103 protein-coding genes, 1 tRNA gene and 1 pseudogene (1 of these 105 running past the window's edge) are annotated in these 113,825 nt (G+C 66.6%); 46 read left to right on the top strand and 59 right to left on the bottom strand.

The window, feature by feature from the left end; all coding sequences use genetic code 11:
- The 9 genes from HHL27_RS12525 to HHL27_RS12485 form a co-directional block, all read left to right on the top strand.
- Positions 1-674, top strand: the 3' portion of a protein-coding gene (locus HHL27_RS12525) for a LysR family transcriptional regulator (protein ID WP_169493769.1). It extends 217 nt beyond the left edge of the window; 674 of the gene's 891 nt are visible here — the last part of the coding sequence; the start codon falls outside the window, past its left edge; it ends in the stop codon at positions 672-674.
- A 110-nt stretch (positions 675-784) separates the two neighbouring features.
- Positions 785-2,005: an amidohydrolase family protein gene (locus HHL27_RS12520; RefSeq protein ID WP_169493768.1), complete on the top strand. Its 1,221-nt coding sequence runs from the start codon at positions 785-787 to the stop codon at positions 2,003-2,005.
- Positions 2,006-2,016: 11 nt separating this feature from the next.
- Complete coding sequence (locus HHL27_RS12515; RefSeq protein WP_169493987.1) at positions 2,017-3,486, top strand: bifunctional 3-(3-hydroxy-phenyl)propionate/3-hydroxycinnamic acid hydroxylase; 1,470 nt, start codon at positions 2,017-2,019, stop codon at positions 3,484-3,486.
- The gene (locus HHL27_RS12510) at positions 3,483-3,911 is read left to right on the top strand and encodes a GlcG/HbpS family heme-binding protein (protein WP_169493767.1); all 429 of its coding nucleotides are present in this window, start codon (positions 3,483-3,485) and stop codon (positions 3,909-3,911) included. Before HHL27_RS12515 ends, HHL27_RS12510 begins: the two co-directional genes overlap by 4 nt.
- Entirely contained in the window at positions 3,908-4,819 is a 912-nt protein-coding gene (locus HHL27_RS12505) for a VOC family protein (protein WP_169493766.1), read from the top strand. The genes HHL27_RS12510 and HHL27_RS12505 overlap by 4 nt, the downstream gene beginning before the upstream one ends.
- Positions 4,820-4,907: 88 nt before the next feature.
- Positions 4,908-5,741 (top strand): fumarylacetoacetate hydrolase family protein, encoded by an 834-nt coding sequence (locus HHL27_RS12500; protein ID WP_169493765.1) that lies wholly within the window; start codon positions 4,908-4,910, stop codon positions 5,739-5,741.
- Between the two features lie 70 nt (positions 5,742-5,811).
- Positions 5,812-8,163 (top strand): TonB-dependent receptor, encoded by a 2,352-nt coding sequence (locus HHL27_RS12495; RefSeq protein WP_169493764.1) that lies wholly within the window; start codon positions 5,812-5,814, stop codon positions 8,161-8,163.
- Between the two features lie 72 nt (positions 8,164-8,235).
- Complete coding sequence (locus tag HHL27_RS12490; RefSeq protein ID WP_169493763.1) at positions 8,236-9,072, top strand: alpha/beta hydrolase; 837 nt, start codon at positions 8,236-8,238, stop codon at positions 9,070-9,072.
- 20 nt (positions 9,073-9,092) lie between these two features.
- Positions 9,093-10,409 (top strand): family 1 glycosylhydrolase, encoded by a 1,317-nt coding sequence (locus HHL27_RS12485; RefSeq protein ID WP_169493762.1) that lies wholly within the window; start codon positions 9,093-9,095, stop codon positions 10,407-10,409.
- A gap of 75 nt (positions 10,410-10,484) precedes the next feature.
- On the opposite strand, the gene HHL27_RS12480 is transcribed toward HHL27_RS12485, so the two are convergent.
- Complete coding sequence (locus tag HHL27_RS12480) at positions 10,485-10,997, bottom strand: DUF1993 domain-containing protein (RefSeq protein ID WP_169493761.1); 513 nt, start codon at positions 10,995-10,997, stop codon at positions 10,485-10,487.
- 174 nt (positions 10,998-11,171) lie between these two features.
- On the bottom strand, positions 11,172-11,585 hold the full coding sequence (locus tag HHL27_RS12475; protein ID WP_206069581.1) for a hypothetical protein: 414 nt from the start codon (positions 11,583-11,585) through the stop codon (positions 11,172-11,174).
- A gap of 207 nt (positions 11,586-11,792) precedes the next feature.
- Between HHL27_RS12475 and HHL27_RS12470 the strand changes: the two genes are divergently transcribed.
- The 3 genes from HHL27_RS12470 to HHL27_RS12460 all read left to right on the top strand — a co-directional run bounded on the left by HHL27_RS12470 (position 11,793) and on the right by HHL27_RS12460 (position 13,756).
- Complete coding sequence (locus HHL27_RS12470; RefSeq protein ID WP_169493760.1) at positions 11,793-12,569, top strand: SDR family NAD(P)-dependent oxidoreductase; 777 nt, start codon at positions 11,793-11,795, stop codon at positions 12,567-12,569.
- Positions 12,570-12,764: 195 nt separating this feature from the next.
- Complete coding sequence (locus HHL27_RS12465; protein WP_169493759.1) at positions 12,765-13,301, top strand: hypothetical protein; 537 nt, start codon at positions 12,765-12,767, stop codon at positions 13,299-13,301.
- A gap of 71 nt (positions 13,302-13,372) precedes the next feature.
- Positions 13,373-13,756 carry an EthD domain-containing protein gene (locus tag HHL27_RS12460; RefSeq protein ID WP_169493758.1) on the top strand — a complete coding sequence of 128 codons (384 nt, stop codon included), beginning with the start codon at positions 13,373-13,375 and terminating at the stop codon, positions 13,754-13,756.
- A gap of 36 nt (positions 13,757-13,792) precedes the next feature.
- On the opposite strand, the gene HHL27_RS12455 is transcribed toward HHL27_RS12460, so the two are convergent.
- From HHL27_RS12455 to HHL27_RS12445, 3 genes are all read right to left on the bottom strand, one after another.
- Positions 13,793-15,553: an AMP-dependent synthetase/ligase gene (locus HHL27_RS12455; protein WP_169493985.1), complete on the bottom strand. Its 1,761-nt coding sequence runs from the start codon at positions 15,551-15,553 to the stop codon at positions 13,793-13,795.
- A gap of 112 nt (positions 15,554-15,665) precedes the next feature.
- A complete protein-coding gene (locus HHL27_RS12450) occupies positions 15,666-15,854 on the bottom strand; it encodes a DUF1289 domain-containing protein (RefSeq protein ID WP_169493757.1) in 189 nt (62 codons plus the stop codon).
- Positions 15,851-17,161, bottom strand: coding sequence for a M20/M25/M40 family metallo-hydrolase (locus HHL27_RS12445; RefSeq protein WP_420874065.1), 1,311 nt, complete (start codon positions 17,159-17,161; stop codon positions 15,851-15,853). The genes HHL27_RS12450 and HHL27_RS12445 overlap by 4 nt, the downstream gene beginning before the upstream one ends.
- A gap of 321 nt (positions 17,162-17,482) precedes the next feature.
- Between HHL27_RS12445 and HHL27_RS12440 the strand changes: the two genes are divergently transcribed.
- Positions 17,483-18,952, top strand: coding sequence for a DEAD/DEAH box helicase (locus tag HHL27_RS12440; protein ID WP_169493755.1), 1,470 nt, complete (start codon positions 17,483-17,485; stop codon positions 18,950-18,952).
- A 1,132-nt stretch (positions 18,953-20,084) separates the two neighbouring features.
- On the opposite strand, the gene HHL27_RS12435 is transcribed toward HHL27_RS12440, so the two are convergent.
- From HHL27_RS12435 to HHL27_RS12405, 7 genes are all read right to left on the bottom strand, one after another.
- The gene (locus HHL27_RS12435; protein WP_169493754.1) at positions 20,085-21,017 is read right to left on the bottom strand and encodes an electron transfer flavoprotein subunit alpha/FixB family protein; all 933 of its coding nucleotides are present in this window, start codon (positions 21,015-21,017) and stop codon (positions 20,085-20,087) included.
- Positions 21,017-21,763, bottom strand: coding sequence for an electron transfer flavoprotein subunit beta/FixA family protein (locus HHL27_RS12430; protein ID WP_169493753.1), 747 nt, complete (start codon positions 21,761-21,763; stop codon positions 21,017-21,019). The genes HHL27_RS12435 and HHL27_RS12430 overlap by 1 nt, the downstream gene beginning before the upstream one ends.
- Positions 21,764-21,899: 136 nt before the next feature.
- Entirely contained in the window at positions 21,900-23,921 is a 2,022-nt protein-coding gene (locus HHL27_RS12425; RefSeq protein ID WP_169493752.1) for an acetyl-CoA carboxylase biotin carboxylase subunit, read from the bottom strand.
- A gap of 5 nt (positions 23,922-23,926) precedes the next feature.
- Positions 23,927-26,071: a methylmalonyl-CoA mutase gene (gene scpA, locus HHL27_RS12420; protein WP_169493751.1), complete on the bottom strand. Its 2,145-nt coding sequence runs from the start codon at positions 26,069-26,071 to the stop codon at positions 23,927-23,929.
- Between the two features lie 40 nt (positions 26,072-26,111).
- On the bottom strand, positions 26,112-26,552 hold the full coding sequence (gene mce, locus HHL27_RS12415) for a methylmalonyl-CoA epimerase (protein ID WP_169493984.1): 441 nt from the start codon (positions 26,550-26,552) through the stop codon (positions 26,112-26,114).
- A gap of 70 nt (positions 26,553-26,622) precedes the next feature.
- Positions 26,623-27,801, bottom strand: coding sequence for an acetyl-CoA C-acyltransferase family protein (locus HHL27_RS12410; RefSeq protein WP_169493750.1), 1,179 nt, complete (start codon positions 27,799-27,801; stop codon positions 26,623-26,625).
- 88 nt (positions 27,802-27,889) lie between these two features.
- Positions 27,890-29,416, bottom strand: a complete 1,527-nt coding sequence (locus HHL27_RS12405; RefSeq protein WP_169493749.1) for an acyl-CoA carboxylase subunit beta — start codon at positions 29,414-29,416, stop codon at positions 27,890-27,892.
- Between the two features lie 116 nt (positions 29,417-29,532).
- On the opposite strand from HHL27_RS12405, the gene HHL27_RS12400 reads away from it, so the two are divergent.
- Positions 29,533-30,942: a helix-turn-helix domain-containing protein gene (locus HHL27_RS12400; RefSeq protein ID WP_169493748.1), complete on the top strand. Its 1,410-nt coding sequence runs from the start codon at positions 29,533-29,535 to the stop codon at positions 30,940-30,942.
- A gap of 144 nt (positions 30,943-31,086) precedes the next feature.
- Positions 31,087-31,500 carry an endonuclease domain-containing protein gene (locus HHL27_RS12395; RefSeq protein WP_169493747.1) on the top strand — a complete coding sequence of 138 codons (414 nt, stop codon included), beginning with the start codon at positions 31,087-31,089 and terminating at the stop codon, positions 31,498-31,500.
- Positions 31,501-31,629: 129 nt separating this feature from the next.
- Here HHL27_RS12395 and sucD read toward each other — a convergent pair whose 3' ends face one another.
- Both sucD and sucC read right to left on the bottom strand, forming a co-directional pair.
- A complete protein-coding gene (gene sucD, locus HHL27_RS12390; RefSeq protein WP_169493746.1) occupies positions 31,630-32,514 on the bottom strand; it encodes a succinate--CoA ligase subunit alpha in 885 nt (294 codons plus the stop codon).
- A 3-nt stretch (positions 32,515-32,517) separates the two neighbouring features.
- The gene (sucC, locus tag HHL27_RS12385) at positions 32,518-33,717 is read right to left on the bottom strand and encodes an ADP-forming succinate--CoA ligase subunit beta (protein ID WP_169493745.1); all 1,200 of its coding nucleotides are present in this window, start codon (positions 33,715-33,717) and stop codon (positions 32,518-32,520) included.
- 261 nt (positions 33,718-33,978) lie between these two features.
- Here sucC and HHL27_RS12380 point away from each other — a divergent pair, with 261 nt between their 5' ends.
- Positions 33,979-34,761, top strand: coding sequence for a 3'(2'),5'-bisphosphate nucleotidase CysQ (locus HHL27_RS12380; protein ID WP_169493983.1), 783 nt, complete (start codon positions 33,979-33,981; stop codon positions 34,759-34,761).
- A gap of 3 nt (positions 34,762-34,764) precedes the next feature.
- On the opposite strand, the gene HHL27_RS12375 is transcribed toward HHL27_RS12380, so the two are convergent.
- Both HHL27_RS12375 and HHL27_RS12370 read right to left on the bottom strand, forming a co-directional pair.
- Complete coding sequence (locus HHL27_RS12375) at positions 34,765-35,760, bottom strand: aldo/keto reductase (protein ID WP_169493744.1); 996 nt, start codon at positions 35,758-35,760, stop codon at positions 34,765-34,767.
- Between the two features lie 91 nt (positions 35,761-35,851).
- On the bottom strand, positions 35,852-36,544 hold the full coding sequence (locus tag HHL27_RS12370) for a YiaD family glycine zipper/OmpA-like lipoprotein (RefSeq protein WP_169493743.1): 693 nt from the start codon (positions 36,542-36,544) through the stop codon (positions 35,852-35,854).
- Between the two features lie 178 nt (positions 36,545-36,722).
- On the opposite strand from HHL27_RS12370, the gene HHL27_RS12365 reads away from it, so the two are divergent.
- A complete protein-coding gene (locus HHL27_RS12365; protein ID WP_169493742.1) occupies positions 36,723-38,042 on the top strand; it encodes a CNNM domain-containing protein in 1,320 nt (439 codons plus the stop codon).
- Between the two features lie 168 nt (positions 38,043-38,210).
- Here the strand turns inward: HHL27_RS12365 and HHL27_RS12360 are convergent, their stop codons facing one another.
- The 10 genes from HHL27_RS12360 to HHL27_RS12315 form a co-directional block, all read right to left on the bottom strand.
- Positions 38,211-38,630, bottom strand: coding sequence for a DUF3035 domain-containing protein (locus HHL27_RS12360; protein WP_169493741.1), 420 nt, complete (start codon positions 38,628-38,630; stop codon positions 38,211-38,213).
- The gene (gene lspA, locus HHL27_RS12355) at positions 38,630-39,148 is read right to left on the bottom strand and encodes a signal peptidase II (RefSeq protein ID WP_169493740.1); all 519 of its coding nucleotides are present in this window, start codon (positions 39,146-39,148) and stop codon (positions 38,630-38,632) included. Before lspA ends, HHL27_RS12360 begins: the two co-directional genes overlap by 1 nt.
- Positions 39,145-41,994 (bottom strand): isoleucine--tRNA ligase, encoded by a 2,850-nt coding sequence (ileS, locus tag HHL27_RS12350; RefSeq protein ID WP_169493739.1) that lies wholly within the window; start codon positions 41,992-41,994, stop codon positions 39,145-39,147. Before ileS ends, lspA begins: the two co-directional genes overlap by 4 nt.
- 103 nt (positions 41,995-42,097) lie before the next feature.
- Positions 42,098-43,018 (bottom strand): bifunctional riboflavin kinase/FAD synthetase, encoded by a 921-nt coding sequence (locus HHL27_RS12345; protein ID WP_169493738.1) that lies wholly within the window; start codon positions 43,016-43,018, stop codon positions 42,098-42,100.
- On the bottom strand, positions 43,015-44,205 hold the full coding sequence (locus HHL27_RS12340) for a dipeptidase (protein WP_206069580.1): 1,191 nt from the start codon (positions 44,203-44,205) through the stop codon (positions 43,015-43,017). The genes HHL27_RS12345 and HHL27_RS12340 overlap by 4 nt, the downstream gene beginning before the upstream one ends.
- Positions 44,206-44,211: 6 nt before the next feature.
- The gene (locus HHL27_RS12335; protein WP_169493737.1) at positions 44,212-44,700 is read right to left on the bottom strand and encodes a dihydrofolate reductase; all 489 of its coding nucleotides are present in this window, start codon (positions 44,698-44,700) and stop codon (positions 44,212-44,214) included.
- Positions 44,697-45,755, bottom strand: a complete 1,059-nt coding sequence (locus HHL27_RS12330; protein ID WP_169493736.1) for a 5-(carboxyamino)imidazole ribonucleotide synthase — start codon at positions 45,753-45,755, stop codon at positions 44,697-44,699. Before HHL27_RS12330 ends, HHL27_RS12335 begins: the two co-directional genes overlap by 4 nt.
- A complete protein-coding gene (gene purE / locus HHL27_RS12325) occupies positions 45,755-46,240 on the bottom strand; it encodes a 5-(carboxyamino)imidazole ribonucleotide mutase (protein ID WP_169493735.1) in 486 nt (161 codons plus the stop codon). Before purE ends, HHL27_RS12330 begins: the two co-directional genes overlap by 1 nt.
- Positions 46,241-46,270: 30 nt before the next feature.
- Entirely contained in the window at positions 46,271-46,957 is a 687-nt protein-coding gene (gene gpmA, locus HHL27_RS12320; protein ID WP_169493734.1) for a 2,3-diphosphoglycerate-dependent phosphoglycerate mutase, read from the bottom strand.
- Between the two features lie 70 nt (positions 46,958-47,027).
- Positions 47,028-47,183 (bottom strand): hypothetical protein, encoded by a 156-nt coding sequence (locus HHL27_RS12315; protein WP_169493733.1) that lies wholly within the window; start codon positions 47,181-47,183, stop codon positions 47,028-47,030.
- Between the two features lie 123 nt (positions 47,184-47,306).
- On the opposite strand from HHL27_RS12315, the gene HHL27_RS12310 reads away from it, so the two are divergent.
- Positions 47,307-47,381: transfer RNA gene (locus HHL27_RS12310), tRNA-Thr, on the top strand.
- A 123-nt stretch (positions 47,382-47,504) separates the two neighbouring features.
- Positions 47,505-48,464, top strand: a complete 960-nt coding sequence (locus tag HHL27_RS12305; RefSeq protein ID WP_169493732.1) for a PAS domain-containing protein — start codon at positions 47,505-47,507, stop codon at positions 48,462-48,464.
- 9 nt (positions 48,465-48,473) lie between these two features.
- On the opposite strand, the gene HHL27_RS12300 is transcribed toward HHL27_RS12305, so the two are convergent.
- Complete coding sequence (locus HHL27_RS12300; RefSeq protein WP_169493731.1) at positions 48,474-48,764, bottom strand: GNAT family N-acetyltransferase; 291 nt, start codon at positions 48,762-48,764, stop codon at positions 48,474-48,476.
- A gap of 89 nt (positions 48,765-48,853) precedes the next feature.
- On the opposite strand from HHL27_RS12300, the gene HHL27_RS12295 reads away from it, so the two are divergent.
- Together HHL27_RS12295 and HHL27_RS12290 are read left to right on the top strand one after the other, a co-directional pair.
- The gene (locus HHL27_RS12295; RefSeq protein ID WP_169493730.1) at positions 48,854-49,870 is read left to right on the top strand and encodes a threonine aldolase family protein; all 1,017 of its coding nucleotides are present in this window, start codon (positions 48,854-48,856) and stop codon (positions 49,868-49,870) included.
- A gap of 10 nt (positions 49,871-49,880) precedes the next feature.
- Positions 49,881-50,792, top strand: a complete 912-nt coding sequence (locus HHL27_RS12290; protein ID WP_169493729.1) for a DMT family transporter — start codon at positions 49,881-49,883, stop codon at positions 50,790-50,792.
- Here HHL27_RS12290 and HHL27_RS12285 read toward each other — a convergent pair.
- A complete protein-coding gene (locus HHL27_RS12285) occupies positions 50,702-51,550 on the bottom strand; it encodes a Rossmann-fold NAD(P)-binding domain-containing protein (protein WP_169493728.1) in 849 nt (282 codons plus the stop codon). The two genes, HHL27_RS12290 and HHL27_RS12285, sit on opposite strands and share 91 nt — an antisense overlap.
- 56 nt (positions 51,551-51,606) lie before the next feature.
- Here HHL27_RS12285 and pepN point away from each other — a divergent pair, with 56 nt between their 5' ends.
- A complete protein-coding gene (pepN, locus tag HHL27_RS12280) occupies positions 51,607-54,228 on the top strand; it encodes an aminopeptidase N (protein WP_169493727.1) in 2,622 nt (873 codons plus the stop codon).
- Positions 54,225-54,989 carry a peptidoglycan editing factor PgeF gene (pgeF, locus tag HHL27_RS12275; protein WP_169493726.1) on the top strand — a complete coding sequence of 255 codons (765 nt, stop codon included), beginning with the start codon at positions 54,225-54,227 and terminating at the stop codon, positions 54,987-54,989. Before pepN ends, pgeF begins: the two co-directional genes overlap by 4 nt.
- On the opposite strand, the gene HHL27_RS12270 is transcribed toward pgeF, so the two are convergent.
- From HHL27_RS12270 to galE, 3 genes are all read right to left on the bottom strand, one after another.
- Positions 54,986-55,600, bottom strand: a complete 615-nt coding sequence (locus HHL27_RS12270) for an HAD family hydrolase (protein WP_338114894.1) — start codon at positions 55,598-55,600, stop codon at positions 54,986-54,988. The two genes, pgeF and HHL27_RS12270, sit on opposite strands and share 4 nt — an antisense overlap.
- Before the next feature lie 121 nt (positions 55,601-55,721).
- Positions 55,722-55,847, bottom strand: coding sequence for a type B 50S ribosomal protein L36 (gene ykgO / locus HHL27_RS12265; protein WP_054122357.1), 126 nt, complete (start codon positions 55,845-55,847; stop codon positions 55,722-55,724).
- A gap of 94 nt (positions 55,848-55,941) precedes the next feature.
- Positions 55,942-56,943, bottom strand: a complete 1,002-nt coding sequence (gene galE, locus HHL27_RS12260; protein ID WP_169493724.1) for a UDP-glucose 4-epimerase GalE — start codon at positions 56,941-56,943, stop codon at positions 55,942-55,944.
- A gap of 166 nt (positions 56,944-57,109) precedes the next feature.
- Between galE and HHL27_RS12255 the strand changes: the two genes are divergently transcribed.
- The 6 genes from HHL27_RS12255 to HHL27_RS12235 all read left to right on the top strand — a co-directional run bounded on the left by HHL27_RS12255 (position 57,110) and on the right by HHL27_RS12235 (position 63,861).
- Positions 57,110-57,838 (top strand): DUF4136 domain-containing protein, encoded by a 729-nt coding sequence (locus HHL27_RS12255; RefSeq protein WP_169493723.1) that lies wholly within the window; start codon positions 57,110-57,112, stop codon positions 57,836-57,838.
- 60 nt (positions 57,839-57,898) lie between these two features.
- Entirely contained in the window at positions 57,899-58,495 is a 597-nt protein-coding gene (locus tag HHL27_RS12250) for a DUF4136 domain-containing protein (RefSeq protein ID WP_169493722.1), read from the top strand.
- A complete protein-coding gene (locus tag HHL27_RS12245; protein WP_169493721.1) occupies positions 58,492-59,622 on the top strand; it encodes a M14 family metallopeptidase in 1,131 nt (376 codons plus the stop codon). The genes HHL27_RS12250 and HHL27_RS12245 overlap by 4 nt, the downstream gene beginning before the upstream one ends.
- 30 nt (positions 59,623-59,652) lie before the next feature.
- Positions 59,653-59,787 (top strand): hypothetical protein, encoded by a 135-nt coding sequence (locus tag HHL27_RS22715; protein WP_277350575.1) that lies wholly within the window; start codon positions 59,653-59,655, stop codon positions 59,785-59,787.
- Between the two features lie 130 nt (positions 59,788-59,917).
- The gene (locus HHL27_RS12240) at positions 59,918-61,681 is read left to right on the top strand and encodes a hypothetical protein (RefSeq protein ID WP_169493720.1); all 1,764 of its coding nucleotides are present in this window, start codon (positions 59,918-59,920) and stop codon (positions 61,679-61,681) included.
- A gap of 116 nt (positions 61,682-61,797) precedes the next feature.
- On the top strand, positions 61,798-63,861 hold the full coding sequence (locus tag HHL27_RS12235) for a TonB-dependent receptor (protein ID WP_169493719.1): 2,064 nt from the start codon (positions 61,798-61,800) through the stop codon (positions 63,859-63,861).
- Between the two features lie 4 nt (positions 63,862-63,865).
- Here HHL27_RS12235 and HHL27_RS12230 read toward each other — a convergent pair whose 3' ends face one another.
- Together HHL27_RS12230 and HHL27_RS12225 are read right to left on the bottom strand one after the other, a co-directional pair.
- Positions 63,866-64,375 carry a (2Fe-2S)-binding protein gene (locus HHL27_RS12230; protein ID WP_169493718.1) on the bottom strand — a complete coding sequence of 170 codons (510 nt, stop codon included), beginning with the start codon at positions 64,373-64,375 and terminating at the stop codon, positions 63,866-63,868.
- A gap of 47 nt (positions 64,376-64,422) precedes the next feature.
- Complete coding sequence (locus HHL27_RS12225) at positions 64,423-65,190, bottom strand: class II aldolase/adducin family protein (RefSeq protein ID WP_169493717.1); 768 nt, start codon at positions 65,188-65,190, stop codon at positions 64,423-64,425.
- Positions 65,191-65,220: 30 nt separating this feature from the next.
- Here HHL27_RS12225 and HHL27_RS12220 point away from each other — a divergent pair, with 30 nt between their 5' ends.
- Together HHL27_RS12220 and HHL27_RS12215 are read left to right on the top strand one after the other, a co-directional pair.
- A complete protein-coding gene (locus tag HHL27_RS12220) occupies positions 65,221-65,850 on the top strand; it encodes an SOS response-associated peptidase (protein ID WP_338114893.1) in 630 nt (209 codons plus the stop codon).
- A gap of 112 nt (positions 65,851-65,962) precedes the next feature.
- Complete coding sequence (locus HHL27_RS12215) at positions 65,963-66,580, top strand: TonB family protein (RefSeq protein ID WP_169493715.1); 618 nt, start codon at positions 65,963-65,965, stop codon at positions 66,578-66,580.
- Between the two features lie 7 nt (positions 66,581-66,587).
- On the opposite strand, the gene panC is transcribed toward HHL27_RS12215, so the two are convergent.
- On the bottom strand, positions 66,588-67,442 hold the full coding sequence (gene panC / locus HHL27_RS12210; protein WP_338114892.1) for a pantoate--beta-alanine ligase: 855 nt from the start codon (positions 67,440-67,442) through the stop codon (positions 66,588-66,590).
- A gap of 129 nt (positions 67,443-67,571) precedes the next feature.
- On the opposite strand from panC, the gene HHL27_RS12205 reads away from it, so the two are divergent.
- From HHL27_RS12205 to pgmG, 3 genes are all read left to right on the top strand, one after another.
- Positions 67,572-68,396 carry a division plane positioning ATPase MipZ gene (locus tag HHL27_RS12205; protein ID WP_206069578.1) on the top strand — a complete coding sequence of 275 codons (825 nt, stop codon included), beginning with the start codon at positions 67,572-67,574 and terminating at the stop codon, positions 68,394-68,396.
- Positions 68,393-68,683 carry a J domain-containing protein gene (locus tag HHL27_RS12200; RefSeq protein WP_169493714.1) on the top strand — a complete coding sequence of 97 codons (291 nt, stop codon included), beginning with the start codon at positions 68,393-68,395 and terminating at the stop codon, positions 68,681-68,683. Before HHL27_RS12205 ends, HHL27_RS12200 begins: the two co-directional genes overlap by 4 nt.
- An 86-nt stretch (positions 68,684-68,769) precedes the next feature.
- The gene (pgmG, locus tag HHL27_RS12195; protein WP_169493713.1) at positions 68,770-70,173 is read left to right on the top strand and encodes a phosphoglucomutase/phosphomannomutase PgmG; all 1,404 of its coding nucleotides are present in this window, start codon (positions 68,770-68,772) and stop codon (positions 70,171-70,173) included.
- A gap of 92 nt (positions 70,174-70,265) precedes the next feature.
- Here pgmG and HHL27_RS12190 read toward each other — a convergent pair whose 3' ends face one another.
- From HHL27_RS12190 to gyrB, 12 genes are all read right to left on the bottom strand, one after another.
- The gene (locus HHL27_RS12190; RefSeq protein ID WP_169493712.1) at positions 70,266-71,468 is read right to left on the bottom strand and encodes a tetratricopeptide repeat protein; all 1,203 of its coding nucleotides are present in this window, start codon (positions 71,466-71,468) and stop codon (positions 70,266-70,268) included.
- Positions 71,468-73,684, bottom strand: a complete 2,217-nt coding sequence (locus tag HHL27_RS12185; RefSeq protein ID WP_240959740.1) for a GumC family protein — start codon at positions 73,682-73,684, stop codon at positions 71,468-71,470. The genes HHL27_RS12190 and HHL27_RS12185 overlap by 1 nt, the downstream gene beginning before the upstream one ends.
- A gap of 17 nt (positions 73,685-73,701) precedes the next feature.
- Positions 73,702-74,427 (bottom strand): polysaccharide biosynthesis/export family protein, encoded by a 726-nt coding sequence (locus HHL27_RS12180; protein WP_206069577.1) that lies wholly within the window; start codon positions 74,425-74,427, stop codon positions 73,702-73,704.
- An 8-nt stretch (positions 74,428-74,435) separates the two neighbouring features.
- Positions 74,436-75,758 carry an O-antigen ligase family protein gene (locus tag HHL27_RS12175; RefSeq protein ID WP_169493710.1) on the bottom strand — a complete coding sequence of 441 codons (1,323 nt, stop codon included), beginning with the start codon at positions 75,756-75,758 and terminating at the stop codon, positions 74,436-74,438.
- Positions 75,759-75,888: 130 nt separating this feature from the next.
- Complete coding sequence (locus tag HHL27_RS12170) at positions 75,889-76,149, bottom strand: hypothetical protein (RefSeq protein WP_169493709.1); 261 nt, start codon at positions 76,147-76,149, stop codon at positions 75,889-75,891.
- A gap of 193 nt (positions 76,150-76,342) precedes the next feature.
- Positions 76,343-77,764, bottom strand: coding sequence for a sugar transferase (locus tag HHL27_RS22440; protein WP_240959738.1), 1,422 nt, complete (start codon positions 77,762-77,764; stop codon positions 76,343-76,345).
- A gap of 166 nt (positions 77,765-77,930) precedes the next feature.
- On the bottom strand, positions 77,931-78,953 hold the full coding sequence (holA, locus tag HHL27_RS12160; RefSeq protein WP_169493708.1) for a DNA polymerase III subunit delta: 1,023 nt from the start codon (positions 78,951-78,953) through the stop codon (positions 77,931-77,933).
- The gene (lptE, locus tag HHL27_RS12155; protein ID WP_169493707.1) at positions 78,950-79,447 is read right to left on the bottom strand and encodes an LPS assembly lipoprotein LptE; all 498 of its coding nucleotides are present in this window, start codon (positions 79,445-79,447) and stop codon (positions 78,950-78,952) included. The genes holA and lptE overlap by 4 nt, the downstream gene beginning before the upstream one ends.
- Entirely contained in the window at positions 79,434-81,956 is a 2,523-nt protein-coding gene (gene leuS, locus HHL27_RS12150; protein ID WP_169493706.1) for a leucine--tRNA ligase, read from the bottom strand. The genes lptE and leuS overlap by 14 nt, the downstream gene beginning before the upstream one ends.
- A gap of 72 nt (positions 81,957-82,028) precedes the next feature.
- The gene (locus HHL27_RS12145) at positions 82,029-82,463 is read right to left on the bottom strand and encodes a DUF3576 domain-containing protein (protein WP_420874064.1); all 435 of its coding nucleotides are present in this window, start codon (positions 82,461-82,463) and stop codon (positions 82,029-82,031) included.
- A gap of 181 nt (positions 82,464-82,644) precedes the next feature.
- Positions 82,645-82,893, bottom strand: coding sequence for a hypothetical protein (locus tag HHL27_RS12140; RefSeq protein WP_169493704.1), 249 nt, complete (start codon positions 82,891-82,893; stop codon positions 82,645-82,647).
- Positions 82,893-85,415: a DNA topoisomerase (ATP-hydrolyzing) subunit B gene (gene gyrB / locus HHL27_RS12135; RefSeq protein ID WP_169493703.1), complete on the bottom strand. Its 2,523-nt coding sequence runs from the start codon at positions 85,413-85,415 to the stop codon at positions 82,893-82,895. Before gyrB ends, HHL27_RS12140 begins: the two co-directional genes overlap by 1 nt.
- A 186-nt stretch (positions 85,416-85,601) precedes the next feature.
- On the opposite strand from gyrB, the gene HHL27_RS12130 reads away from it, so the two are divergent.
- Both HHL27_RS12130 and HHL27_RS12125 read left to right on the top strand, forming a co-directional pair.
- Positions 85,602-87,041, top strand: a complete 1,440-nt coding sequence (locus HHL27_RS12130; RefSeq protein WP_420874063.1) for a M20/M25/M40 family metallo-hydrolase — start codon at positions 85,602-85,604, stop codon at positions 87,039-87,041.
- A gap of 177 nt (positions 87,042-87,218) precedes the next feature.
- Complete coding sequence (locus HHL27_RS12125; RefSeq protein ID WP_169493701.1) at positions 87,219-87,854, top strand: HNH endonuclease; 636 nt, start codon at positions 87,219-87,221, stop codon at positions 87,852-87,854.
- Here HHL27_RS12125 and HHL27_RS12120 read toward each other — a convergent pair.
- The 3 genes from HHL27_RS12120 to HHL27_RS12110 all read right to left on the bottom strand — a co-directional run bounded on the left by HHL27_RS12120 (position 87,827) and on the right by HHL27_RS12110 (position 91,807).
- Positions 87,827-89,068, bottom strand: coding sequence for an MFS transporter (locus HHL27_RS12120; protein WP_169493700.1), 1,242 nt, complete (start codon positions 89,066-89,068; stop codon positions 87,827-87,829). The genes HHL27_RS12125 and HHL27_RS12120 overlap by 28 nt on opposite strands.
- Before the next feature lie 392 nt (positions 89,069-89,460).
- Positions 89,461-90,471, bottom strand: coding sequence for an NAD(P)H-dependent flavin oxidoreductase (locus HHL27_RS12115; protein WP_169493699.1), 1,011 nt, complete (start codon positions 90,469-90,471; stop codon positions 89,461-89,463).
- 79 nt (positions 90,472-90,550) lie between these two features.
- A complete protein-coding gene (locus HHL27_RS12110) occupies positions 90,551-91,807 on the bottom strand; it encodes an aspartate kinase (protein ID WP_169493698.1) in 1,257 nt (418 codons plus the stop codon).
- 81 nt (positions 91,808-91,888) lie between these two features.
- Between HHL27_RS12110 and ubiG the strand changes: the two genes are divergently transcribed.
- The gene (gene ubiG / locus HHL27_RS12105; RefSeq protein ID WP_169493697.1) at positions 91,889-92,614 is read left to right on the top strand and encodes a bifunctional 2-polyprenyl-6-hydroxyphenol methylase/3-demethylubiquinol 3-O-methyltransferase UbiG; all 726 of its coding nucleotides are present in this window, start codon (positions 91,889-91,891) and stop codon (positions 92,612-92,614) included.
- Between the two features lie 4 nt (positions 92,615-92,618).
- The gene (locus HHL27_RS12100) at positions 92,619-92,798 is read left to right on the top strand and encodes a hypothetical protein (protein ID WP_169493696.1); all 180 of its coding nucleotides are present in this window, start codon (positions 92,619-92,621) and stop codon (positions 92,796-92,798) included.
- 16 nt (positions 92,799-92,814) lie between these two features.
- Here the strand turns inward: HHL27_RS12100 and HHL27_RS12095 are convergent, their stop codons facing one another.
- The 6 genes and pseudogenes from HHL27_RS12095 to HHL27_RS12070 all read right to left on the bottom strand — a co-directional run bounded on the left by HHL27_RS12095 (position 92,815) and on the right by HHL27_RS12070 (position 97,610).
- The gene (locus HHL27_RS12095; protein WP_169493695.1) at positions 92,815-93,219 is read right to left on the bottom strand and encodes a thioesterase family protein; all 405 of its coding nucleotides are present in this window, start codon (positions 93,217-93,219) and stop codon (positions 92,815-92,817) included.
- A 56-nt stretch (positions 93,220-93,275) separates the two neighbouring features.
- Positions 93,276-95,204: a GtrA family protein gene (locus HHL27_RS12090; protein ID WP_169493694.1), complete on the bottom strand. Its 1,929-nt coding sequence runs from the start codon at positions 95,202-95,204 to the stop codon at positions 93,276-93,278.
- Positions 95,201-95,905 (bottom strand): class I SAM-dependent methyltransferase, encoded by a 705-nt coding sequence (locus HHL27_RS12085; protein ID WP_169493693.1) that lies wholly within the window; start codon positions 95,903-95,905, stop codon positions 95,201-95,203. Before HHL27_RS12085 ends, HHL27_RS12090 begins: the two co-directional genes overlap by 4 nt.
- Entirely contained in the window at positions 95,902-96,900 is a 999-nt protein-coding gene (locus tag HHL27_RS12080; protein WP_169493692.1) for a glycosyltransferase family 2 protein, read from the bottom strand. The genes HHL27_RS12085 and HHL27_RS12080 overlap by 4 nt, the downstream gene beginning before the upstream one ends.
- 56 nt (positions 96,901-96,956) lie before the next feature.
- Positions 96,957-97,304 carry an arsenate reductase gene (locus tag HHL27_RS12075; RefSeq protein WP_169493691.1) on the bottom strand — a complete coding sequence of 116 codons (348 nt, stop codon included), beginning with the start codon at positions 97,302-97,304 and terminating at the stop codon, positions 96,957-96,959.
- Positions 97,301-97,610, bottom strand: a pseudogene (locus tag HHL27_RS12070) (antibiotic biosynthesis monooxygenase family protein). The gene HHL27_RS12075 and the pseudogene HHL27_RS12070 overlap by 4 nt, the downstream one beginning before the upstream one ends.
- Positions 97,611-97,948: 338 nt before the next feature.
- On the opposite strand from HHL27_RS12070, the gene aroC reads away from it, so the two are divergent.
- Positions 97,949-99,034 carry a chorismate synthase gene (gene aroC / locus HHL27_RS12065; RefSeq protein ID WP_169493690.1) on the top strand — a complete coding sequence of 362 codons (1,086 nt, stop codon included), beginning with the start codon at positions 97,949-97,951 and terminating at the stop codon, positions 99,032-99,034.
- Between the two features lie 41 nt (positions 99,035-99,075).
- Here the strand turns inward: aroC and HHL27_RS12060 are convergent, their stop codons facing one another.
- On the bottom strand, positions 99,076-99,849 hold the full coding sequence (locus HHL27_RS12060; RefSeq protein ID WP_169493689.1) for an enoyl-CoA hydratase-related protein: 774 nt from the start codon (positions 99,847-99,849) through the stop codon (positions 99,076-99,078).
- Positions 99,850-99,930: 81 nt separating this feature from the next.
- Between HHL27_RS12060 and HHL27_RS12055 the strand changes: the two genes are divergently transcribed.
- Positions 99,931-101,241, top strand: coding sequence for a dicarboxylate/amino acid:cation symporter (locus HHL27_RS12055; RefSeq protein WP_169493688.1), 1,311 nt, complete (start codon positions 99,931-99,933; stop codon positions 101,239-101,241).
- A gap of 75 nt (positions 101,242-101,316) precedes the next feature.
- Here HHL27_RS12055 and HHL27_RS12050 read toward each other — a convergent pair whose 3' ends face one another.
- The 3 genes from HHL27_RS12050 to hflK form a co-directional block, all read right to left on the bottom strand.
- Positions 101,317-102,867, bottom strand: a complete 1,551-nt coding sequence (locus tag HHL27_RS12050) for a Do family serine endopeptidase (protein WP_338114891.1) — start codon at positions 102,865-102,867, stop codon at positions 101,317-101,319.
- Between the two features lie 122 nt (positions 102,868-102,989).
- Positions 102,990-103,841 carry a protease modulator HflC gene (gene hflC, locus HHL27_RS12045; RefSeq protein WP_169493686.1) on the bottom strand — a complete coding sequence of 284 codons (852 nt, stop codon included), beginning with the start codon at positions 103,839-103,841 and terminating at the stop codon, positions 102,990-102,992.
- Position 103,842: 1 nt separating this feature from the next.
- Positions 103,843-104,970 carry a protease modulator HflK gene (gene hflK, locus HHL27_RS12040; protein ID WP_169493685.1) on the bottom strand — a complete coding sequence of 376 codons (1,128 nt, stop codon included), beginning with the start codon at positions 104,968-104,970 and terminating at the stop codon, positions 103,843-103,845.
- A gap of 184 nt (positions 104,971-105,154) precedes the next feature.
- On the opposite strand from hflK, the gene HHL27_RS12035 reads away from it, so the two are divergent.
- From HHL27_RS12035 to dnaA, 6 genes are all read left to right on the top strand, one after another.
- Positions 105,155-106,123 carry an Mrp/NBP35 family ATP-binding protein gene (locus tag HHL27_RS12035; protein WP_420874058.1) on the top strand — a complete coding sequence of 323 codons (969 nt, stop codon included), beginning with the start codon at positions 105,155-105,157 and terminating at the stop codon, positions 106,121-106,123.
- Between the two features lie 4 nt (positions 106,124-106,127).
- The gene (locus HHL27_RS12030) at positions 106,128-108,425 is read left to right on the top strand and encodes a molybdopterin cofactor-binding domain-containing protein (RefSeq protein ID WP_169493684.1); all 2,298 of its coding nucleotides are present in this window, start codon (positions 106,128-106,130) and stop codon (positions 108,423-108,425) included.
- Positions 108,425-109,447, top strand: coding sequence for a ferrochelatase (hemH, locus tag HHL27_RS12025; protein WP_169493683.1), 1,023 nt, complete (start codon positions 108,425-108,427; stop codon positions 109,445-109,447). Before HHL27_RS12030 ends, hemH begins: the two co-directional genes overlap by 1 nt.
- A 76-nt stretch (positions 109,448-109,523) precedes the next feature.
- Positions 109,524-110,948 carry a cytochrome P450 gene (locus tag HHL27_RS12020; RefSeq protein WP_169493682.1) on the top strand — a complete coding sequence of 475 codons (1,425 nt, stop codon included), beginning with the start codon at positions 109,524-109,526 and terminating at the stop codon, positions 110,946-110,948.
- A gap of 145 nt (positions 110,949-111,093) precedes the next feature.
- A complete protein-coding gene (gene rpsT, locus HHL27_RS12015; RefSeq protein ID WP_169493681.1) occupies positions 111,094-111,354 on the top strand; it encodes a 30S ribosomal protein S20 in 261 nt (86 codons plus the stop codon).
- Between the two features lie 599 nt (positions 111,355-111,953).
- Positions 111,954-113,339: a chromosomal replication initiator protein DnaA gene (gene dnaA / locus HHL27_RS12010; protein WP_169493976.1), complete on the top strand. Its 1,386-nt coding sequence runs from the start codon at positions 111,954-111,956 to the stop codon at positions 113,337-113,339.
- Positions 113,340-113,825 lie beyond the last annotated feature (486 nt).

The raw sequence follows: 113,825 nt of genomic DNA, 5'->3' as shown, positions 1-113,825 counted from the left end.
ACAACCTGCTTCGCGACGCGGAGAGCGAGGTTGCCGGGGTCCGTGCCGGGGTCTGGGGCCCCTTGCAGATCGGTGGCACGCCCGGTGCGCTTGTCAGCCTGCTGCCGCGCGCCATCGGGGCGTTCGACGATCTCGGGGTCAAGGTCAGCCTCAACGTGGTCGAACGGCCAGACAGCGTGCTTAACGAGATGCTGCGCAGCGGCGACATCGAACTGGCCTTCGTGACGACCGAAATCGGGGAGATGCCCGATGATCTCGTGGAAACGACCATCTCGCGCGATCCGTTCACGCTGATCGTCGGGCGCAGCCATGACGACTTGCCCGACCAGATGTCGCTGGCGGCAACGCGTGACTTGCGCTGGGTCCTGCCGGAAGCGCACGGCGCCTTTCGTCGTCAGGTTGACGCCCTGTTCATCGCCAATGGCCTGCCGATGCCCCGCGAAGTGGTCCGGTGCGATTCGCTGCTGACGACGAAGGCGATCGTCCGTTCGAGCAACCGCGTGACGATCCTGCCCCGCGCAGTCGCATCTGCCGAGCTGTCGATCGGGGTGCTGCGGGCCATCGTGCTCGAAGACGCGAACTTTACGCGAAGCGTCGGCATCCGGCGGCATCGCGATCACCTGCTGTCCGAAGCGGCGCGCCAATTGCTGCAGTATGTAGCCTCGGACGTATAATCTGGTCCTATGCTTGCATAGTGAATCAGTATTTTTCCTCCCTTCAAAAACGATCAATAGCAATTGCATCGACGCTCCGGCCGAAGTCCGGGAGTGCTGGGAGAAGATCTATGCGGACGCTGATCCGTGATGCGCGTATTTTCGATGGCACCGGAAGCGCTCTGGTGCAGGGCTCGGTCCTGATCGACGGCGACCGGATCGCGAAAGTGGCGCTCGGACCGTCCGCGATTGCCGATGGTGACGCAGGCAGCGTGATCGATGCCGCGGGCCGCACGCTCATGCCGGGCCTGGTCGAATCCCACGCCCACCTTACCTGGGGCTCGTCGGTCGAAAAGATCTACCACCAGTTCGTCCTGCCACCCGAAGAGCTGAAGGTTGCCGCATGGCGCAATGCCCGCGTGCTGCTCGATCACGGATTCACCAGCGCCTATTCCGCCGGCGCGCTGGCCGATGGCATCGAAGTGGAGCTCGCTCGCGCCATCGACGCCGGCGAAACGCCAGGCCCGCGTCTGGTGCCTTCCACGCTCGAGCGGAGCCCGGAAGGTGCAGAGGGCGTCGAGACCGGCGATGTGTTCAACGGCCGTGGCCCCGATGCAATCCGCCAGTTCGTCTCCTACTGCAAGGAGGGCGGAATCCGCTCGATCAAGCTCGTCGTCTCGGGCGAGGATGCGCTCAAGCCCGGTACGGCCCAGCATGTGCTGTACACCAAGGAAGAAATGGAAGCGGCCGGTGCCGCAGCGCGGGAAGCCGGGCTGTGGATCGCCACCCATGCCTATTACCCGGAAGCCATCGATCTGGCGCTGAAGGCCGGCGCCCGGATCATCTACCATGCGTCCTACGCCGACGAAGCGGCTGCCGACGCGATGGTCGCGGCTCGAGACTCCACGTTCTACGCGCCGTCGCCGGGTGTCTCGATCGCGGCGATCGAGGCCAATCCACCGCCGCACATCGACATGAGCGCGGCCAAGGCCAGCGCGGCCGAGCGCATGGAACTGGAGCGCAAGCTCGTCCCGGCGCTCAAGGCGCGCGGGGTGAAGATCCTGATCGGCGGGGATTATGGCTTCCCCTTCAACCCCAACGGTCGCAACGCCCGCGATCTGCAGATCTTCGTCGATCACTTCGGCTACACGCCGGCCGAGGCGCTCGTGGCGGGAACCCGGCTGGGCGGCGAATTGATGGGCCTGCCGGTGGGCGAGGTGAAGGAAGGCTATCTCGCCGATCTGCTGCTGGTCGACGGCGACCCGACCGAGGATGTCGCCATCCTGCAGGACAAGGCGCGTCTTGCGATGATCATGAAGGGTGGCGCGCTTCACAAGGCGCCGGCCGCCTGATGGACCAGCCGATGTACGACGTTGCCATCATCGGCTGCGGCCCTGTGGGCGCGATGGCGGCAAACCTGTTGGGGCGCGCCGGCCTCAACGTGGTCGTGCTCGAAAAGGAGCGGACCCACTATCCCCTGCCGCGCGCCGTTCATCTCGATCACGAGATGATGCGGTTGTTCCAATCGGCTGGTGTGATCGAGCGCGTCGAACCTGACATGGTCGCCACCGACGGTCACCTGCATGTCGGCGCGGATCACGGCACGATCCGCTACATGGGTACGGTCGGAAAGCCGCGCCCGTTCGGCTGGGCCAACGACTACTTCTTCTATCAGCCCGAGCTGGAAGCGCATCTTCGCGCGGCGTTTGCCGACAACGGTGCGATCTCACTAGAGCTGGGCGCCGAATTCGTCAGCCTCCGCCAGGGCGGTGGCCAGGTAACGGTGGCCTATGCGCAGGACGGGCAGGACAAGGAAGCAACCGCCCGCTGGGTGATCGCCGCCGATGGCTCGCGCAGCCCGGTGCGCAAGGCGCTCGGCGTCGCGCTCGATGATCTGAAGTTCGAAGAGCCCTGGCTCGTCGTCGATGCCGAAGTCGATGGTCCCGTCAGCTTCCCCCAGATCACCGGCGTGCCCGATGGCGCGGATCTGCAACGCCTCTCTGTGATGATGTGCGATCCGGCGCGCCCGGCTACGGTGGTGCCGGGGCGTCGCAACCATCGTCGCTGGGAATTCATGCTTTTGCCGCACGAGGACGATGCGGCGATGATGCAGCCAGAAGCCGTGGCCGCGCTTGTCGGCGCGTGGATGAAGGATGTGCCGCACCGCATCGTGCGCGCTGCGACCTATCGCTTCCATGGCCTCGTCGCCGAACACTGGCAGGTCGGCAACGTGTTCCTGGCCGGCGACGCCGCGCACCAGACGCCCCCGTTCTTCGGGCAGGGCATGTGCCACGGCCTGCGCGATGTCGCCAACCTTGCGTGGAAGATGGCGGCGATTGCGCGGGACGGCGCCAGCGAGGCGCTGCTCGAAACGTACCAGCCGGAACGCGATCCCCACGTGCGCGCGGTGATCGGCGCGGCGGTTGCCGCCGGGCGCTACATCTGCGAGCTGGACCCTGCCAAGGCAGCGGCCCGCGACGCGGAGATCCGCGCTGCGTCTGCGCAAAAGCAGGGCGAAACCGCTGCTGACCTCATTCCGGCCATTGCCGACGGTATCGTGCTCGCCGGCACGCCATCGGCGGGCGAACGCTTCATCCAGCCGCTGCTGACCGATGGTCGCAAGCTCGACGATCTGGCCGGGCAGGGCTGGCGCCTGTTCACGCGCGATGCGCATCTCCCCGACAATGGCGCGGTGGCAGCGTGGCTCGATGCGCGTGGTGTGTCCGCGGTGCTCGTGCGTCCCGACCACTATGTTTTCGGGACGGGTGAGGTACAGTCTCTTCTACAAGCCCGGGCAGCGATGCTTGGAACCAGCCTGACGGTGGCGGCATGACTCTCTCCCTCCATGCCGCCCAGTCCATCATCGCCGGCGCGCTTGATGCTGCTCGGCAACGCGCGGCCAAGCCGCTGGCGGTGGTGGTGCTCGATGCCGGGGGGCACCCCGTAGCCTTCGCTCGCGAGGACGGGGCCAGCCTGTTCCGCTTCGACATCGCCCGCGCCAAGGCGATGGGCGCGATCGGCATGGGCGACAGCACGCGCGTCCTGGCCGAACGGGCCAAGGGCAACCCCATCTTCTTCCAGAGCGTCACCGCCGTTGTCGGCGGCGATGTCGCCTTTTCGCCGGGAGGCGTGCTGGTCCGCCATGCGGGCGCGATCGTGGGCGCGATCGGCATCAGTGGCGATACCGGCGATTGCGATGAGGAATGCGCACTGGCTGGGCTCGCCGCAGCCGGTTTCAGCACGGAGTCCGAACAGTGAAGTTGCGCAGCATCGAACTCGCGCTGCCCGATCCGGCAGGCGCGGCGGCCTTCATGGTCGACGTATGGGGCCTGACCGCCGCCGATCAGCGCGGCGATACCCACTACCTGCGCGGCACGGGCACGTTCCCCTACCTCGTCGCGTTCGAGAAGACTGATGGCGAATTCGTCCGCTCGACCACGTTCGTGTGCAGCGAGGATGAACTGGCAGGCCTCAAGGCGCGGATTGCAGCCAAGGGCTGGCCCGCCAGATCGGTCGTCTCGACCGATCCGGGCGAGGGCCACGGACTGCTGGTCGAACTGCCCGAAGGCACCATTCTGCGCTTCCTCGCCGGAACGAGCGAAGTCGCGCCGATCGAAGGTTTTGCGAAGTCTTCCAAGCGCGTTTCCCCGGTCAAGCTGACGCACGTGGTGTTCAACGCTGCCGATGCAGAGGCGATGGGACACGCGGTCGAAGACGTGCTCGATTTCCGGGTTTCGGACCGCACCAAGGGCATGGTCTTCGTCCGCTGCAACGATAGCCACCATTCGACCGCGTTCGCCCGCGCCGGCTTTGCCAGCCTCAACCACATCGCCTTCGAAATGGACGATCTCGACGCTGTCATGCGCGGCATCGGCTGGATGCGCGACAATGGCTTCGCGCCTGCATGGGGCCCGGGCCGCCACGGGCCGGGCGACAACGTCTATGCCTACTACATCGCGCCGTTCGGTCCGGTGATCGAATATTCGACGGCGGTCGAAAAGGTGCCGGCCGATTATCAGGCTGGCGCGCCCGATGACTGGACCTGGCCCGAACAACGGATCGACCAGTGGGGCATCTCAGACAAGGATTTCGCGGGCCTTCGCACGGCTGAAGAGCGGTTCCGGTGCCATCGCGACTGGGACGCGGACGAAACGATTGAGAATTGATCGACGCGCCTTTGTCGGCGCGACGGCGGTGGTCCTGCTGGCAGGACGCCATGCCGGCGCGAGGACCGGGCGACGGGGAGAAAAGACAATGACGCAGTACATCAGTTTTCGCCGCCCGGACGGGACCAAGAGCTTCGGCAGGATCGACGGCGACAGCATCGACGATCTCGGCACTCCGGGCGTCGCGTCGTTTCTCAAGGACGCGCTTGGTGGCGATCTTGCTGCGCTGGTTCCGACCGGTCGTTTCGCCCGAAGCGCCGTGCGTCTTCTCCCGGTGGTGCCCAACCCCGGCAAGATCCTGTGCATCGGGCTGAACTACGCGACCCATGTGGCCGAGACGGGACGCGATCAGAAGGAATACCCTGCGGTCTTCACGCGCTGGGCCGACACGCTGGTGGCCGATGGAGAGCCGCTGCTGCGTCCGGTCGAAAGCACGCGGTTCGACTACGAAGGCGAACTGGCCGTGGTCATCGGCAAGGGCGGCCGGCGCATTGCGCGTGCCAATGCGATGGCGCATGTCGCCGGCTATTCGGTGTTCAACGATGCATCGGTGCGCGATTGGCAGCGCCACAACATCCAGTTCACGCCGGGCAAGAACTTTCCGGCCACGGGGGCCTTCGGTCCCGCGCTCGTGACGCCGGACGCGGTCGCCGACCTGTCCAGCCAGCGGGTCACGACCACGCTCAACGGGCAGGTGGTGCAGGATCAACCGATCAGTGACCTGATCTGGGATATCCCGTTCCTGATCGAATACTGTTCGACCTTTACCGAGCTGCACCCGGGCGATGTCATCGCCACGGGCACGCCGGGCGGTGTCGGCGACAAGCGCAATCCGCCGCTCTACATGAAGGCGGGCGACCGCATCGAAGTCTCGATCGGTTCGATCGGCACGCTGAGCAACCCCGTCAACGACGAAATCTGACCAACCTGCCGCGCGAGGCGAGGGGGTCTCAAGTCGCGCGGCCAATCACTGGAAGTTTGGGGAGTAGATCATGAACCGTTTCAACCGTTCCGCCCTGCTGGGCGGTCTCTGCCTTGCTGCGTTTTCCACCCCGGCCTTTGCACAGGACGCGGCGCCGCCGCAGGACGCCGCGACCGCCGCGCCGACCGACGTGGGCGAGATCATCGTCACCGCCACCCGCCGCGCCGAACGTCTGCAGGACGTGCCGATCGCGGTTTCGGCCGTGACCAGCCAACAGCTGGCGGCCACCGGGTTCAAGGACCTCACCAACATCCAGTATTCGTTCCCCTCGGTCCAGTTCGGCCAGACGCCGAACGACGCCGGCTTCCGCATCCGCGGCGTGGGCACGCTGGGCGGCTTCACCAGCTCGTCGGAACTGCCGGTCGGCCTCGTTGTCGACAACGTGGTGATCGGCTTCGGCAACCCGGTGCAGTCGCTGGGCGATCTGGAACGCATCGAAGTGCTGAAGGGCCCGCAGGGTACGCAGTTCGGCAAGAACGCGTCGTCGGGCGTGATCAACATCACCACCAAGCGTCCCGACATGGACAAGGTCTCGGGTTCGCTGTTCGGGTCGTACGGGTCGCTCAACGAACGCGACATCCATGGCTCGGTCAACCTGCCGCTCGGCAAGACCGCCGCGCTGGCCATCTATGCGTTCGACCGCGAATTCGACGGCTATGTCGATAACGTCGTTCGCAACGAAAAGTGGGGCGGCCAGCACAACTATGGCGGGCGTGCCAAGCTGCTGTGGGAGCCGAGCGATGCGCTGTCGATCTACGTGATCGGCGACTATTCGAAGACCAAGACCAAAGGCCCCGGCCAGCTCTGGACGCTGAACCATCTCGATGCCAACCTGACGGCACCGGGCGGCCTTGTCGGCCTGCCCTTCGTCAACCTCGCCGCGCTCGGCGTGACGATCAACGAGCATAACGACAAGTCGATCGACGATGGCGCCGGCTACAGCTCGGTCGAATATTACGGCGCCTCGCTCCAGGCGGACCTGAAGCTGGGCGACTACACGCTGACCTCGATCACCGCGTTCCGCGAACAGAAGGAAGGCGCCTTCGCCTTCTCGATCGACGGCCTGCCGTATGAAAAGTTCTATGCTCGTGATCCCGGCCAGACCCGCCGATCCTATTCGCAGGAACTGCGCGTGACCTCGCCTTCGGGCCAGGCGCTCGAATTCATTGCCGGTGCCTTTGCCTCGCGCCAGGAAACCGGCATCGGCCTTGGCCAAAGCGCGATCCTGCGTCCGGCGATGCCGTATTCGACGTTCCCGACCGTGTCGATCACCGCCGGGTACAACCATACCGACACCACGACCAACAGCATTGCCGGGTATCTCGATGGCAAGTTCCACGTGTCGGACACCTTCGCGCTGCTCGGTGGCCTGCGTCTGACGCACGACAGCGTCACGTCGCACAACTACAGCACGGTGGACCCTGATCTTGCGCCCTTCGTGCCGCCGATGCCGTCGAACGGCTTCACGCCGTCGGGAACCGTGCCTTACGCAACCCGTGATCTCACCACCGGCAAGACCAAGGCGACGAAGCTGTCGGGCCGCGCCGGCGCGGAATTCAAGCCGAGCCGCGATCTGCTGTTTTATGCAACCTATGCGCGAGGTTACCTCGGGCCGACGGTGACCTTCTCGGGTCTCACCGGCACGCGCAGCAACGTGAAGCCGCAGCAGGTCGACGACGTGACGGTCGGCGCCAAGATGCAGTTCCTCGACCGGGCGCTGACGGTCAACGTCAACGCCTTCTGGGACAAGTACAAGCAGCTGCAGACATCGGTGTTCAACGGCCAGGAATTCCTGACCGAAAACGCCGGTGCCGCCGAAGCGAAGGGCTTCGAAGTCGAACTCGTCATGCGTCCGACCCGGTCGCTTTCGTTCAACGTCTCGTACACGTACTCGGACGCCAAGTTCACGGACTACCTGACCGCTTGCACCGATTACCAGAACCGCACGGGTCTGGCCGCCACGGTCTGCAACAGCTCGAGCGGCACGTCGCTGTACCAGGCCGCTGGCGAAGCGCTTCCGGGTGCGCCCAAGCATGCCGTCACGGCAGGAGTGTCGTACGAGCAGCCGATCGGCGATGCGCTGAAGTTCGACTTCGCGATGAATTCCTCGCTGCGCAGCGACGTGTCCTACGCCGTGGGCGATCCCTACCAGCACCAGGACGGATACGTCATCGTCAACGGCAACATCGGTCTTGGTTCGATCAACGATCGCTGGCGGGTCGGCGCCTTCGTGCGCAACCTGTTCAAGCAGGACTTCAACGCGGCGGTCATCAGCCTCCCGTTCACCAATGGCGGCTACGTCAACTGGCGCACGCGCGAAGCCGAACGCACCTTCGGCGTCAGCCTCGAAACGAAGTTCTGACATGAAGGCGGGCGGCGGCTGGTTGTCGCTGCCCGCAGCCCCTCGCAGCAGGACGATGCGATGAACCTTGGCATGACCCGCACAGCCATCGCTGCAATGGGGCGGACGCTTGGCCCCGCCGTCATCGAACAATGCCGCGCGCTGTTCGAACAGGAACAGCAGGCGCTCATGCAGCGCGTGCCCGCTGCTGCGGTGGACCGGTGCTATGGCGATCATCCACGCCAGACGCTCGATCTCTACGGCACGCCGGCCGGGGCACCGGTCGTTCTCTTCGTCCACGGGGGCGGTTTCCGTGTTGGGGACAAGGGCGGCGCGCACGATTGGCAAAACGCTGCGGTCGGGCGCATGGTGGCCGAAGCCGGCATGCTCGGCGCGGTCATGAACTACCGGCTGCTGCCCGATGCGGCTTGGCCTTCGGGGGGCGAGGACGTGCTGGCCGCGTTCGACTGGCTCGTCGCCAACGCCACCGGCTTCGGCGGTGACCCCGCCCGCATCGTGCTGGTCGGCACGTCGGCAGGCGCGGTGCACATCGCCACCGCGCTCAAGCTGCGACCCGATCTCGCCGCCGCGGGCCTGGTTCTGCTATCGGGCCTCTACGGCTGCACCCCGCTCGATGACAGAGACCTGCCCTACTACGGCCCTCAGGCCGATTATGCCGCCCGGATGCCGCTCGACGCGCTGGTCGATACCGCGCTGCCATTGCTGGTGGCCTGTGCCGAATTCGATCCGCCGCGGTTCCAGGCGGAGTTTCTCGGGCTGATGTCGGCGCGTCTGGAGCGTCACGGCGCGATGCCGCGCGGGTACATCGCCAGCGGGCACAATCATTACTCGATGGCGATGCACCTTGGCACCGAAGACCGTCGCCTTGCCGACGAGATCGTCGGCTTCATCGGCCAGCACTGCGCCTGACATTGTTGAAAGGAACGAACGTGATCGATCGCCGCACGCTTTTGGCCGCGAGTGCCGCGCTGGGCGCCGTTCCCGCGTTTGGCCGTTCGCCAGTGCGCCAGGCCGACGGCCCCTCGGGCTTTCCCCGAGGCTTCCTGTGGGGCGCGTCGACGGCCGGGCACCAGGTCGAAGGCAACAACACGAACAGCGATTGCTGGCTGATCGAGCACGTTACGCCAACCCTGTTCCGCGAATCTTCGGGCGATGCCTGCAACAGCTTCCTGCTGTGGGAGCAGGACCTCGATCTGGTCAAATCGATCGGGCTCAACAGCTATCGCTTCAGCATCGAATGGGCGCGGATAGAACCCGCCGAAGGCGAATTCTCGGTGGCGATGCTCGATCACTACAAGCGCATGATCGCGGGCTGCCGGGCGCGGGGGCTCGCCCCGGTCGTGACGTTCAATCACTACAGCGCGCCACGCTGGTTCGCTGCGGATGGGGGATGGACCAATCCCAAGGCGCCCCTGCGCTTTGCCCGGTACTGCGAGCGCGCCGCGCGTCACCTGGCCGGCGACATGGCGATCGCGATGACGCTTAACGAACCCAACATCAACCACCTGTTGCAGCTGATCCTTCCGCCCGAGGCGATCGGCGGCATGCGGGCGATGCTGCAGGCGGCCGCCCGCATCAGCGGTTCGGCGAAGTTCTCGGTCGCCAATGCAGTGGACCCAGACGACTTCGAGGTGTTTACCCGGACCATCATCGCCGGGCATCGCGCCGGTCGCGATGCGATCAAGTCGGTCCGTTCGGACCTGCCCGTCGGCTTCAGCCTCTCGATGCTCGACGATATCGCGGTCGGCAGCACCTCCATGCGCGACCGCATGCGCGAGCGGCTCTACGGCCCGTGGCTCGAGGAAGCGAAGCAAGACGATTACCTCGGCGTGCAGAACTACGAGCAGGCACGCTGGACATCGAAGGGGCGGCTGCCGCCCGAAAGGCCTGTCCCCGGCAATCCGATGGGGGCCGATGTCAGTCCGCTGTCGCTGGCAGGCGCGGTCCGCTTTGCCCATGCCGCCACGGGAAGGCCGATCCTGATCAGCGAACACGGCGTCAACACAACCGATGATGCCGTGCGCGCGGCCTTCATCCCGGCGTCGCTGCAGGCGCTCAAGGGCGTGATGGACCAGGGTGTGCCGGTTCTCGGCTATCTCCACTGGTCGCTGCTCGACAACTACGAATGGGTCTCGGGCTTCCACGGCAAGCTCGGCCTTGCCTCGGTCGATCCGGAAACGTTCGCGCGAAAGGCCAAGCCCAGCGCTGGGGTTCTGGGCCGGATTGCCACCGCCAACGCACTCTGAGCAAGGACGGGCAGGGGACGGGCCGCAGCGCATTGCCGCGCCGCCGCCCGTCGCTTGCCCGTAAACCCCGGTCCGTCAGCCCTGCTTGAGCCGAAGCTGGCCGAGGAAGTCGCGCTTGCCGATCGGCACCCCCTTGGCCCGCAGGATGTTGTACGCGGTCGAAGCGTGGAAATAGAAGTTCGGCAGCGAGAAGGTCATCAGGAACTCCTCGGCCACGAACTGCAGGCGAAAATCCCCGGCAACGAAGGCCACGTCATGGCCTGCCAAGCCATCCACGTCTGCCGGGGACAGCGCTTCCAGACCAGCCTGCGCTTCGGCGACAACGGCCTTCAGGGCGGTAAAGCTATCGGGTAGCGCATCGCGTGAAGGCGAGAACTGGCCCTGCTTTGCCCCGGCGATCGCGCCCAGCGAATGGACTGCCGCCTGCTTCACCTGAAACCCCAGCGGCAGCATGTCGTCGATCAGCCGCGCGCCGACCAGCTCGGACGGATCGATCCCCTGTTCCGTGCAAAAGGCCTCGGCCTTGTCCAGCGCGCCGAGGATCTGGCGGTATGTGGGCACGGTGGCGGCGTAGAGCGAAAACGACATGATTTTCCTTCCCATTCGAGCGGCACCGGCGCGCCTCTTGCCGCTCCGGTCCGCCGTCCTGTTATCGCGCCCCGCCGCTCCTGCCCAGTGCCGCTCCTGCCGAGTGTCGCTCCTGCCCAGTGTCGCTCCTGCCCAGTGTCGCTCCTGCCACTCTGACGCGTGCCCGGAGCACGGTCAGTTCATGATCGAGACCGAGACCTGGAATGGCACCGGCCGCTTGGTCCGGGTCACCGCGCCCATGGTGTAGACGCGGATGCGATACTGGCCGGTGCGCGGCAGGACCACGCCGGTGGCGTCATTGCCATCGATCGAGCTGTTGTAGATCGCCTCGCCGGTGCTGCCCGGCGGCATGATATTGAAGTATGCTGCCTTGGTGATCAGCGATACGCCCATCTTCTGGCCGCCACGCGCGCTGATCAGGTAATCCTTGTAGGTATCGCCAACGATCGCGCCCTTGACCGAAGCGTTATCGTTGCCCTTGGCAAAGGCGATCACCTGGCTTGCCTGCGCCAAGGCGGGCGCGGTGCCTGCCAGCACTGCAACCAGCGCTGCCCCGATCAGCATGGCACGGGCAAAAATCCCTTTCATCGCGATGTCTCCTTGCGCGAAAGTTGCCGGGCAGGGGCGTGGACGCGACGTGGCCGCCTACCCGACGGGAAGGAAACTGGCCTGCCGGGCGCGCCATCGCCATTGGCAAATGGTGCCAGCTTCTGGGCAATCGGCGCAGGCTTGCAGCGCGGCGATGATCGGTGCAGTCATGTTTGACCAGAAAACGTACGAGAGGATCGAAGCCCCATGCAGCAGAAGGACCCCGCGCGCAGCGTCGCCGGATTGACCGCCATCGTCACCGGCGCCGGCAGCGGCATGGGGCGCGCCACGGCCGAAGTCTTCGCCCGCGACGGGGCCAATGTCGCGCTGTGCGACATCAATGGCGAAGCGGCCGAGCGCGTTGCGCAAGCCATCCGCGATGCGGGCGGATCGGCCCGGTCATGGCCGCTCGACATCACCGATCGCGGCGCGCTCGAAGCGTTCGTTGCCGATGTCGCCGCCACCTTCGGCGGGATCGATGTGGTGGTGAACAATGCCGGCATCGCCGCGGCCACCCCGCTCGAAGATCCGACTTACGATGCGGTGTGGGACCGCACCATCGCAGTGCTGCTCACCTCGCACCAGCGCATGATTCGCGCGGCGCTCCCCTGGCTGCGCAAGTCGACCTCGCCGCGCGTGGTCAACATCGCCTCGACCGAGGCGCTGGGCGCAACGCTGCACCAGAGCGCCTACAGCGCGGCCAAGGCGGGCGTCACCGGGCTGACCCGCAGCCTCGCGGTGGAATTCGGCAAGGAAGGCATCACCGTCAACTGCATCTGCCCGGGCCCGATCCTGACGGGCATGACCGCGGCGATCTCGGACGAACACAAGGAGCTTTACGCCAAGCGCCGCACCGCGCTGCGCCGGTATGGCGCGCCCGAGGAAGTCGCGCACATGACGCTCAGCCTGTGCCTGCCAGCCGCCTCGTTCCTGACCGGGGCGACCATCCCGGTCGATGGCGGGCTGATGGCGCGCAACGCCTGATCGGACCTGCCAGCCGCTGCAGATCGCAAGTCTTACCGGCTTGTCCATCTCCCATGGGCCAAGTCCTTGGGCACGCTGCGGATCGTCCACTTAACGACGCCCTAACCACGCGACCGCTAAGGTTTGCCTAGTCGCCGGGAGAATCGTCCGCTTCCCGGCGACACGGAGGTAGCCTGACATGTGCGAGAGCGTGCGATGACCGAACCATCCCGCAGCGGCTGCGCCACGCAGATCCTCTCCGAGATGCGCGAATTCGCCGGTTTTACCGCCGGTGCGCAGCGCTACATCCGCCGCAGCCTCGATGTCGGTCTGCTCCGGGAGGATGCCTTCCGTCTCTGGGCGCGCGATGCGGCCGAAACCGCCTCGATACGCACGCAGTATCTCGTCTACGAGGAACTCGACCAGGTCCGCGCCATGCTCCCCGAAGGTCCGGGTGCGGCGGGGCTCGAAACCTTCGTAGGCAAGCTGCTGCGGCTCGCCGCCTTCGATCTCGGGCAGAACTATCTCTGCGGCTTTCCTGCCTTCCGCTTCCTCTATGAACGCCTGCTTGGTCCCGATGTGCGGCCGTGGCTTCCCGCCGCGTTCTGCGGCGCCGCCGCGCTGCCCCAGATTGCGCCAGCCCGCCGCCGCGTCCTGCTCCAGACGATCAGCGAAGCCGCCGCCACCGCGCCCGGCTGGTCCAGCCGCCCGCCGCGCTTCTTCCCCGAATTCGTCGAACTCGAAGTCGCCTGAAGCGCGCGCTTGCGCCGGTCGGCGCCCTCGGCCACCCTCTTCCCGCAAAACAATCCGGGAAGAGGTTCGACATGCTCAAGATGGTCTACTGCATCCGCCGCCACCCCGATCTCTCGGTCGAGGAATTCCAGCGCTACTGGCTCGAACAGCACGGACCAAAGGTGCGCTCGGTCGCCGAAACCATCGGTGCACGGCGCTATGTGCAGAGCCACACCCGCCTGCCCGACTACAACGAATCCTTCCGCCCCACGCGCGGCCTGAAGGAAGGCTACGACGGCATCACCGAAATCTGGTGGGACAGCATGGAAGACTTCGCCCGCGGCAATTCCGAAGCCGGCCGCGATGCCGCGCAGATGCTGCTCGACGATGAACGCGGTTTCATCGATTTCGCCAATTCCTGCGTGTTCATGACCGAGGAGTTCGAGATCTTCGATCTCGCGTCCTCGCCTGCCTGAACCCGCCTGAACCCGCCATGCGCGCCCGCGCCGGGGTCAGCTTTTGTAGAGCGAATCGATTCGCGCGCCGTACCGCTCGCGGATCTTGTGGCGGCGGATCTTCATCGACGGGGTCATCTCCTCGTTGTCGATGCTGAACGCTTCGTCGGCGAAGGCGAACTGGCGCACCTTTTCGATCACCGAAAGGTCCTTGTTCACCCGGTCGACCGCGGCCCGCACTGCGTTGCGGAAGGCGGGCAGGTCCTGCAGCTCCTTGAAGTCGAAATGTTCGCCCTGCGCGCGCGCCCAGTCCAGCGCCCATTCGGGATCGGGCACGATCAGCCCGACCACGTAGGGCCGCTTGTCGCCCGATACCATCGCCTGCGCGATCTCGGGTTGCAGCGTCAGCATGCCCTCGATCTTCTGGGGCGATACGTTGTCGCCCTTGTCGTTGACGATCATGTCCTTCTTGCGGTCGGTGATCTTGATTCGCCCGCGCTCGTCGATGTGGCCGATGTCACCGGTGTGCAGCCAGCCGTCGATGATCGTGCGCGCGGTCTCGGCCGGGTTCTGCCAGTAGCCGTGCATCACCAGCTCGCCGCGCACCAGGATCTCGCCATCCTCGGCGATCTTCACCTCCACGCCCTTCATCGGCGGGCCGACGGTGTCCATCTTCAGCCCGGCGCGCGGGCGGTTGCACGAAATCACCGGCCCCGCCTCGGTCTGGCCATAGCCCTGCAGCATGGTCAGCCCCATCGCGTCGAAGAACACGCCGACTTCGGGGTTGAGCGGCGCCCCGCCCGAAACCATCGCCTTGATCCGCCCGCCGAAGCGCGCGCGGATCTTGGGCCGCAGCGCCGCGTTCAGCACCAGGTCCATCGGCGCATCGACCAGCCGCTTTCGGCCCTCGGCCTTGCGCGCGCCGATCGCCAGCGCCCGACCCATCAGGTAGTTGGCGAGCTTGCCCTGCTTTTCGACCTGCTTCATGATCCGCGTGCGCAGCACCTCGAACAGGCGCGGCACCACCACCATGATCGTCGGGCGCGTCTCCTCGATGTTGCTGGCGAGCTTTTCCAGCCCCTCGGAATAGTAGATCTGCGCGCCAATGCCGATCGGCAGGTACTGCCCGCCGGTATGTTCATAGGCGTGGCTCAGCGGCAGGAACGACAGGAACACTTCCTCCTCGATCCCGAAGTCCTCGGCCAGGATCGTCGCCGCGCCTTCGACATTGGCCAGGATCGCGCCGTGGTGCTGCATCACCCCGCGCGGCGCGCCGCCGGTGCCGCTGGTGTAGATCAGGCAGGCGGTGTCGCTGCGCTTCAACCCGGCGATCCGCGCATCGACCGCCTTGCGCGCCGCCGCGCCATTGCCGCTCGTCAGGCTGTCCCAGTCATGGAACGCCAGCACGCCCGCCTGCATCCGCTTCAGCGGCTCGATGCCGATCACGTGCTCCACGCAAGGCGATCGCAGCGCAGCGGTCAGCAGCGGCGCGGCAAGCTTCGGGGTAGACACGATCACCGCCCGCGCACCCGAATTTTCCAGGATGTGGTGATGATCGCGCTCGGTGTTGGAGGTGTAGGTCGGCACGGTCACCAGCCCGGCGGCCATGATCGCCAGATCGGCAATGCACCATTCGGGGCGGTTTTCCGACACGATCACCACCCGGTCGCCGTCGTTCAGCCCCAGCGCGCGCAAATGCTCGGCCAGCAGGCAGACCTTCTCCGCCACCGCGCGCCAGCTCTGCTCGCGCCACTTGCCTTCGCGCTTGGCCCACAGGAACGGCTGCTCCCCTTTCGCGTCGGCCCGTGCGAGGAACATCGCCACCAGGCTCGAAAAGCCGCCAAGATCCGAAATCTGTACCAAGTTGCGCGATCCTCGTCCCGTTTTGACAGACGAACCTAGAGTCCGCCCGCCGTAACGGCAAGCCGCGTCAGGGGCGTGACTGTGCGGCGATGCGCGCCAGGATCGCGTGCTTCTGCGCCGCGCTTGCCGTCAGCCAAGCCGCGATCTCCTCGATCGTGCGCGCGCAGCCCGCGCACGTGCGCGTCGCCCGGTCGATCGTGCAGACCTTCGTGCACGGGCTGGGCGGATGCGCCCCGTCCGGCCCGGACCCGCTCACCGCTTCTCGGCTGCCAGCCGGCTCATCAGCAGCGCCGCGCGCTTGGCCTGGAGCCAGATCGAAGACACGTCGACCGTCTCGGCCGGGGTATGGTCGCCGCTCGATGCGGGGCCAAGGCCGGCCAGGCCCGGCACGTCGGCAGCCACGAAGCTGATGTCGCCCGCCCCGCGCTTGGCGGGATCGAGCGCGGGCATCGCGGGCAGCCCCAGCGCCGCGTTCACCGCGTTGAGCTTGCCGAGCAGCGCCTTATTGGCTTGCGTAGGCGCCATCGGCGGATAGCCGTCCTCGAACGCCAGCCTGGCGGTGGCGCCGGGATAGGGCCGCGCGACGATGGCCTGCATCTTGGCCACCGCCGCCGCATGCTGTTCGGGCGAAAGCGTGCGCAGGTCGCCGCGCGCCAGCGCCTTGGCCGGGATGATGTTGGTCTTGCCGCTCGCGCTCACCCGCGCCTGGTCGGCATCGAGCGCAGCCAGCGCGCCCCCGCCCATCAACCCGACGTTGAGCGTCAGGTTGGGCTCGGGCACTTCGGCGCGGAAGGCGGCGATCATGCGGGCGAGGGCATAGATCGCGCCATCGCCATCGGCGCCGAACACCCCGCTCGAATGGCCCGACTTCGCCTGCACCGTCAGCGTCCACGAAAAGGCCGAACGGCGCGCGATCGAGCCCATGTCCACCGGCTTGCCATCGGCGCCCGCCATCCGCACCAGCCCCTCGAAATCGAGCGCGGCATCCGCCCGCTTGCCCGCCGCGATCAGGTCGGCGCGCGCCGCGCTCTGCGGATCGCCCGCGTCCTCCTCGTCGCCGGTCAGGAACACCTCGATGTTGGCGCCCTTCAGCGTGCCCGCCGCCTGCATCGCGCGCAGCGCGGCCAGGATCGTGACGACGCCGCCCTTGTCGTCGGCCACGCCCGGGCCCATCGCCTTGTCGCCGGCGCGGGTGAACTTCTGGAAAGGCGAATCCGGCTCGAACACCGTGTCGGTATGACCGATCAGCAGCAACCGCCTGGCCCCCTTCGCTCCGCCATGCGTCGCCAGCAGGTGGCCGGCGCGGCCGGTCTGCTCCATCGGCAGGAACGTTACCTTGAAGCCCAGCGCCTCGAACTCGGGCGTCAGCATGGCGATCACCGCCTTGTTGCCGGCGATGTTCCGGCTGCCCGAATTCTGGTTCACCAGCTTTTCCAGCAAGGCGAGCGTGCGCCCCTGCTCCTTGTCCACCGTCGCTATCATCGTCCGCTCCTGCGGCGATGGCGCAGGCGGCGCGGCCAGGGCCGGCAGCGAAAGAGCCAGCGAAGCAAGCGGAGCGATCAGCAGGCGAACGGCGGGTCTGGTCAAGCGCATGGGCCAGAGCATAGCCGGTCGGCCGCCCGATGCCAGCGCCGGATCGCGCCTGCGGGCGCAATTTCCTTGCTTTTGCGCGCAATGCGTTTATATGCAGCGCAGCAAGACCGGCGACGGAGCATTTCGTCGCACGCTCGGGCAAGCGTGAGATCCGCCGTTTCGACATGGTGAGATCCGCCCCAGCCGCACGGGCCTTGCCTCACCTGCTTCCCCTTTCACGCACGGGTCGCGCGAACGACGACCTGTCGCGCGCCGCCCATCCGTTGGCGCGCCAACGAAAGACTTGTTTTCATGTCCTATTTTTCCGATCTTGGCCTCGCCGAGCCTATCCTGCGCGCGCTCGAGACCAAGGGCTACAACGATCCCACGCCGATCCAGCGCCAGGCCATTCCCGCCCTGCTCGAAGGGCGTGACCTGCTCGGCATCGCGCAGACCGGCACGGGCAAGACCGCGGCGTTCTCGCTGCCCTCGCTCCACCGCCTTGCCGCCGATCCCAAGCCCCGCAAGCCCGCCTCGTGCCGCATGCTGGTGCTCTCGCCCACCCGCGAGCTCGCCGCGCAGATCGCCGAAAACATCAAGGGCTATGCCAAGAACCTGAAGCTCGGCGTCGATTGCGTGTTCGGTGGCGTGCCCATCGGCAAGCAGGCCCGCCGCCTGGTGCAGGGGACCGACATTCTCGTCGCCACGCCCGGCCGCCTGCTCGACCTGATCGACAACCGCGCGCTCACCCTCGGCCGCACCGAGATCTTCGTGCTCGACGAAGCCGACCAGATGATGGACCTCGGCTTCATCCATGCGTTGAAGCGCGTCGCCAACCTGCTGCCAAAGAACCGCCAGTCGCTGTTCTTCTCGGCCACCATGCCCAAGTCGATCGAAGACCTCGGCAAGCAGTTCATCCAGAACCCCGTCCGCGTCGAAGTCGCCCCGCAGTCGACCACGGCCGAACGCGTCGAACAGTACGTCACCTTCCTCAACCAGGCGGAAAAGCAGGCGCTGCTCAGCTTGCGCATCCGCGCGATGCTGGCCGATAAGACGCTCGACCGCGCGCTGGTGTTCACCCGCACCAAGCACGGCGCCGATCGCGTCGTGCGCAACCTCAATGCCGCCGGCATCGATGCCCGCGCCATCCACGGCAACAAGACCCAGGCGCAGCGCACCGCCGCGCTCGAAGCCTTCCGCCAGGGCTCGTGCCCTGTGCTCGTCGCCACCGACATCGCCGCGCGCGGCATCGACGTTTCGGGCGTGTCCCACGTGTTCAACTTCGAACTGCCGAACGTCGCCGAACAGTACGTCCACCGCATCGGCCGCACCGCGCGCGCTGGCGCCGATGGCATCGCCATCAGCTTCTGCGCGCCCGATGAAAAGCCTTACCTGCGCGACATCGAGAAGCTGACCAAGGTCAAGCTCGAGCAGGTGCCGCTGCCCGAAAACTTCCTCGCCGAAGCGGCCAAGCTCCCCTCGGCCAAGCGCACGCCCGAGCAGCTGGCGCAGGACGCCCGCCGCGAAGAGCGCGACGAACGCGGCCGCTTCGGCGATCGTGGCGAACGCCGCGGTGGCGGTGGCCGCGACGGGAATCGCGATGGTGGCCGGGGTCGTCCCCAGGGCCAGAAGCCCGCGCAGGGCGGCCAGCGCTCCGGCGGTGACGGCCAGCGCACCGCCGCCGAAGGCGAGCGCGGCGAAGCCGGCAAGCCCCGCCGCTTCCGCCCCCGCGGCGCCCCCGGCGTCGGCGCCCACCGCAACAAGGTCCGCCGCGCGGGTTGATAAAGAAACGTGGGAAAGCAGGGACTTATCGTCCCTGCACCCTGTCGACGTCTCCCGGTAAGAGCTGAGCCGTTGTCCTCCCCTCCATGGGGAGGGGAACTACCCGCGGGGTGGTGGAGTGGTGCGGGCACAGCGCGCGCCATCAAGAAGAGAACAGTCCTTCGACAAGCTCAGGACGGACGGGGTTGAGGCGTAGCGCCTACCCTCGCCCATAGCGTCATCCCAGCGAAGGCTGGGATCGCTGGCCGTCATGCAGACCGCTGGCGCGCCTCCCAACCCTTCCGCAAACCGCCAAAGATGCCAGCCTACGCTGGCATGACGTTTGAGGAGTGAAGAAGCCCTCCCCACACCGCCTGCCCTGAGCCTGTCGAAGGGCTGCCCTTGTCCTTCCAGCGCAACAGCGAGATCGAACGCAGCACCTCCCCAAAGCGCTTGGCCAGCGCCGGAAGACGTCCCGGGAGCGCGAGGGGGTGCCCCCCTCGCATCTACCCCTTCCTTCCCGACCTTGACAAAACGTACCATATAGGTTATACGCCCCGCCACGGACCGGGAGCGGCATGGCCGGCTTGCTCTTCGCTCCTTCGGGCCAATCTCCACGATGGGAAAGGCCCGACGCGACCGGCGCGGGTCGGCGCTGCGGGAGCCGCATTCCTTTCGGGGGATACGGCAGCGAGGGCGTTAAGCCCCAAGTCCCGGGCACACCCAAGCCACTGCAACGGACGGGCGGATGTGGTGCGGTGGTTCAACCGCGTGGCAGCGCTCCCTTGCGAGTCCGGTTCCAGTCCGGTCCGGCCCCTTCATGCGGCCGCGACCAATCCCGGAACTTATCCTCGCGGGACTTATCGCTACGGACCGGGCCGCCTTGCGAGCCGCCGCCCGGGTTTCGAGCCCCCGTCCGACTACAGGCTGAGCCGATCCGGGATAGCCAACGCCCCGCCGGCCACTCGCCACAGCGTTCCTCTTGCCCTCCACGCGCACGCGCCACGCATGGCGCCCGCGCCGGTCGCGCAGGTCCGTACACTTCCCAACGGCGTTATCGTCCGGGCTCGCCGCCGGATGCGCCCTCGTGCGCACAAACGAAAAGGGCCCCGCCGCGGCGGAGCCCTTCGCATTCAAAACCGTCAGGTTCCGATCACAGCTTGCCGGTAAGTTCCGGAACCAGCGTGAACAGGTCGCCGACGAGGCCGATGTCCGCCACCTGGAAGATCGGGGCGTCCTCGTCCTTGTTGATGGCGATGATGGTCTTGGAATCCTTCATGCCGGCGAGGTGCTGGATCGCACCCGAGATGCCGACCGCGACGTAGACTTCGGGCGCGACGATCTTGCCGGTCTGGCCGACCTGGTAATCGTTGGGCACGTAGCCCGCGTCGACCGCAGCACGGCTCGCGCCGATCGCGGCGCCGAGCTTGTCGGCGAGCGGGGTGATGGTCGATTCGAAGGTCGCCGCGTCCTTGAGCGCACGACCGCCCGAGACGATGATCTTCGCGCTGGTCAGTTCCGGACGCTCGCTCTTGGCGATTTCCGAACCGACAAAGCTCGACAGGCCCGATTCGGCCGCACCCGAAACCGCTTCGACCGCAGCCGAACCGCCGGTGGCGTTCGCCTTGGCGAAGGCAGTGCCGCGCACGGTGATGACCAGCTTGGCGTCGCTCGATTCGACTGTGGCGATGGCGTTGCCGGCGTAGATCGGGCGGGTGAAGGTCTTGGGGCCTTCGACCGACAGGATTTCCGAAACCTGCGCCACGTTGAGCAGCGCGGCCACGCGCGGCGCCACGTTCTTGGCGGTGGTCGTGGCGGCGGCGACGAAGGCGTCGTAGCCGGCCATCAGGTTGGTGATCAGCGGCGCGACGTTTTCAGCCAGCGCGTTGGCAAGCGCGGCGTCGTCGGCCTTGAGGACCTTCGACACGCCTTCGATCTGCGCGGCGGCGGCGGCAACGCCGTCGACACCCGAGCCGGCGACCAGAGCGGTGACATCACCCAGCTTGGCAGCGGCGGTGACGGCGGCGAGGGTGGCGTCCTTGACGGCGCTGCCGTCGTGTTCGACCCAGACGAGTACGTTGGCCATCAGGCGACTCCCAGTTCCTTGAGCTTGGCAACCAGCGCGTCGACGTCGGCCACCTTGATGCCGGCCGAACGCACCGGCGGTTCGCTGACCTTCAGCGTCTTGAGACGCGGGGCGGTGTCCACGCCGTAGTCGGCGGGCGCCTTGGTCGCGAGCGGCTTGCTCTTGGCCTTCATGATGTTCGGCAGCGAGGCATAGCGCGGCTCGTTCAGGCGCAGGTCGGTGGTGACCACGGCCGGTAGCGCCAGCTTCACGGTTTCGAGACCGCCGTCGATTTCACGCTTCACGACGACCGAATCGCCTTCCACGGTGATCTCGTTGGCGAAGGTGCCCTGCGGACGGCCGAGCAGCGCGGCGACCATCTGGCCGACCTGGTTGCTGTCGTCGTCGATCGCCTGCTTGCCGGTGATGATCAGGCCCGGCGCTTCCTCGTCGGCCACGCCCTTGACGATCTTGGCCACGGCCAGCGGCTCGACCTCGTCATCGGTCTGCACCAGGATCGCGCGATCGGCGCCCATGGCGAGCGCGGTGCGCAGCGTTTCCTGCGCCTTGGCAGGGCCGACCGACACCGCCACGATTTCGGTAACCACGCCCTTTTCCTTCAGGCGAATGGCTTCTTCGACGGCGATTTCGTCGAACGGGTTCATGCTCATCTTGACGTTGGCGAGATCGACGCCCGTGCCATCCGCCTTTACGCGCGGCTTCACGTTATAGTCGATCACGCGCTTCACCGTGACCAGGGCTTTCATGCTGTCAGGCCTTTCTCGTGTTCCACTGAAGCGCGCATAATTGGCGCTTACGTAAACGTCAACCTGTCCCGAGGGTCGGGCGTGAAAAACTTAACTAATCGGTTAAATCGTTCCGCGCCCGCCCTTGGCGACCGGCTTACTCCATTTCGAGGATGATCGCATCCACGGCCAGGCTCTCTCCAGCCTTGGCGTTGACCGCCTTGACCTTGCCCGCCTTCTCGGCGCGCAGGATGTTTTCCATCTTCATCGCCTCGACCACCGCGAGCGGCTGTCCGGCCTCGACCGTATCGCCTTCGCCGACATGCAGCGCCACGAGCAGGCCCGGCATCGGGCAGATCAGGAACTTCGAAAGATCCGGCGGGACCTTTTCGATCATGTGGCGGGTGAGGTGGGCGACGCTGGCCGGCAGCACCTGCACCTGGTGGATCGCACCGCGCGTGGTCAGCTTGAAGCCGGCGCGGAACGGTTCGACCTTCACCGTCAGCGGCTTGCCGTCGACGTCGCAGGCCACCATGCGCTGGCCCGGCGTGTATTCGAGCGCGATGTCCACCGCCTCGCCATCGACGAGCACGTCGTCCTCGGTCAGTTCGACCGCGAAGGTCGACCCGGCGATCGTCACCGACCACTGCGCCGGGGGATCGAGCTCGTCACCCAGCTGCTGGTCGACCTGGCGCGCGCGGTCGGCCCGAGCCGTCGCCAGGAAGCCAGCAATGGCTGCAAGCGTGCGCTTGGTGCCGTCGTCGGTCGCCGCGCCGTGGAAGCCTTCGGGATATTCCTCGGCGATGAAGCCGGTGGTCAGCTCGCCCGAGCGGAAGCGCGGGTGCTGCATGATCGCGTTGACGAAATCGATGTTGTGGCCAAGCCCTTCGATCTCGAACGCGTCCAGCGCGGCGATCTGCTTGTCCGCCGCTTCGTCGCGCGTCTTGCCCCAGGTGACCAGCTTGGCGATCATGGGATCGTAGAACATCGAGACTTCGCCGCCTTCGTAGACGCCATCGTCCACGCGCACGCCGTCCACGCCGCGACGGCCGTTCTCGGCGCCGTCATCGGTCCAGCCGGGCACCGGCGGGTTGTAGCGGATCAGGCGACCGGTCGAGGGCAGGAAGCCGCGATAGGGGTCTTCGGCATAGACGCGGTTCTCGATGGCCCAGCCGTCGATCTTCATGTCGTCCTGCGTCATCGCCAGCTTTTCGCCGGCGGCCACGCGGATCATCTGTTCGACGAGGTCGACGCCGGTGATCGCTTCGGTGACGGGGTGTTCCACCTGCAGGCGGGTGTTCATTTCGAGGAAGTAGAACGATTCGCCCGTCGGGTCCGCGCCAGAGACGATCAGTTCGACCGTGCCCGCGCTGTAGTAGCCGACCGCGCGGCTGAGCGCGACGCACTGCTCGCCCATGGCCTTGCGCATCTTCGGCGTGACGAAGGGCGAGGGCGCTTCCTCGACCACCTTCTGGTGGCGACGCTGGATCGAGCACTCGCGCTCGTTCAGGTAGAGGATGTTGCCGTGCTTGTCGCCGAGGATCTGGATCTCGATGTGGCGCGGGTTGAGGATGAACTTCTCGATGAACACGCGGTCGTCGCCGAACGAGTTCAGGCCCTCGCGCTTCACCGACTCGAAGCCTTCGCGCACGTCCTTCTCGTTGTAGGCAAGGCGCATGCCCTTGCCGCCGCCGCCGGCCGAAGCCTTCATCATCACCGGGTAGCCGATCTCGTTCGAGATCCGCACGGCGTGTTCGGTGTCCTCGATCTCGCCCACGAAGCCGGGCACGACGTTGACGCCGGCTTCCTTGGCGAGCTTCTTCGATTCGATCTTGTCACCCATCGCGGCGATCGCGCCGACAGGGGGGCCGATGAACTCGATGCCTTCTGCGGCCAGCGCCTCTGCGAAGCTGGTGCGCTCGGACAGGAAGCCATAGCCCGGATGGACCGCTTCGGCGCCGGTCTGCTTGCAGGCGGCGATGATCTTGTCCGCGATCAGGTAGGACTGCGCGGCGGGCGCCGGGCCGATGTGCACGGCCTCGTCCGCCATCTGCACGAAGGGCGCGCGGGCGTCGGCGTCCGAATAGACGGCCACGGTCTGGATACCCATGCGACGCGCGGTCTTGATCACGCGGCAGGCAATTTCGCCACGGTTGGCGATGAGGATTTTCTTGAACATTGCGCTTACTCCGCCGCTGCCAGTTCTTCGCCCGCAGGCGGCATGTTGTGACCGAGGAGGCGCAGCATGTCGGCTGCGCATTCGACGACGTTCGAGCCGGGGCCGTAGATGCCCTGGACCCCGGCTTCACGCAGGAAGTCGTAGTCCTGCGGCGGGATCACGCCGCCGGCGACGACCTTGATGTCGGCGCGGCCGGCAGCTTTCAGGTGGCCGATCAGCTCGGGGATCAGGGTCTTGTGCCCGGCGGCAAGACTCGAAGCGCCGACCGCGTCGACGTTGTTTTCGAGCGCCAGCTTGGCCGCTTCTTCCGGCGTCTGGAACAGCGGGCCGCTGGTGACGTCGAAGCCCATGTCGCTGAACGCCGAGGCGATCACGTTGGCGCCGCGATCGTGTCCGTCCTGGCCCATCTTGGCGACGAGCATGCGGGGCTTGCGGCCCAGGCGGCGGGTGACGGCTTCCACGCCGTCGAGGACCTGCTGGTAACGCGAGTCACCGGCATAGGCCGCGCCATAGACGCCCTTGACCGGGGTGGGGAACGTGCCGTGGCGGCCGAACACGATTTCCATCGCGTCGGAGATTTCGCCCAGCGTCGCGCGGTGGCGGGCAGCCTCTACCGCGAGTTCAAGCAGGTTGCCGCCGGTCTTGGCGCCTTCGGTCAGCGCGTTCAATGCGGCGCGGCATTTGGTTTCGTCGCGCGTTTCGCGCACGCGCTTGATTCGGGCGATCTGCGCTTCGCGGACGACGTGGTTGTCGACTTCGAGCGTTTCCAGCTGGTCTTCGTTGGCGAGGCGGTACTTGTTGACGCCGACGATCACGTCTTCGCCGCGGTCGACGCGGGCCTGGCGGCCGGCGGCGGCTTCCTCGATCATCGCCTTGGGCCAGCCCGCCGACACCGCCTTGGCCATTCCGCCTTCGGCTTCGACGCGCTCGATGATCTCCCACGCCTTGTCGACCAGTTCCTGGGTCAGCGCCTCGATGTAGTACGACCCGCCGAGCGGATCGACCACGTTGCACATGCCCGTTTCTTCCTGGATCACGATCTGCGTGTTGCGCGCGATGCGGGCCGAGAAGTCGGTCGGCAGCGCGATCGCTTCGTCGAGCGCGTTGGTGTGGAGCGACTGCGTGCCGCCCAGCATCGCGGCCATCGCCTCGATCGTGGTACGGATGACGTTGTTGTAGGGGTCCTGCTCCTGCAAGCTGACGCCCGAGGTCTGGCAGTGGGTGCGCAGCATCTTGCTGCGTTCGTCCTTGGCGCCGAGCTTGGTCATCACGCGGTGCCACAGCACGCGCGCGGCGCGCAGCTTGGCCACTTCCATGAAGAAGTTCATGCCGATGGCGAAGAAGAACGACAGGCGCCCGGCGAACTTGTCGATGTCGAGGCCCGAGGCGACGCCGTACTTCACGTATTCCATGCCGTCGGCGATGGTGAAGGCCAGCTCCTGCACCTGCGTCGCGCCGGCTTCCTGCATGTGGTAGCCGGAGATCGAGATCGAGTTGAACTTCGGCATCTCGCGGCTGGTGTAGCCGAAGATGTCCGAGATGATCCGCATGCTGGGTTCGGGCGGGTAGATGTAGGTGTTGCGGACCATGAACTCCTTCAGAATGTCGTTCTGAATGGTTCCGTCCAGCAGCTTGCGGTCGACGCCCTGTTCCTCGCCCGCGACGATGAAGAAGGCGAGGATCGGGATCACCGCGCCGTTCATGGTCATCGAAACCGACATCTGGTCGAGCGGGATGCCGTCGAACAGGATCTTCATGTCTTCGACGCTGTCGATGGCGACGCCCGCCTTGCCCACGTCGCCCACCACGCGCGGGTGGTCGCTGTCATAGCCGCGGTGCGTGGCAAGGTCGAAGGCGACCGACAGGCCCTTCTGCCCCGCCGCCAGGTTGCGGCGATAGAAGGCGTTCGATTCCTCGGCGGTGGAGAAGCCTGCGTACTGGCGGATGGTCCACGGGCGGCCGGCGTACATCGAGGCGCGAACGCCGCGCGTGAACGGGGCGAAGCCGGGCAGGCCCGGATCGGCGGTCACGTCCTCGGCCGTGTAGAGCGGCTTGACGGTGATCCCTTCCGGGGTCTGCCAGTTGAGGTCCTTGCCCTTCACCTCCTTCGAGGCGGCGGCCTGCCAGTCGGCCAGTGTCTTGTCGGTCATCGCGCGTCGGTTCCTGATGCGTGGAGCTGCGGCAATCGGCTCAGTGATGCCCGTCCTTGGGCGTTTCCATGATTTCGGTCAGCTGTCCGCCCATGTCCTTGGGGTGGACGAAGAAGATCAGCGTGCCATGCGCGCCGATGCGGGGTTCTCCCAGCACGCGCTTGCCCTGGGCTTCGAACCAGGCCTTGGCTTCGTGGATATCGGGCACTTCGTAGCAAAGGTGGTGCTGGCCACCCAGCGGGTTGGCGGCGAGCCACTTGCCCACGGCGCTGTCCGGGCTGGTCGGCTGGATCAGCTCGATCTGGGTGCCATTGGTGCCGTTCTCGCCCGGCGTGTTGACGAAGCACACGCGCACCTGCTGGCTTTCCAGCACGAACGGCTCGGTGATGTCGCTCGCGCCCATCACGTCGCGATAGAACGCGATCGAGGCGTCGATGTCCGGCGTTGCGACGCCGACGTGGTTCAACCGTCCCAGCTTCATCGTCATCTCCCTTTGCCCGTTGCGGGCTGGAGCCGCGCCGTCCTTGCGGACGGGCGGCCCCGCATGTTCCTCAAACCCGTTCGACCACCATGGCGATGCCCTGGCCGCCGCCGATGCACATCGTGATCAGGCCATAGCGGCCGCCGATGCGCTGCAGTTCATAGATCGTCTTGACCGTCAGGATCGCGCCGGTGGCGCCGATCGGGTGGCCAAGGCTGATGCCCGAACCGTTGACGTTGGTCTTGGCCGGATCGAAGCCCAGTTCCTTGGCGACGCCACAGGCCTGCGCCGCGAAGGCTTCGTTCGACTCGATCACGTCGATCTGGTCCAGCGTCAGCCCGGCGCGCTGCAGGGCCACCGGCACCGCCTTGACGGGACCGAGGCCCATGACGTTCGGCTCGACGCCCGCGTGCCCCCAGGCAAGGATCTTGGCCAGCGGCTTGAGGCCCTTTTCCTCGACCGCCTTGCCGCTCGCCAGCACGACCGCGCCCGCGCCGTCGTTGAGGCCCGAGGCATTGCCCGCGGTGACCGTGCCGTCCTTCTTGAACACCGGACGCAGCGACGCCATCGATTCAAGGCTGGCATCGGCGCGGAAATGTTCGTCGGTGTCGAACACGACCGTGCCCTTGCGGGTCTTGATCTCGACCGGGACGATCTGGTCCTTGAAATAGCCGTTAGCGACGGCGTTCGCCGCGCGCTTGTGGCTTTCGACGGCAAGGGCGTCCTGCTCCTCGCGGCTGACCGAGAGGCGTGTCGCGACGTTTTCGGCCGTCACGCCCATGTGGATGTTCTCGAACGGATCGTGCAGCGCGCCGAGCATGGCGTCCATCAGCACCTGATCGCCCATCTTCTGCCCGTTGCGCGCGGTCAGGATCATGTGCGGCGCGTTCGACATCGATTCGGCACCGCCAGCGACGGCAATGTCCTGTTCGCCCAGCGCGATCCCCTGCGCGGCCGAAACGATCGCCTGCAGGCCCGAACCGCACAGGCGGTTGACGTTCATCGCCGGCGCCTCGATCGGAATCCCTGCGTTTACTGCGGCGACGCGGCTGACGTAGACGTCCTTGGGCTGGCTGGCGACGACGGTGCCGATCACCACGTTCTGCACGTCGGCCGGCGCGATCCCGGCGCGCTCGATCGCCGCCTTGATCGCAATCGTGCCAAGCTCGGCCGGACGCAGCGAAGCGAGACTGCCGCCGAACGAGCCGATGGCGGTGCGTGCGCCCGAAACGATGTAGATGTCGGTCATGTCTTGTCCTTTGAAGGCTGGGAAGTCCGGACCCACCTAGGCCCGGACGGCCCTTGCGTCCCCTCGCCCAAGCGAGAGGCCACCCCGCTTACAGCGGGATGTTGTCGTGCTTCTTCCAGGGGTTCTCTAGGCTCTTGTTGCGCAGCTTGCGCAGGCCCAGCGCGATGCGGCGGCGGGTCGAATGCGGGTGGATCACCTCGTCGACGAAGCCCTTGCTCGCCGCCACGAACGGGTTGGCGAAGCGGTCCTCGTATTCCTTGGTCTTGACCGCCTGCTCTTCGGTCGAAAGGCCGCGGAAGATGATCTCGACCGCGCCCTTGGCACCCATCACCGCGATTTCGGCGGTAGGCCAGGCGTAGTTGAGATCGCCGCGCAGGTGCTTCGAGGCCATGACGTCGTAGGCGCCGCCATAGGCCTTGCGGGTGATCACAGTGATCTTCGGCACGGTCGCTTCGGCATAGGCAAACAGCAGCTTGGCGCCGTGCTTGATGATGCCGTTATGCTCCTGCGCGGTGCCCGGCAGGAAGCCCGGCACGTCGACGAAGGTCAGGATCGGGATCTCGAACGCGTCGCAGAAGCGCACGAACCGCGCCGCCTTTTTCGAGCTGTTGATGTCGAGCACGCCCGCCAGCACCATCGGCTGGTTGGCGACGACGCCCACGGTCTTGCCTTCGATGCGGCCGAAACCGCAGATGATGTTGCCGGCGTGCTTGGGCTGGATCTCGAAGAATTCGCCCTCGTCGAGCGTCTTCCGGATAACCTCGTGCATGTCGTAGGGCTGGTTGGCCGATGCCGGGATGATCGTGTCGAGGCTGGGCTCGAGCCGGTCATAGGGGTCCGAGGTGGGGCGCTCGGGCACGCCGGTGCGGTTCGACTGGGGCAGGTAGTCAAAGAATTCGCGCACCTGCAGCAGCGCTTCGATGTCGTTCTCGCAGGCGAGGTCGGCGACCGAGGTCTTGGTCGTGTGCGTGACCGCCCCGCCCAGTTCTTCCTGGGTCACGATCTCGTTGGTCACCGTCTTGACCACGTCGGGGCCGGTGACGAACATGTAGCTGCTGTCCTTCACCATGAAGATGAAGTCGGTCATCGCAGGGCTGTAGACCGCACCGCCCGCGCAGGGGCCCATGATCAGGCTGATCTGCGGGACCACGCCCGAAGCATTGACGTTGCGCTGGAAGATTTCGGCATAGCCGCCGAGCGAGGCGACGCCTTCCTGGATGCGGGCGCCGCCCGAATCGTTGAGGCCGATCACCGGCGCGCCGACCTTCAGCGCCATGTCCATGATCTTGCAGATCTTCATCGCGTGGCGTTCGGACACCGCGCCGCCGAAGACGGTGAAGTCCTGGCTGAACACGAAGACGAGGCGGCCGTTGATCGTGCCCGAACCGGTGACGACGCCATCGCCCGGGATGACCGTGTTGGGCATGCCGAAATCGACGCAGTTGTGTTCGACGTAGGCGTCCACTTCCTCGAAGCTGCCTTCGTCGAGCAGCACTTCGAGGCGTTCGCGCGCGGTCAGCTTGCCCTTGGCGTGCTGGGCATCGATGCGCTTCTGACCGCCACCCATGCGGGCGGCTTCGCGGCGCTTTTCCATCTCGGCAATGTTCGCGGACATAAACCCTCTGCCCTTCAGATCTCGTAAGTGTGCGCCGGACTGGCCGATTTGGTTCGCGCTGTCCAATGTAATGCTGCAAAGTTGCAAAGCGGCACTTTGCAAACTAGCCTAGAGCGATGGCGAACAAGCGAATCTTTGCGGGCGAACCCTTACGCTCGCTGCGGCAAAGGCGAGGGCTGCGGCAGGCCGAAATGGCGGCGACGCTGGGCATTAGCGCGAGCTACCTTTCGCAGCTTGAAAACGACGAGCGGCACCTGACCCCGGCGCTGGCCGATGCGCTGGCGAGCGCCTTCCCGATCGACTGGGCCGACCTTGCCCCGGCCGATGCCGACACGATTGCCGAGGGCCTGCGCAGCGCGCTGGCCGATCCGCAGCTTTCAACGCAAGTGCCGGGCGAACAGGCCGAGCGGCTGGCGCGGCAGTTCCCGGCCTTTGCCCAGGCCTTCGTCGAATTGCACGGCCTGCACGCGCGCAGCCGCCAGCGGCTGGAGATGATGGACGAAACCATCGGCGCGAGCCTTGCGGCGGGCGGTCGCCTGCCGTGGGAGGAAGTGCGCGACTGGTTCCACCTCGCCAACAACTACGTCGACCGGATCGACCGCGATGCCGAACGGCTGGCGTACGAGATCGCGGGCGACGAAGCCTCCCCGCGCGTGCGCACGATGCAGCAATGGTTGCGGCAGGCGGGCGTCGGCGTCGAATGGAAGAGCGGAGGCCCGATGCGCCGCTTCGACGAGGCTGCGCGGGCGATCCAGCTGGACAGCAACCAGCCGCTCGAATCCGGGCGCTTCCAGCTGGCCTACCAGGTCGCCGCGCTGGCGCTTTCGGACCAGATCGCGGCCATCGTCGCCGAAGCGCCGCTGCGGACGGAGGCGGCGCGCCACCTGCTGACCGTCGGCCTCGGCAACTATGCCGCGGGCGCGCTGCTGATGCCCTACGAACGGTTCCGCAGCGCCGCGCGCACGCTGCGGCACGACGTCGACCGCCTGCGCCAGCTGTTCCACACCAGCTTCGAACAGTGCTGCCATCGCCTGTCCACCCTGCAGCGCCCGCAGGCGCGCGGCATTCCGGTGTTCTTCGCCCGCGTCGACATGGCCGGCAACATCACCAAGCGCCATTCGGCCACGCGCCTTCAGTTCGGCCGTTTCGGCGGCGCGTGCCCCTTGTGGATCGTGCACGAGGCGGTCGCCATCCCCGACCGCATCCACGTCCAGCTCGCCGAAATGCCCGACGGCATCCGCTATGTCTCGATTGCCAAGGGGCTGGTGAAGCCATCGGGCAGCTTCTACCGCCCGCCGCGCCGCTATGCCGTGGTGCTAGGCTGCGAAGCGGCGCTGGCCGACGAATTCATCTACGCCGACGGGCTCAACCTGCGCAGCGAGGACGCCGTCACCCGGATCGGCATATCCTGCCGCATCTGCCCCCGCGACGCCTGCGACCAGCGCGCCTTCCCGCCCAGCGACCGGGGCATCGCGGTCGACCCCAGCCAGCGTGATCTGGTGCCGTACCGGGTGGTGGAGGGGTAGCGCGGCGCTGCGAAATTACCCCTCCGTCATCGCATTCGCGCTGCCACCTCCCCTTCCAGGGGAGGAACACCAAAGCGGAAGCAGTTTCACTCGCCTGTACCGATGAGCCCGATCATGCTCCCCTGAAAGGGAAGGATTTGGGTGATGCTTCATGGACCGAAGCCGACCCAGCGGCGTGCGGCGCACCTGCGGAAGGCGATGTCGCTGCCCGAAGTGCTGCTCTGGCGCCAGTTGCGGCTGCGGCCCGAAGGGCTGAAGTTTCGGCGCCAGCATCCGGCGGGGCGCTTCGTCCTCGACTTCTTCTGCGCCGAAGCCAAGCTGGCGATTGAAGTTGACGGTTATGCTCATGACATGGGCGAAAAGTCCGAGCACGACCGCATCCGCACGTTATGGCTGGAGAACCAGGGCATCCGGGTACTGCGGATCGCCGCTGCTCGCGTGATCGCCGATCCGGTCGCGATAGCCGAAGCTATCGCAAAGCAGGCTCTGCACGGCTGGCTCGATCATCCTCCCCTGGAAGGGGAGGGGGACCGCCCGCAGGGTGGTGGAGGGGTATAGAGTTGGCGCAACCCCGTTACCCCTCCGTCAGCCTCCGGCTGCCACCTCCCCTTCCAGGGGAGGATGATAAAGAAAAAGGCCGGAAGGTTTCCCCTCCGGCCTCTTTTCTTGTCGCAAGGTGCGAGGGGATCAGCCCTTCAGCACTTCGGCCAGCGTTTCGCCGAGCAGGCTCGGCGAGGGGCTGACGCGGATGCCGGCGGCTTCCATCGCGGCGATCTTGCTTTCGGCATCGCCCTTGCCGCCCGACACGATCGCGCCGGCGTGGCCCATGCGGCGTCCCGGAGGGGCCGAGCGGCCCGCGATGAAGCCGGCCATCGGCTTCTTGCGGCCCTTCTTGGCCTCGTCGATCAGGAACTGCGCGGCCTGTTCTTCGGCATCGCCACCGATTTCGCCGATCATGATGATCGACTTGGTGTCTTCGTCGGCCAGGAACAGTTCGAGCACGTCGATGAAGTTGGTGCCGTTGACCGGGTCGCCACCGATGCCGACAGCCGTCGTCTGGCCAAGGCCGATGTTCGAGGTCTGGAACACAGCTTCATAGGTGAGCGTGCCCGAGCGCGAGACGACGCCGACCGAGCCCTTCTTGAAGATGCTGCCCGGCATGATGCCGATCTTGCATTCGTTCGGGGTCAACACGCCGGGGCAGTTCGGGCCGATCAGGCGCGACTTGCTGCCCGAAAGGGCGCGCTTCACGCGCACCATGTCGAGCACCGGGATGCCTTCGGTGATGCACACGATCAGTTCCATCTGCGCGTCGATCGCTTCAAGGATCGCGTCGGCGGCACCCGGAGGCGGCACGTAGATGCACGAAGCGGTGGCGCCGGTGGCGGCCTTCGCTTCGGCGACGGTGTCATACTGCGGCAGGCCGATGTGGCTGGTGCCGCCCTTGCCGGGGGTCACGCCCGCGACCATCTGCGTGCCGTAGTCGAGCGCGGCCTGGGTGTGGAACGCGCCGGTCTTGCCGGTCATCCCCTGGGTGATGACCTTGGTGTTCTTGTTGACGAGAATCGACATGGTTCAGGAAACCTTCCGGACTTCGGCCACGATCTTCTGAGCGGCATCGCCAAGGTCGTTGGCGGGAACGATGGGGAGACCCGAGTTGGCAAGGATGTCCTTGCCCTGCTGCACGTTGGTGCCTTCGAGACGGACGACGAGCGGAACCTGCAGGTTCACTTCCTTCGCCGCGGCGACGATGCCGTCGGCGATGATGTCGCACTTCATGATGCCGCCGAAGATGTTGACGAGGATGCCCTTCACCGCGGGGTCGCGGAGAATGATCTTGAACGCCGCGGTCACCTTCTCGGTGGTGGCGCCGCCGCCCACGTCGAGGAAGTTCGCCGGGAATTCGCCGTTCAGCTTGATGATGTCCATCGTCGCCATGGCAAGGCCGGCGCCGTTCACCATGCAGCCGATGTTGCCGTCGAGCTTGATGTAGGCGAGGTCGTACTTGCTGGCTTCGATCTCGGCCGGGTCTTCCTCGGTCTCGTCGCGCAGGGCGACGACGTCGGGGTGACGGTACAGCGCGTTCGAATCGAAGCTCATCTTGGTGTCGAGGACGAGCAGGTTGCCGTCCTTGGTTTCGACGAGCGGGTTGATCTCGAGCATGTCGCAATCCAGCGCGTTGAACGCGGTGAACAGCTGCTTGGCGATCGTGGCTGCCTGCTTGGCAAGGTCGCCCGACAGCTTGAGCGCGGCTGCCACGGCGCGGCCGTGGTGGGGCATGAAGCCCTGCGCCGGATCGACCACGATCGTGGCGATCTTTTCCGGCGTCGAGTGGGCGACTTCCTCGATGTCCATGCCGCCTTCGGTCGACACGATCAGCGCGACGCGGCCGGTGGCGCGGTCGACGACCATCGAGAGGTAGTATTCCTTGTCGATGTCGACACCGTCGGTCACGTACAGGCGGTTGACCTGCTTGCCCGCTTCACCGGTCTGCACGGTGACGAGCGTGTTGCCGAGCATTTCCTTGGCGAAAGCCTCGACTTCCTCGACCGACTTGGCGAGGCGCACGCCGCCCTTGGCGTCGGCGGGCAGTTCCTTGAACTTGCCCTTGCCGCGGCCACCGGCGTGAATCTGGGCCTTGACCACATAGAGCGGCCCCGGAAGCTGCTTTGCCGCAGCCACCGCTTCTTCGACCGTCAGCGCAGGAATGCCTGCGGGAATGCCGACGCCAAACTTGGCGAGCAGTTCCTTGGCCTGATATTCGTGGACGTTCATGCGAAGTTCCCCGCTTGGAAAAGTGTGGGAGGAGGGGCGAGCGGGGCTGATGGTCCCCCCCGCCGAAAGCTGAGTCCCGCCGCCTTAAGCACACGGTTCCCACCTTGAAAAGGGGCCTAATCATTCGACTAAAGGAAAGGGTAGGCCGCACCGGGGGTAAGCCGTGCCGTAGCTGCGCATACGAATGAGCCATTGCGCGCGCATCGCGATGCCGGCGTGAAGCTTGCGCGCCGATCGCGCTTGGCCCATCGCTTTGGGCCGATGCTCGATTACGCGGCTCTTGAACGGATCGTCCACGAAGCAGGCGCGATGGCGCTGGCGCACTGGCCCGGGCACGGCCACGCCCCTCAGGTCTGGGAGAAGATGCCCGGCGACCCGGTGAGCGAAGCGGACATGGCAGTCGACAGCTTCCTGAAGCGCGAACTCGGCGCCCTGCTGCCGTCGGCGGGCTGGCTTTCGGAAGAGACGGTCGATCATCCCGAACGGCTTTCGCGGGGCCTGTGCTGGCTGGTCGATCCGATCGACGGCACGCGCGATTTCATTCGCGGGCGGCCGGGCTGGTGCGTCTCGGTCGGACTGGTCAGCGCCGGGCGGCCGCTGATCGGGATGCTGAGCGCGCCGGCGCGCGGCGAGTTCTGGAGCGCCACGGCGGGGCAGGGGGCGCGGCGGAACGGCAAGACGCTCGCTTCGAGCAAGCGGGCCATGCTGCCGGGCGCCAGGGTGCCGGCCGATGCGCTGGCCAAGGCCGACCGCGACCTGGTGCTGGTCGAAAAGCCCAATTCGATCGCGCTGCGCATCGCCATGGTGGCCGCGGACGAGGCCGACCTGCTCGCCACGCTGCGCTGGGGCTTCGAATGGGACATCGCCGCCGCCACGCTGATCGCGCGCGAGGCGGGAGCGGCGGTCAGCGATGCCTTCGGCGCGCCGCTTGATTACAACAAGCGCGATCCGCGCGCGTTCGGCCTGCTCGTCACCGCGCCCGCGATCCACGGCGCGGCGGTCGACAGGCTGGCCGAACGGGCGGCGCGGCTGGTCGGCGAATAGCTCTCAGGCAAAGTCCTCGGTGTCGATGGTCGATAGCATTGCCGCCGCATAGCGATGGCCGGCAACGGTCTGCTGGTTGATCAGCGCATCGACTTGCGCCGCGACGTCGGCCGGAATCGCCCAGTCCCAGCGGGCGATGTTTTCTTCCAGGTGCGGGATCTTCGCGGTGCCGGGGATCGCCACGACATGGTCGCCGCGCGACAGCACCCAGGCGAGCGAAAGCTGGGCGGCGGTAACCCCGGCGCGCGCGGCGATCTGCGCGAAGTCCTGCAGCAGCTTGCGGTTGGTTTCCCAGTTTTCACCCTGAAAGCGCGGCATCGCGCGGCGGATGTCCTTTTCCTCAAGCCCGTCGGGCTCGGGCAGGGTATCGGTCAGCGCGCCACGGCCGACAGGGGAAAAGGCGACGAACGTGGTGCCGGTTTGCGCGCAGGCGTCCAGCACGGCGATTTCGGCCTGCCGGGTCCACGGCGAATATTCGGTCTGCATCGCGGCGATGGGATGGACCGCACAGGCCTTGCGCAGCGTGTCGGCGGACATTTCGGACAGGCCGATCGCGCCGATCTTTCCCTCCTCGATCAGTCGCGCCATCTCGCCGACCGAATCCTCGATCGGCACGGTGAAGTCACGCCGGTGCATGTAATAGAGATCGATGTGGTCGGTCTGGAGCAGGCGGAGCGAGGTCTCCAGCTCGCTTCGGATGGTCGCTGGGGCGCAGTCGATCCCGCGCTTTTCGCCGCTGGCGAAGATGCCCATCTTGGACGCGAGGAAGACCTTGTCGCGACGCCCCTTGAGCGCTTGGCCCACCAGCGTCTCGTTGTGGCCCAGGCCATAGAGGCGGGCGGTATCGAAGTGATCGTAGCCAAGGTCGATGGCGCGGTGGAGCAGGGCGATGCCATCTGCATCCGAAGGGCGGCCGCCATAGGCCCAGCTGAGCGACATGCAGCCAAGGCCGATCGGATTGGTCAAACGGCCGGCAATGGGACGGGGCTTGATGGACACGGGGGCAATCTCCTTTGCCCCGCGCCGATGCCAGCCGGGCGACCTGACGGTCAACCCGGCTGAAACAAAGGTATGGTGCGTACCGCCGGGCTTACTGGCCCGAACGGGCGCGGGCGACGTCGTCCTGGCTGATCGGCACGATCTTGATTTCGACGCGGCGGTTGGCGGCGCGGCCTTCCACGGTGTCGTTCGAGGCGACCGGCTGGCTTTCACCGAAGCCCTGGCTGCGGATGCGCGAGGCCGAGACGCCGCGGCTCGAAAGATACGAGGCAACGGCCTGCGCGCGGCGTTCCGAAAGCTGTTGGTTGTAGGCGTCCGATCCGGTCGAATCGGTGTAGCCGTACACGTCGATCAGCGAGTTCGGGTAGTCGGTCAGCGACTGCGCAACGCGGTCGAGCGTGTCGCGGAAGGCGGGCTTGATCGCGGTGGAATCGGTGTCGAACGTCACGCCGTTGGGCAGGTTGACCAGGATCGCCGTGCCGTTGTCGGTGGGCGTAACGTCGATGCCCGAACCGGCGGTCTGTTCGCGCAGCTGCTTGATCTGCTTGTCCATGTTGTAGCCGACCGCGGCGCCAGCCACGCCGCCGATGCCGGCGCCGAGGATGCGGCCGGTCTTGCCGCCGATCAGGCCGCCGAGCAGCGCGCCACCCAGCGCACCGCCGAGGCCGCCGATCGCGGTGCGCGAAACCTTGCGCTCACCGGTGTTGGGGTCGGTCACGCATGCCGAAAGGCTGACCAGCGACACGGCGCACAGGCCGGAGACGAAAACCCGACGAAACTTCATTACTCTTCCCCTTCGGTTATCCTTGCGTCCGGCCAGAGGCTAGCCCCGGCCGGAGCGGAACCCAAGCATTACGCCGCTGTGCGCTGAACGGTTCCCGAACGGCACGCGCCAAGAGCAGGGCCGGCGGGTGCAACAGGGGCCTTCGCGCGCCTGTGCAAATCTGCTAGGCGCCAAAGTCGTGACACCGTTTCCCTGGCCAGACGCCTTCATCATCGTTGGCCTCGTCGTGCTCAACGGCCTGTTTTCCATGTCGGAACTGGCGATCGTCTCGGCGCGCCCGGCGCGGCTCAAGGTGCTGGCCGATGGCGGCAGCGGCGGCGCGCGCACCGCGCTGACGCTGGCATCCGATCCGGGCAAATTTCTTTCGACGGTGCAGATCGGGATCACCCTCGTCGGCATCGTCGCGGGCGCCTATTCGGGATCGAGCCTGGGCGGACCCGTCGGCGAAAGGCTGGCCGCGCTGGGCGTGCCGCAGGCCTACGCCGCCAATGCGGGCTTCGTGCTGGTGATCGCGATCACCACCTATCTCAGCCTCGTCGTCGGCGAACTGGTGCCCAAGCAGCTGGCGCTGAAAGCGGCGGAACCGATCGCGGTGATGGCGGCGCGCCCGATGGTGATCATGTCGCAGGTCACCGCGCCGTTCGTCTGGGCGCTCGACCGGTCGTCGGGCCTGATCATCCGCCTGCTCGGCCTGACGCGCGGCAGCGAACAGGAAGTCACCGCCGAAGAACTGCAGATGATCTTCGCCGAAGCGACCCGTTCGGGCGTGATCGAGGAAGACGAGCGCGCGCTGATGACCAGCGTGATGCGCCTTGCCGAACGCCCCGTGCGCGAAGTGATGACGCCGCGCACGCAATTGCACTGGATCGCGGTCGACGCGCCGGAGCAAGACTTGCACGAAGCGATCGAGGACAGCCCGCATTCGCTGCTGCTGGTTGGCGAAGGCTCGGTCGATACCATCGTCGGCGTGGTCAAGGTGCGCGACGTGCTGTCGGTGCTGCTGCGCGAAGGGGCGGTCACGCTGCCCGCGCTGATGAAGAAGCCCGCGATCGTGCCCGACCAGCTCGATACGATGGACGCGTTGCGCGTGATCCAGCAGGCCGAGGTGGCGCTGGCGCTGGTGCACGACGAATACGGCCATCTCGAAGGGATCGTCACCCCGGCGGACCTGCTTTCGGCCATCGCCGGCAACTTCGTGGCCCACGGCGATGAAGGCGACGAGCCGATGGTGACCGAACGCGAGAACGGATCGCTGCTGCTGTCTGGTGCACTGCCCGCCGATGCCATGGCCGACCGGCTGGAGATCGATCTGCCCGAGGATCGCGACTATGCCACCGCCGCCGGGTTCGTGCTGTCGGTGCTCAAGCGGCTGCCGGCCGAAGGCGACCACTTCCACGACCAGGGCTGGCGCTTCGAGGTGGTCGACATGGACGGCCGCAAGATCGACAAGCTGCTGGTCGAGCGGGCAAGCCCCGAGGAAGCCGGCGCGGACGGCTAGGGCCGCTGTGCCCGCCCCACTTTCGCCAATCCAGAACCGCGCGTCCTGAGCCTGTCGAAGGACTGACCTTCGTTCGGGCGGGCGGGTGATTGTGGGCTAGCTTGGCGCCACGCACAAAAAACCCCGCGTCTCGGCGGGGTCTTTCGTTCAGCCTTGTGGCGGAGGCTGTCAGCCCTTGCCGGGGACGCCGGCCTGCGCGGCCTGGCCATCGCCTTCGGGCGCGGCGAGGATGTTCTGCACGGCAGCGCCCTTGGCCACGGTGCGGGTTTCGGGATCGCCCACGGTCGAGCGGATGCCGACTGCCGAGGCGCCGGCCTTGCCCAGCGCGTCGGTTTCGACCGCGCTGCGCGGTGCCGGGCCGCCGAACAGGGCATCCAATGCCTGCTTCGAGCTGTCGACATCCTGCGGGCGCGGGGCGCCGGGGTTCGGCGGGGTCAGCGCGAAATCGGGCGGCACCACCAGCGGCGCCTGGCGCGTCACCGCGAATTCGTCGGGACGGGCACGATTGAACAGGGACCCACCGGCGCCGCAAGCGGACAGCGCGCTCGCTCCGATCGCGAGCAGGCAGAGGGCAGCGGCTTTACGCATCAATTCGTCTCCGTGGGCACAGGGTTACCCGACGCGGGCTTTTCGCGCGAAAGCAGCGAGCGGGCAAGCAGTATCAGGACACCGATGGTGATGGCCACATCGGCAAGGTTGAAGATCAGGAACGGGCGCCATTCGCCGATGTGAAAATCGGCATAGTCGATAACGAAGCCCACGGTCAGCCGGTCGCGGATGTTGCCGAGCGCGCCGCCCAGCACGAGGCCCAGCCCGAACACGTCCCAGCGCGCCCTTTCCAGCCACAGCCAGACGAGCACCCCGCTGGCGATCAGCGCGGTCACCGCGACCAGGCCGAAGCGCATTTCCGCCGAGCTTGCCGTGAACATGCCCAGCGACACGCCATAATTGCGGGTGAATCGCAGGTCGAAGAAGGGCAGGAGATGGATCGAGCCGAGGTTGATCAGGTCGAGCGGGCCGACCACGATCCACTTCACCAGCTGATCGAGAACGAACACCGCGAACGCGGCGCCCAGTCCCAGGGCGCGCAAGGCGCCCCGCGTCATGCCAGCGCTCCCGGAACCTGCGCCACGACATCGCTGCAGCGATCGCACAGGTCGCCGTCTTCCGCCACTTCGGGAAGATGGCGCCAGCAGCGGCCGCACTTGTGGTCAGAGGTCCGGGTCACGGTCACGTCATCGCCCTGCCCGCGCACAACTGTCCCGGTGATGAACAGCTCTGCCAGATCGGCCTGCGGCGCGCTCTGGGGCACCGTAACGGTGGCTTCCAGGCCCGATCCGAGCACCTTTTCCCGGCGCAGCGGCTCGATCGCTTCGTTGACGGCGGTGCGAAGGGCGCGCAGCTCGGTCCAGCGATCGACGTCGACGGTCGATACCGGCAGTTCGGGCCAGGTCAGCAGGTGGACGCTGTCGCCTTGCGGATAGCGCGACTGCCAGACCTCTTCGGCGGTGAACACCAGCACCGGTGCGGCATAGCGCACCAGCGCGTGGAACAGCACGTCGAGCACGGTGCGATAGGCGCGGCGCTTGGCGTCCGAAGGCGCATCGCAATAGAGGCTGTCTTTGCGGATATCGAAGAAGAACGCCGACAGATCCTCGTTGCAGAACTCGGTCAGCGCGCGGACATAGGTGTTGTAGTCGAAGTCGGCGACGGCCTGACGCAGCGTCGCATCGAGCCGTTCGAGCAGCACGAGCATGTAGCGTTCCAGCTCGGGCATGTCGGCCACGGGCAGGCGCTCGGCTTCGTCGAACCCGTCGAGCGCGCCCAGCAGGTAGCGGAAGGTGTTGCGCAGCTTGCGGTACTGGTCGGCGACCCCCTGCAGGATCTCCTTGCCGATGCGGTGATCCTCGGTGAAGTCCACCGACAGCGCCCACAGCCGCAGGATGTCCGCGCCGTAATCGCGCATCAGGTCGAGCGGGCTGATGGTGTTGCCCAGCGACTTGGACATCTTCATGCCCTTCTGGTCCATGGTGAAGCCATGGGTCAGAACCGCCTTGTAGGGCGCATGGCCCCGCGTGGCGCAGGCTTCGAGCAGCGAGGACTGGAACCAGCCGCGATGCTGGTCGCTGCCTTCGAGATAGAGATCGGCGCGCGGGCCGGTCCAGCCTTCGGGCCGCAGCAAGTCAGGCCAGCGCCCGCTTTCGAGCACGAAGGCATGGGTCGATCCAGAATCGAACCACACGTCGAGAATGTCGGTGACGCGCTCGTAATCCTCGGCGCGATAGGCATCGCCCAGGTATTCCTGCGCCCGTTCATCGTCCCAGGCATCGACGCCTTCGGCCAGGATCGCGGCCACGATGCGGGCGTTGACCGCCGGATCGGCCAGGTACTGGCCGGTCCTGCGATCGACGAACAGCGTGATCGGCACGCCCCAGGCGCGCTGGCGCGAAAGCACCCAGTCGGGCCGGCCTTCAACCATCGCGCCGATGCGGTTGCGGCCCTTTTCGGGAACGAAGCGGGTGTCGGCAATGGCCTGCAGCGCGGTTTCGCGCAGCGTCTTGGCCTCGCCCACTTCGCGCAGAGCGGCTTCGAGCGGGTCGACGCCGTCCTCGTGCGCCAGCGGCAACGGACGGTCCATCGGCACGAACCACTGCGGGGTGCAGCGATAGATCACCTTGGCCTTCGAACGCCACGAATGCGGGTAGGAGTGCTTGTAGTCGGCGCTCGCCGCGACAAGGCCACCGGCCGCGCGCAGGTCTTCGCAGATCGGGCCGTCGGGCGCGTTGAACTTGGGGTTGATGACGCTGCCCTGGCCGCCCAGCCAGCCCCAGTCTTCGCGGTACTTGCCATCGCCCTGCACCGCGAACACCGGCTCGATGCCGTTTTCCTTGCACAGCGCGAAATCGTCCTCGCCATGGTCGGGCGCCATGTGGACGAAGCCGGTGCCCGAATCGACCGTGACGAATTCGCCGGCCAGCATCGGGCGGGGACGGGCGAAGAAATCGCCCAGGTGGTGCATCGGATGGCGCAGCTTCGCGCCTTCGAAGGCCACGCCCTTGATCATGAAGTGCAGGTCGTGGCTTTCGTGGCCCAGCCGCTGCATGAAGCCCGCAACCAGCGGCTCGGCGACAAGGTAGCGCCGGCCGTCAGCCTCGATCAGGTGGTAGTCGATGTGCGGGCCATAGGCGACCGCCTGGTTGACCGGGATCGTCCACGGCGTGGTCGTCCAGATCACCACGTAGGCGCCGACGAGATCGGGATCGCCCGCCTCGATTACCTCGAACGCCACGTCGATCTGGGTCGACACGATGTCCTCGTATTCGACTTCGGCTTCGGCGAGCGCGGTCTTTTCCACCGGCGACCACATCACCGGCTTGGCTCCGCGATAGAGCTGGCCGCTTTCGGCAAACTTGAGCAGCTCGCCCACGATGGTGGCTTCGGCCTGGAAGTCCATCGTCAGGTAGGGATGGTCCCAATCGCCCAGGATGCCCAGCCGCTTCAACTGTTCGCGCTGCACGTTGACCCAGTTCTGGGCATAGGCGCGGCATTCGGCGCGGAATTCCTTCGGGGGAACCTCGTCCTTGTTCTTCTTCTTCTTGCGGTATTCCTCCTCGACCTTCCATTCGATCGGAAGACCGTGGCAGTCCCACCCCGGAACATAGGGCGCGTCCTTGCCGGCCAGGCTCTGCGTGCGGCAGACCATGTCCTTGAGGATGTGGTTCAGCGCATGGCCGATGTGCATGTCACCATTGGCGTAAGGCGGGCCATCGTGGAGGATGAACTTTTCCGCACCCGCGCGCGCATCGCGCAAGCGGCGGTACAGGTCCTGCTCCTGCCAGCGCGCCAGAATGCCCGGCTCCTTCTGCGGCAGGCCTGCCTTCATCGGGAAGTCGGTCTTCGGCAGGAAGACGGTCGGACGATAGTCCGGCTTTTCGGGGCGCTGGTCAGTCATAACCGCCGGGCCTTAGCGTCCCGACCGCCTTCGCGCAATTTGGTTCGGATCGCGCCTGGACGTAAGAAAGTGTGAGTGTTTCTCCAGGGCGGGGGAGCAAGGCCTAGCCTAGCAGCCGGCGCGCCTCGTCGCAGTCCTTGCCGATCTGTTCGATCAGCGCGTCCAGGCTGTCGTACTTCGCTTCGCCACGCAGGAAGTGGTGGAACGCGACTTCGATCTGCTGGCCGTATAGATCGCCGGAAAAGTCGAAGAAGTGCGGCTCGAGCAGCTCCTTGGGCGGGTCGAACGTGGGGCGGATGCCCATGTTCGCGGCGCCCTTCAGCTCGCGCCCGTCGGGCAGGCGGCCGGTCACCGCATAGATGCCGTAGGCCGGGCGCAGGTAGTTGCTCATGTCGAGGTTGGCGGTCGGGAAGTTCAGCTGCCGCCCCACCTTGTCGCCATGCTGGACGATGCCGCGCACCGTGAACGGGCGGGTCAGCAGGCGCGCCGCGGTGGCGCAATCGCCATGCTGCAGGGCCTCGCGGATGCGGCTCGACGAAACGACCTCGCCGCCTTCCAGCACCGGGCCGACCGCGCGGGTGCGCACGCCGCAGGTGGCGCCGATCTCGGCCAGCACGCGCACGTTGCCGCCGCGTCCCTTGCCGAAAGTGAAGTCTTCGCCCGTGACCACGCCCGCCGCGCCGAATCGCTCGGCCAACAGCCTGCACACGAAATCCTGCGCGCTGGTGCCGGCGAGTTCGCCGTCGAAGGCGAAGACCAGCATCGCGGCGGCGCCCGCGGCGGTGAACAGGTCCTCGCGCTGATCGAGCGTGGTCAGGCGGAAGGGCGGGGTATCGGGCTTGAAGTGGCGCACCGGATGCGGATCGAACGTGGCGACGATCGCCGGGCGGCCCTCGCTGCGGGCCCAGGCCACGGCTTCGCCCACCACGGCCTGGTGGCCAAGGTGGAAACCGTCGAAGTTGCCCAGCGCGATGATCGCGCCGCGCAGGGAATCTGGAACCGGGTTGCGCGCGTCGAGCCTCATGGCGCGCTCCCATGCAACGGCATCATGCCCTGACGCAAGACGCGCAGGGCATTGCCGCCCATCAGGGCGCGAATATCATCGTCCGAAAAGCCCTGCTCAACCAGCGCCTGCGTCACCTGCTCCAGCTGCGACGTATCGAACCGGGTGGTGGTGGCGCCGTCGAAATCGCTGCCCAGCGCGACGTGGTCGATACCCACCAGATCGCGCACGTGGCGCATCGCCCGGGCGATCGCGCGCGGCGATGTGCTGCACACCGCCGCATCCCAGTATCCAATGCCGATCAGCCCGCCGGTGCGCGCAACGCCGCGGATTTCATCGTCGGTCAGGTTGCGGTTGACGTTGCAGGTGGCCTGCACGCCGCCATGGCTCGACACCACCGGGCGGCGGGCCATCGCCAGCACATCGGCCACCCCGGCATGGCTGAGGTGGGCGATGTCGACGATCATGCCCTTGTCTTCCATCGCCCGCACGATCTGCCGCCCGAACGGGGTGAGCCCGCCCTTTTTCAGGCCGTGCATCGATCCGGCCAGCTCATCGTCGAAAAAGTGCGTCAGGCTGGCCATGCGGAAGCCCGCGGCATAAAGCCGGTCGAGGTTTTCCGCCTTGCCTTCCAGATCGTGCAGCCCTTCGATCGACAGCAGCGCGCCGACCGGCACCTTCTTGCCCTGCCGCGCGGAGATCAGCGCGTCGAGACTGGCGGGGTCGGTCACCTTGCGCAGCGCGCCGCCCGACTGCGCAGCCTGTTCGTCAAGCTTGGTCGCGTGCCACAGCGATCGTTCGGTGAGCGAGGTCCAGGTGCGCGGCGGCTGGGCCTGCGCGATAACCAGCGCGGTGATGTTGTCGCTGTCCGCGCCGTTGGCGTCGTAGTTCTGGCCCCTGGGCGTCTTGGTCACGCTCGAGAACACCTGCAGCGCGACGTTGCCCGCCTCCAACCGGGGCAGGTCGACGTGGCCCTGCTCGGCCTTGTCGTCGATGTTGCGCTGCCACATCAGCGTATCGGCGTGCAGGTCGACAATCTGCAGCGAAGCGTGGAGCGCGCGGGCATGGGCGGATACGGGCAGCAGCGGCTTGCCATCGATCCGGTTCATGCTGCGCTCGACGATGCCGGGCAGCAGGCCGAACACCACCGCGGCCACCAGCAGGACAAGGAAGATCAGGCCCCAGCCGACGCGCCGCACGATGGTCATTCCGGTTCAGCCCCTCTCCAGCGTGACGAAATCGTACGCGGGCCGTCCATCCGTCGCGGGATGGGCCTCGCGCGCCGTTTCGCGCCATTGTGCGCCGGGATAGGGCATCGTCGTGTCACCGGCAAACGCGGCGTGGATTTCGGTCAGCTCGATGCGGGTGACGATGGGCTCGAACAGCGCGAACACTTCCGCGCCGCCGATCACCGCGACATCGCCATCGCCCGCCAGTGCCAGCGCGCCTGCGACATCGTGCGCCACCTCTGCGCCGGGCGCGGCCCACGCGCTGTCGCGCGTCAGCACGATGTGGCGGCGGCCGGGCAGCAGGCCTGGAAGCGAATCGAACGTCTTGCGCCCCATGATCATCGGCAGGCCCATGGTCAGCGCCTTGAACCGCTTGAGATCATTGGGAATCTGCCACGCGAGCCGGCCCTGGTCGCCAATGGTTCCATCGCGCGCACGCGCGAAGATGGAAAAGATCGACCGGCCTTGCGTCACAGCACCAGCCGCGTCACGTGCCCCATCTTGCGGCCCGGCCGCACCGCCGCCTTGCCGTAAAGGTGGAGGTGGTTGGCGGGGTCGGACAGGAGCGCCGGCCAATCGTGCGCGTCGTCGCCGATCAGGTTGTCCATCACCGCGCCTTGCGCTGCGAGCGCGGTCGACCCCAGCGGAAGGCCGCAGATCGCGCGGACGTGGTTTTCGAACTGGCTGGTGAGCGCACCCTCGATCGTCCAGTGGCCCGAGTTGTGCACGCGCGGCGCCATTTCGTTGAACACCGGCCCCGCCGCGGTGGCGAAGAATTCGAGCGTCAGCACGCCCACGTAATGCAGCGCATCGGCCACCTGCCGCGCCAGCGCGCGCGCCTCTTCCACCTGCGAGAGGATCACCGGCGATGCAGGCACGGTCGAGCGGTCGAGGATGCCGTCCTTGTGCACGTTCTGCGCCGAATCCCAGAACCGCACGTCGCCATCGGCCCCACGCACGAGGATCACCGAAAACTCGGCCTCGAACGTCACGAACCCTTCGTAGATCAGCGGCTTGGTGGGAAGGTCAAGCGCTTGCGCATCGGCCGTGGACATGATCCGCCACTGCCCCTTGCCGTCGTAGCCATCACGCCGGGTCTTGAGGATGCCGGGCGTGCCGATGCGGGCGACGGCATCGAGCAGGTCAGCCTTGCTGTGGACCTTGGCCCACGGGGCGGGGCGGCCGCCCAGCGCTTCGACGAAGGTCTTTTCGTTGACGCGATCCTGCGCCACTTCGAGCGCGCGCGCCGGCGGATGTAGCGGCGCATGCGCCGTCACCGCTTCGAGCGGGGCGGCAGCGACGTTCTCGAATTCGTAGGTCACGACCGCGCAGGTTTCCGCAAAAGCGGCGAGCTTTTCGGTGTCGTCGTAGTGGCCCTGCGTGAACGCGGCGCAGACATCCGCCGCGATCGAATCCGCTTCGGGCGCGTAGACGTGGCAGCGATAGCCGAGGTTCGCCGCGGCAAGCGCGATCATCCGGCCAAGCTGGCCGCCGCCGAGGATGCCGATCGTCTCGCCGGGGGGGATCATCAGACCGGCTTCTCCGCCACCGAATCGGTCTGCGCGGTGCGGAACGCGATCAGCCGCTGCGCCAGATCTGCGTCCGAAGTCGCGAGGATCGAGGCGGCGAGGATGCCGGCGTTGGTCGCCCCCGGAACGCCGATGGCGAGCGTCGCGACGGGGATGCCCCCGGGCATCTGGACGATCGAGAGCAGCGAATCCATGCCCTTCAGTGCCTTCGATTCGACCGGCACGCCCAGCACGGGAAGGTGCGTCATCGACGCGACCATGCCGGGCAGGTGCGCGGCGCCGCCGGCCCCGGCGATGATCACCCGGAACCCTTCAAGGTGCGCGCCCTTGGCGAAGGCGACGAGCCGGTCAGGCGTGCGGTGCGCCGAAACGATGCGGCAATCGTGCGCGACGCCGAGCTTGTCGAGCACGGCGGCGGCGTTCTTCATCGTCTCCCAGTCGGACTGGCTGCCCATGACGATGGCGACTTCAGGCCGATCGCTCATGTCCCTCTTCCCCCCTTGGCGGCCCGACGCTCAGCGCTCGGACAGGTAGTAGCGTTCGACTTCGGCGAGGGCGTCGTCGAGTTCGTAGACGATCGGCTGGCCGGTCGGGATCTCGAGGCCGGTGATGTCCTCGTCCGAAATGCCCGACAGGTGCTTGACCAGCGCGCGCAAGGAATTGCCGTGGGCCGAGACGATCACCGTCTCACCCGCTTTCAATGCGGGCGCTATCTTTTCGTCCCAGCACGGCAGCACGCGGGCGATGGTGTCCTTCAGGCTTTCGGTCGCGGGCACGGGAATGCCGGCGTAGCGCGGGTCGCCCGACAGGTCGAATTCGCTGCCCTTGTCGAGCGGCGGCGGCGGCGTGTCGAAGCTGCGACGCCAGACCTTGACCTGCTCGTCACCGTGCTTGGCGGCGGTCTCCGCCTTGTCGAGCCCGGTCAGCCCGCCATAGTGGCGTTCGTTGAGGCGCCAGTCCTTGTCCTCGGGGATCCACAGGCGACCGGCAGCTTCGAGCGCGAAGTGCAGCGTCTTGATCGCGCGGGTCTGCAGCGAGGTGAACGCAACCGTCGGCAGCACGCCCTTGTCCTTGAGCAGCGCGCCCGCGGCGAGGGCTTCGGTCGCGCCCTTCTCGGTCACGTCCACGTCCCACCAGCCGGTGAAGCGGTTTTCGAGGTTCCATTGCGACTGGCCGTGGCGGATCAAAATCAGGCGGGGCATCTTCGCTCCTGGGAAGGACGGACGGATTTGGGCATGCCCCTAACCGCAGGGCATCGCTTTGGGAAGGGATTCAGCCCTCTTGCCGAGGGGCGGATGCCGAATCGGCCTTGCCGTCCAGCGCGCGGGCCTGTGCCTTGCGGCGGCGAAGGTTGTCGCGCAGACGTGCGGCGAGCCGTTCTTCGCGCGTTAGCCTGGAAGGGTCGGCTGGAGGGTTCGCGTCGTTCATCGCGCCTGCTTTGCCGTGCCGGCCGATTTGCTGCAAGGCCGCGCTTGACAAAGCAGCCCCTCGCCGCCAAAGCGCGCCCCTGCCCGCCGCCGGACCACCGGCGCGGTCATACGGAAATGGTGTGCTGCTGTAGCTCAGTGGTAGAGCGCATCCTTGGTAAGGCTGAGGTCGGGAGTTCAATCCTCCCCAGCAGCACCATTTCCCTCTTGCGGGCTCCGAACTGCCCCTTTTCCTAACCTTGGATATATTTCGCGCCGGTCGCTGCGGTTTTATCTGCGGCAGTCTGAAACCGTTTGTCCGCTGCTGGATTGGCACTCCGGAATGCTCACGAAGGCCTCGCTCAGTCCCGAAAGCCTTGCCGCAGTCATGGAGCAGAGCTCCGACTGCGTGAAGTTGCTCGACCAGGACGGGCGGCTGCTATGGATGAATCCCAATGGCCAGTGCGCGATGGAGGTCGAGGACTTCTCGCTGATTGAAGGCCGCGCATGGGAAACGCTCTGGCCCACCGAGGCCGCAGGCACGATCCGCGATTCCTACGCAGAGGCCCAGTCGGGCGGTGCGGCGCGGTTCCAGGCGTTCTGCCCGACCGCGCGCGGTGCCCCGCGCTGGTGGGACGTCAGCGTTTCGATGGTGCGCGATGCCGGCGGCGCGCCGGTCGGCTACCTTTCGGTTTCGCGCGACATTACGCAGAGCGAAAGCGACCGCGAGGCGCTGCGCATCCTCAACGCGGAAATGCGCCATCGGCTCAAGAACAGCTACGCGATGGTGTGCAGCCTGCTGCAGGGCATGGCGCGCGGGGATGCCCACCTGGGCGCTTTCGCCAGCGACATGCAGCAGCGCATCACCGCGCTGTCCACCGCGCAGTCGCTGTTCGACGGCCCCGAAGGCGGCGGCGATATCGCCGGCCTGCTCGATGCGCTGGTGCGGCCGTTCGTCGGAATCTGCGATATCCACATACAGGCCCCGGCCGAGCTCGAGGCGGATCGCCGCGTGATCGATGCGATCGCGCTGGTGATCGGCGAGCTGGTGGTCAATTCGACCAAGCACGGCGCCATCGGCCACGGCGGATCGCTGTCGATCGCGGCGAGCGCCGAACAGGCGGGCGGGCCGATCGCGATCACCTGGCAGGAACGATCGAAGCGACAGGTAGAGGCGACGTCGCGCGCCGGCGGTCAGGGCCTTGGCCTGATCGACCGCATCGTGAAGGCGCGCAAGGGCACGCTAGCGATCGACTGGCACGAGAACGGACTCGACGCCCGTCTGGTGCTCAATCCGAAGTAGAGCGCCGGGTCAGGCGCGCAGGTCGGCCCAGTCGGGATGCCGCTCGAACGCGGCGGCGACGTAGCTGCACTGTGGTTCGATCTTCCAGCCGAACTTGCGCGCATCGGCGACAAGCGCCTCGACCAGCTTGCCAGCCACGCCGCGCCCGCCGATCGATGGAGGGACCAGCGTATGGTCGGCGACGAGCACGTCGCCCTGGCGCAGGTAGGTGAGGCGCCCGATGTCCTCGGCCCCTTCGACGCGCGCATGGTATTCGCCGCGGGCCCCCTGATCGAGATGGGTGATTGTGACGTCTGTCATGGCCTGCGCTCCTTGCCTGCGACCCTTGTTGGTCATGCGATTATCGTGCGTGCTTGACCGGCAACGCCGTGCATCCCAAGCGGTATCCCATGAAATTCTTCTCCGACAACGCCGCCGCCGTCCATCCCCGCGTGTGGAAGGCGCTGCACGATGCCGATCAGGCCGATGCCGCCTATGACAACGACGCGCTCAGCCAGAAGCTGGACGAGGCGTTCGAGGCGCTGTTCGGCACTGAATGCACCGCGTTGTGGGTGGCGACCGGCACGGCCGCCAATTGCCTGGCGCTTGCCGCGATGGTCCCGCCGCACGGGGGCGTCGTATGCCATCGCGAGGCGCACATCGAAGTGGACGAAGGCGGGGCGCCGGGCTTCTTCACCCACGGTGCCAAGCTGCTGCTGGCCGAGGGTGAGGGCGCGAAGCTGACGCCCGATGCCGTGCGCGCGGTGATCGATCCGATCCGCAACGACGTCCACCAGGTGCAGCCACACGCGATCTCGATCACGCAGGCGAGCGAATATGGCCGCGCCTATGCCCCGCGCGAAGTTGCGGCGTTGGGCAGCCTTGCCGCGGAGCGTGGCCTCGGTCTGCACATGGACGGGGCGCGTTTCGCCAATGCAGTGGCGCACCTTGGCTGCCGTCCGGCCGAAGTTACCTGCGAGGCGGGTGTTTCGGCGCTGTCGTTCGGCTTCGTCAAGAACGGGGGCATGAACGCCGAAGCGCTGGTGTTCTTCGAACCCGGCCTTGCCGACGTGGTGCGCTATCGCCGCAAGCGCGCCGGGCATCTGCAATCGAAGGGGCGCTATCTGGCGGCGCAGGTTCTCGCGATGCTCGAAGGCGATCTGTGGCTCGACAACGCGCGGTCGGCCAATGCCGCGGCGCAGGAGATCGCGGGCGCAGCCGGTGCGCGGCTGATCCAGCCGGTGGAGGCGAACGAGGTGTTCGTGGTGCTCTCGCCCGCCGAACAGGACGCGCTGCGCGCGCAGGGCTTCGATTTCTATGACTGGCCGGCGCCCGCCGGCGCCCCGGGCGCGGCCCGGCTGGTGACGGCGTGGAACAGCGATGCCGGCCACGTCGCGGCGCTGGCACGCGCGATCGCCGCGCTGTGAGCGATCCTTCATGACCGCGCCGGGCGAGCACGGCTGGACGCCGCGCGCGATCGGCGGCTTTGCCCTGATCACGCTTGTTTGGGGGTCGACCTGGCTGGTGATCAAGGACCAGGTGGGCAGCGTGCCGCCAAGCTGGTCGGTGGTCTGGCGCTTCATGCTCGCCTGTGCCGGCATGTTCGTGCTGGCACTGGTTCGGGGCGATTCGCTGCGGCTGGGGCGCGCGGGGCAGCGGCTGGCGCTGGTGGTCGGCGTGCTGCAGTTCTGCCTGAACTTCCAGTTCGTCTACCGCGCCGAGCAGTTCCTCACCTCGGGCATCGTCGCGGTGCTGTTCGCGCTGCTGATGGTGCCCAACGCGCTTTTGGCGCGCAGCTTCCTTGGGCAGGCGATCACGCGCGGCTTCCTCGTCGGCTCGGCCATCGCGCTGTCGGGCATCGCCCTGCTGCTGCTCCACGAATATCGCCTCGCCCCGCCGGGCGCGCAGGTGCCGCTCGGCGTTGCCTTCACGATCATCGGGCTGATGAGCGCATCGGGGGCGAACGTGCTGCAGGCGGGGCGCGAGGCGCATCGGCATTCGCCGGTGGCGCTGCTTGCCTGGGCCATGCTGTGGGGCGTGCTTGCCGACCTTGCCGTGGCGCTGCTGCTCTACGGTCCGCCGCAGTTCGAACCGCGCGCGGGCTATTTGGGTGGCATCGCCTACCTCGCGTTGATGGGTTCGGTGCTGACCTTCCCGATCTATGCCCGCCTGCTGCGCGATCTGGGGCCAGGCCGCGCCGCCTATTCCAGCGTGATCATCCCGGTGGTGGCGATGCTGCTGTCGACGCTGTTCGAAGGCTACGAATGGTCCGTGCTGGCAGCGGCGGGTTCGGTGCTGGTGGGGGCGGGGCTGGTCGTGGCGCTGAGGGCGCGCAGGCCCGCGCAGTAGTCGGGATAGGCGGGCGCCCAGCCGAGCAGCCGCTTCGCCTTGCCGTTCGCGACGCGGCGGTTTTCGGCGTAGAAGGCCAGCGCCATGGGTGAAAGCTGCGCTTCCTCCAGCGTCTGCATGGGCGGAGGCGTCTGCCCGAGGATGCGCGCGGCTTCCTCGATCACCGCGTTCTGGCTGGACGGCGCATCGTCGGCAAGATTGTAGACGCCCGGCGGACCTGAAAGCGCGGCGACCACGCCCGAAACGATGTCGTCCACATGGACGCGGCTGAACACCTGATCGGGCAGGGCGATACGATGGGCGCGGCCTTCTGCCACGCGATCCAGCGCGCTGCGACCCGGGCCATAGATGCCGGGCAGGCGGAACACGCGCACACGCTCGCCCAGCTCCTGCCAAGCGCGATCGGCCTCTGCTCGCGCCGAGCGACGGCCCCCGCCGATGGGCGTTGCCTCGTCCACCCAGGCGCCACCCGCATCGCCATAGACTCCGGTAGACGAAAGGTAGCCGATCCACCTGCCCGGCCAGTCGCGCAACGCCGAGCCATAGCCTTCGAGCACGGGATCGGCGCCGGCGCGGTCGGGCGGAACCGAGGACAGCACGTGGCTCGCCTTTGCGAGCGCGGCCAGCACCGCATCGCGGTCTGCAAAGGCCAGATCGCCGCCGCGTCCCGTGCCGCGCACCATCCAGCCAAGGTCGCGCAGGCGGCGTGCCAGCCGGCCTGCGGTGTAGCCCATCCCGAAAATCAGCATGTTTTGCATGCGATGGACCTTATCCCGAATTGCCCCTGCGGCAACCGCTCCCTAAGTCAGGGGCGATGAACGATCTTTCGAACACGCCCCTCGCCCCCGCTCCGGCGCCCGTGATCAACCGCGCGGACTATCGCCCGCCCGCCTGGCTGGTGCCCGAGATCGCGCTCGATTTCGCCCTTTCGCTCGATGCGACGCGGGTGAAGAGCACGCTGAAGGTGGAGCGCAACGCGGCGGCGGACGGCAGCGCGACGCTTCGGCTCAATGGTGATGGGCTGGTCGCGCAGGAAGTGCTGGTCGATGGGCAGGCGCACAATGACTGGCGCATGGAGGGCGGCGACCTGCTGATCGACCTGCCTGGCGATGCGCACGAAATCTCTGTCGAAACGGTGATCAACCCTGCGGCCAATACGCAGCTTTCGGGGCTCTATGCCTCGAACGGCATGCTCTGCACCCAGTGCGAGGCGGAAGGTTTCCGCCGCATCGCCTTCTTCCCCGATCGGCCCGACGTGCTCTCGGTCTATTCGGTGCGCATGGCGGGCGACAAGTCGGCCTTCCCGGTGCTGCTGTCGAACGGCAACCCGGTGGCCGCAGGCGAGGCTGCGGACGGCACCCACTTGGCCGAATGGCACGATCCCTGGCCCAAGCCTTCGTACCTGTTCGCGCTGGTGGCGGGTGACCTGGTGGCGACGCGCGACCAGTTCGTCACGCGTTCGGGCCGCACGGTGGATCTCGCCATCTACGTCCGCGCCGGCGACGAGGCGCGCACCGGCCATGCGATGCGCAGCCTGATCGCCTCGATGAAGTGGGACGAGGAGGTCTATGGCCGCGAATACGATCTCGACCTGTTCAACATCGTCGCCGTGGCGGATTTCAACGCCGGCGCGATGGAGAACAAGGGGCTGAACATTTTCAACACCCGCTACATCCTTGCCGATCCGGAAACCGCGACCGACGCGGACTACGACGCGATCGAGGGCGTGGTCGCGCACGAATACTTCCACAACTGGTCGGGCAACCGCGTCACCTGCCGCGACTGGTTCCAGCTGAGCCTGAAGGAAGGTTTCACCGTGCTGCGCGACCAGCAGTTCAGCGCAGACATGGGCAGCGCCCCGGTCAAGCGGATCGAGGATGTGCGCATCCTGCGCGCGGCGCAGTTCCCCGAGGATTCGGGACCGCTCGCGCACCCGATCCGGCCCGATTCCTATCAGGAAATCAGCAACTTCTATACCGCGACGGTCTACAACAAGGGCGCCGAGGTCATCCGCATGATGACCGTGCTGGCAGGGCTCGACCGCTTCCGGAAGGGAACCGACCTCTATTTCGAGCGCCACGACGGCGAAGCGGCGACGTGCGAGGATTTCGTCAAGGCGATCGAGGACGGGGCGGGGCTGGACCTTGCGCAGTTCCGCCGCTGGTATGCGCAGGCGGGCACGCCGCGTGTCGACGTCTCGCTGGTCCACGAAGGCGAGACCGCCACGCTGACCCTGCGCCAGACGGTGCCGCCGACCCCCGGCCAGCCCGAGAAGCTGCCGATGGTGATCCCGCTGCGCACAGCGCTGTTCGATCGCGCCACCGGAAAGCATCGCGGCGAGGAGCTGCTCGTGCTGACCGAGGCGGAGCAAAGCTGGGCGTTCGACGGCTTTGCGCAGGCACCGGTGCTGTCGATCAACCGCGGCTTTTCGGCGCCGGTGGCGATCCGCTCGCCCTCCTCGAACGAGGATCTGGTGTTCCTCGCCGAGCATGACGACGATCCCTTCGCGCGCTACGAAGCGATGCAGCAGCTGGTCGTCCAGCATCTCGTTGCGGCGGTCGAGGGGCAGCTGTCCGATGCCGAGCGCGACGCGGGCCGCCGGGCGATCGGCGATGCCATCGCTGCCGTCCTGGCCGACCCCGCGCTCGACGACCTGATGCGTGGCGAACTGCTGATCCTGCCGGGCGAATCCTACCTCGCCGAGCAGATCCCGGCGGTCGACCCGAGCCGCGTCCACGACGAGCGCGAGGCGTTGAAGGGCTGGCTCGGCACGACACTCGGCGCGGCCTGGCGCGATCTGCACGATCGCTGTTCGGCGGTGCCCTACAGCCTTTCGGCGGAGGCGCGCGGCGCCCGCAAGCTCAAGACGCTGGCGCTGGTCTTCCTTGCCGCCGCCGATGCCGGCGAAGCCGCGCGGCGCGCCAAGGCGCAGTACGATGCGGCCGACAACATGACCGACCGACAGGGCGCGCTGATGGTGCTGTGCGGGCTCGAAACGCCCGAGCGGGCCACTGCGCTGGCCGATTTCCACGATCGCTTCGCCGGCAACATGCTGGTGATCGACAAGTGGTTCTCGCTTCAGGCGGGATCGCTGCATCCGCACGCCATCGACCACGTGAAGGCGCTGGCCGAACATGCGGACTTCACGCTGACCAACCCTAACCGGGTGCGTGCGCTGTACATCACCTTCGCCGCCAACGCGGGCGCGTTCCATGCCGCGGATGGCGAAGGCTACAAGCTACTGGCGGACCTTATCCTCCAGCTCGATCCGATAAACGGCAATGTCGCGGCGCGCTGCGTTCCGCCGCTCGGCCGCTGGCGCAAAGTGGAGCCGGGCCGTGCCAAGCTGATGCGCGAACAGCTGGAACGCATCGCGGCGGTGCCCGATCTTTCGCGTGATGTGCGCGAACAGGTGACGCGGAGCCTGGAAGGGTGAACCAACCGGTCGAGGTGCTGACGCATGCCGCGCTCGCCGGAGCGGCGCACGGCTTCCTCGGCCGCAAGGGCGGTGTCAGCGAAGGCGTGGTTGGAGGGCTCAATGTCAGCTTTTCCGAGGACGATCCCGCGCACACCGCCGAAAACCGTCGCCGGGTGGTTGCGGCCGTGGCGCCGAACGCGCGGCTTGTGTGCTGCTACCAGGTGCATTCGGCCGACGCGGTGACGGTGGCCGAGCCGTGGGGTGACGATGCGCGGCCCCATGCCGATGCGCTGGTGACCGACCGGCCGGGCGTGCTGCTCGGCATCCTGACGGCAGATTGCGCGCCGGTGCTGTTCCACGATCCGCGCGCGGGCGTGGTCGGCGCGGCGCATGCCGGGTGGAAAGGCGCGATCGGCGGCGTTACCGACGCCACCGTTGCGGCGATGGAAGCGCTCGGCGCGCGCCGGGAAGACATCGCCGCCGTGGTCGGCCCCTGTATCGCGCAGCGCAGCTATGAAGTCGACGACGGCTTCGAGCGGCGCTTTCTGGAAGCGGATGCCGCCAACCAGCGCTTCTTTCGCGCCGGGCGGCCGGACCATGCCTGGTTCGATCTCGAAGGCTATGTCGCCGAACGCCTGCGCGCAGGTGGCGTCGGCAGCGTCGGCATGCTGGGCGAGGATACTTACGCGCAAGACGACCGGTTCTATTCGTTCCGCCGCGCGACGCATCGCGGCGAAGCGAGCTACGGGCGGCAGATTTCGGTGATCGGCCTGCGTTAGGCGATCAGGCCGCGCCGCACCAAGTCCGCCTCCAGCGCGGCGGCATCCCCGGTGAAGTGATGAACCTGCCAGCCGAGCGCGGCGGCAGCGGCGATGTTGGCGGCATTGTCGTCGATGAACAGCATCGCCTGCGGTGCATAGCCGAAGCGGGCCGCGGCCAGATCGAAGATCGCGGTGTCCGGCTTCACCAGCCTTTCGGTGCCCGACACGACGATGTCGCTGAAGTGGTCGAGGATCGGGAACGTCGGGCGGAACAGCGCGAAGGCATCGGCACCGAAATTGGTTATCGAGAACTGCGGGACGCGTGCGGCGGTCAGCCGTTCGACGAGCGGGTGCGTGCCGTCGATCGGGCCGGGCACCGCATCGAGCCAGTGGGTGGCGTAGCGTTCGATCAGCGCCGCGTGCTCGGGAAACTCGGCCGTGCGCTGCGCCACCATCTCGGGCCAGGGCACGCCCGCATCATGCTGGCCGTGCCATTCCTCGCTCACCACGGTGGCGACGAAGGCCGCGCGCTCTACCGGATCGGGGATGACGTCGCGATAGATGCGGGACAGGTCCCACTGCACCAGCACCCGGCCGATGTCCCAGACCACCGCATCAACATCAGCCACCGGCAAACTCTCCAGCAAAAGCGGACGCACAAACGAAAGCGCCCCCGCCGATGGCGAGGGCTTCGTGCCTCATGCAAGGCAGCAGCGCTGCGCCGGCCCCGCGAACGGAGCCGGTCCGCAATCAGCCCTGGCGGGCCTTGAAGCGCTTCTGGGTCTTGTTGATGACGTATGTGCGGCCGCGACGACGGATCACGCGGTTGTCCCGGTGACGATCCTTGAGCGACTTCAGGCTGTTGCGAATCTTCATGTCCGAATCCCTTTGCCCGAAGCGACCGGGCCGAAAATTGAAGCCGCGCCGTTACCGGGGGGCTGGTGATAAGTCAACTGCGGCGGGCGATGAGTCAGGCCTCGCCGCGAATCTCGGTCAGCTTGCGCTCCCAGGCGAGCGCGTGAGTCACGATCGTTTCAAGATCGGCATACTGCGGCACCCACGGCAGCGTTTCTTTGATCCGCCGGTTGTCCGAGATCAGCGAATCGGGATCGCCCGCGCGGCGGCCTTCCATGCGGCGGTCGATCGTGCGGTTGGTGACGCGATCGACCGCGTCGAGCACTTCGAGCACCGAAAAGCCCCGGCCATAGCCGCAATTCATGGTGAGCGAGCGTTCGGGCTGTTCGATCAGCCCTTCCAGCGCCAGCACGTGCGCCGCGGCAAGGTCCGACACGTGGATGTAGTCGCGCACCCCGGTGCCATCGGGCGTGGCGTAGTCGGTGCCGAACACGCCGACGCTGTCGCGCTTGCCCAGTGCCGCTTCCACCGCAACCTTGATCAGGTGGGTGGCGCCCGCCGTGGACTGGCCGGTGCGGGCCTGCGGATCTGCGCCGGCAACGTTGAAGTAGCGCAGCGCGCAGAAGTTCAGCGGATGGGCCCTGGCCGTATCCGCCAGCATGATCTCGGTCATCAGCTTGGACATGCCGTAGGGATTGATCGGCTGCTTGGGGCTGTCCTCGGTCACCGGCGAGACTTCGGGGATGCCGTAGGTCGCCGCGGTGGACGAGAAGATGAAGTGCTTCAAGCCTCCGCTTACCGCCGCGTCGATCAGCGCGCGGCTCTTGGCGGTGTTGTTGTGATAATACTTGAGCGGGTTCTCGACCGATTCAGGAACGATGATCGAGCCGGCGAAATGCATCACGGCCTGCGTGCCCTGCTCGGCAAAGATCCGGGCCAGCAGCGCGCCATCCTCGATGTCGCCCTCGTAAAGCGGAACGCCGTCGGGTATGGCAAAGCGGAAGCCGGTGGTCAGATTGTCGATCACGGCGACCGGCCAGCCGGCATCCTTGAGGGCGAGGACCGCGTGGCTGCCGATATAGCCTGCGCCGCCGGTAACAAGGACTGGTACCTTCATCTGCCGAATCACCTTCGATTGCCGCGATTCCTTTCGCACTAGCAGCATAAAGCGCCGCTTAAAGCGACGAAGGGAAACCTGCCATTTCGCGTTCAGGACAGTGACAGCGCTCGAGGGGCACGAGCGACCACGCGGGATCGCAACCCACAGACGGAACCAGACAACAATGAGCAGCCGTGCCGCACTTTCCCTCCTTCTCCTTGGCCTGCCCTCGCTGGCGCTGGCGCAACCCTACTTTGGCGATGGGCCGATGGGATCGCGCTGGGACCACATGGATCGGCTCGACCGGGGCGCGCGGCAGGGGATCGAGCCTTCGAAGAAGGTCGAAGTTACCGCCTATCGCGCGGCGGATGCCGGAGACCGTCTGGGCAAGGGACGCATCGTCGTTGCCGCGCTGACCGCGGGCGAAGATGCATCGGACGCGGACTGGAAGCTGCCGGTCTACGAAGCGGCCGTGGTCGATCAGCTTGCGGGCCGGGGTTATGACACCGCCAACGCGCAGGATCCCGGGCAGGTGGTGCAGGTGGGCGTAAGCCACCGTGTCGTGCTGCCGGCCGAAGAGCCACACAAGCCGGTCAGCGGTGCGATGACGACATACGTGTCAAATCGCGGCAGCGGCTATGGCCTGGCGCTGAATGTCGACTTGTCCAAGCCGAAGAAGGCCATCGTCGAAACGCGGCTCGATGTGCGCATCCGCGACAAGGCGAGCGGGGCGACGCTGTGGGAAGGCCACGCCGAGGCGCAGAATCGCGAAGGCGACGACGGCCTGGACAATGGCGCGGTGGCCGGACGGCTGGCCTCGGCACTGTTTGCCAAGTTCCCGGAGGGCAAGGTGGTCGATGCGGCCAATATCGGCATGGCGCCGCCGCCGCCCGCCCCGGCCGATGCCCAATGACATTGCGGGCCGGCGGTTAGGCCCCATATCCTTCACGATCGCTTCGTGAAGGATTTTGCCATGCGTCGCTTCCTGTCCTCTCCCGTGGCCCTGGCCGCCGTGCTGGCGTTCGCCGGCCCCGCGCTGGCCGCGCCGGTCGAGGTTACGCGCTTCCACACCCCCGAGACCGTTGCCCTGCTCGGCAAGGGCGCCGTGTTCGTGACCGGTGCACCCGGGACCGATCCGCAATCGCTGCAGGCGGCGCCCTGGGTCGATGCGGTCGCGCGCGAGCTTGGCGCGCAGGGCTTCGGCTTTGCCACGGCGGGCGCAGCGGACAGGATCGTCGAGGTGCGATTCGACCAGGAAACGGTGCGGCAGGGCCGTGAACGCGGACCGGTGTCGGTCGGAGTGGGCGGCGCAACCGGCGGCTGGAACAGCGGCGTCGGCCTGGGGCTCGGCTTCAATCTCGGCGGTGGGCCCAAGGATGTGGTCCACACCCGGCTGGGCGTGGTGATCCGCGACCGCGCGACCGGCCGCGCGCTGTGGGAAGGCCGGGCGGAAAGCGCCGAAAAGGCCGGGGCGGCCAGCGGGCGGACCGATGTCCTGTCGCGGCGAATGGCCCACGGGCTGTTCCAAGGGTTTCCCGGCCGCTCGGGTGACACTATCAAGGTGAAATGACGATCCATATCGACGCCGCCTTCGACAGCGGGAACATCGAAGTCCTGTCCATCGACGGCGCCACCGCGACGCTGGCGATTCGCAAGGACCACCAGTCCGATTTCTTCCAGTGGTTCCACTTCCGCGTTTCCGGCGCCGAAGGCCGGCAGCTGGTATTGCGCATCATCGGCCTTGCTGCGTCGGCCTATCCGGGCGGCTGGCCGGGATATCGCGCGGTGGTGAGCGAGGACCGCGAATTCTGGGGCCGGACCGATACGTCCTATGATGCGGCCGAGGACGGCGGCACGCTGACGATCCGCCACACCCCGTCGGGCCCCGCCTCGTTCGCCTATTTCGCGCCCTACTCGCTCGAACGCCACGCCGATCTCGTCGCGCAGACCGCGCAGTGCGAGGGGGTGTCGCATCGCGTCCTTGGGCAGAGCCTCGATGGCCGGCCGATCGATTGCCTGGAATTCGGTGAAGGTCCCAAGCAGGTGTGGCTCTACGCGCGCCAGCATCCGGGCGAATCGATGGCCGAATGGTGGATGGAAGGCGCGCTCGACCTGCTGACCGACCCGGCCGATCCGCATGGCCGCGCCTTGCGCCAACGCTGCACCTTCCATGTCGTGCCCAACATGAACCCGGACGGATCGGTGCGCGGCCACCTGCGCACCAATGCGGTCGGCGTAAATCTCAATCGCGAATGGGCCGAGCCGAGCGCCGACCGCTCGCCCGAAGTGCTCTGCGTGCTCGAAGCGATGAAGGAGAGCGGAGTCGACTTCGCGATGGATGTCCATGGAGACGAGGCCATTCCCCACGTGTTCCTGGCCGGTTTCGAAGGGATCCCCGGCTGGAACGAGGCGCAGGGCGAGGGCTATCGCCGCTATCGCGCCATCCTCGAACGCCGCACGCCCGATTTCCAGACCAGGCGCGGTTACCCCGAGGCACGGCCGGGCACGGCCAACCTCGCGATGTCGACCAACCAGCTGGCCGAGCGCTTCGGCGCCGTGGCGATGACGCTGGAGATGCCGTTCAAGGACAACGACGATCTGCCCTGTGCGGCGCAGGGGTGGAGTCCGGAGCGGTCGAAGCTGCTGGCGCGCGATTGCCTTGCCGCGCTGCACGAATGGCTGGTCGAGCGGGGCTGATCTTTACGCCCCGTTAACGCGCGGGGGTGCATGTCTGCGGACATGGCCCATGCGATCGCCCTTCGCCACGTTCCGGCGCTGCCCGTCACCAACTGGCTGCGCAGTGCCATCGTGCTGTCCTGCGCGGCAGCGCTGATCCTGGCCGACAAGGCACTGCCTTTCTGATTCGGGTGCGGTCCTGCACGGACTAACCCCTAGGCGCGCACTACCCCGCCTTTGCCATCGCTGTGGTTGATGCAGCCAACGCCCGGAACATCGGGCGTCGGCAGCAAGACGAACGGGCGCTCGGGACAAGATGGCACGACCACCGCATACCGCAGGGGAAACCGCAGCGCCTGCGCGCAAGCGCAAGGCAAGGCGTCCCGACCTGCCGCCGGTCCCGCCGCCGCCCGTCCCGCAGGCACCGGTCGCCGACGACCCGCTCGGCGAGCCGGAGCGGCCTGCCGATCCGGTAGATCCGGTAGCGGCCGGATCCATCGATTTCGACGATCTTCTGGGAGATCTGGCCGGTCCGCCAAACGGTGAGACGTCTGCCGAGACGAAGGTCCTTCCACTAGCGGAGATCGAAGAAGAAGCCTTGGCCGATGCCCCGGACGACGAGGTCGCGGGGCTGGAAGCCGAGGCTGAGCCAGCGCTGCCGTCCGAGCCCATCGCCGCGAGCGAGGACGCACCGACCGACCTGCTGGACGATATCCTGAACGAATTGCCCGCACCCGCACCCGCGCCCGATGAGGATCCGCTCGACGCCATTCTGGGCGAGTTGTCCGCAGCTCCTGCGCCACCATCGGCCGAAGTTGATCCCCTCGACGACATCCTTGGGGCTTTGACGGCGGCGCCCGCTCCTGCGGAAGTTGCGGCCGTCGATCCGCTGGATGACATTCTTGGCGAACTGGCGGCAGCGCCTGCTCCGCCTGCCCCGCTCGAGGCTGTCGAGATCGACCCGCTGGAGGATATCCTCGGCGAATTGCCTTCTGCGCCCGCCCCGGTCGCAGCGGAGGTCGATCCCTTGGACGATATCCTTGGAGAGCTGCCGGCAGGACCCGTTACGCCGGCGGTCGAAGCCGATCCGCTGGATGACATCCTGGGTGAATTGCCGGCTGCTCCTGCCGCCGAGGACGACCCGCTCGACGATATTCTTGGGGAACTCGCCCCCGCAAGCGAGAGCGCGGTGGTCGAGGGGGCGGCAGCATCGGCCGAAGCGGTGCCGGCTGCACTGCCTCCCGTTTCGCTCGATGACATGGACGATCTCCTCGGCGAGATGGAAGCCTCCGCGCCAGCGGCGGCCGTGGCGCCCGATGGCCCGGATGAGACTGCGGCCGGCAAGAAGCGTGCGAAGCGCAAGCTGCCCGCCATTTCCGTGCCGCCGCGCGTCCGCCGGCTGGCGCTGATCGGCACGGGGCTCGTCGCTACGCACGCGCTGGCCTTCTGGCTTGGCTCGCTGTCGCACGTGGCCGCCAATCCGGAAGGGCCGGCGGCTGGGGCCAGTGCCGAGGCCGAAGTGAACGAGCCTCCGGTCGAAGGCATTGCGCGCTTTGCCGGCAAGCCTATCGACGCGAGGATCGACGGCCAGACGATGTTCGAAAGCGAGGAGTTCCGCTCTGCCGTCGACGAACTGATCGGCGGGCAGGAGGCGGCGAGCGCGATCGAGGAACTGCTCCCGACGATCCGGGCGACCGAGCCGATCGTGCGCAAGGGGGAAACGCTGTCGTTGCGCGGCTGCAACCCTGCGAGCTGCGGGCTCGAGAACCTGACGGTTCATTACGACATCCAGAGCAAGCAGGTCGAGATCTGCACGACACGTCCATCGGGCGATCCGCCGTTAGCGATGTCGACGCTCTACGACGAACAGGGCGCACGCGAGGTGGAGAACTGCGAGGGCTATCCCCATCCGCCCCAGCCCAAGCCAAAGCCCAAGCCGGTGGAGGAGGCCGAGCCCGACAATCCGGCAGATCTGACGTTCAGCGCCAAGGATGCCGACCATGGCTCGATCAGCGATCGCATCCACGCCGAGCTTGAAAAGCTGCGCGAAGGCAAGAAGCGCAAGCGCCGGTACGAGTAGCGGCTTGCCCAAGGGGATAACGCCAAGGCCGGAAAAGCTTTTGCGAGCAATTCGCACTTTCTCTTGCGATTGAGAACGCGTCGCATTAACGGGGCGGTTCGTAAGGGGAACCGTTCATGATCCGCCAGGCTGTCCTGCTCGCAGGCGTTGCTGTTTTGATGCCTGCCATCGCGCAGGCCGAAGAAGTCGTTGCCGATGACGGCCGTGTCGCCATCGTGGTGACCGGCAAGGCCGACGGTTACCGGCCCGAGGACGCCAACGCGATCAAGACGCCGACTCCGCTGGTCGACGTGCCGCAGAGCGTGGCCGTGCTGACGCGCGAACAGCTCGACGATCAGGGCGTCACGCAACTTGGCGATGCGCTGCGCTACGTGCCGGGAGTCGTTCTGGGGCAGGGCGAAGGGCATCGCGACCAGGTCAACCTGCGCGGCCAGAACACAACGGCCGACTTCTATCTCGACGGCCTGCGCGACGATACGCAGTACTATCGCTCGCTCTACAACATCGAGCGGGTCGAGGTGCTCAAGGGCGCGAACGCGCTGCTGTTCGGGCGCGGCGGGGGCGGCGGCGTGGTCAACCGCGTCAGCAAGACCCCCGCTTTGGACAAGACCATGAGCGCTGCAACCGCCGGGGTGGATACCTTCGGCGCATTCTCCATCGCTGGCGACCTCAACCAGCCACTCGGCAGCAATCTGGGCGCCCGGCTCAACGCGACTTACGGGGAGTTCCGCAACCACCGGCAGGATTTCAGCGGGCGCTTCATCGGCATCAATCCGACGCTGGCCTTTGAACCGGATGCGGATACGCGGGTCGAACTGTCGTACAACTACGACGATGACGATCGCACCACCGACCGGGGCGTGCCTTCGATCAACGGCAAGCCGCTGCAGGGCTACGACGATACCTTCTTCGGTTCGAAAGCGCTCAACGTCGCGCGGGTAAGGGCGCACATTGCGCAAGCCCGGCTCGACCACCAGCTGGCCGACAACCTGACCTTCAACGTGATCGGCCAGTACAGCCACACCGACAAGTATTACGGCAACCTCTTCGCCAACACCGCGGTCAACCCAGCGACCAACACGCTGACCCTGTCGGGCTATTCCAGCGCGACGGTCCGGGACAGCTGGATCGGGCAGACCAATCTCGTCTGGGAAGGGCGCACCGGTCCGGTGGGACATACCCTGCTCGCCGGATTCGAGGTCTCGAGCCAGGACACTTCGGGCCTGCGGATCGATCCCGTGTTTCCGGGTGGGGCGAGCGTTGTCCTGGCCAAGCGCCTGACGATCCCCGTGGCAACGTTCACCGGCACCGCGCGCGTGACCGACAGCAAGGTCGATACCTGGTCGGCCTACCTGCAGGACCAGATCGAGCTGGCGCCCTTCCTCCAGATCGTCGGCGGCATCCGCTATGATGAGTTCAGGATAGAGGGGGCGGTCAACGGCGCCGGCGCGCGCCGCACCGACAGGAAATGGTCGCCGCGTGCGGGCGTGATCCTCAAGCCGCGCCGGAACATGTCGATCTATGCCAGCTTCACGCGCAGTTTCCTGCCGCAGTCGGGCGACCAGTTCGGCTCGCTCGATGCAACGCAGGCTACGCTCGATCCCGAGCAGTTCGAGAACCTTGAGGCAGGGCTGAAGTGGGACATCCACACCAACCTCGCCTTCACCGCCGCGATCTATCGCCTGACGCGCGACAATTCGCGCTTCAACAATCCGGTGACCGGCCTTGCCGAGTTGTCCGGTCGGACGCGCGCGCAGGGCGTGGAGTTCTCGCTGGCGGGCCGCATCCTGCCCGATTGGCAGGCAAGCCTCGGCCTCGCCTGGCAGGAAGGCGAAGTGCGCTCGGCAACTGCGTCCGCGCCGGCCGGTCGCACGCTCAGCCAGTTGCCGCACCTGCAGGCCTCGGCCTGGACGCGCTATGACGTTACCAAGCGCCTCGGGCTGGGACTGGGCGTGACGCATCAATCGTCGATGTTCACCACGATCAGCAACACCGTGCGGTTGCCGGCGTGGACGCGGGTCGATGCAGCGGTGTTCTATGAACTGAACGACCGGCTGTCGTTGCAGCTGAATGTCGAGAACCTGTTCGACACCGACTATTTCCCCTCGGCGCACACCGACAACAACATTACCACCGGCAAGCCGATCAACGCGCGTCTGACCGTCCGCGCAAAGTTCTGACCGGTCAGAGGCCGGGGGTTGTCGCGGTCTGCGGTGCGGGGAGCGGCACGCCCCGCTCTTCGCCGCGAAGGATGCGCCCGGCGCGCTGGATCGCCTGCGTGATGCGGGGATAGGTGCCGCAGCGGCAGATGTTGGTCACGGCTGCGGCGATATCGGCATCGGTCGGATTGGCGTTGCGCGCCAGCAGCGCCGCTGCCGTCATCACCAGCCCCGGCGTGCAGAAGCCGCACTGGATCGCCTGTTCCGACACCAGCGCCTGCTGCACCGGGTGGCTGCGATCAGGCGAGAGCCCCTCGATCGTGGTCACGCTGCGCCCTTCCGCCTCGCCCAGCGAAAGCGTGCAACTCGGCATCGCCTGCCCATCGATGATCACCGTGCAAGCGCCGCATTCGCCGCTGCCGCAGCCATACTTGGTGCCGGTCAGGTTTGCGGCATCGCGCAGCGCCCACAGCAAGGGGGTATCCGGTTCGAGCCGGAACTCCATCGGCTGGTTGTTGACGGTGAGCTGCGCCATCCCCTGCCTCTAGCGCAAGGGCAGGGGCTTGGGAATCCGCGCGGGCGTCAGTCGCGCCAGCTGCGATCGATGCGGTCGATCCGGCGGACCCAGGCGGCAAAGTCGGTCTCGCCCGGGCGGGTGCCGGGCACCTGAACTTCGCGAAGATCGCGCTGATGCACGGCGACGACCTCGTCGGGCACCACGATCGGCTTTGCCCCGGTCGAGAGCACCGCCAGCTGGATTTCGCAGGCGCGCTGCAGGCTCCACTGCTGGACGAACATCTGCTGGAGCGACGGGGCGAGCACCACCGGGCCGTGGTTGCGTAGCATCAGGATGCGCTTGTCACCCAGGTTCTTCAGCAGTCGTTCGCCCTCCTCGGCGCGCACGGTGACGCCCTCGAAATCGTGGTAGGCGAGCTGGCCGATGAAGTTGCAGGCGTAGAAGTTGATCGGCATCAGCCCTTCCTCGAGGCTGCACACCGCCATCGTCGCCGTGGTGTGCACGTGCGCGATCGCATGGGCCCAGGGCAGGTGCCGGTGGAAATAGGCGTGCTGGGTGAAGCCTGCCTTGTTCACCGGATACTTCGAGGCGCCGATGTTGTTGCCGTCGATGTCGATCTTGACGAGATTCGAGGCGGTGACTTCGGAATAGAGCAGGCCGAACGGGTTGATCAGGAACGCGTTGTCTTCCCCTGGCACCTTCAGCGAAATGTGGTTGTAGATCGATTCGGACCAGCCGAGATGATCGTAGATGCGGTAGCACGCGGCCAGCTCCTGCCGGGCTTGCCATTCGGCATCGGAACATTCGATGTTGGGGCGAAGGCTGGTGGCCATGGCTCTCTCCGGCGTGATCTGTTCTGGGGTATGGTTTCGATGTGCAACTTGTATCGCATGACCAGCAACGCGCAAGCTATCGCCGCCCTGTTCGGCACCGATGTTGGCGGTCGCAACGTGCCTGCCTTTCACGAGATATATCCGGGGCACGAAGCGCCCGTTCTGATCGGAGCAGAGGACACGCGGCTGGAGATGATGCAGTGGGGCTGGCCGCCGTTCGGGCAGGTGAAGCGGCCGATCACCAACGTGCGCAACCTGGCTTCGCCGATGTGGCGCGCAGCCCTTGCCGATTCCGCGCGGCGGTGCCTCGTTCCGGTGACCGAATTCTCCGAATGGTCGGCAGAGCCCGATCCTGCCACCGGGCGCAAGATGAAGCACTGGTTCGCGCTGCGCGATCAGCCGCTGTTCGCCTTTGCCGGGGTGTGGCGACCGACGGCAGACGGGCCGCGCTTTGCCTTCCTGACCTGCGCTGCAAACCGCATCGTGGGCGCGGTCCATCCCAAGGCCATGCCTGTCATCCTGCGCCCGGGCGAGGAGGCAAGGCGCTGGCTGTCGACTGATGCGCAGGGCGCTTGGGCAATGCAGCGCAGCCTTGCCGACGACCTTATGCACGAAGTCGCGATCGACGATCCCCCTTCCGCGCAGGGCCTGCTGTTGTGAGTTCTTGAAACAGATTTGACATCGAAATGTAACAAATTGCCCGTGAAGCCGCGCGGGACTACCGTCGCATCCCGGACATCGCACCGGGCAAGATGCCAGTGAAGAGGATGCCATGGTCCCACTTTTCCTGCTTGCGGCCGCCGCGGCGGTTTCCGCGCCGGCCGGCGTTGCCGACCCCGACATTCCGGGCATGGTGACGGCGCTGGAGTATTCGCCCGAGGCGCGCGCGGCGGGCCGATCCACCGCCGCCACGATCGAAATCCGCGTCGACCCGACGGGTCGGCCACAGGACTGCAAGGTGGTCTCGGCGCTCGGCGATGCGCATCTTGCCCGCGACGTGTGCAAGATCGCTTCGAGCAAGCGCTACAACCCGGCCAGGCTGCGCGATGGCACGCCCGCGTTCGCCGTGGTCACCACGCTTGTCAGGCTCTATGTCCCCGGTCCCGCAACGCAGGACATAGCGGCCGCGCGGCTGCAGCCGGTTGCCGAGGTCAAGGTCGCCCAGTTGCGCGGGAATGCTGCCAGCGAAGACGTCACCCTGGTCACGACGGTCGATCCGTCGGGCAAGGTCATCGAATGCGGCCCCAAGCTGGAGGAGCAGCGCAGTCTGGCCGAGGCGATCTGCACGCACACCGGCCTGTTCCATCCCGCCATCGTGAAGGACGAGAACGGCCAGCCGATGCCTTACATAGCCGAAAGCCTGGTACGGGCCTGGGCGACGAAGAACTGAAGCGGGCTCAGGCGAGCGCCATGTTGTCGATCAGGCGCGCGGAGCCGATTCTGGCCGCCACCAGCAGTCGCGCATCGCGCCCGTCGTAGGCGGTCAGTTCCTCAAGCGTTGCTGCATCGCGCAAGTCGGCATAGTCGATTGACTTGAAACCGCTCGCCAGGACATCGTCATTCAGCGCCGCAAGTGCCGAGGCAACGGAGGAGCCGCCGACGATGCTGGCGATCGCCTTGCGCATGGCGCGATTGAGTCCCGCTGCCTGTTCCCGCTCCTCGGCCGAAAGGTACTGGTTGCGGCTGCTCATGGCGAGGCCGTCGGCTTCGCGCACCGTCGGCACGCCGATGATCCGGTCGACGTGCGGCTGGCTGAGATCGAGATCGCGCGCCATGCGGCGGATGATCGCCAACTGCTGCCAGTCCTTTTCGCCGAACAGCGCGAAATCGGGACGGACCTGGTTGAACAGCTTGCACACCACGGTAGCGACGCCGTCGAAGTGCCCGGGCCGCGCCGCACCGCACAGGACGGCGTCCAGTCCGGACACGGAAATGTTGGTCGCGTAGCCTTGCGGATACATGACATCCACGGTCGGCGCCCAAAGCAGGTCGACCCCTTCCGCTTCGAGCAGGGCGGCATCGGCGGCGAGCCGGCGCGGGTAGGCGTCAAGATCCTCGTTGGGCCCGAACTGGCGCGGATTGACGAAGATCGAAACCGTGACGTGGTCCGCCAGCTTCTTTGCCTCGCGCACCAAAGTCAGGTGGCCTTCGTGCAGGGCGCCCATCGTCGGCACGAATGCGAGGGTTTTTCCCCCGTTTCGAAGCGCATCGACGGCTTCTCGCAGGGCTTCTAGCCGATTGTTGATTTGCACGAGCGCGGCCTCTCCTTTAATCCCCTGACAGGGCTTTGCGGTTGCGGGGTGCACCCCTAATCGCATGGCTCTGCCGGCAGCAAGCCCGGCCATCGACAGATCAAACGTTTAGCAGAGAGAGCCGCAACCTTGTCAAACGGACCGCACCGCATCGTCTTTGCCAACGAAAAGGGCGGGACGGGCAAGTCGACCACGGCGGTCCATGTGGCGGTCGCGCTGGCCTACCAGGGGGCGCGGGTCGCAACGATCGATCTCGATGCGCGGCAGCGGACGATGCACCGGTATTTCGAGAACCGCGCCGAGACCATGAAGCGGCGCAACATCGCTCTGCCCAGCGCCAGCTTCGGCGTCTATGGGCACGACAGCGCCGCAGGGCTCGACGATCTGACAGCGCAGTTGAGCGACGGGCACGACTTTATCGTCTTCGACACCCCGGGCCGCGACGATCCGCTGGCGCGCCATGTCGCGACGCAGGCCGACACGCTGGTCACCCCGCTGAACGACAGCTTCGTCGATTTCGACCTGATCGGCCAGGTCGATGCCGAGACGTTCAAGGTCCGCCGGCTGTCGTTCTACGCCGAACTCATCTGGGAAGCGCGCAAGAAGCGCGCGATGGCCACCATTCAGGATGCCCGGCGCGAGATGGATTGGGTCGTCGTGCGCAACCGCACCGGCTATACCGAAGCGCGCAACCAGCGCCGCATCGACCAGGCGCTGACCGAGCTGTCCAAGCGCGTGGGCTTCCGCGTCGCGAGCGGCCTGTCCGAGCGCGTGATCTATCGCGAGCTGTTTCCGAGCGGGCTGACGCTGCTCGACAAGGGTCACCTCGGCGAGCTCGGCACCAGCCACCTCGTCGCGCGGCAGGAACTGCGCACGCTGGTCGCAGGGCTCAACCTGCCGATGCCTTCGTCCGCTGCGCAGCCAGTGCAGGCGGAACTCGACGGGGTTGCATGATCAAGCTGTTGTGGATCGCTTTCCTCGTCAGCGTCGTCGTCAAGATGCTGGCAGGCAAGTGGCCTTGGGAACTCGTGGGCGGCAGCGCTCGTTCGGAAGGTGAGCAACGCGCTCGCAATCTTCTGGGGGTAGCCGCGGCAGCCAGTCGCGAAGACATAATCGATGCCCATCGCCGTCTGATCGCCAGGGTCCACCCGGACCGGGGCGGGACGTCGGAAGCCGTGCACGAAGCCAATGCCGCGCGGGATCTCCTGCTCGGTCGCCTGGGAGAGCGAAGCAAGGGGTGAGAACCGCGTTTTCTTGCGCGGTTGTTTAAGATCTGTCCCTATTCCGCCCGACAGTGCGAATTGGCGACCAACGAGGGACAGCCTGCATGACTCACAAGTTCCACGCCACTATCCTGCGCGAATACGACATTCGCGGTATTATCGGGCAAACGCTCGGGTCTGATGATGCGCGCGCCATTGGCCGAAGCTTTGGCACCCGGATCGTGCGTGCTGGTGGCAAGCGCGTTGCGGTCGGCTACGACGGTCGGGTCAGTTCGCCGATCCTTGAGCATGCGCTGGTCGAAGGGCTCAATGCGAGCGGCGTCGACGTGGTGCGCGTTGGCATGGGGCCGACGCCGATGCTGTACTACGCTGCTGCGTCACTTGATCAGATTGATGGCGGCATCCAGATAACCGGCAGCCATAATCCCGCCAACTACAATGGCTTCAAGATGGTATTTGAGGGGCGTCCGTTCTTCGGGCCAGATATCCTCGACCTCGGCACCCTGGCCGAGACCGGGGACTGGACTTCCGGAAACGGGACGCACGAGACGCTCGATATCATGGACGAATATGTCGAGCGGCTGCTGAAGGGGCTCGACGGCATCGACAGCGCGATGCTCGAGCGACTGTCGATCGCATGGGACTGCGGAAACGGCGCTGCCGGACCTGTGGTCGAAAAGCTCACCGCGCGCCTTCCGGGCAAGCACACCCTGTTGTTCACCGAAGTGGATGGCAACTTTCCCAATCATCATCCGGACCCGACCGAAGAGAAGAACCTTCTCGATCTCAAGAAGGCTGTCGCGGATGGTCAGCTCGACTTCGGAGTGGCTTTCGATGGCGATGGTGACCGCATCGGTGCGATCGACGGGGAAGGCCGGATCATCTGGGGTGACCAGCTACTGATGATCTATGCCGAGGACCTGCTCGCCATGGAGCCCGGGTCCACGATTATCGCGGATGTAAAGGCCAGCCGCGCGCTGTTCGACAGGGTGGCCGAACTGGGTGGCAAGCCGCTGATGTGGAAGACCGGCCATTCGCTCATCAAGTCCAAAATGAAGGAGACTGGCAGCCCTCTCGCCGGCGAGATGAGCGGTCATGTGTTTTTCGCGCACCAGTACTACGGCTTTGATGATGCTCTCTATGCCGCCATCCGCCTGATCGCGGCTTCTGCCCGACTCGGCAGATCGGTGACAGAGCTGCGCGGCGCGATGCCGGCCATGATCAACACGCCCGAATTGCGGTTCCAGGTGGATGAGAGCCGCAAATTCGCGGTGATCGACGAGGTAAAGGCCCGGCTCGAAGCGGAGGATGCCGACGTCAACGCTACCGACGGCGCCCGCGTCAACACCCCCGACGGATGGTGGCTGCTGCGCGCGTCGAATACGCAGGATGTGCTCGTGGCCCGCGCCGAAAGCTACTCGCAGGACGGGCTCGATCGCCTGATGGGCATGATCGACGCACAACTCGCCGCATCCGGGCTCGAGCGCGGTCCGCAAGCGGGGCACTGATCGCACCTGCCGTCGCCCGGCACTGACCAGGCGACGGCAGCCTCAGCTTGCGGGGGTCTGGTTCGCGGCGCAATCGCGGCGAAAGCGAAGGATCAGGGCTTAGCCTGGCCCAGGGTAGACATGGCAACGCCCGTGAGACGGGCGACGCCATCGCCGGGCGCAAGGCCGAACGACAGCCACGGCGCGTCACAGCTGCCATCGCTTTCCAGGACCGCACTGCGCAATCCGTTGGGGCCTGCCTCACCAGTCTGCCACTCGACGCCATGGCCACAATCGAGGCCGGCCACGATCCGGGTGGTTGGCGCGCCGCTCTCGCTCAACGCCGTCCATGTGACCCGATATCGGCCCGCCGGAAGCAGCAGCATCTGGCGGACGAAGACTGTCGGCATCGCCACCTTGCCGTCGACGGCAAGGGCGCGTTGACCAGGCCGCTGCCCCGGCTCCGGAAACACCGAAATGTTGCCGTTGCCAACGAACGTCCATGACAGCGAGGAACGCGTTTGCGAGACTTCGGCCTGCTGGAAGTCTCCGTCGTAGATCATGGCCTTGCCCGCACCGGGACAGTGGGCGATCCACACGTCGTGCGCGCCGCGCGGATTGCCGAGCGCGATCTCGCGCTGGACGAAAGGCGAGACATCCACACAGCCGAGCTTGCGGCCTTGGTTCGCGACGTCGAGGAGCACCGCTCGGCGCAGGTTGAGCACGGGCGGGGGGACCTCCCAAACGTCGGTCGTGTAGGGAACAAGCCAGTTGGGTCGCTCGACAAGGCGATCGGCGAGGGCCTTGCGCCCGTCCTCGGTCTGTTCGAGCGGATCGAGCAGCTTGCGGTTGGACAGGAGGGTAGGGGTTTGCCGCAGGAGCGCGTCTAGCCGCACGGCAGCGTTCGGATAGTCCTCTACCGCGAGCGATGTCTGCATCCAGTACAGCTGGGTGAGCGGGATGCGCCAGCCCATCTGCGCGGCCACCCGAAATACCCGGTCCGCCCCCGCAGCGTCGTTGGCGCCCAGTAGCGCGGCACCGAGCACGGCGGTGCTGCCCGGCTCGATCGGTGTGCGCTCGACCGCCTTTTCGGCCAGGGCGCGGGCCCTTGCGGCGTCGCCGATCGACTGGACGGTGGTCGCCTTGTTGCGGAGAGACTGGGCCTGAATGGCCGTGGGCAGCATTCCCGCCAGCACCGGATCGAGTGCGCCCGCCCGGTCCAGTCCGCTGGCAAGCGCCAGCGCCGCATAGGCAATCGCCGAGACGGCGACCAGCAAGGTCCCTGCAGGACGCCGCCGTTCGCCCCCGACGGACATCAGCTGTCAGCCTTCCCCGAGCTTCCGTACTGGTAGTAATCGTAGCCGTAGTAGTCGGTGTAGTACTGGTTGCCTGCCTTGGTGGCTTCGAACTTGGTCAGAACGGCACCAAGGATGATCGGGCGCATCGCCCGCAGGCGGCGGATGGCGCCACGAAGCGAGCCGCGGCGATTGCGGTTGGCTTCGACCACGAAGACGACGCCATCGACCAGGGCCGAAATCAGCGGAGCGTCCGCAAGCCCCAGGATCGGCGGGGAGTCGACGATCACGGTGTCGTAGTGGCGGGCGCCCTCGGTCAGCAGTTCCTCGATGCGGTGCGAGGAAAGCAGCTCGGTCGGGCTCGGCGGGACCGGACCCGACGGCAGGACCGACAGGTTCAGCTGGCCCGTCTGCACCGCGATGCTGGTGAGTTCGGCATGCGAGGTCAGCAGGGTCGAAAGCCCGGCCTCGTTCGGAACGTCGACGCGGCGATGGATCGAAGGGCGACGCATGTCGGCATCGATCAGCAGCACCGTGCGACCCATGCGGGCGAAACCGGTGGCGATGGCAAGGCTGGTGGTGGTCTTGCCTTCGGCAGGCTGCGCGCTGGTCACCTGGATGATCTTCGGCAGGCCTTCGCTTGTCGAATACATCAGCGAGCTGCGGAGCGAGTTGTAGGCTTCGGTCACCGCCGACTTGGGGTCGGCCAGGGCCGCATCCGGATCGTCGTCGCGTGCACCCGGAATGACGCCGAGCAGCGGCATGTCGAGCTTGGGCTCGACATCGTCCGGTACGCGGATCGAGTCGTTGAACTGTTCGCGGACGAGGACGTAGATGCCTGCGGCGACGAAGCCGGCAATCAGGCCAATCAGCAGGTTGCGCAGCAGCTTCGGCGACGACGGGCCGCTGGGCGCCTGCGCTTCGTCCACGATCGAGATGTTGGATAGGCTGACGCCCGCGGTGGCGTTCAGCTTCTTGTAGCGTTCTAGAAGGCCGTCGTAGACCTGCCGGTTGGTATCGGCGTCGCGCGACAGAAGCCCGTACTGCACCGTGCGATCCTGCTCGGCGAGCGTGTCGCCCTTGAGCGAGGCCACCTGGCTCATCAGCTGCTGCTCGGCCTGCTTCGCGGCCTCGTAGTCCGATCGGACCGAGTTCTTGATGTTGTTGGCTGTGATCTGGATCTGGTCGTTGAGCGACTTGAGCTGCGAACGCTTGGCAAGGACAGCCGGATAATCATCGAGGTGGCGGCTCTGCTCTTCCTTGAGCGACGCTTCGACTTCGGCCTTTGCGGTCACCAGCTGGTTGATCGTCGGGCTTGTCAGCACCTCGTTGCTCGACAGCAGCGGCACCGAGCTAATGGCGCGCCAGCGGCCTTCGGCAGCAATCCGCTTGGCCGTCGCGTCATTTGCTGCGGTGTTGAGCTGCAGCAGGCTCGAGGTGGTCACCGAGTTGCTGCCGTTCGAATTGTCCTTTTCATTCCCGCTGCTCGCGCTGCGCGGAATGATCAGGCCATTGCTGCGGGCATAGGCGTTGAGGGCGCGCTCGGAATCCTCGACCTTCTGCTTGGCGAGCTGCAGCTGTTCGCCCAGGAAATTGCGCGCGTAGGACGAACTGTCGAACTTACGCTGCAGGTTCGACTGGATGTATTCGTCGACATAGGCGTTGGCGATCTTCGCCGCGAGCGCCGGATCAGCGCTGGTGAACTCGATCGTCACGATGCGCGAATCGCGCGGCAGCTGGACGTTGAGGCCGGTGCGCAGAAGCGAGGCCGCCATGGCCTGCGCATTGGCAAGCGACGTACCTTCGGCGGGCGGCTTGGAATCCTGCGCCGCGAAGAACGCGGGGTTGCCGGCAAGGTTCAGGCGCTGCGCAACACGCAGGGCCAGGCTGCGGCTCGAAATGACTTCGGTTTGGGTCTTGAGGAAACGGTCCGTGTCGTAGCCAGCGACAACCGGTTCGTCCTGCATGTCCTCTTCGCTAAACACCCGGCTCGAGTTGTCATTGATCTGGATCCGCGCGCCGGCCGTGTACTTCGGCGTGGTGAGCAGCGTCACCACCACGGTCAGAGCCAGCACGACGCCGACGATCACCCCGATGCCGAACAGGTTGCGTCGGGCAACCGCCAGCATGAAGCGCAAGTCGAAGCTCGGACGCCCCAGCCCCTCGCCGAAAAGTTCAGATCCGGCTGCGGATCTTGGAGAGGCGAAACCGGCAAACGCGGTGTTTGTGTCGGACAAGGCTGCGGTCTTTCGGGTCAGTTGAGGACGTTGTTGTTCAACAGGACGAAAACGTTGAGGAGCGGCGCTGCGGTCAGGATGTCACGCCAGACGCCGCGGGTGCTCGAATACCCGACGACGACCATGTCGCCTGCAAGCACGCGCGGATCGGGCGCGTTGCCAGCGCGAATCTGGCGGATGTCGAAGCGGGCACCCATGTGCTGCCCGTTGACGGTGCGGAAGATCATCACCTCGCCGAGCTTGGCGACGTTATTCGGGCTCTTCGCGCGCGCCATCGCGGTCAGCAGGGTGGTATCCGGGCCAGCCTCGAATACACCCGGTTCGCGGACTTCGCCTTCAACCGAATACGTGTTGCGGGTGGTTTCGATCACGATCACCGACACGTCGGGATGGCGGATGTACTTTGCGGCCAGCTTGTCGATGATATCGGCGCGGAGCTGCCTGGGCGACTTGCCTGCGGCGGTGACTTCGCCTGCCAGCGGGACCTGCACGAAGCCATTTGCGTCAACGAAATACTGGTCGGACGTAAGCTCCGGCTCGCCGATGACCCGGATCGCCAGGCGATCGCCGGGCTGCAGGACTTCGGTCACTGACGTGTCCGAGTTACGATCACCGATAGCCTGATAGGCGGCGGCACCCACGGGCAAATGGTTCTGCACTCCGCTGGAACATCCAGCCAGCGCCACTGCCGAAAAACCGATGAGAAATGTGCTGCGAAGATGGCGCATTGTGATGGGTTCCACGAAATAATTCATTCGGGCTTCCGCTCCGGTGCAGGCAGCAGCAGAGCAACCATAATGGCGATCAGACTGGCCATCGACATCGAACGAAAGGGATAGTCCACGATAGAGTGCAGTGCAACAATGGTCATTGCTGCAATCGCGCACGAGATTTGTGCACGGGAAAATGGCTGATGCTTCCGCCATTCTTTCCAAGCAATTACAATGAGATATAGTGAAATTACCAGCATCGCGAGCGGGCCGGCGATGCCGCTCTCCATGGTGTATTCGAGATATTCGTTGTGCGCACGGTTGGGCAACCGCATATCGACGACTTCCAGCCGCTCAGCAGCAAACATGATCGGAACGAAGGTGCCGATCCCTGTTCCGAAGGGGAAGGATTCGTTAATGGCATAGCGTGTGTCGCGCCAAAGCTCGGGACGCGTCTCGTCATCGGTAGAGAAGCGGGACACGACCTTGACGATGCTGCCGTTGGCGGATTGCGCAACCACCAGACCCGCGCCCGCCAGTATGATCAGCGCGCCCAGTCCGGCAAGAAGCGGGCGTCGCGACGAACCCTGGACCTGAAGAAAGGCGATGATTGCCGCAGCCGGAACGGCAATGAGGAGCAGTACGACGCCGGACCGCGATCCGGTCATGAACACGCCCGTGGCAATCATGATCGACAGGACAGCAGAAGCGGTAAGGATCACCACCGGGCTGCGCGGCCGGCTCCGACCCTCGTTCCATAGTCGCAGCGCAGTTACGCCAGCGAGCAGCCCGACCAGAAGGACATCGGCGGTGGTGTTGCGGTTCGCCTGGAAGCCGGTGAGGACGACATCGGACCGATCCCAGAAAAGCAGCACGCCGGCCCTGACTTGCAGGAGGCCCACGAGCAGCGTCAAAAGGCCGATCGCACCGACCACCGCGACCATCAAGGCGCGGTCGCGCCGGCGCATGCTGGCGACCATGACCAGTAGCAGCAGCGGCGGAATACTGGCGAGGAGGGACGCAAGCGTCCGGTCAGGTGCCATCGAAATGGAACGCCAGCTGTTTTCGGCCCCAACCAGCTTCAGCGCTTCGATTTCGGGTGCGCGGCCGGGGAGCGCCTGCCACACCGACGGCGGCAGGGGGACCAGCTGGACCAGCGGGACCAAAAGGAAAAGCGCTGCAATCACCAGCGCAGGCAGCGAGATCTTCGCGTTGCGGCGCAGCATCTGGATGCCCCAGAACGCCGCAATTCCTGCGCCGATCAGTTGCACGGCCAGTTCCAGCAAAGGCGAGGGGGTGCCGCCGCCACCTAGCAGAGTGGAGACGATCAGTAGAAGGATAGCGGATAGGACAACGGGATCCATGCGTCGAAGTCTGTCTTTCCTGGCTCAGGTTCCGGGGGAAAATTAGACATGCAATGGAATTAAGAAACCCCCTCCGAAACGAAGGGGGTTCCCTATGTTCTGCTATGAGACAAAACGACCGTCTGGCCTATCAGCCCGGGCTGTCGTTGCCGCTGTCTGCCAGCGCAATGCCGCCAACGACCAGCGTCCCGACAGCAGCCGCGGCGATGATCGCCGTGTCTTCGCCGGCAGCGCTGCGCTTGCCGCGAACGGCAGCGACGGTGCGCTTGGGTGCCTTCTTTCCAACAGCAGGAACGGCATCACCCGAACGGGTAGTGGCCGCCTGGGCGGTGCCGGACAGACAGAGCGCAAGCGCGGTGCCCATCAGTGCAATCTTGTTCAGCTTGGTCACTGCAACCTCCAGATTCGGCGTACGCAGAAACCGCTAACCTAAGATTACTCCATTTTCAGCCTTTTTCGCAGGCGCGCAAGAACGACTGTGCAGATGCACAAAAACGACGGAGTCGGAAAATCAGGGGAATTTTTCATAGGTAGGTGCACTCTTCGCATCTGCACAGTCTGTCGCATGTAGCTAACAGCTCATCCTAAAATGCGCGGTCGTGAACCAGTACGGTGATCGTCGCCACCATGATTCGCAGGTCCCGCCAGACGGTCCAGCCGTCGAGGTATTCGAGATCGGCCTGAAGCCTGTCCGACAGATCCTGCTCCGAATCGGTGGCGCCACGCAGCCCGCGGATCTGGGCAAGGCCGGTGAGGCCGGGCTTGAGCGAGTGGCGCAGCAGGTAGCGGGAATCGACCTCCCAGAAACGCTTCGATCCGGCGAGCGATCCGATGGCATGCGGACGTGGGCCGACAATGCTCATGTCGCCGCGCAGGACGTTGAGAAGCTGGGGCAACTCGTCGATGCTGGTGCCGCGGATGAACCGGCCGATCCGCGTGATGCGATCATCGTCCTTGCTGGCCGAGCGTGTTCCCGAAGCATCCAGCCTTTCCACGCGCATCGATCGGAACTTGTAGATCCAGAACAGACGGTTGTTGCGGCCCTGGCGCTGCTGCAGGAAAAACACCGGGCCGCGGTCCTCGAGCTTGATCAGCGCGGCGACGATGATGAGCAACGGCGCAAGGAAAATCAGCGCCGCGCCGGCGATGGAGATGTCCATCAGGCGCTTGGCCGCCCGGTTGCGCAGGCCGAGCGGTCCGGTCGATACGATCAGCGCGCCGAAACCCTGCCCGCGGCGCGCGCCCAGCACGCCAAGGCTGGTGACTTCTGGTTCGATGATCTCGCCGCAGATGTTCGACCCCTTGAACACCAGGGCCCAGTCCATGCGGCGTTCGGGCGGGCAACTCACCAGCACGCGGTCCATGTTCGCCATGAACATGCCGAGGCGATCGAGCATGTGCGGATCCTGCCGGTTGGGCGAGAGCCGGTGCTCGGCCGTATCGATGTGCCATGCATGCGGCACCCGCACCGGCATCCCGCCATCGTCGAGAACCAGCACGTTCTCTGCCGTGGCCCCGCAGCGCATGCGGAACAGGGGCTTGAGCAGGACGCGTACCCACATGAGCAGCGCCGCGCTGACCACGATGCCGAACCCTGTCGTGATGCGCGAGAAATCGCCGCTCGACTTGGCGAAGAAGGCCACGAACAGGCTGAGCGTAAAGGCCGCAAGGAGCGCCAGGAGTGCTCGCTTCTGCGCGGTCCGCAGCGAGATGAGCGCATTTGCCGAATAGGTCTGCAGGCTCAGCGCGGCGGTCCAGTACACCGGAAGCATGATCGCCCATTGCCGGACGGTGCCGTCCTCCGATGTTGTTCCAAGATAGAGGTAAGCGGTGAGCAGCAGCCCGATCGTCAGGGCGAGCCCGTCACAAACGATCAGCAGCAGGTAGCTCTGGAGGCGGCGCCGCTCCAGCGAAGGCGCAAGCGGCAGTTTGAGGCGCTGGGACGCGGCGGAGCCGGCGCTGGTGGCGCCCGATCGTCCGGCCATGTCCTTCTCAAGGGTCGCCATCGGTCCATCGTCTCCGAGCGTATCTTCGCCGTATCGATCTGCGGATGCCAGCGCAGGACTGCAGCACGGTTCGGGTTTCGACCTTTGCTGCGGCGCAATACGTACAGTATCGCAGCCCATAAGCAAGACGCGGCACTGCGGCCATTGTCTCGCCGTGGTGCGGTCTTTAGCGGGCGGCGGCGCGGGTGATCTCGGTAAGGCCTTGAGTCAGAAGTAGATTGGCGTTCCGGCTGTCGGCCAGCAACGCCGCGTGAAGGGCGGCGATGCGCGCGACAAGCCGTTCCAATCGCGGTCCGCGCCAGCGCTTCAGCTGGTTCAGGATGTCGCCCTTGTCGCGGAAAAAGATCCGCCGTGCGCCTGTCTCCTCCTCGACGAAGGCGACGATGTCGGTCCGGTTGCCGAGCCTTCCTGCCAGCGCGGCAAGCTGCGCGGCACGCCGCTCGAACGCCAGCAGCAGCCCGACCGCATTCATCTCGAGATCGTGGAAGCGGGACAGCTCAGCTGTCAGCCTGGCGGTATTGCCACTCAATACCGCGTTGACGAGACCCGACATCCCGTCGTCTTCGCTTTCCGCGCAGACTGCATCGAGTGCGCCGGAGTCGGCGCTGCGCGGCGCATGGGGGCTGGCATCAAGGTAGAGCGCCAGCTTCTCGATTTCGCTGCGCGCCATGCGTGTGTCGAGCGCGGTGGAGCGGGCGATCCTTTCGGCAAGGTCCGACGTCAGCCGCACCCCTGCGGCATCGGCCCATTGACGGATGGACCCCGCGACCGAACGCAACTCGGGCGGATGGAACATCACCACCAGCGAATCGCCGCGATCGGCAAGCAGCTTGGCAACGCGCGACTTGTCGCTGGCGGAGGTTGCCACGATCAGCACAGGCCATCCGTCGACCGGACTGGCGAGCAGCGTTTCCACTGCGTCGTAAACCTCGTCGCCGGCGCTGCGCACGTGGATATGGCGTCGATCGCCGAACAGAGACGTCGATCGCGCCTCGTCCGCCAGCCGCACCGGGTCACGGCGCAAGTCGGATCCTGCCAGTTCGACCTTTTCGCCCGCCGGTAGCAGGGCGGCGATGCGCGTTGCGGCATCGCTGGCGCCGGCTTCGTCCGGTCCGCAGAAATAGAACAGCCTGCAATCGCGCGCGGCGCGCTCGGCAAGGCCCGCGAAAGTCTTCTGCGTTGCCTTCACGACCTCGCGCGCAGGCGAACGGCGACCCGCGTCACGATCTGATCGGCGATTTCGTGGCTCAGGTTCTCGAGCGCTGTCTGCTCGGCCGCGATCACCGCATATTCGTTCTGGACCACATCAAGCCCCGCATCAGCCGTTGCCGTGGCATCGAGCAGGATCTTGCCGTTCGCGGTATCGACCAGCTGGTAGCGCGCGCGCAGGATGCGGCGCTCGCGCGTGATGGCATCGTTCCCGACAAGGCCCAGGCCCTGCAGCCGCTCATCGAGCCGCACGTCGAGCCGGTAGCGCGGCGATTCGACGCGACCTGCGCCCAGGCGATCGACCAGCGCGTTGCGCACCAGCCAGCCCGACTTGCCCTCGATCGAGGAAACCTCGACCGCAGAGACCGCGCGCGCCGTCTCGCCACTGCCGCCGCCGGCGTACATCGGCGAAAGCCCGCAAGCCGCAAGGGCAAGCGGCAGGGTCAGGGCAACGAGCGCCTTACGCAACGACATTTACCAGCCGATCCGGCACCACGATCACCTTCTTCACGTCTGCCCCGTCAAGCGCACGCTGCACCTTGTCGGAGGCGAGGGCAAGCCGCTCGAGCTCTTCTCTGGGCAGTCCCTTGGCGACGGTCAGCGTGTCGCGGAGCTTGCCCTTGACCTGCACCGCGACGGTCAACTCGTCATCGATCAGCAGGGCCGGGTCGACCTCGGGCCAGGCCGCATCGGCCACGAGCCCGCTGCCGAACGCATTCCATGCTTCTTCGGCCAGATGCGGCATCATCGGTGCGACGAGCAGCAGCAGCGACCGGATTGCGGCGGAACGGCTGGCCGATGGCTGTGCCTTCTCGGTCGCGCCGGTCAGTTCGTAGATCCGCGCCACGGCCTTGTTGAAGCCGAGTGCCTCGATATCGGAGGCGACCGCATGCACCGTCTGGTGGACCTTGCGGTCCAGCGCCTTGTCCTCGCCGGCGGCAGAAGCGTCGTACTTTGCAAAAAGGCGCCACAGACGTTGCACGAAGCGCGCGCAGCCCTCGATCCCGGCTTCGGACCACGGGAGGTCGCGTTCGGGCGGGCTGTCCGAGAGCATGAACCAGCGGATTGCGTCGGCACCGTACTTTGCGACGATCTCGTCCGGGTCCACGACGTTCTTCTTGGACTTGGACATCTTGATAACGCGGCCGACCTCGACCGGCGCTCCGTCCGCCTTCAGGGTCGCGCCTTCGCCGCTGCGCTCGACTTCGCCGGGGCTGAAGAAGATCGGCTGGCCGTTCTCGGGATTGCGACGCTCGTAGGTCTCGTGCGTCACCATGCCTTGCGTGAACAGGCTGGCGAAGGGCTCGGTCACCTCGACCTTGCCGATGCGGGCCAGCGCACGCGTCCAGAACCGGGCGTAAAGCAGATGCAGGATCGCATGCTCGATCCCGCCGATATACTGCTCCACCGGCAGCCAGCGCTTGATCTCTTCCGGATCGAATGGGCGATCTTCGGGCTGGCTGGCAAACCGCAGGAAATACCACGAACTGTCGACGAAGGTGTCGAGCGTATCGGTCTCGCGCCGCGCGGGATGGCCGCACTGCGGGCAGTCGACGTGCTTCCACGTGGGGTGGCGGTTCAGCGGGTTGCCGGGCACGTCGAAGCTGACGTCGTCGGGCAGCACCACCGGCAGGTGCTTCTTTGGCACCGGCACCACGCCGCAGATCTCGCAGTGGATGAACGGGATCGGCGTTCCCCAGTACCGCTGGCGCGAAACGCCCCAGTCGCGCAAGCGCCACACCGTCTTGCCTTCGCCCCAGCCTTCGTCCTGCGCGCGAGCGATCACGGCGGCCTTGGCATCGGCCACGCTCATGCCATCGAGGAAGCCCGAATTGACGAGCACGCCGTCGCCTGCCTCGGCTTCACCCGCAAAAGGCTTGTCGGCGTCGGCGGGGTCGGACGCCACCACGCGCAGGATGGGCAGCGCATACTTGGTGGCGAAGTCGAAGTCGCGCTGGTCGTGCCCCGGCACGGCCATGATCGCGCCGGTGCCGTATTCCATCAGCACGAAGTTGGCGATGTAGACCGGAAGGTCCGCCCCGGTGAACGGATGCTTTGCCGTGATGCCGGTATCGAAGCCCAGCTTCTCGGCGGTTTCCAGCTCGGCCGCGGTGGTGCCGCCCTTCTTGCACAGGGCGATGAAGTTCTGCGCCTCCGTCGACCGCGCGGCGACGCCCTGCGCGATCGGATGGTCGGCCGCGACTGCCACGAAGCTCGCGCCGAAGATCGTGTCGGGGCGCGTGGTATAGACCTCGACGCTGCCACCGTCCGACAGGTCGAAGCGGAACTGCAGCCCCTGGCTCTTGCCGATCCAGTTTTCCTGCATCGTGCGGACCTTCTCGGGCCACTTGTCGAGCGTGGAGAGGCCTTCGAGCAGTTCGTCGGCGAAGTCGGTGATCTTGAGGAACCACTGGTTCAGCTTGCGCTTTTCGACCACCGCACCCGAACGCCAGCCGCGGCCGTCGATCACCTGCTCGTTGGCGAGCACGGTCATGTCGACCGGGTCCCAGTTGACCGTCGATTCTTTACGGTAGACCAGGCCCGCGGCATAGAGATCGAGGAACAGCGCCTGTTCGTGGCCGTAGTATTCGGGCTCGCAGGTTGCAATTTCGCGGCTCCAGTCGAGCGCGAAGCCCAGGCGCTTGAGCTGTGCCTTCATGTTGGCGATGTTGTCGCGGGTCCAGCCGCCGGGGTGGACGCCCTTTTCCATGGCGGCGTTCTCGGCCGGCATGCCGAACGCGTCCCAGCCCATCGGGTGCAGTACTTCATGGCCCTGCATGCGCTTGTAGCGCGCGAGCACGTCGCCCATCGTGTAGTTGCGCACGTGGCCGATGTGGATGCGCCCCGAAGGATAGGGGAACATCTCGAGCACGTAGCTGCGCGGCTTGGTGCTGGAATCGTCGGCACGGAAGGACTGGGCCTCGTCCCAGGCCTTCTGCCAGCGGATATCGGCGACGGACGGATCGAAACGCTCTGCGGTCATGGAGCGTCCCTCTATTGACCACAGCGGCGCGGCGCAACCACCGGCTGCGCCGCGCCCCGTGATGCGTGGGGCTTAGCCCTTGATCGTCTGGCGGCGCAGATCGCGCGCCTTGGTCAAGATGATGTCTTCCAGCTTCTGCACGGTCGCGGCCTGGACCGGCGCATCGACCCAGTTGCCGGCCTGCGCCACCTGGCGGCTCGCCGCAACGCGGATGGCATCGGCACGCAGGTCCTGGTCGAGGATCGAGACGGTCACCTTGACGCGCTCGCCCGGGTTCTGCGGGTTCGCGTACCAGTCGGTAACGATGACGCCGCCGTTGCTGTCGGTCTGGAGCAGCGGCATGAACGACAGCGTTTCGAGGCTGGCGCGCCACAGGTAGGCGTTCACGCCGATCGTGGTCACCTTGCTCGCGGCAAGATCGGTACGCGGGCGTTCCTTGTGGCCGCACGCAGACAGCACCAGCGCAAGCGCGCCCACGGCAATCAACTTCGCGGGTCTGGCGGTCATGGCGCTCATCGTATCGTCGATCCTGTCCTTGCGAGCGCCGGACAAGCCCGCGCGCCCAATATGCCACAACGCAGTGCGGCGGAATTGCCCTGCGCCTCTATCACCCCGGCAAGCCGCGCGGCAAGCGCAGAAGCACGGGCGCTTTCAAGTGCCTCATTGCCGTGAATGGCCCCTGAACGCGTCAATTCGTCTCGCGGGCTAGTCGTTCTGCCAGCTCCGCGATCTCCGGCGGATCAAGCAGCCAGGTGCGCGTCTTGCGACCGACGCGATGCACCGGCACGGTCAGCAGCACGCGCGCGTTTTCCTTGGCGTGCGGCTTGTAGAGCGAGAAGTGCAGGGCACATTCGCGGATCGTGCCGATGATCGGGGTGCGTCCTTCCAGGTCGATCATCGTCGCCGGCTGGTCCCAGGGAATATCCGCCGTCGACATCAGACGTCCAGGTTCGCCACGTTGAGCGCGTTTTCCTGGATGAAGTCGCGCCGCGGCTCGACCACGTCGCCCATCAGGCGCGTCAGGATCTCGTCGGTCACGTCGGCGTCCTCGATCTTGACCTGCAGCAGCGAGCGGTTGTTGGGATCGAGCGTCGTCTCCCACAGCTGCTCGGCGTTCATTTCGCCCAGACCCTTGTAGCGCTGGATCGACAGGCCCTTGCGGCCACCGGCGAAGACGGCATCGATCAGCTGCGAAGGCCGCGTGATGTCGCCTTCCTTGGCAGCGGCGCGCGGGGCGGAAAGTGCGGCTTCCTCGGCTTCGCCCTCGCCGGCCTGCGGCGCTTCGACCGGCTCGGCTTCGACTTGCGCGGTCAGACGGACGAGCCGCGCGCTCTGCGCATAGACATCGGCGTTTTCGGCGGCGAGCTTTGCCAGCTTGCGCGCTTCGGCACTGGTCAGGAACCCGGCTTCGATCATGTGGTGGTCGGTCACCCCGCGCCACAGGCGCTGGATGTGATAGCCGCCTTCCTCGCCGAGTTCGGCCTGCCACTTCGCTTCGGGATCGCCGCGATCGAGCCAGGCGGCGGTGCGGGCGAGTGCAGCAGTGCGGCCCGCGGCATCGAGCTCGGGATCGAGCGCGCCCGACAGCGCCAGCGCCTCGATGATGTCGGTGTTGTAGCGGCGCGGCACGAAGCCCATGAGGTTGCGCAGTCGCAGCGCATGCTCGACCAGGTCTTCGAGATCCTTGCCGCTGCGCGCGCCGCCTGCCGATTCGAGCATTCGGCCCGCCGTGCCCGCCTCGACCAGATAGCGGTCGAGCGCGGCGTTGTCCTTGAGGTAGACCTCGCTGCGGCCCTTGGCCACCTTGTACAGCGGCGGCTGGGCGATGAACAGGTGTCCGTTCCTGATCAGTTCGGGCAGCTGGCGGTGGAAGAACGTCAGCAGCAGGGTGCGGATGTGTGCGCCGTCGACGTCGGCGTCGGTCATGATGACGATCTTGTGGTAGCGCAGCTTGTCGAGATTGAATTCGTCTCGGATGCCGGTGCCCATCGCCTGGATCAGCGTGCCGACTTCCTTGGACGAGATGATGCGGTCGAAGCGCGCGCGCTCGACGTTGAGGATCTTGCCCTTGAGCGGCAGGATCGCCTGATAGTGGCGGTCGCGGCCCTGCTTGGCGCTGCCGCCTGCCGAGTCACCCTCGACCAGGAACAGTTCGCACTTGCTGGGGTCGCGCTCCTGGCAGTCGGCCAGCTTGCCGGGCAGGCTGGCGATATCCATCGCGCCCTTGCGCCGGGTCAGTTCGCGCGCGCGCTTGGCCGCCTCGCGCGCGGCGGCGGCGTCGATGATCTTCTGGATGACCGATTTGGCGTAGGCGGGATTTTCCTCCAGCCATTCGGTCATCTTGTCGCCCATCAGGCTTTCGAGCGGCTGGCGCACTTCCGAGCTGACCAGCTTGTCCTTGGTCTGCGAAGAGAACTTGGGATCGGGCAGCTTGACCGAGACGATCGCGGTCAGCCCTTCGCGCATGTCGTCACCGGTAAGGGTGACCTTCTCCTTCTTCAGCATGCCCGACTTCTCGGCATAGCCGTTGAGCGTGCGCGTCAGCGCGGCGCGGAACGCGGCGAGGTGGGTGCCGCCGTCACGCTGCGGGATGTTGTTGGTGAAGCACAGGACGTTTTCGTAGTAGCTGTCGTTCCATTCGAGTGCCACGTCGATGCCGATGCCGTCGCGCTGCGCCGAAATAGCGATCGGATCGGGCAGCAGCGCCTGCTTGTTGCGATCGAGGTACTTCACGAAGGCCGCGATGCCGCCCTCGTAGAACAGGTCGTGCTCTTTGACTTCCTCGCCGCGCTTGTCGCGCAGCAGGATGCGCACGCCCGAATTGAGGAAGGCCAGCTCGCGGTAGCGATGCTCGAGCTTGTCGAAATCGTAGACGGTGACGTTCTTGAACGTCTCGTCCGAGGCGAGGAAGGTCACGCGCGTGCCCTTCTTGCCTTCCGGCGCAGGGCCCCGCACTTCGAGAGGCGCAACGGCATCGCCGTGCGCGAACTTCATCCAGTGCTCCTGCCCGTCGCGCCAGATCGTCAGTTCCAGCCATTCGGACAGCGCGTTGACCACCGAAACGCCCACGCCGTGCAGGCCGCCCGATACCTTGTAGGCGTTGTCGTCGCTGGTGTTCTCGAACTTTCCGCCGGCGTGGAGCTGGGTCATGATAACCTCGGCCGCCGAAACGCCTTCTTCGGGGTGGATGCCGGTGGGAATGCCGCGGCCGTTGTCCTCGACCGAGACCGAGCCATCGGGGTTGAGTTCGATCAGCACCAGGTCGCAGTGCCCGGCCAGCGCCTCGTCGATCGCGTTGTCCGATACTTCGAACACCATGTGATGCAGACCCGACCCGTCGTCGGTGTCGCCGATGTACATGCCGGGACGCTTGCGCACGGCGTCGAGACCCTTGAGAACCTTGATCGAGTCCGCGCCATAGGAATTGGCGTTGGGGATGTTTTCGTTGGTGCTGGCCATACCTTGCACATAGGCATTCGGGCGCGAAATCCCAAGCGAATCCGGCCCGTTTTGCACAGGGTCTGGCCCGGTGATGCCGCCGCGGCGCGGCACCTGCGAAAGAAGCACTTCCACTCGCCTGCGAAAGGTGGTGGAAAGATGCATCCGAAACCGGAAATGCCATGGTTCAATGGGGGTAATGCTTTGATCCGCAAACTCTTTGCCGCAACTGCGGGCGCTGCCGTGGCGCTCTGCGCCACCGCCTCGGTGCTCGCCGCCTCGCCACCGCCGCCTGCCGCCGATGCCGGGGAGCAGGCCTTCCGCGAAACCTACAAGGAGCTGGTCGAGACCAACACGACGGTTTCGTCGGGCAGCTGCACGCTGGCGGCCGAGCGCATGGCGGCCCGGCTCAGGGCAGCGGGCTTTGCCGACAGCCAGCTTACCCTGTTCTCCACGCCCGAACATCCCAAGGACGGTGGCCTCGTCGCGATCCTGCCGGGCAGCGCGAAGAAGCTGAAGCCGATGCTGCTGCTGGCCCACCTCGACGTGGTCGAGGCGCGGCGCGAGGACTGGACCCGCGATCCCTTCAAGCTGATCGAGGAAGACGGCTACTTCTACGGGCGCGGCACTGTCGACGACAAGGCGCAGGCCGCGATCTGGACCGACATCATGGTCCGCTTCGCCCAGGAAGGGTTCAAGCCGAAGCGCACGATCAAGCTCGCGCTGACCTGCGGCGAGGAGACTTCGGGCGCGTTCAACGGCGCGGAATGGCTCGCCAAGAACCGTCGCGAACTGATCGACGCGGGATTTGCGCTCAACGAGGGCGGCGGCGGTCGTACCAACGGCACGCCGATCTCCAAGGGCGGCAAGCTTGAAGGACTGTCGTTCCAGGTCGGCGAAAAGGCCTACCAGGACTTCACGCTGACGGCGACCAACCCTGGCGGCCACAGCTCGCAGCCCGTGCGCGAGAATGCGATCTACGAACTGTCCGAAGGCCTGCTCAAGATCCGCGATTATCAGTTCCCTGTCGAATTCAACGACACCACCCGTGCCTTTTTCACGCGCATCGGCACGCTGCGCGGCGATGCGGTGGGCAAGGCGATGATCGCCATCGCCGCCAATCCTTCTGACACTGCGGCGCTCTCCATCGTCCAGAAGGACAAGATGCTGGCCTCGATGCTGCGCACGTCGTGTGTGGCAACGCTGGTCGATGCCGGCCATGCGCTCAACGCACTGCCGCAGCGCGCCACGGCCAACGTCAACTGCCGCATGTTCCCGGGCCGCACCACGGCGGAAACCCAGGCGGCGCTGGTGCAGGCGATGGGCGATCCGGGCATCACCATCGAACCGCGCGTCAAGGACAAGCCGATCGCCAAGTCGCCGCCGCTCGATCCGGCGATCGTCGGGCCGGTGGAAAAGGTTGCAGCCAAGTACTTCCCCGGGGTCACGGTCGTTCCGACCATGCTCACCGGCGCGACCGATGGCGTGTACATGGGCGCGGTCGGCATCCCGACGTACGGCGTTCCGGGCGTCTGGCTCGATCCGGATGGCAACGGCCTGCACGGGCTGAACGAACGTGTCGAGGTGAAGTCGCTGATGACCGGGCGCGCCTATCTGACCGAACTGGTCCGCACGCTCGCCCAGTAAGGGGAAGGGGCGGCGCAAAGGCTGTGGACAGCCGTGCGCCGCCCTGTCTCACCACGCTTGACGAAAGGGCGCCAAGCGTGTTCCTTCCATCGCATGCGTCACGAAGCGGTCACGCAAGGTCCCCATTTCCTCCCCCGTCAGGAGGCAATTGGCGATGCGTAAGGGCCGAACCGGAGCATGCTTCATAAGGCGCTGATCGAGCGGGCGGCTGCGGCCAGGCCCCACAGCGGCGATGCCGCCGCCCACCTGTTTTCGGGCCGGAATTCGCGCCATCTCGATGATTGCCCGGCGCTTGTCCTCAATGCCGACTACACCCCGCTCAGCTATTATCCGTTGAGCTTGTGGCCCTGGCAGACGGCGATCAAGGCAGTGTTCCTCGAACGGGTCGACATCATCGCGACTTACGACCAGGCGGTGCACAGCCCGTCGCTGGACATGAAGATCCCCTCGGTCATCGCGCTGCGCCAATACGTGCGGCCGAACGAGTTTCCCGCCTTCACCCGCTTCAACCTGTTCCTGCGCGACAAGTTTTCGTGCCAGTACTGCGGCAGCACCGACCTGCTGACGTTCGACCATGTCGTGCCGCGCCGCCTTGGTGGGCGCACCACCTGGGAGAACGTCACCACCGCCTGCGCGCCGTGCAATCTCAAGAAGGGCGGCCGCACCCCGGCGCAGGCGCACATGCACCTGTTCGAGGAACCGATCCGGCCGACGACGTGGCAGTTGCAGGAACGGGGCCGCGCCTTCCCGCCCGGCCACCTGCATGAAAGCTGGCGCGACTGGCTCTACTGGGACGTCGAGCTGGAAAGCTGATCCTCGCGCGCCAGCAGTCCGGCGCCCTTCAGGAACAGGCCCAGCGCCACCAGCGAGATGGCGGCCGATATCAGCATCGGCATGGCCGGGATCTGCGCGATCGCGCCCGGTCCGCTGAACCGCGCCAGCGCCTGGGTATAGAGCACCGGCCCCACGATCGCCGCGATCGAACCGATCGACTGCACCGCGCCCTGCAATTCGCCCTGGCTGCGCGCGTCGACCGCCCGGCTGTTGAGGCCCGAGATCGACGGCTGGACGAAGCCTTGTGCCGCGCCCGCAACGATCGCCACCCACACCTGCCAGGGTTGGTGCGCAACGGCGTAAAGCACAGCGGCAACACACAGCCCCGCGATGCCCAGTGCCACCGCCCTGCGCTCGCCCAGGCGGGGCAGCAGCAGGCGCAGGCCGAAGCCCTGGACCAGCGCGCTCGAAAAACCGACCACTGCCAGGGCGAAGCCGACCTGCTTCGTCGAAAAGCCATAGGCCGCAATCGCCATGTACGACCAGGTCGAAGGGTAGACGATGTGCGCCAGTTGCCACACGCCCAGCGCAGCCACGAACCACAGCACCGCGCCGCTCTGCGCGCGCAGGGCTTGTAGCGAGGCGAGCGCATTCGCCTTGCGCCAGTCGAACGGGCGGCGCTTGTCCGCCGGCAGCGATTCCCGCAGGAACACCAGCCCGAAAACGAAGTTGGCCAGCGCCATCGCACCGGCGAAGGCGAAGGGATAGCGCGGGTTCATCGCTCCAAGGATGCCGCCGATGGCGGGCCCGACGACGAAGCCGATGCCAAACGCCATGCCCATCATGCCAAAGCTTGCCGCGCGCTTTTCGGGCGTGGTGACGTCGGCAATGTAAGCATAGGCGGCCGAAAAGCTTGCACCGGTAATCCCGGCGATGATCCGGCCCAGCACCAGCCAGCTCATGCTCGGCGCCAGCGCCTGGATCAGGTAGTCGCAGCCGAGCGCCAGGATCGAGGCGAGCAGCACCGGGCGCCGCCCGAACCGGTCGGACAGGTTGCCGATGATCGGCGCGAACACGAACTGCATCGCCGCATAGCCAGCGCCAAGCCAGCCAGCGTATTCCGCTGCCGTGGCAATCGGCACGTGCGCCAGATGCATGATCAGTCCGGGCAGCACCGGGATCACGATGCCGAAGCCCAGCATGTCGATCAGCACGATGGCAAAGACGAAGCCGATCGAGGCGCGGTGCTGCACGGGTGTGATCTTTCCGGGGCTGGGGTTGTCCCCCGCGCTCTAGGCGGCGTGGACAAATTCCGCAACGCCACGGTTACCCTGTAAGAGGCCCCGGCAAGGAGCGAGGCCGCAGGTGGAGTTGGCCTCCATCAAGGCTGAGCGAGGCCGCAGGGGCCTCTTACAGGGCAACCTCTTTGGGGCTGGACCAAAAAGCGCCATCGCAGCGTCGGCTCGGCTCGCAATATTCCCGATATTGCTCCACCTCGCCTCCTCGCGCTGGCGCTTTTTGCCTCCAGCCGTGGCGCTGCGGAATTTGTCCACGCCGCCTAGAGCACGAATTCGCGCGCCGCCAGCGCCTCGTTCAAGCAGCGTTACGCCAGCTGCCGCCCGGGCCGGTCAAGCCGGCACCGGCGTCAGCTCCGGGTGAGCGCCGCTTCGCTTTCGGCCAGCAACTGTGCCATGATTTCGGCCACCGGCTGTTCCTGCGTGACCATGCCCACCGATTGCCCGGCCATCACCGATCCGCTCTCGACATCGCCGTCGATCACCGCGCGGCGCAGCGCGCCCGCCCAGAAGTGCTCGATCTCGAGCTGGGCCGCCGCCATGTCGACGCGCCCTTCGTCAAGCGCCTGCGCCACTTCGCGCTGCTTGGCGGTGAACTCCTCGGTGCCCTTGTTCTTCAACGCGCGCACCGGGATCACCGGCAGGCGCGGGTCGATCTGCACGCTGGCCACCGCGTCGCGCGCATTGGCGCGGAAGAAGGCCTGCTTGAACGCAGGATGCGCGATGGATTCGCTTGCGCAGGCAAACCGCGTGCCGAGCTGGACGCCCGCCGCGCCCATTTCCAGATAGCTCGCGATCGCTTCTCCCCGGCCGATGCCACCGGCCACGAATACCAGGTGGTCGGCGGCGAGGGCCGGCAGGAATTCCTGGGCCAGCACCGAGGTCGAGACCGGGCCGATGTGCCCACCCGCTTCGCTGCCTTCGATCACCAGCGCGTCGGCGCCCGAACGGAACAGCTTCTTGGCGAGCGCGATCGTTGGCGCGAACACGATGACCTTGGCGCCGAACGCCTTGATCGCCTCGACGCTGCCCTTGGGCGGGATACCGCCGGCAAGGACCACGTGGCCGACCTTGTGGCGCGCGCAGACCGCGATCAGGTCGAACAGTGCCGGGTGCATGGTGATCAGGTTGACGCCGAACGGCTTGGCCGTCAGCGCCTTGGTCCCGGCGATCTCCTTGTCGAGCAGCTCAGGCGTCATCGCCCCGCAAGCGATCACGCCGAAACCGCCCGCATTGCTGATCGCGGCGACGAGGTTGCGCTCGGACACCCAGCTCATCGCCCCGCACAGCACCGCATATTCGGTGCCGAGGAATTCCGCGCCACGCGCCATCAGCGCGGAAGTCTTGGGGGTGCTGGTCATCGCGTCTTGCCGTCCGTCCGTTGCAACTTGGCCCGCGCCCTTAGGCGTCGCGGGCCTGTCCGGCAAGTCGCAGGGCTTGTCAGGCGGCGTCGAGCCCATAGGCGGTGTGCAGCACGCGCACCGCCAGTTCGACCTCGTCGGCGTCGATCAGGACGGAAACCTTGATCTCGCTGGTGCTGATCGCCTGGATGTTGATGCCCCGGTCGGCCAGGCTCTTGAACATCGTGCTGGCAACGCCCGCGTGGCTGCGCATGCCCACGCCGACGACCGAAACCTTCGCCACCTTGCTGTCGGCGATCATCCGGTAGAAGCCGATCTGCTCCTTGCGCTCCTCGAGCAGCGCCTGCGTGCGCGCCAGGTCCGACTGCGGGCAGGTGAAGGTGACGTCAGTCTCGCCCTTGTCCTTGGCGATATTCTGGATGATCATGTCGACGTTGATGTTCGCTTCGGCCAGCGGCTCGAAGATCGACGCAACCGCGCCCGGACGGTCGGCGATGCGGGTCAGGGTGACCTTGGCTTCGTTCTTGTCGGCTGCGATGCCGGTGATCAGCTGGCGTTCCATATCAAGTCCTTCGAGTTCCTCGTCGGAAACAATCATCGTGCCGGGGATGGTGTCGGCAGCAGGGGCATCGTCGTCGATGAACGAGGACAGCACCTGCACGCGCACCTTTTCCTTCATGGCGAGGCTGACCGAGCGGGTCTGCAGCACCTTCGAGCCGACCGAGGCAAGCTCGAGCATTTCCTCGTAGGTGACGTTCTTGAGCTTGCGCGCCTTGGCCACGATGCGCGGGTCGGTGGTGTAGACCCCGTCGACGTCGGTATAGATATCGCAGCGATCGGCCTTGATCGCCGCCGCCACCGCCACCGCCGAAGTGTCCGAACCGCCACGGCCCAGCGTGGTGACGCGAATGTCTGCGGTCAGGCCCTGGAAGCCCGGGATCACCGCGATCTCGCCCGCCGCCATGCTGGCCAGCAGTTCGTCCGAATCGATGCCCTCGATGCGCGCCTTGGAATGGGCATCGTCGGTGCGCACCGGCAGTTGCCAGCCCAGCCACGAACGCGCCTTGCTCCCCAGCGCCTGCAGATGCATCGCAAGAAGGCCCGAGGTTACCTGCTCCCCGGCGGCGACGACCACGTCGTACTCGGCCGGATCGTACAGCGCGCTCGCCTCGCGGCAGAAATTCACCAGCCGGTCGGTCTCGCCAGCCATCGCCGAAACGACCACCGCGACCTCGTGCCCGGCCGCCTGCTGGCGCTGGACGATACGGGCCACACGGCGGATGCGCTCGGTTCCGGCCATCGAGGTGCCGCCGAATTTCATCACGATCCGGGCCACGTCACGCTCCCAAGGGTTACTGCAACAATCTTTCGTGCATGGCCGGTGGACCATGCGAGAGCGGCGCTTTAGGGATGGGTCATGCGCAATGCAACCACGATCCGCCCCGCCGAAGCCTCGCACTTTGGCAAGCTCGCCGCCGACTGGTGGGACCCGAAGGGCTCCTCGGCGATGCTTCATCGGCTTAACCCGGTTCGGCTCGGCTTCGTGCGTGAAGCGATCGATTCGCACTTTGGCATCGATTCGCGCACGCTGAAGCCGCTGGCCGGCAAGCGCGCGCTCGATGTCGGCTGCGGGGCGGGGCTGCTGGCCGAACCGCTGGCCCGGCTGGGCGGTGCCGTGACCGGCGTCGATGCGGCCGAGGAGAACATCACGGTCGCGCGCGAACACGCCGCCGCCACGGGCCTCGCCATCGACTACCGCCACGGTGAAATCGGCGGCTTGGGTCTTTCGGGATTCGACCTCGTCACTTCGATGGAAGTGATCGAGCACGTGGCGGACAAGGCGGCCTTCCTTGCCGCGCTTGCCGCAACGCTGGCCGATGATGGCCTGATGGTGCTGTCCACCCCCAACCGCACCACGGCCTCGCGCCTGCTGCTGGTCGAAGGGGCGGAGCGCATGGGCATGGTGCCGCGCGGCACGCATCACTGGGACGATTTCGTCACCCCGGTCGAACTGCACGCCCTGCTCGAACAGGCGGGGCTCAGGATGGGCAACCCGATGGGCATCGCCTGGGGCCCGGCGCGCGGCCTGCACTTGTCCGACGACCTGTCGCTCAACTTCATCGTCACCGCGACGAAGGGCTGAACCGATGGCCGAACGCTTCGAACGTCACAAACAGGCCTGGACCGCCGATGAAATCCAGAAGCTGCACACGCTTGCCAAGAAGGGCATGGCGCTGAAAGCCATCGCCAAGGCGCTCACCCGCAGCGAGGAATCGGTCAAGACACGCGCCAAGGCCGACGGCCTCTCTATCGCCAAGCTGCGCTAAAGTCCGGTCTGGCGACTCAATCCTGCGAAGGCAGGAATTTCTCGACCAGTTCGCGCGCCAGCCGCGCCGGGCGCAAGGTTGAAGCGTCAAGGCAGCACCAGCTGGACTTGACCTCCGCCAGCACGTCCTCGCCGCGCTTGATCACCGTTTCGTAGAACGCGCGCGCACCCTGGACCTTCTCCAGGATCACATGCGCGATCACCGTGTCGTCAAGGAATGTCGGCCGACGGTAGGTGATCGAATGCGTCGTCGCCACCCACAGGTACTGTTTGACCGCCTCCACCGGCGCGAAGGCGCGCCAGTGGTCAACCACCGCGTCCTGCACCCACTTGAGGTATGAGGCGTTGTTGACGTGCCCCATGAAATCGATGTCCGCCGGATCGACGGTAATGGCAAAGGTATGGGGGGTCGAGTTGCTCACACTGGTGTAGATAGCATGCCTCGGCCCGGTGCGACAGGGGGCAGGTGGCTCCCTTTTCAGCGGATGCGGTGCAGTACCACCGAATCGCCCGCTCGGGCAGCGATGCTCCAGCCATCGTGCTGCAGTCCGGCCGGCATACCGATCACCCAGACATAGCGGATGGCGGGCTTCAGTTCGGTCAGCACGTCGTGCACGCCCGGCCAGCCATTGCAGCTGCGATCGTAGATCATCGTCTGGCGATCGTGATCGTAAGGTTCCGCATCGGCATTGTGCACCTTCAACAGCTGGCCCGCGTTCATCTGCCACTGTGCGCTGTCGAAGATCTGCCAGCGTGCCAGCGCATAGCCGGAAATATGGTCGCGCCGGTCGATGTTCCACGGCGTCTGCGCTGACTCGCAGGTGCGCGGCACGATCGTCACCAGGTTGGTCCCGCGCGGCACGGCCGAAAGCACCGAAAGCGCGCGGCCGGCGATCCTGTCGTTGTGGACCATCGCCACGGCATTGCCGGTCCAGCGCGCCCCCACGAACAGCAGGCCTGCGATCGCCAGCACGGTGCGCAGCGCCGGCGGGCTGTCGGCGCGTGGCGCGGCCGCGATCAGGAACAGCGCGAAGGTCACCGGCACGAGCCGCATGTCGGCATACTGCGATTCGAGGATAGTGTCGGGCATGATCACGTAGATCACCGCCATCAGCACCGCGAACACCGCGATACCGCGGTCGCGCACGAAAAACGGCGTGCGCCAGAACAGGTAGATGGCAACGGTGGCGATCAGCAGCGCGGCCAAGTCCCAGGCCTGCCACGTGTCGCGCAGCGCATCGAAGGGCCAGAGCCACTTGCCGCCACCCTGGTGATAGGCGAACGGCTCGACCGGTCCGTGGCGGGCCATGCCCATGGCGATCAGCGGGCCGATCACGGCGGGCAGCAGGCGCAGCCCCGATACGAACACCACGCGCCAGGCGGGTTCGCCCCGTGCATCGGCGCGCGCCGCGTTCGCCGCGAAGGCACCGACCAGGAACACCGCCAGCCCCATCGTGTGGGCCAGCCACAGCCCAAAGCCCATCGGCACGAACAGCGCCGCCTGCAGGCGATGGCGCCCCCTGATCTCGAGCGCGGTCCACAGCGCCACGGCGTTCAGCGCAAGGCCAATCCCCAGCAGCGAGTTGAGAAAGCCGAACTGCAGCGGAAAGCCGAAGATGAAGGGCAGCGCGAAGAATGCGGTCGGCGCGACTTTTCCATGCACGGTGCGCGAAAGGGTCAGGATGCCGAGCGCCTGGACACCCAGGATGATCGCCACGATCGCACGCAGCGCCGCCTCCGGCCCCAGCAGCGGCACCAGCCCTTGCGCCAGCAGGTCGCAGCCAAGGTTGCCGAGCAGCCCCCACTTGAAGTCGTACCACTGGCGCAGCACCGGCGATGCGCCCGCATCGACCTGCACGATCCAGCGCGCCATGTGCCCGCCTGCATCGACCAGCGGCGGCGTCGTCACCAACATGAGCGGCGCCATCGCGGCGGCGACGAGCAGGGCGATCAGCGCAGGGCTTTGCGTGGTCCGCGCAACCAGGGCATGCCAGCGGGAGGCGTCGGCGGTCGCGGAAGGTCCGCCCGCGAAGACAAACCGCCGCGAAAGCAGGTAGAAGGCCACCGTATAGATCGCCACGGCCGCCGCCTGCAGTGCCAGCGTCCCGCCGATCCCGATGCTGCGCCCGATCGCCAGCACGCCGATGTTCAGCGCATAGGCAACCCCGGCGGCAAGCGCGAAGCGCGGCAACTGGCGCGCGTGTCGTCCTTCGCTCGCGGCGAAGGTGAAGCTGCGGTTGAGCAGGTAGGAACAGACGAACCCGCCCGCATAGCCGGCGGCATTGGCGGCATAATCGTTCCAGCCGAGCAGCAGGCCCATCTGGATCAGCGCAAGCCCCAGCGCGGTGTTGATCAGCCCCACGCCGGCGAAACGCGCGGGCGCGGGGATCGCCTCGACGATCTTCAAGCGCACCCGCCCAGCACGTATTGCGCGCCCAGCGGAAGCGCCTTCAGGAAGCGCTCCAGCGGACGCAGCGCGGCCAGCGCCCGGGGGAAGAACATCCGGTATTCGCGCGTCACGGGCGCAAAGCCCGCCGCGCGCAGCCGTGCGGCCATCACCGGCGCGGAAATCAGCACCGCGTTCTCGTCGAACGGACAGTTGGCCACCGCCTGCCGGGTCAGCGGGTTCCACGGATTGTGTTCATACAGCACGAACAGACCGCCGGGCCGCAGGCTCGCGCGGATCTGCGCCAGCAGCGCGACATGGTCCTCGTGGGGAATGTGATGGAACACGCAGGCCGCAAACGCGAGGTCGAACGAAGCGGGCGCAAACGGCAGCGTCTGCCCGTCGTAGGGAACATAGGCGTTGTCGTCGCCATGCTTGCGGCGCGATGCCTCGAGCGACCGCGCCGAAACGTCGAGGCAGGTCAGCCTCGCGTGCGGGAAAGCTTCGCGCAGCGGTGCCACCGCGTTGCCCACGCCCGATCCGAAATCGAGGATGTCGCGCACGGCAAGCCCCGCCGTTTCGGCCAGCCGCAGGGCATCTGCCGCCTTGTAGCCGGCGAAGAAGTCCACATCCTCGCCGCTCGCGCGGATCGATGCGGCGTGCTCGGCGCGGTAGCGGTCGCAATGCAGGTCGAATTCGGCCTGCGGTGGCAAGGCGCTCATGCCTGATCGCCCCGGAACACCTGCCGCACCACGAACATCGGGCGGCCCTTGGTCTCGATGTACATGCGGCCGATGTATTCGCCGAACACCCCGAGCACGAGCAATTGCACGCTGCCCAGGATCAGCACGACCGCGATCATGCTGGTCCAGCCATGAACGGTCCCGCTCGTCAGCCACACGCTCAGCACCCAACCGAGCATGACGAAGCCGGCAAGGCCTGCCAGCGCGCCGAACAGCGACGCAATGCGCAGCGGCTTGACCGAAAAGCTGGTCACCGCATCGAAGGCCAGCGCCAGCATCTTGCGCAAGGGATAATGCGTCTCGCCGGCAAAGCGCGCATCGCGCTTGTAGGGCAGGGCTACCTGGCGGAAGCCGACCCAGCCGACCATGCCGCGCACGAAGCGGAAGCGTTCGGGCATGGCGTTCAGCGTATCGACCACCGGCCGCGTCATCAGCCGGAAATCGCCGGCATCGCGCGGGATGTCGATGTCGATCAGTCTTTCGAGCACGCGGTAGAACGCCGCCGCCGTCGCCTTCTTGAACATGGTTTCGCCTTCGCGCACCACGCGCTGGCCATAGACCACGTCGGCGCCTTCATCGGCCAGCCGCATCATTTCGGGCAGCAGTTCGGGCGGATCCTGCAGGTCGGCGTCGATCACCAGCACCCGCTCGCCGCGGCAGACCTGAAGCCCGCAGGTGAGCGCCAGCTGGTGGCCGTGGTTGCGCGCAAGGTCCACGCCCACCACGTGCGCCGAACGCGCCGCATGGGCCGTGATCAGCGCCCAGGTCGCATCGCTGGACCCGTCGTTGACCAGCACGATCTCGTAGTCGCCGGGGCTCGCCGCCTCGCACACCGGCATCAGGCGCGCCATCAGCGCATCGATTACCGGCGCTTCGTTATAGCACGGTATCACTACCGAAAGGCCGACCCGCCCGGGCTTGCGCCACGGATTGAGGGCCCCCTCGACCCGCCAGTCCTGAAGATCCTGAAGCATGCCCGCACTTATCGCGCGGTATGGTTAAGGCGGTGTAAACGCCTTGCCCCGCCGACTCAGCCCAGCGCGGCTTCCCACTCGGGCTGCTTGAACCCCACCAGAAGACCGCCGTCATGCTCGACGATCGGCCGCTTGATGACCGAGCTGTTGGCCGCCAGCACCGCCGCCGCGCCATCGCCCGCCAGCGCCTCCTTCTGCGCCTCGTCCAGCTTGCGGTAAGTCGTCCCCGCCTTGTTCACGATCTTCTCGCGCCCCGCCTGCGCGATCCAGCCGGCGATGCGCGCGGGATCGGCGCCTTGCTTCTTGTAGTCGTGGAAAGTGTACGCGATGCCTTGGCTCTCGAGCCAGACACGCGCCTTCTTGACGGTGTCACAGTTAGGAATGCCGTAGACGGTAACGCTCATCGCTCGGTCCTGTCGAAGTGGTGGTGGCGCGCGGGAGTCCCGGCGAACAGGGTATAGCTTTCGTAGTATTCGGCGCGGCCCCGGGCCTGGACTGCGGCGTGGTCGGCCTGCCGTCGCCAGCCAAGCGCGGCGGCCTCGTCGGCCCATTCGGACGGCGATCACTTCGCCGTCGTCGGCCGTGTAGCTCTTGAACGAGATAAAGCCGGGCTGCGCGCGGGCCAGGTCCTCCATCGCCTGCGCATCGGCGGCATAGGCGGCGGCGTCGAGGTCGGCGCGCTTGCGGTTGCGGAAGACGACGAGGTACATGGGCTGCCTGTCCTAGGCGGCGTGGACAAACTCCGCAACGCCACGGTTTCCCTGTAAAGGGCCCCGGCAAGGAGCGAGGCCGCAGGTGGAGTGGGCCTCCATCAAGGCCGAGCGACGCTGCAGGGACCCTTTACAGGGAAACCCCTTTGGGGCTGGACCAAAAAGCGCCATCGCAGCGTCGGCTCGGCTCGCAATATTCCCGATATTGCTCCGCCTCGCCTCCTCTCGCTGGCGCTTTTTGCCTCCAGCCGTGGCGCTGTGGAATTTGTCCACGCCGCCTAGTCCGCGATCGGCCGGGCAATGGACTTTTGCGCGCGCTTGCGACAAAGCCGCGCTCCATGAGCCTGAACAGCTTCGGACACGTGTTCCGCTTCACCACCTGGGGCGAAAGCCATGGCCCCGCGCTCGGCGCGGTCGTCGACGGCTGCCCGCCGGGCCTGCCGATTTCCGAAGCGGTGATCCAGCCCTTCCTCGATGCCCGCCGCCCCGGCCAGTCGCGCTTCACCACGCAGCGGCAGGAACCCGATCAGGTGAAGATCCTTTCGGGCGTGTTCGAGGGCCAAGACGGAATCCAACGCACGACCGGCACGCCGATCAGCCTGATGATCGAGAACGTCGACCAGCGCTCGAAGGACTATGGCGATGTCGCCAAGGCCTACCGCCCCGGTCACGCCGACTATGCCTATGACGCCAAGTACGGCTTTCGCGATTACCGCGGCGGGGGGCGCTCCTCGGCGCGTGAAACGGCGGCGCGCGTGGCGGCGGGCGGCGTTGCGCGGCTCGTGATTCCCGAAGTGAAGATCACCGCCTGGGTCAGCGAGATCGGCGGCGACCGGATCGACATGGATCACTTCGATGAAGCCGAAATCGGCCGCAACCCGTTCTTCTGCCCGGATTCGTGGGCGGCGGCGCGCTGGGAAAAGCTGGTCGACGATGCGCGCAAGTCCGGCTCGTCGCTGGGTGCGGTGGTCGAATGCGTGGCCGAAGGCGTGCCCGCCGGCTGGGGCGCGCCGCTCTATGCCAAGCTCGATGCCGAACTCGCCCACGCGATGATGGGCATCAATGCGGTCAAGGGCGTGGAGATCGGCGATGGCTTCGAAGCCGCGCGCAACACCGGCGAAGGCAATGCCGATCCGATGCGGCCCGGTAATGATGGGCCCAGCTTCCTCGCCAACCACGCGGGCGGCATTGCCGGGGGCATTTCGACCGGACAGCCGGTGGTGGTGCGCGTGGCGTTCAAGCCGACCAGCTCGATCCTCACCCCCATGCCCACGATCACGCGGGAAGGGGAGGCGACCGAGCTGTTCACCAAGGGCCGTCACGATCCTTGCGTCGGCATTCGCGGCGTGCCCGTGGTCGAAGCGATGATGGCGCTGGTCCTTGCCGACCAGAAGCTGCTCCACCGCGCCCAGACCGGACGCTGAACGGCCGGACGCTGAAAGCCCGGACGCTGATCAGCGATAAGTCAGCGCCCCTTCCACGCGGGGGCGCGCTTTTCGGCAAAGGCGAGCGCACCTTCGCGCGCGTCCTCGCTGCGGCGCCACGCGGCGAAGGAGGGGTAATCCTCTTGACCCTCGATCGCCGCTTCCAGGCTGGGCTCGTCCAGCCCGCGCATCACCGCCTGCTTCGATGCCCGGATCGATAGCGGCGCGCCCTTCAGGATCGTCTTGACCCAGGCGCGTGTCGCCGTCTCCAGCTCGTCGTCAGGCACCACTTCGGTGACGAAGCCCAGCCGCTCGCCCTCCGCGGCGCTGACGCGGCGGGCCGACAGGATCATGCCCATCGCCTTTTTCAGGCCGATCTGGCGGGCCAGGCGATGGACCCCGCCGCCCAGCGCCACCGCGCCGACCAGCGGTTCGGGCAGGCCGAAGCTCGCGCTTTCCGCCGCGATGATCAGGTCGCAGGCGAGCGCCACCTCGAACCCGCCGCCCAGCGCCAGCCCGTTGACCATGGCGATGATCGGCTTGTCGCAGTCGAACCGCTCGATCAGCCCGGCATAGCCGTGCGCCGGATAATCGCGATGCCCGTTCGCGACCACCGACTTGAGATCGGACCCGGCGCAGAAGGCGCGACCTTCGCCGGTCACCACGCAGATCCACTGGTCGGGATCAGCGGCAAAGGCATCGAACGCGGCTTCCAGCTCGTCATGCATGTCCGCGTCGATCGCGTTCAGCACCTCCGGCCGGGCCAGGCGGATCCACGTGACCCGCTCCTCGCGCTCGATCCTGATCCTCTCCACCGGCGTCTCCTTATGTAGGTTTGCCCTATGCCTAGCCAGAGGTTAGTCTCGCACGCAACAATCTTGCGGGGACGAAAGACCTTGGGCCGACGCCTTACCCTCTACATCGTGATCGCCATGATCGCCGGCATTCTCACGGGCTTTGCGCTCAACCGCGCCTATCCTGCAGACAGTGCGACGCTCGCCAGCATCGCCGACACGCTCAAGCTGCTGCCGGAAGTGTTCCTGCACCTGATCAAGATGATCATCGCGCCGCTGATCCTGGCGACGCTGGTCACCGGCATCGCCGGCATGGGCGATAGCGCCGCGCTCGGCCGGATCGGCGGGCGGGCGCTCGGCTGGTTCATCACCGCCAGCCTGATCTCGATCGGTCTTGGCCTGGTGCTGGTGAACCTGTTCAAGCCCGGCGTCGGCCTGCAGTTCACGCCCGCCGCCCCGGTCGGCGATCTTGCCACCGCCGATTTCACCCTGCGCCACTTCGTGCTCGAGATTTTCCCGACCAGCGTGTTCGAGGCGATGGCCAAGAACAACGTCCTGCAGATCCTCGTGTTCTCGCTCTTCGCCGGTGTCGCCCTCTCGGCCATCGGTGAAAAGGGCGCGCCACTGGTGCGCGGGGCCGAAGCGCTCGCCACGCTGATGCTCACGATCACCGACTATGTGATGCGCGCGGCACCCATGGCCGTGTTCGGCGCGCTCGCTTCGGTGGTGGCGACCAAGGGCCTGTCGATCATCGTCACCTATGGCGTGTTCGTTTCCGAATTCTTCTTCGGGCTGACGCTGCTGTGGGTGATCCTGTTCACCATGGGCGGCCTGTTCCTGGGCAAGCGCGTCATCGTGCTCGCCCGCTATATCCGCGAACCGCTGCTGCTCGCCTTCTCGACCGCAAGTTCGGAGTCCGCGCTGCCCAAGCTGTTCGAACAGCTCGACCGGTTCGGCGTGCCGCGCCGCATTTCGGGCTTCGTCCTGCCGCTGGGCTATTCGTTCAACCTCGATGGCTCGATGATGTACACCAGCTTTGCCACGATGTTCATCGCGCAGGCCTATGGCGTCCACCTGTCGATCGGCCAGCAGATCGCCATGTTGCTCACGCTGATGGTCACCAGCAAGGGCATCGCCGGCGTGCCGCGCGCCAGCCTCGTGGTCATCGCCGCCACGCTCACCCAGTTTGGCCTGCCGCTCGAAGGCATCGCGCTGCTGCTCGGCGTCGATACCTTCCTCGACATGGGGCGCACCGCCACCAACGTCGTCGGCAACGCGGTGGCAACTTCGGTCATCACCAAGTGGGAAGGCATGCTGCAGGTGCCGATGGATCCGGACGCGCCCGAACCGCTGCCGCCGCACGATACGCCCGAACACGGGCGCCGCGGCCTCCACCTCGATCCCGGCCAGTAAAGGCCCGACCAGTCCAGCGAAAAGGCCGCCCCGGTTTCCCGAGGCGGCCTTTTTCTTGCCGTCAGATCTGTTCGATCAGCGCAGGCGGATCGGCACGTAAAGCGCGGGCTGGCCACGGCGCTGGATGCGCAGCAGCACGGCTTCGCGGTTCTCCGCCTTGGCCTGGCGCACCACGGCTTCCAGGTCAGCCAGCGACGTCACCGCCTTGTAGTTGGCCGACAGCACGATGTCGCCACGCTGCAGGCCCTTGGCCGCCGCGTCACCCGAGGTATCGACCGCGGTGATGACCACGCCCTTGGTGTCCTCGGTCGCGCCCAGCTGGCGCGCGATCTGCGCGGTCAGGGGGATGGCGGCAATGCCCAGCGACTGCTGGATCGCCGCGCCCGAAGCAGGCTTGCTGGCATCGGGCTTGGCAAAGCCGCCGTTGTCGCTGTCGTCCTGCTGCGCGTCGGGGTCGAAGGTGTTGCTGGCCAGCTCCTCCTCGCTCGGGCGCTTGCCGACGACCGCCTGCACGGTCAGCCGCTGGCCGTTGCGGATCAGCTCGATCGGGATGCGCTTGCCCGGTGCGGTGTTGGCCACCAGGAACGACAGCGTCTGGTCGGGAGTGACTTCCTTGCCGTCGACCGAAACGACCACGTCGCCCGACTGGATGCCGGCCTTGGCCGCGCCTTGGCCCGGTTCGACCGACTGGATGAATTCGCCGCGCTTCTTGGCAAGGCCGAGCGAGGCGGCAAGGTCGTCCGACAGCTGCTGGATGCGTACGCCCAGATAACCGCGCTCGATCGCCTGGCCGCTGCGCAGCTTTTCCACGATCGGGGCGGCGATCTCGGCGGGAATCGCAAAGCCGATGCCAACGCTGCCGCCGGTCGGCGAAAAGATCGCGTTGTTGATGCCGATGACGTTGCCGTTCATGTCGAACATCGGACCGCCCGAATTGCCCCGGTTGATCGAAGCGTCGGTCTGCAGATAGCGGTCGTAGGCCGAACCCGATCCGGTGTTGCGATAGACCGCCGAGATGATGCCGCTGGTGACGGTGCCGCCAAGGCCGAACGGGTTGCCGATGGCGATCACCCAGTCACCCACGCGGGCGTGGCGCGAATCGCCGAACTTCACGAACGGGAAGGGCTTGGTCCCCGAAATCTTGAGCACCGCCAGGTCCGACGCGGCGTCGCGGCCGATCAGCTTGGCGGGATAATCGGTGCCGTCGGTCATGGTGACGGTGATCGATTCGACCTCGCCCTGGCCGTCGGCGGTGATCACGTGGTTGTTGGTGACGATGTAGCCGTCGGCCGAGATGATGAAGCCCGAACCCAGCGACTGCGCCTCGCGCGTCTGCGCGCCGCCGCCGCCCTGGCCGCCGCCGAACAGGTCACCGAAAGGCGTTCCGGCGAACGGGTTCTGGTTCTGCACCTTCACGCGCTGGCGGGTCGAGATGTTGACCACGGCCGGCTGCAGCTGCTGGGTCAGGTCGGCAAAGCTTGCCGGCGCGCCCGCGCGGGGCACCACGTTCTGCATCTGCGCGGAATCGTTCTGGGCCACCTGGGCGCCGGCGGGGAAGCCGGTCACCAGGGTCGCCGCGCTGCCGGCAAGAAGCAGCGCCGTAGTCACTCCGTAAGCATATCGCACGTGGCTCGTTCCTCTTGTCCTATGCGTTGGCGGCGGATTCCCGGCCGTGCCGGGCGCCGCTCCCATCCCCCTCGCCGATCAACGCTTCGTCGCATGAACGGGATTTGAATGGGGGCGTTCCGTCACTTTCCGCGGAATTGCTTCAGGTACTCGTTGTCAGGAGAAAGCACGATCGACGTACTCGATCCCTTCTGCGCGAAGGTCGTGTCGTAGCTCTGCATCGCCCGGTAGAAGTCGTAGAACGAAGGGTCCTTGCCGAAGCTGTCGGCATAAGTGCGCGATGCGTCGGCCTCGGCCTGCGCGCGGATGATCTGCGCGTTCTTCTGGCCCTGCGCGCGGATCGTCGCGGCTTCCTGCTGGCGCGCGGTCGCCATGCGGGTGAACGCCGAATCGAGCGGCGCGCCATCGGGCAGGTCGGCGCGCTTGATCCGCACGTCGATCACCTGCGCGCCGTATTCGCGCGCTTCCCTGTCCAGCCCCTGGCGGATGTTGGCCATCGCCTGCCCACGCTCGGCGGTCAGCAGCGAAGCAAACGTGCGCTTGCCCAGTTCCTGGCGCAGCACCGAATTGAGGATCGGCTGCAGCTGTTCGGATACGCGGTCGACGGTCCCGGCGGTCTCGTACATCTTGACCGGGTCGATCACGCGGAAGCGGGCATAAGCGTCCACTTCCAGGCGGCGCTGGTCGGCGCTGGTCACCTGCTGGCGCTCCATGTCGACGTCGAGCACGCGCTTGTCGACCCACACCACCGTTTCGAAGAACGGGATGCGCCAGGAAAGGCCTGCCCCGGTCTGGCCGAAGTCGGCATTGGGGCGGAAGCGGTTGATCACGCGCTCGGGGTCCCCCAGCCGCACGATCACCGCCTGCTTGGTTTCGGGCACCACGATCAGCGTGCTCGCCAGCGCGACGAGCAGCACGATCACAGCGATGACCGCGGCCTTGTAGTCGTTCCAGATGCGTTCGATGGCGTCCATGTCAGTTCGCCCCCCCGTTCGAGGCATCGCTGGCAGCATCGCTCGGGCGGCGCTTGATTTCGGGCAGCGGCAGGTACGATTGCACCCCCGGCGTCTCGACGATCACCTTGTCGGTCTGGCTCAGCACGCGCTCCATGGTTTCATAGTACATGCGCCGGCGCGTCACCTCGGGGGCAAGCTTGTACTGCTCGTACACCTTGTCGAACGCGGCGGCCTCGCCCTGCGCGCGGGCGGTCAGCTGCTGCGCCCAGGCTTCGGCGCGGTTCACCTCGCTCTGCGCATCCTGCTGCGCGGCAAGCACTTCCTTGAAGGCATCGACCACCTTGGCCGGCGGGTCGGTCTTCTTGATCTCAACGCCCTGGATCTTCACGCCCGAGCGATAGGCATCGAGCACGCGCTGCATCCGCTCGCGCACGTTCTGCTCGATCGCGGCGCGGCCCGAACCCATGGCGTCGTTCAACGTCACTTCGGCGATCGAGGCGCGCATCGCCGCCTCGGCCACTTCGCGAACGGTCTGGTCCGGTTCGGCCAGCTGGAAGGAATAGAGCTTCAGATCCTTGATGTTCCAGCGCACCAGATAGGTCAGGTCGACCAGGTTCTGGTCGGCGGTCAGCATCAGCTTCTCGCCTTCGCCCTCGGGGATCGATTCCCGGCGGATCGAGGTCACGTCCTTCACGCTCACCGATTGCACCGGCCAGGGCAGGGTCAGCGCCATGCCGGGATGCAGCGTGCGCGAATAGGATCCGAATGTCGTGACGATGCCCTGTTCCTGCGGGGCGATGCGGTGGACCATCGACGTGCCCAGCCACAGCAGCACGAAGGCGGCAACGCCGATCGGCACCCACGATTTGCCGTCGGGGCGCGGGGGCAGGCGGAACGCGGGGCCGCGCCCGCCGCCGCCCGGGCCCGCAGACCGCTTGCGGAACAGCTCCTCGATGCTCGGGCCCTTGCGCGGCTCGCCCGATGCGGGCGGCAGCCAGGGATTGCGCGGACCTTCGGATCCCGGCGGCGGGCTGGGCCGCTCGCCGCTCTCGGGCCTGTTGCCGCCTGCGCCGCCTTCGGTCCCGGCGTCTCCGCCACGGTCGTCGGCGCCGCCCGGGTCGCCCCAGGGGCTCTTCTTGCCCGTCATTGCGCTGCTGGTCCCGGGCAGGGGTCCGGGCCCTGCACCTGCCTCACCGAAATCCTTCATCCGACCGTTATAGGAACAACGCTCGCGAAAAACAGTGTCTCGCTCCCAAAATTCCTCTGCTAGGGGACTGCCCCGAAGGCCGGGGGTGAATGGCTGCAACCGGCGGGCAGGAACAGGAGCGGGCGTGAGCCTCGATGGCAAGGCGCTGCACGATGCGGTGCGGCAGGTGGCGGGGGACAGGCTGCAGTCGGCCACGGTGAAGGGCGAAGTCGCCACGATCGTGCTCGATGTCGCCGGCATGGAGCGGCTCGCGCGCGACAAGCTCGATCTTGCGGTGCGCGACGCGGCCAAGGCGGCGGGCGCTGCCGAAGTGCGCGTGGGCATGACCGCGGAAAAGCGTGCGGCCCCGCTGATCCTCGCGGTCGGCTCGGGCAAGGGGGGCGTTGGCAAGTCCACGCTGTCCACCAATCTCGCCGTCGCGCTGTCGCGCGCTGGAAAGAAGGTCGGCCTCGTCGATGCCGATATCTATGGCCCTTCGCAGGCGCGCCTGCTCGCAACCGAAGGCATGCGCCCCACCGCCGAAGGCAACAAGCTGCATCCGGTGCAGAGCCCCTGGGGCCTGCCGCTGCTGTCGATGGGCCACCTCGTCCAGCCGGGGCAGGCGATCGCATGGCGCGGGCCGATGGCGGGCAATGCGCTGGGCCAGCTGACCGATGCGATCTGGGGCGATATCGATCTGCTCGTGGTCGATCTTCCGCCCGGCACCGGCGATGTGCAGCTGACCATGCTGCAAAAGCACAAGCCGGCGGGCGCGGTGATCGTCTCCACCCCGCAGGATCTGGCGCTGATGGACGCCACCCGCGCGGTGCAGCTGTTCGAACAGGCGCACGTGCCGATCGTCGGCCTGGTCGAGAACATGGCCGGCTACGTCTGCCCGCATTGCGGAGAGGAAAGCGATCCGTTCGGGCAGGGCGGTGCCGAAGCCGCGGCAAGGACGATGAACCTGCCCTTCCTCGGCCGCATTCCGCTCGATCTGGCGATCCGGCAGGACAGCGACGCCGGGCGGCCCCCGGCGGCGGGCGAAGGACCGCAGGCCGATGCCTTCGCCCGGATCGCGCAAGCCGTGATCGCCTGGCTCGACGCGCGCGTTTAGCGCCATGCGGCTGACCCGGCGCGGCCTGTTGATCGGCGCTGGTGCGGGGGGCGGCCTGCTGCTCGCGTTCCGGCTGGTGCCGCGCCACTATGCCAGCCCGCTTGTTGCGCGCGATGGGGCTGATGCCGGAGAGCGCGTATTCGACAGCTTCATCCGCCTCGCGCGCAATGGCGATGTCAGCGTGGCCGTGCCGTTCTGCGAAATGGGGCAGGGGATTGCCACGCTCGCCGCGCAGATCGTCGCGGTGGAGATGGGCGCCGACTGGAAGCGCGTCGGCGTCGAACCCGCACCGGTCAGCCCGGTCTATGGCGATGCCGTGCTCGCCGCGCGCTGGGCGCGGCTGTGGCTGCCGCTGGCGCCGTCGCTGGCCGACCGGCCCGGCGATGTGCTCGCCCGCCTTCATGCCGAGCGCGAGCCGCTGCAGATCACGGCGGAAGGCACTGCGCTCGCCGCGTTCGAAGCGCCCTTGCGCGATGCCGCCGCTGCCGTCCGCGCCGTGCTGGCGCAGGCCGCCGCCGCGCAGTGGGGCGTCGGCTGGGAAACGCTCGATGCACGCGGCCATGCCGTCACCGACGGCAAGCGCCAGATCGCGTTCGAAAAGCTGATCCCCGCCGCCGCCGGTTTCGACCCGCCCGATCCGCCGGTGCTGCGGCCCGAACCCCCGCGCGAAAAGCCCGGCGCCTTTCCCGAAGGCGCGCGCCCGGCCTTTCCCCGGCTCGATCTTCCGCCCAAGGTCGATGGCAGCTTCGTCTTTGCCGGCGACGTGCGCCTGCCCGGCATGGTCCACGCGGCCATCGCCATGGGCCCGCAGGGCGATAGCGTGCTGGCAAGCTACGATCGTAAGGCCGCCGCCGATATCAAGGGCCTCGTCGGCGTCGTCCGCGCCAAGCGTTGGCTCGCCGCTGCCGGCACCACCTGGCACGCCGCCGACAAGGCGCTCAAGGCGATGGACCCGCGCTTCAAGGCGGCGGGCCGGATCGCCGACAGTTCCGCGCTCGAAACCCGCATCGACACTGCTCTGCACAAGGGCACGCCCCGGCGCATCCTTGCCGAAGGCGATCCTGACGCCCTGCTTGCGCGCCCCAGCCTCGACGTGCGCTACGATGTCGAACCCGGTACCCACGCCCCGCTCGAAACCGCCACCTGCACGGCGCGGCTGGAGGAAGGGCGGCTCGAACTCTGGCTCGCGACGCAAGCGCCCGAACTCGCCCGCCGCGCCGCCGCGCGCGCCGCGGGCGTCGCCTTGCGCGATGTCGTGCTCTATCCGCTCCACGCCGGGGGCAGCTTCGATGCGCGGCTCGATGTGCGCATCGCCTCGCAGGCCGCTGCCATTGCCAAGGCGATTGGCCGCCCGGTGCAGCTGATGTGGTCGCGCTGGCAGGAATCGCTCGGCAGCTATCCGCGCACGCCCGTCTCGGCGCAGCTGTCCGCGGCGATGAGCCCCGACAAGCAGCGCCTGCTCGGCTGGCGCGCGCGGCTTGCCCTGCCGGCCACCGCGATCGAATGGGGCACGCGCCTGCTCGGCGAAACCAGCATGCCACGCGCCAAAGCCGCCGCGCAGGGCAAGCCCGATCCGATGGCCTGCGAAGGCGCGCTGCCGCTCTATGGCATCCCCGAAAAGGCGGTCGATCACATTCCCGTCGATCTGCCGCTGCCCACCGGCCGGCTGCGCGGCGGCGCGCATGGCTACACCGCGTTCATCGTCGAAAGCTTCGTCGATGAATGCGCCCATTTCGCGGGCGCCGAGCCGCTCTCGTTCCGCGTCGGCATGCTGTCGGGCCAGCCGCGCCTCGTCGCCTGCCTGCAGGGCGTGGCGCGCATGGCGATGTGGGGCGGCGGCGCCGATGCCTCGGGGCAGGGCATCGCCTGCTGGAAGCTCGATCTCGAAGCGAGCGAAGGCCCGCGTTCCGGCTTCATTGCCGTGGTGGCGACAGCGCGGCAGGACAATGGCGCGATCCGGGTCGACCAGCTTTCCGCCTATGCTGACATCGGCCGCATCGTGAACGTCGATATCGCCCGCCAGCAGATCGAAGGCGGCCTTCTCTTCGGCCTTGCCCACGCGATCGGCGGCAGCACCGCCTATGCTTCGGGCCTGCCGCTGGCGGCCCGGCTGTCGCAGCTCGGCCTGCCGCTGCTGGCCGATTGCCCCAAGGTCGATGTTGCCTTCGCCGATTCGACAGAGCAGCCGTTCGATCCCGGCGAACTCGGGATGGTCGCCACGGCCCCTGCCATCGCCAATGCCCTGTTCTCGGCCACCGGCGCGCGCCTGCGCCGCCTGCCCCTCCTGTCCGAAGGCTTCTGATGACCGCTTCGCATCTTCCTGCCGAACACCCGGTCGTGCGCACCGGCAAGGTCGGCGTGCTGCTGGTCAACCTCGGCACGCCCGATGCGCCCGATGCGAAGTCGGTGAAGCGCTATCTCGGCGAATTCCTGTCCGACAAGCGGGTGGTGGAAATTCCATCGCTCGTCTGGCAGCCGATCCTGCGCGGCTTCATCCTGACCACCCGGCCGAAGAAGAGCGCCCACGCCTACCAGCAGGTGTGGAGCGATGAAGGCTCCCCGCTCGCCGCGATCACCGCTGCCCAGGCGCGCGGGCTGCAGGCGCGGCTGGGCGATGCGGCGATCGTGCGCCACGCCATGCGCTACCAGAGCCCGGCGATGGGCAAGGAGCTGGACGCCCTGCTCGAACAGGGATGCGAACGCATTCTCGTCGCGCCGCTCTATCCGCAGTATTCCGCCGCCACCACCGCCAGCGCGCTCGATGCCATGGCGGACTGGATCAAGGGCCGCCGCCGCCTGCCCGCGCTGCGCACGCTGCCGCCCTATCACGACGATCCCGCCGCGATCGCCGCGCTCCACGCCGATCTCGCCCGCCAGATTGGCGCGCTCGCCTTCGCGCCGGAACTGCTGCTTTTGAGCTTCCACGGCATGCCCGAACGCACGCTGCACCGGGGCGATCCCTACCACTGCCATTGCCGCAAGACCGCGCGCCTGATCGGCGAACGCTTTGCGCAGACTCATCCTGACCTGCGCATCGTCACCAGCTTCCAGTCCCGCTTCGGCCGCGCCAAGTGGCTCGAACCGGCGACCGACACCGTGCTGGTGGAAGAAGCAAGGAACGGCACGAAGCGCGTGGCCATCGCCGCACCCGGCTTTTCCGCCGACTGCCTCGAAACGCTGGAGGAACTGGCCATCCGCGGGCGCGACGATTTCCTCGCCGCCGGCGGCAGCCATTTTGCCGCGCTGTCCTGCCTCAACGCGGGCGAGGCCGGGATCGACCTCATCGAATCGCTCGTCCGGCGCGAACTTTCCGGCTGGATCTGAAATCTTCCGGGTCTTGCCTCGCTGCTGACAGTCGTGTCATTAATGGAGCGATTAAAAAGACCCTGGGAGACGATCGATGGCCAGCGTTCCGGCCCGCAGCTTCACCGACGTGACCGTCCAGTCCGATCGCGGCAACCCGCACTGGACGCGCCACCCCGGCGATGCCGCACTCGATGCGATCCCGGGGGACGATGGCTGGCCGATCGTCGGCACCACCTTCCGCCAGCTTGGCGATCCGATCGGCTTCGGCAAGGAAATGCTGGCCAAGTACGGTCCCGTCTACCGCACCCGCAGCTTCGGCCGGCGCGGCGTCAACCTGATCGGCCCCGATGCCAACGAGCTCGTGCTGTTCGATCGCGACAAGCTGTTCTCGAACGAGCAGGGCTGGGGCCCGATCCTCAACCTGCTGTTCCCGCGCGGGCTGATGCTGATGGACCACGAAGCGCACCGCATCGACCGGCGCGCGCTGTCGATCGCGTTCAAGCCCGAACCGATGCGCGCCTACTGCGGCCAGCTCAACGAACAGATCGCGCGCGGCGTCGAAGCGTGGAGCAAGGGTGCCGGGGCCGATGGGGTCACGCAGGTCCGCTTCTACGACCTGATCAAGACGCTTACCCTGCAGACCGCCGCGGTCAGCTTCCTCGGCCTGCCCCTGGGGCCAGAGGCCGACCGGCTGAACAAGGCCTTCGTCGACATGGTGCAGGCCTCGGTCGCGCCGATCCGCCGCCCGCTGCCGTTCACCGCGATGGGCCGGGGCGTTGCCGGGCGCAGGCTGATGGTCGAATACTTCACCCAGCTGGTGCGCGAACGGCGCGAGAGGCCCGGGCAGGACATGTTCAGCCAGTTCGCCCTCGCCACCCGCGAAGATGGCAGCCTGCTCGCCGAAGACGTGGTGGTCGATCACATGATCTTCCTGATGATGGCCGCGCACGATACCATCACCAGCTCGTTCACCACGCTCGCCTGGCACCTCGCGACCTCGCCCGAATGGCAGGACAAGCTGCGCGCCGAGGCGCTGGCCGTGACCGGCGGTCCGGACCGCACGCTCGCCTACGAGGATCTGGGCAAGCTCGAACTGACCGATCTCGCCTTCAGGGAATCGCTGCGGATCATGCCGCCGGTTCCGGCCATGCCGCGCCGCGCGCTGCGCGATTTCACCTTCCGCGGCCACTTCATTCCGGCGGGCACGGGCGTCGGCATCAGCCCGGCCGCGGTCCATGCCGATCCCGCGCTCTGGCCCGATGCCGACCGCTTCGATCCGCTGCGCTTCACCCCCGACAAGGTCGCCGCGCGGCACAAGTATGCCTGGGTGCCCTTCGGCGGCGGCGCACACATGTGCCTGGGGCTGCACTTCGCCACGATGCAGACCAAGGTGCTGGTCGCGCAGATCCTGTCGCGCTATGCGCTCGAAGCCGCGCCGGGCTATGCGCCTTCGTGGCAGGCCTGGCCGATCCCCAAGCCGCGCGACGGCCTGCGCCTGTCGCTGCGCCGTCTGGCCTAAGGGGCGGCCCGCAGGCGCCGAATCTGTTGACCGCATCGCGGCTTGACGCTAAGGGCGCCGCTTTCCGGCGGGCTTTACCCGCTTTCCATCATGATTGCATGGGCGCCTTTTCGGTGGCCCGCCAGAGGACACGAGACAGGAACACATGGCCAACACGCCGCAAGCCCGCAAGCGCATCCGCCGCAACGAACGTCGCGCCGAAATCAACGGCAACCGCCTTTCGCGCATCCGCACCTTCGTCAAGAAGGTCGAAGCCGCGCTCGAAGGTGGCGACAAGTCTGCGGCCGCCGAAGCGCTGAAGGCTGCCCAGCCCGAGCTGGCGCGCGGCGTTGCCCGTGGCGTGCTCCACAAGAACACCGTGGCCCGCAAGATGAGCCGTCTCAGCAAGCGAGTCGCCGCTCTCTGATTCGCGGCGAAGCGCTGATCGTGTCGGGGTGATGACCGGCACGTTACGGCACAAAAAAAGAACATGGCCGGCGTGTCACACGCCGGCCTTTTCTTTTGCGCGATAGTTTCAAAGCGCCACCAATTTCGCAATCGCAACAAGTCACGGAAATTCCGCGATTCGGCTGTTGAAGTAAGGAAAACTGAATAAAATCATGTACTTGATGGAGTTCTGCGGGCCAGGCCCGAGTCAAGGCGATTTATTTCAGTTTTTTTGCGCTCCGGCGCTTGCGCACAAACGCGAAGGGCCAATAGACAGGACGGACCGGCAGCGGCGGGGGCCTTCTGTTTCGACAGGGAACTCGTCTGGCCGGTGTCACGAAATCGCTTGAAGCAGGGCCCGGGCGCACGAATGCGCGCATCCGGGCAAGGGGTAGGTCGTGCCTGTTCTCCCGGCAAGAGGAGGTCAGGCCGCAAGATGCGGGGCGGCGGCGCGTGAAGATCGATGAATTCGGCATGGGCGGCGCCACGCAGGCAGCCGCCGGCAACAAGACGACGGTACAGGCCGGCCCGGCAAACGGTGCTTCGGCAGGGCAAGGCAAGAAGGGACGTGACGGCAGCATGATCGAGGACCAGGAAGCCCTGGATCTGGCGGCCGATTGGGCGGACATTAGCCAGGGCCTGAAGAAGGACCTGGGTTCGCAGCTGCACAGCCAGTGGATCAAGCCGATCCAGCTTGGCAGCTTCTGCAAGGATACCGGCACGCTCGATCTGTTCCTGCCGACCGAATTCTCGGCCAACTGGGTCGCCGATCGCTTTGCCGATCGCCTCAGCCTCGCCTGGAAGATCGCCCGTTCGGAAGTGCGCCAGGTGCGCATCACGGTCCACCCCCGTCGCCGCGCCATGCCCGATCTGCGCGTGGCGGCCGCGTTCGAACCGGCGGCGCCCGCGCGGCCCGTGGCGCCCGCCATCGCCGAATCGACGCTCGCCGGGCTCGATCCCTCGCTGACCTTCGCCGATTTCGTCTCGGGCTCGGCCAACGTGCTGGCGGTGAACGCCGCGCAGCGCATGGCCGCGGTCGAAACCCCGCAGTTCTCGCCGCTCTACCTCAAGGGCTCGACCGGACAGGGCAAGACGCACCTGCTCCACGCCATCGGCCACGCCTATGCCGCCAACAAGCCGGGCGCGCGGATCTTCTACTGCTCGGCCGAACGCTTCATGATCGAGTTCGTCCAGGCGATGCGCTCGAACGAGATGATCGAGTTCAAGTCGCGCCTGCGCGGCTTCGACATGCTGCTGGTCGACGACATCCAGTTCATCATCGGCAAGGCCAGCACGCAGGAGGAATTCCTCCACACGATCGACGCGCTGATGAGCGCGGGCAAGCGCCTCGTCGTCGCCGCCGACCGTGCACCCCAGGCGCTCGATGGCGTCGAACAGCGGCTGCTTTCGCGCCTGTCGATGGGCCTGGTTGCCGATATCCAGCCGGCGGACATCGAGCTGCGCCGCAAGATCCTCGAACACCGCCTGGCCCGCTTCGGCAACGCACAGGTGCCGGGCGACGTGATCGAGTTTCTGGCTCGTACCATCAACCGCAACGTGCGCGAGCTGGTCGGCGGTCTCAATAAGCTTATCGCCTATGCCCAGCTCACCGGCCAGCCGGTCAGCCTGAGCCTTGCCGAAGAGCAGCTGACCGACATCCTGTCGGCCAACCGCCGCCGCATCACCATCGACGAGATCCAGCGCACCGTCTGCCAGTTCTACCGCGTCGATCGCACCGAAATGGCCAGCAAGCGCCGCGCCCGCGCGGTCGTGCGCCCGCGCCAGGTCGCCATGTACCTCGCCAAGGTGCTCACGCCGCGCTCCTATCCCGAGATCGGCCGCAAGTTCGGCGGTCGCGATCACTCCACCGTGATCCACGCCGTCCGCCTGATCGAGGAACTGCGCGCCCGCGACGCCGACATGGACGGCGACGTCCGCACCCTGCTGCGCCAGCTCGAGGACTGATCTGGAGGGGCCGGGCTGGGCGCGCGGCCCCAAGAAAAGCAGTCCTTCGACAAGCTCAGGATGGGCGGGGTGCGGAAGCCCCCAAAACGTCATCCCAGCGAAGGCTGGGATCGCTGGCCACCAAGCGCCTCCAACCGTTCCACAAACCGTGAGCGATGCCAGCCTACGCTGGCATGACGAGCCGGAAGCAGACCACGCCCCCTCCCCCCACACCGCCTGCCCTGAGCCTGTCGAAGGGCCGCCCTTGTTCTCCCAAGCGCAACAGCGAGACAGCGCGCAACACCCACCCCCCAACACAACAAATACGCCGGAAGACGTCCCGGGAGCGCGAGGGGTCCCCCCTCGCATCTATCCTCTTCCACCCCAACCTTGACAAAACGTACCATATAGGTTATACGCCCCCCCACGGACCGGGAGCGGCATGGCCGGCTTGCTCTTCGCTCCTTCGGGCCAATCTCCACGATGGGAAAGGCCCGACGCGACCGG

Source organism: Novosphingobium olei (assembly GCF_012927405.1).
GTDB classification, from domain to species: domain Bacteria; phylum Pseudomonadota; class Alphaproteobacteria; order Sphingomonadales; family Sphingomonadaceae; genus Novosphingobium; species Novosphingobium olei.
The sequence above is the reverse complement of the archived record's forward strand: the minus strand, read 5'-3'. Positions and strand labels throughout refer to the sequence as shown.

What these genes read in the sequence shown, in the direction of transcription:
- lspA (WP_169493740.1), bottom strand. Translation starts at nt 39,148, where the DNA reads ATGACGCGGGGCGCCTTGCGCGCCCTGGGACTGGGCGCCGCGTTCGCG.
- HHL27_RS12455 (WP_169493985.1), bottom strand. Translation starts at nt 15,553, where the DNA reads ATGTTCCTCGCACGGGCCGACGCGAAAGGGGAGCAGCCGTTCCTGTGG.
- galE (WP_169493724.1), bottom strand. Translation starts at nt 56,943, where the DNA reads ATGAAGGTACCAGTCCTTGTTACCGGCGGCGCAGGCTATATCGGCAGC.
- HHL27_RS12030 (WP_169493684.1), top strand. Translation starts at nt 106,128, where the DNA reads ATGCGGCTGACCCGGCGCGGCCTGTTGATCGGCGCTGGTGCGGGGGGC.
- HHL27_RS12100 (WP_169493696.1), top strand. Translation starts at nt 92,619, where the DNA reads ATGGCCGAACGCTTCGAACGTCACAAACAGGCCTGGACCGCCGATGAA.
- leuS (WP_169493706.1), bottom strand. Translation starts at nt 81,956, where the DNA reads ATGACCGCAGAGCGTTTCGATCCGTCCGTCGCCGATATCCGCTGGCAG.
- HHL27_RS12190 (WP_169493712.1), bottom strand. Translation starts at nt 71,468, where the DNA reads ATGTCCGTCGGGGGCGAACGGCGGCGTCCTGCAGGGACCTTGCTGGTC.
- HHL27_RS12495 (WP_169493764.1), top strand. Translation starts at nt 5,812, where the DNA reads ATGAACCGTTTCAACCGTTCCGCCCTGCTGGGCGGTCTCTGCCTTGCT.
- HHL27_RS12440 (WP_169493755.1), top strand. Translation starts at nt 17,483, where the DNA reads ATGTCCTATTTTTCCGATCTTGGCCTCGCCGAGCCTATCCTGCGCGCG.
- HHL27_RS12520 (WP_169493768.1), top strand. Translation starts at nt 785, where the DNA reads ATGCGGACGCTGATCCGTGATGCGCGTATTTTCGATGGCACCGGAAGC.
- HHL27_RS12395 (WP_169493747.1), top strand. Translation starts at nt 31,087, where the DNA reads ATGCTTCATGGACCGAAGCCGACCCAGCGGCGTGCGGCGCACCTGCGG.
- gpmA (WP_169493734.1), bottom strand. Translation starts at nt 46,957, where the DNA reads ATGCCCCGCCTGATTTTGATCCGCCACGGCCAGTCGCAATGGAACCTC.
- HHL27_RS12075 (WP_169493691.1), bottom strand. Translation starts at nt 97,304, where the DNA reads ATGAGCGTTACCGTCTACGGCATTCCTAACTGTGACACCGTCAAGAAG.
- scpA (WP_169493751.1), bottom strand. Translation starts at nt 26,071, where the DNA reads ATGACCGACAAGACACTGGCCGACTGGCAGGCCGCCGCCTCGAAGGAG.
- pepN (WP_169493727.1), top strand. Translation starts at nt 51,607, where the DNA reads ATGAACGATCTTTCGAACACGCCCCTCGCCCCCGCTCCGGCGCCCGTG.
- aroC (WP_169493690.1), top strand. Translation starts at nt 97,949, where the DNA reads ATGAGCCTGAACAGCTTCGGACACGTGTTCCGCTTCACCACCTGGGGC.
- sucD (WP_169493746.1), bottom strand. Translation starts at nt 32,514, where the DNA reads ATGTCGATTCTCGTCAACAAGAACACCAAGGTCATCACCCAGGGGATG.
- HHL27_RS12305 (WP_169493732.1), top strand. Translation starts at nt 47,505, where the DNA reads ATGCTCACGAAGGCCTCGCTCAGTCCCGAAAGCCTTGCCGCAGTCATG.
- HHL27_RS12240 (WP_169493720.1), top strand. Translation starts at nt 59,918, where the DNA reads ATGGCACGACCACCGCATACCGCAGGGGAAACCGCAGCGCCTGCGCGC.
- HHL27_RS12425 (WP_169493752.1), bottom strand. Translation starts at nt 23,921, where the DNA reads ATGTTCAAGAAAATCCTCATCGCCAACCGTGGCGAAATTGCCTGCCGC.
- HHL27_RS12245 (WP_169493721.1), top strand. Translation starts at nt 58,492, where the DNA reads ATGACGATCCATATCGACGCCGCCTTCGACAGCGGGAACATCGAAGTC.
- HHL27_RS12250 (WP_169493722.1), top strand. Translation starts at nt 57,899, where the DNA reads ATGCGTCGCTTCCTGTCCTCTCCCGTGGCCCTGGCCGCCGTGCTGGCG.
- HHL27_RS12235 (WP_169493719.1), top strand. Translation starts at nt 61,798, where the DNA reads ATGATCCGCCAGGCTGTCCTGCTCGCAGGCGTTGCTGTTTTGATGCCT.
- rpsT (WP_169493681.1), top strand. Translation starts at nt 111,094, where the DNA reads ATGGCCAACACGCCGCAAGCCCGCAAGCGCATCCGCCGCAACGAACGT.
- HHL27_RS12020 (WP_169493682.1), top strand. Translation starts at nt 109,524, where the DNA reads ATGGCCAGCGTTCCGGCCCGCAGCTTCACCGACGTGACCGTCCAGTCC.
- hflC (WP_169493686.1), bottom strand. Translation starts at nt 103,841, where the DNA reads ATGGACGCCATCGAACGCATCTGGAACGACTACAAGGCCGCGGTCATC.
- HHL27_RS12510 (WP_169493767.1), top strand. Translation starts at nt 3,483, where the DNA reads ATGACTCTCTCCCTCCATGCCGCCCAGTCCATCATCGCCGGCGCGCTT.
- purE (WP_169493735.1), bottom strand. Translation starts at nt 46,240, where the DNA reads ATGAGCGATCGGCCTGAAGTCGCCATCGTCATGGGCAGCCAGTCCGAC.
- mce (WP_169493984.1), bottom strand. Translation starts at nt 26,552, where the DNA reads ATGAAGCTGGGACGGTTGAACCACGTCGGCGTCGCAACGCCGGACATC.
- HHL27_RS12085 (WP_169493693.1), bottom strand. Translation starts at nt 95,905, where the DNA reads ATGAGCGCCTTGCCACCGCAGGCCGAATTCGACCTGCATTGCGACCGC.
- HHL27_RS12475 (WP_206069581.1), bottom strand. Translation starts at nt 11,585, where the DNA reads ATGAAAGGGATTTTTGCCCGTGCCATGCTGATCGGGGCAGCGCTGGTT.
- HHL27_RS12300 (WP_169493731.1), bottom strand. Translation starts at nt 48,764, where the DNA reads ATGACAGACGTCACAATCACCCATCTCGATCAGGGGGCCCGCGGCGAA.
- HHL27_RS12465 (WP_169493759.1), top strand. Translation starts at nt 12,765, where the DNA reads ATGACCGAACCATCCCGCAGCGGCTGCGCCACGCAGATCCTCTCCGAG.
- dnaA (WP_169493976.1), top strand. Translation starts at nt 111,954, where the DNA reads ATGATCGAGGACCAGGAAGCCCTGGATCTGGCGGCCGATTGGGCGGAC.
- HHL27_RS12410 (WP_169493750.1), bottom strand. Translation starts at nt 27,801, where the DNA reads ATGACCGACATCTACATCGTTTCGGGCGCACGCACCGCCATCGGCTCG.
- HHL27_RS12290 (WP_169493729.1), top strand. Translation starts at nt 49,881, where the DNA reads ATGACCGCGCCGGGCGAGCACGGCTGGACGCCGCGCGCGATCGGCGGC.
- HHL27_RS12490 (WP_169493763.1), top strand. Translation starts at nt 8,236, where the DNA reads ATGACCCGCACAGCCATCGCTGCAATGGGGCGGACGCTTGGCCCCGCC.
- HHL27_RS12215 (WP_169493715.1), top strand. Translation starts at nt 65,963, where the DNA reads ATGGTCCCACTTTTCCTGCTTGCGGCCGCCGCGGCGGTTTCCGCGCCG.
- hflK (WP_169493685.1), bottom strand. Translation starts at nt 104,970, where the DNA reads ATGACGGGCAAGAAGAGCCCCTGGGGCGACCCGGGCGGCGCCGACGAC.
- HHL27_RS12340 (WP_206069580.1), bottom strand. Translation starts at nt 44,205, where the DNA reads ATGACCATCGTGCGGCGCGTCGGCTGGGGCCTGATCTTCCTTGTCCTG.
- HHL27_RS12435 (WP_169493754.1), bottom strand. Translation starts at nt 21,017, where the DNA reads ATGGCCAACGTACTCGTCTGGGTCGAACACGACGGCAGCGCCGTCAAG.
- HHL27_RS12400 (WP_169493748.1), top strand. Translation starts at nt 29,533, where the DNA reads ATGGCGAACAAGCGAATCTTTGCGGGCGAACCCTTACGCTCGCTGCGG.
- HHL27_RS12480 (WP_169493761.1), bottom strand. Translation starts at nt 10,997, where the DNA reads ATGTCGTTTTCGCTCTACGCCGCCACCGTGCCCACATACCGCCAGATC.
- HHL27_RS12115 (WP_169493699.1), bottom strand. Translation starts at nt 90,471, where the DNA reads ATGACCAGCACCCCCAAGACTTCCGCGCTGATGGCGCGTGGCGCGGAA.
- HHL27_RS12515 (WP_169493987.1), top strand. Translation starts at nt 2,017, where the DNA reads ATGTACGACGTTGCCATCATCGGCTGCGGCCCTGTGGGCGCGATGGCG.
- HHL27_RS12200 (WP_169493714.1), top strand. Translation starts at nt 68,393, where the DNA reads ATGATCAAGCTGTTGTGGATCGCTTTCCTCGTCAGCGTCGTCGTCAAG.
- HHL27_RS12145 (WP_420874064.1), bottom strand. Translation starts at nt 82,463, where the DNA reads ATGACCGCCAGACCCGCGAAGTTGATTGCCGTGGGCGCGCTTGCGCTG.
- ileS (WP_169493739.1), bottom strand. Translation starts at nt 41,994, where the DNA reads ATGACTGACCAGCGCCCCGAAAAGCCGGACTATCGTCCGACCGTCTTC.
- HHL27_RS12430 (WP_169493753.1), bottom strand. Translation starts at nt 21,763, where the DNA reads ATGAAAGCCCTGGTCACGGTGAAGCGCGTGATCGACTATAACGTGAAG.
- HHL27_RS12140 (WP_169493704.1), bottom strand. Translation starts at nt 82,893, where the DNA reads ATGTCGACGGCGGATATTCCCTGGGACCAGCCGGCGACGATGATCGAC.
- HHL27_RS12370 (WP_169493743.1), bottom strand. Translation starts at nt 36,544, where the DNA reads ATGAAGTTTCGTCGGGTTTTCGTCTCCGGCCTGTGCGCCGTGTCGCTG.
- HHL27_RS12405 (WP_169493749.1), bottom strand. Translation starts at nt 29,416, where the DNA reads ATGTCCGCGAACATTGCCGAGATGGAAAAGCGCCGCGAAGCCGCCCGC.
- HHL27_RS12285 (WP_169493728.1), bottom strand. Translation starts at nt 51,550, where the DNA reads ATGCAAAACATGCTGATTTTCGGGATGGGCTACACCGCAGGCCGGCTG.
- hemH (WP_169493683.1), top strand. Translation starts at nt 108,425, where the DNA reads ATGACCGCTTCGCATCTTCCTGCCGAACACCCGGTCGTGCGCACCGGC.
- HHL27_RS12080 (WP_169493692.1), bottom strand. Translation starts at nt 96,900, where the DNA reads ATGCTTCAGGATCTTCAGGACTGGCGGGTCGAGGGGGCCCTCAATCCG.
- HHL27_RS12500 (WP_169493765.1), top strand. Translation starts at nt 4,908, where the DNA reads ATGACGCAGTACATCAGTTTTCGCCGCCCGGACGGGACCAAGAGCTTC.
- HHL27_RS12470 (WP_169493760.1), top strand. Translation starts at nt 11,793, where the DNA reads ATGCAGCAGAAGGACCCCGCGCGCAGCGTCGCCGGATTGACCGCCATC.
- HHL27_RS12220 (WP_338114893.1), top strand. Translation starts at nt 65,221, where the DNA reads ATGGTTTCGATGTGCAACTTGTATCGCATGACCAGCAACGCGCAAGCT.
- HHL27_RS12315 (WP_169493733.1), bottom strand. Translation starts at nt 47,183, where the DNA reads ATGAACGACGCGAACCCTCCAGCCGACCCTTCCAGGCTAACGCGCGAA.
- HHL27_RS12225 (WP_169493717.1), bottom strand. Translation starts at nt 65,190, where the DNA reads ATGGCCACCAGCCTTCGCCCCAACATCGAATGTTCCGATGCCGAATGG.
- HHL27_RS22440 (WP_240959738.1), bottom strand. Translation starts at nt 77,764, where the DNA reads ATGGCGACCCTTGAGAAGGACATGGCCGGACGATCGGGCGCCACCAGC.
- HHL27_RS12295 (WP_169493730.1), top strand. Translation starts at nt 48,854, where the DNA reads ATGAAATTCTTCTCCGACAACGCCGCCGCCGTCCATCCCCGCGTGTGG.
- HHL27_RS12360 (WP_169493741.1), bottom strand. Translation starts at nt 38,630, where the DNA reads ATGCGTAAAGCCGCTGCCCTCTGCCTGCTCGCGATCGGAGCGAGCGCG.
- lptE (WP_169493707.1), bottom strand. Translation starts at nt 79,447, where the DNA reads ATGTCGTTGCGTAAGGCGCTCGTTGCCCTGACCCTGCCGCTTGCCCTT.
- HHL27_RS22715 (WP_277350575.1), top strand. Translation starts at nt 59,653, where the DNA reads ATGTCTGCGGACATGGCCCATGCGATCGCCCTTCGCCACGTTCCGGCG.
- HHL27_RS12255 (WP_169493723.1), top strand. Translation starts at nt 57,110, where the DNA reads ATGAGCAGCCGTGCCGCACTTTCCCTCCTTCTCCTTGGCCTGCCCTCG.
- HHL27_RS12345 (WP_169493738.1), bottom strand. Translation starts at nt 43,018, where the DNA reads ATGAGGCTCGACGCGCGCAACCCGGTTCCAGATTCCCTGCGCGGCGCG.
- gyrB (WP_169493703.1), bottom strand. Translation starts at nt 85,415, where the DNA reads ATGGCCAGCACCAACGAAAACATCCCCAACGCCAATTCCTATGGCGCG.
- ubiG (WP_169493697.1), top strand. Translation starts at nt 91,889, where the DNA reads ATGCGCAATGCAACCACGATCCGCCCCGCCGAAGCCTCGCACTTTGGC.
- HHL27_RS12380 (WP_169493983.1), top strand. Translation starts at nt 33,979, where the DNA reads ATGCTCGATTACGCGGCTCTTGAACGGATCGTCCACGAAGCAGGCGCG.
- HHL27_RS12175 (WP_169493710.1), bottom strand. Translation starts at nt 75,758, where the DNA reads ATGGATCCCGTTGTCCTATCCGCTATCCTTCTACTGATCGTCTCCACT.
- sucC (WP_169493745.1), bottom strand. Translation starts at nt 33,717, where the DNA reads ATGAACGTCCACGAATATCAGGCCAAGGAACTGCTCGCCAAGTTTGGC.
- HHL27_RS12460 (WP_169493758.1), top strand. Translation starts at nt 13,373, where the DNA reads ATGCTCAAGATGGTCTACTGCATCCGCCGCCACCCCGATCTCTCGGTC.
- HHL27_RS12330 (WP_169493736.1), bottom strand. Translation starts at nt 45,755, where the DNA reads ATGATCCCCCCCGGCGAGACGATCGGCATCCTCGGCGGCGGCCAGCTT.
- HHL27_RS12230 (WP_169493718.1), bottom strand. Translation starts at nt 64,375, where the DNA reads ATGGCGCAGCTCACCGTCAACAACCAGCCGATGGAGTTCCGGCTCGAA.
- ykgO (WP_054122357.1), bottom strand. Translation starts at nt 55,847, where the DNA reads ATGAAGATTCGCAACAGCCTGAAGTCGCTCAAGGATCGTCACCGGGAC.
- HHL27_RS12125 (WP_169493701.1), top strand. Translation starts at nt 87,219, where the DNA reads ATGCTTCATAAGGCGCTGATCGAGCGGGCGGCTGCGGCCAGGCCCCAC.
- pgmG (WP_169493713.1), top strand. Translation starts at nt 68,770, where the DNA reads ATGACTCACAAGTTCCACGCCACTATCCTGCGCGAATACGACATTCGC.